The sequence below is a fragment of the Acinetobacter sp. CAU_H_29a_1 genome (assembly GCF_058599505.1).
This window is the reverse complement of sequence record NZ_JBZUJB010000002.1, coordinates 1-87,153: the sequence shown is the minus strand read 5'-3', so window position 1 is coordinate 87,153 and position 87,153 is coordinate 1. Positions and strand designations below refer to the sequence as shown.

Genomic DNA, 87,153 nt, shown 5'->3' with positions numbered 1-87,153 from the left:
GTAAGCGTCCGCTGAACACACCTTATGAATTCGTCCTATAAGCCTTAATTTAGTCCTCACTTAAAAACAAGTGGGGACTTAAATTTATGACTACAAATAATCAGACATCCATCGCATCTCTTACGATAATACGAAGAACATATAGTGCTGAATTTAAACAGCATATCGTTCAGGCGTGTAAAGCATCGGAGGTTTCAATTGCTTCAGTCGCTTTGCAACATGGATTGAATACAAATCTTGTATCCAAATGGATTCGCTTAATTGATGCTAAGCCAAGGAGTGATCGCTCACCACTATCGAATAAACCTGCATTTATTGCCTTATCTTGCTCTGCACCATTAGATCATACTCCTACTGACATGTTAAAAGTTCAAATTACTTTACCCCACTCAAAAGCAGAAATTGGCTTGAAATGGCAAGTATCAGAAATATCTGCTTTAGCAGAATTACTCAAGGCACTTACAACATGATCCGTATCGATGAAATCTGGTTGTCTACCCAGCCCATGGACATGCGTGCAGGTATGGATACGGCCATGGCTCAGGTGGTGAGAGCCTTTGGCTACATTAAACCGCATTGTGCTTACCTGTTCTGTAATAAACGTGGCCATCGCATGAAAGTGCTGGTACATGATGGACTGGGGATCTGGCTGTGTTCTCGGCGGTTGGAACAGGGCAAATTTCACTGGGCTAAAGTTCATCAGGGTGAAACCCTGGCACTCAGTCCAGAACAGTTACAGGCACTGATCCAGGGTTTGCCTTGGCAGCGCATTGGACGACAGCAAGTGGTCACAATGCTCTAAACTAGCTTGGTCCATTCTGCTATTCTCCAAACGTTCTATTTCATTCTTCTCATGACCTCAGGCATACTGCGGTCATGAATACACTGCCTGATTTAAGCCAACTGACCCATGAACAACTGCTGGAATTTACCCGGCAGTTGGCAATGCAGCATCAGTCTTTGGCACAATCAAATCAAGAATTAGAAAAATCAAACCAGCAATTGGATGCCAAAGTTCAACATCTTTCCATTCTCACGCAAAAATACGAGCATGAGCTCGCACTATTTAAACAGCACAAATTTGGCAGTAAAAACGAACATCTCACCGCAAAACAAATCCATCTGTGGGATGAAGCGGTCGAAGAAGATATTGCCGCTGTTGATCTGGAACTGGAACGGCTGAATGCAGATAAAACTGATGCAGCGACACACAAAGCCACAGTCAACAAACCTAAACGTCGACTGCTGCCCGATCATCTACACACCATCCGTATCGAGCATGAACCAACATCAACCCAATGTGCTTGTGGCTGCACCTTGCGTCGTATCGGCGAAGATATCAGTGAAAAACTACATTTCAGACCGGCACAGTTCTATAAGGAACAGCATGTGCGTGGCAAATGGGTCTGTGATCAGTGTGACACCCTGACTCAGCAAGCGATGCCCGCCTATGTGATTGATAAAGGTATTGCCAGTCCTGAACTACTGAGCCATGTGTTGGTCTCGAAATACGCAGATCATTTACCGCTGTACCGTCAACGTCTGATCTATCAGCGGGCGGGAATCGAGCTTTCTAGATCAACTTTATCTGACTGGATAGGTCGCTGCGGTGTAGAACTGGAGCCTCTGGCCAATGCTTTAAAAGAGGTGGTGCTGCAACAGCGGGTGCTGCATGCAGATGAAACACCAGTCACCATCATGCGGATGGGTGATGATGAGAAAAAACCGAAGAAAGGTTATGTCTGGGCCTATGCAACAACCCAATATAATCCAATTCAAGCCGTGATTTATGACTTTCAGGATAGTCGTTCAGGCCAGCATGCTGAAGCGTTCCTGAAAGACTGGCAGGGCCATCTGGTCTGTGATGATTACAGTGGTTATAAAGCACGCTTTAAATCAGGCCAAGTTATTGAGGTGGGCTGCATGGCGCATGCGCGTCGTAAATTCCATGAACTGCATGTGACCAAGAAAAGTCAGGTCGCTGAACAGGCCTTAGTGCTGATTCAGAAACTGTATGCCATAGAAGCAGAACTCAGGAGAAAGACCGATGGTACAGCAGAACAGCGCCGCGAATACCGACAACAGCATAGTCAACCGGTGATGCAACAACTGTATGAATGGCTCAACCAGCATCAACTGACGGTGCCATCGAGTTCTCCAACCGCCAAGGCCATCAATTACACTCTGAAGCGTTGGCCAGCTTTAAGCCGCTATCTGGATGATGGCAATCTACCGATTTGCAATAATTGGGTGGAAAACCAGGTGCGGCCTTGGGCGTTGGGACGTAAGAACTGGTTATTTGCAGGTTCGCTGCGCAGTGGTCAGCGAGCGGCAAACATCATGACTTTAATCCAGTCAGCAAAGCTGAATGGGCTGGATCCGTATGCCTATTTAAGTGATGTGCTGAAAAGATTGCCGACCCATAAAGTGACCCAAATAGAAGAATTGCTACCACACCGCTGGAAATCCAACTCAAATTAAAAAATAGACATGGGGTTCAGCGGACGCTTACACTCTTTGACAGTTATCGGCAAGATATCTTTACTATCAATGACCTTGCCAAAAAGATCATTTACAGTAATTTTCTTTGTAAAGACTTGTCTAAAAAACGAACCGTACGCTTCAATAATTTGTTCTAAAAAGACTGTGTAATTTTGCAGTGTTTTTATGAAAAAATCAGATAATGGGATAAAACGACCATCTTTTCTTGCTTTACTATTTCTTTTATCATTCACATATAAAAGCTTGAGCTCAACACAATAATCATCCAAATTCCCCAACAGGTTTTCTTTAGGCCGACTTGCCAAACTCAACAAGCTGATATGCCACATCCAACATGCGTATGCATTCAGTTGATTAATGATATGTTGATCTTTTTGAATATTTTCTTGGCAATGTTTATGTAAAAAAGCAAATTGCTCTTTCACAAAACTGGGTTCAAGTGCCAGTTGGCTCCCTATCCTTCCGATAGATAATGCAGATTGCACTTTGAATTGTTGTTGCAATATTTTTAGTTCAGCCGTGTCTTCAGTAAATTCCGAGGAATGTGGTGTAAGTGCTGTTTCTACAAAGGCTAGATATGTGCTACTGAGTTGAGCTTTCGGTAGCCCTCCATAATAGATACCAGGCATGTGATGCTGACTATCCCGCCCAGCAATTACATGAGCTAGATATTCATTATATGTTTCATAATATATATGAAAATATAATTGAGCCTGCAGTTTTTCAACAGTGATCGAACCTACAAACCGATTATCAAGCCAATTCTTAAGTTTTGTATTAATGTCTGTTGAAGAAATTATTGGATTCGATGCTTGTTCTATATAGTCAAACCAAGCAGAAGGTAAATGTAGTTGATGTGTCATCACTTCATTCCATCGCTCATCATTTAAGCTCTTAATCTTCTGCTCTGTAATATTAAGATTTAATTTGAGTAAATATTCGCGACGTCTACTTGAACCATTTTGAATCAACGTACCCTCCTGAATAAGGTCATTAAAATCCATCAGTGCAACGGGTGATAATCCCGTCAATAAAGACAATAAACAGGCAGCAGCGATCGCCGCATTCCTCGGTTGTCCTGATAATTCATCTCTTAGCACATAAACAATTTGCTTCAGTATATCTGGCGCCAAATAATGTGGATTTGTAATAAATGGCGCATGACGGCGTTGGCGATGCCGCGTGTAATACGCAGCATAATCACTAATTAAATGATTAAAATTTTTAGTTTTTTCATCTTCAGAGTATAATTCTACTTCAGTGTCCAATAACTCAATTTCACCATCTTCATCTTTGTAAAGAGAGGCATCATAAAAACTGATCTTTGCGTTATGTCCGATATCTTCATGCTTACCTGATTTTATTTCACGAAATTTTTTGAGTTCATTTTTAGTTGGCCATTCCAAAACTTTGCTTTTTTTTGACTTACGCTGACGATGAACTACACGACGATCATCTAGTCTTTTAAAAATTATTAATAGAGCCGATAAATACTCTATGACTTGTACTTGTTTGAAATCTTTAATATTAAAAAGTTGATTACGATCCTCTTTTTTCAAATTACGTTCGTACGTGACATAGCGATTTAGTAGCTCACTGCATTCTTGAAATAATTCAGCATGATTAGAATCCAGAACATATCGTGATACATAGCGAAAGAGATCACAAACATGTTTTTGCTTATTCTCAGCTTTATCAATCTTTGCAAATTCTTGATACTGCCGATATGTTAAAAAACTCGCTTGCAAAATCAAATAACGTACAGACGACAACTCTTGAGTATTACTAATATTCGGACATGAAAAATAACTCAAAGCAGCCAAAAAAGAATACTTACCGATCTGTCTGGAGCCTGATATATAGCTATAAATTTGTTGTGCTAATTTGTATAGCGCGTAGACTTCTTTATACAAATCATCTGATAGATCAATAAATTGTGTATTCACAACATCATCATGTAACAGACAATAATCTTTTTGGAATTTTTCTGCTAAATCTAAAAAGTGCTCTTCTGCGTCAATCTTCGGCATATTCATTTTCGCTTAATTTTTTATCACATTGCATTGTCTAAATTCATTACGATCTAAACAATTTTGTAAAAGTTGATCTTTTATTGAATTCTTTGTTAGCTTAAAAAATCGAGCAAAAAATTTAGCATCCAGCTCTTTCTGAGCTTTCCTTTCAAAGCACAAGTGTTGCTGTGATTTTTCGATAAAATCATCAAGATTATGTATCAGCTGTAAGATTGCAACATAATTAGAATGCACACGTAATCCTGGCTCCCTTTGCATCAATAGCAAGATTTTTTGCCAAATTTTGACGTAGATTACTTTGAACTTTGCCTGTACTACTACTTTCTGACTCTGTTTAATCTTTTTGATTTTTAGTAGTTCTGAGTTAATTTTTACTATCTCAAGCAGAACATTTGGTCGGTCAAAGCAAAAGGGCATGATAAATTGCCCTATAAAAATCTCAATATTTTTTACTAAATAGTCAAATTTTAACATTTTTATCGATATAAAAAATGAGCATATCTTTTTATATGAAAATACATTTAATCTATCAACTAAATTTTCTCAAAATTACAATTCTCAACAAATACATACGTTTTACTTATCTAGGGCGGTCTAAATTTTAAGAATTCTTCCATTTTTTTTTAGTTTTCTGTTATTTTTACACCTGTCATATAGGCACCCATCGATGGTGCGCTATCTCTAACCTGTGCATCTTTTGAGAAAGTACGAACAAATGCTGACACTGGCAGTTGATCTATCGGCAGTTGGCCATCTTCACCAACAGCATAAATTCGTGCAGCTGTTAGTGTCGTGATACCCATTCCATCTCCCAAGAAAAAAACCACACGTTAAGGCTGTTTTGATGGTTGTACTGAAGTAGAAGTTGATTGAACTAAAGTAGGACTTTGACAGCCCGTCAAAATAACTGTGCCCAAACTACAGCATGCCAAACTTATTAATTTTTTTTATTTAATTTTTCTTATGCCAAAGCATTGCATCGACTCATCTTAAGATGGTCGAAAAATACGCTTTAAATATTCAATTTACATGACAAATTTATGGAAATGTTATTATGACTACTTATATAGATTTTCCTAATTGCAAAAAATAGTGTAGCAAATTGCTACACTATTTTTTTACTTTATTTTTCTAACATTCGTCTTAGGAAAGCTTCTAATTCTTGTAAATTTTGATCATCAAATTGTCCGATTTTTAAAGATACCTTTAATGTATTATGGTCAAATTTGATATTACCAGCAACTTTCCCATCATATTCAATTTTATGTACAATTGAAGTTTGAATTACTTCTTTCGTTTCTCTTGACTTAAAGATTTTTTCAGCTAGTGATGCGAGTTTTGTCTGTTCAACTTCTTTTTTAAGCAATTTTGACCATGCTTCGAATAATGCTTCTTTAGCATTTTCATTGTTTTCATCATGATCTGATAGAAACTTTTTCACTGCTGTAGCAGCGGTCCTTGCTAATAATGAGGGCTGTTTTTCCAAATCTTCAATCAACTCTCCAGGTAATTTTTCAAAAGATAAATATTTATACATATCTTCACGATTCATACCTAATGACTTTGCTAACTTCTGCTTATTTTTTTTTAATTTTTCATCCAAAGAATTTAATCCAACATATATTTCATAATCTGTCAGATCTTCTCGCTTTAAATTTTCAGCTAATGTTAATAAAGCAACTTCTTCATCCGATGCATCAATAATGATTACTTCAATGGTGTTCTTATTGAGAAATTGGTGGGCTTTCAATCGTCTTTCACCAGCAATCAACTCATATTTATCATTTATTCTACGAACTGCAATTGGTTGTAATAGCCCAATTTCCTCAATTGATGCTGCTAAATCTTCAATATCTTGTTGATTAAAGAGTTTTCGAGGCTGGTTAGGGCTAGCCTGAATATCTGTAATTTGTACATTACGTCTTAGCTCTTTGACATCATTAATATGCTCTTTTTGGGCATGTTGATGCTTTTGAGTATTTTGCTGAAGACGTTTAGCCAATATCTCTTTATTACTTACCATAGTATTTCCAGAATTATATTATTTGACACGCTGAACAATTTCTTGTGCTAAAGTTTCAAAAGCTTTTCGAACTTTTGAGTTTTTATCAACAGATAATAAAGGTTGTTGCAAAATTGCAGCTTGATTAACTTTAGTGCTCATCGGAATTGTGGTATGCAATAATTCTCCAACTTGATTAAATGCTTCATTTTTTATTAATTTACATACATTCTGACGCTCATCATGTTTAATTAATAAAGCACCTAAGAGTTCTAATTCAGGGTTAACTCTTCTAATTTTACTTAAATGATTAATTAAATCAGTAACACCATAGAGACCGTATTGTGAACCAGATTCGATTGGAACAATAACATGTGTCGAAGCGGCTAAAGCATTGCTGGTTAATAATTTTAAACTCGGAGGGCAATCAATAAGAATGTAGTCATATAATCCTTCTAGAATTTTCAATTTATTTGAAAGTTCCTCGGTTGGTCTTGGTGCATCATCTTTCAATTGATCTTCAGTTTTACCAAGAGTTAATGAGCCATATATTAAGGAAACATTTTTAAACTTTGTTTCTTCTTCTAATGCTTCCGATAATAGACTTATATCACCAATGAGTAATTCCGCTGATGTAGTTTCAACTTCGCTAGGGTGTCTTAATCCTATATGTAAACTTGCATTTGCTTGTGGATCCAGATCAATTACTAAGACCTTATTTCCTAATTCAGCAAGTTCTGAAGCAAGATGTACTACAGTAGTTGTTTTCCCGCAACCACCTTTATGATTAGCTACAGCAATAATTTTAGTTGACATATTTGTCTTAAGGAATTTACTTTGATTTCATTTAATATAAAGATATTTGTAGCAACTTGCTACAGTTCCTTTGTCATATTTTTATCTTTTGAATTCAAAAGATGTGGGAAAAACATTTCTTAACTTTTTTTAAAAATATAGCTAGCTAATTTTAATTAGTATTAATTAGTTAATTAGTTAATTATAATTAGAAAAATTTTACTTCTTTAAAAACAACTAGATAAGGTTTTTAAAGTGGAAAGCGTGTCACTAATAAGTGGAAGGCCTGTCATTGATAAGTGGAAGGCCTGTCACCGATAAGTGGAAAGTTTGTCACTAATGAGTGGAAGGTCTGTCACCGATAAGTGGAAGGTTTGTCACTATGGTGGAAGACTTGTCATTGTGATTTATTTTAATGTGGTTTTTTTAATTTAAAACAATACAAGTCAACTGCTTGTGGTGTTGATAAGTTTGTTTTTATTGAAATAAAGGTGGAAGACTTGTCATTAGTTGTTTTTTATTCTGTGGATAAACTATTTGTATAAAATTTAATTAATAATATGATGTTTGATAGTCAAGAATACCGGAATGGTGGAAGGCTTGTCACTTTAATAGTGGAATATGTGTTGGGTAATTCCACTTTAGTGGTGCTATAGGCTATTCCTACTTTCAAATTTATTGCTTTAGCGACACGGATGAATTATCAAAGGTGGAAGAGTCGTCACTTAAAAGTGTTTAATTTTATATTTATTCCACCATAAGGCTGAATAGTATCAAAATTGCACTTTAATAGTGACACTTCTTCCACTGTTAAGGTGTTTGATGGGCATAAACTGAGTTAATTTAATGTTAGTAAGAGAGAATAGTGAGCGGTTTGCATCTTCTTCCACTTTTGTGTATAACATGTAGAAAATATTTTAATCTTTCCACTCATGAGCAATCACAACGAACCAGAAGAATTAGAACATCTACCTTATTGTATTGGTAATATTCGACATAATGGAGTAGTCAGCACTAGTAACCGTCTGATTAGACCAATTGAATTATCATCTAATGAGTATAAAGCTCTTCTTTATGCAATGGCTGTTGCGAATTATGGTGAAAAGAATAATCAAGATCGTGAAATTACAGAGCAAACTTATATTTATTTGCATAAAGATGATTTAGGCGAACTATTAGGATTAGATAAAAAGAATTCCATTAATGTTGCTATTGATCGTATTTATAAAGAATTATCATCACGAGTAGCTCATTTTGTAATTGAAGAGTCCGTGGATGATAATAAGCGTAAAGTTAAAAAAGTACACTCAGTAGTACCAATTATTCGTGAACTCCGTTGGGAAGATGATGCTAAAAATGCTTTGCAGATACGTTTCACCAGTGAAGTACTTCCATATTTTACTCGTTTAGCAAATGGAAATTTTACGACCTATCAATTGAAAGATTTATTTGCTTTGGACTCTGTAACCAGTATGAGTTTGTATTCATACTTTATAAAAAATGAATTTAAGTATGCTAATCAAGATTCTTATGAGGTTGAACTTTCACTTGAGAATATCAAAGCATTAATTGATATTGGAGAGAAAAAATACGATCGTTGGGTTGATTTTAGACGATACGTTTTAGACAAAATTATTGAAGAAATTAATGAAAGGACTAGTCTTCAATTAGAATACGATACCATCAAGAAAGGTCGACCTATTGTCGGAGTTCGATTTAAAATTCTTAATAGGCATGCCACTGAAGTTGTTGTATCTAATACTAATGATAAGACTCAAATCTATTTAGATGTCAATTTTGATGATAATGCGCTTGTTAAAGAATTAGGTGCGAAGTTCGATATGACCGTAAGGTCTTGGTACATCTATGCAAACGACCCAAATTATAAACAGTTTAGTAAGTGGTTTAAGACAGAAGGGTGCTTAACTGAATCTCAAGCAAATGTGATAGTTAATGATATTATGTTCCAAATGGATTTTGCTGTAGCTGGCAGTTCAATGAGTGAATTTAAGAAAGAAATGAAATATAAATTAAAAAATAATTCAAATTTTGTAAAAGAAAATAGAAAACGATTGAATGAAATATTTGGAAAAGACGTTATATGACTGTGTAGCAACTTGCTACACTTTTTACTATAAGGTGTAAAATAAGCTTGATATCAGTTTACGTCATATTTTGATAGCTAATTAATAGACTTATGAACTAATTATTCATCCATTAAGGTAGAACATGAAAACTAATCATTACATTCCTAACCACACACTTACGAAGACAGATCAAGGTTATGTTGTTAATTTTATCGTTGAACAAAATAAACTGATACCTGTATTTGAGAATATGTCACTTGAACAGGCATGCCAGGCAATGCTTATACAGGAACAAATCTTATTACAACCTACAGATGACGAGCATCTTATTTTTTATAAGGCAGATGATCAACAAGAAACCATGTTATATAAATCCTTTGATGATGCTCTGATTGCCTTTAATACAATGATGCAGGTCTATATAAAAGGTTATCTCTCTCTTTCAAGTATTTTACTTTTTGCTAAGAATGTTGATAACCAATACTCTGCGCCTGAAATGAATGAGCTATTTGAAGAAGCGGCTAAGATGTATCCGCAAAATTTAAAAGAAATAATGGAATTGAAGCAGTTTTCTCTAGAGCATTTAAAAATACTAGAAGAAAATCAATGAGCAGAATATAACATTATAGGGTAGGGGTTTAATACACGCCTATCCCATTATGATTTTCCTTTGTACACGACAAAAAAAGATAACTCATTGAAATAATGGCATAATACTTGTTTTCTGACGACGAATATGATGACACATTTCAATGAGTTACATCTCATCTTAAACAAATATCTAAAGTGGAACAAGTCACATGTAAAATGTTTTACACTGATTATGCTTGCATTAATTGTAAAACAGACATGTAATCTTTCTTCTGCATCTAAAGCCTTACCCATCAAGTGCTTACCACAATCATTTTATCGACGTATACAACGCTTCTTTGCAGATCATTATTTCGATTATCGTCAAATTTCTCAGTTAATTTTCTATATATTTTCATTCGATAAAGTCCAATTAACTTTGGATAGAACCAACTGGAAATGGGGAAAACGAGATATCAATATCTTGATGTTAGCTATCGTCTATCGTGGAATAGCGATACCTGTTGTTTGGACATTGCTCAATAAACGTGGAAATTCAGATACAAAAGAGCGTATTGCTTTGATTCAACGCTTTATCTCCATTTTTGGTAAAGATCGTATTGTGAATGTGTTCGCAGAGTAAGCGTCCGCTAAACACACCTTATGAATTCGTCCTATAAGCCTTAATTTAGTCCTCACTTAAAAACAAGTGGGAACTTAAATTTATGACTACAAATAACCAGACATCCATCGCATCTCTTACGATAATACGAAGAACATATAGTGCTGAATTTAAACAGCAGATCGTTCAGGCGTGTAAAGCATCGGAGGTTTCAATTGCTTCGGTCGCTTTGCAACATGGATTGAATACACATCTTGTATCCAAATGGATTCGCTTAATTGATGCTAAGCCAGGGAATGATCGCTCACTACTACCGAATAAACCTGCATTTATTGCCTTATCTTGCTCTGCACCATTAGATCCTATTTCTACTGGCATGTTAACGGTTCAAATTACTTTACCCCACTCAAAAGCAGAAATTGGCTTGAAATGGCAAGTATCAGAAATATCTGCTTTAGCAGAATTACTCAAGGCACTTACAACATGATCCGTATCGATGAAATCTGGTTGTCTACCCAGCCCATGGACATGCGTGCAGGTATGGATACGGCCATGGCTCAGGTGGTGAGAGCCTTTGGCTACATTAAACCGCATTGTGCTTACCTGTTCTGTAATAAACGTGGCCATCGCATGAAAGTGCTGGTACATGATGGACTGGGGATCTGGCTGTGTGCTCGGCGGTTGGAACAGGGAAAATTTCACTGGGCTAAAGTTCATCAGGGTGAAACCCTGGCACTCAGTCCAGAACAGTTACAGGCACTGATCCAGGGTTTGCCTTGGCAGCGCATTGGACGACAGCAATTGGTCACAATGCTCTAAACTAGCTTGGTCCATTCTGCTATTCTCCAAACGTTCTATTTCATTCTTCTCATGACCTCAGGCATACTGCGGTCATGAATACACTGCCTGATTTAAGCCAACTGACCCATGAACAACTGCTGGAATTTACTAGACAGTTGGCAATGCAACATCAGTCTCTGGCACAATCAAACCAGCAATTAGATGCCAAAGTTCAGCATCTTGAAGTATCCAATCTGCAATTAGATGCCAAAGTTCAGCATCTTTCCATTCTCAATCAAAAATACGAGCATGAACTTGCGCTGTTTAAAAAGCACAAATTCGACAGTAAAAACGAACATCTCACCGCAAAACAAATCCATCTCTGGGATGAAGCGGTCGAAGAAGATATTGCCGCTGTTGATCTGGAACTGGAACGGCTGAATGCAGATAAAACTGATGCAGCGACACACAAAGCCACAGTCAACAAACCTAAACGTCGACTGCTGCCCGATCATCTACACACCATCCGTATCGAGCATGAACCAACATCAACCCAATGTGCTTGTGGCTGCACCTTGCGTCGTATCGGCGAAGATATCAGTGAAAAACTGCATTTCAGACCGGCACAGTTCTATAAGGAACAGCATGTACGTGGCAAATGGGTCTGTGATCAGTGTGACACCCTGACTCAGCAAGCGATGCCCGCCTATGTTATTGATAAAGGCATTGCTTCACCTGAACTGCTCAGCCATGTGCTGGTATCGAAGTATGCCGATCATTTGCCGCTGTACCGTCAGCGCCTGATCTATCAGCGGGCGGGCATTGATCTGTCCAGATCCACGTTATCTGACTGGATAGGTCGCTGCGGTGTAGAACTGGAACCTCTGGCCAATGCTTTAAAAGAGGTGGTGCTGCAACAGCGGGTGATCCATGCCGATGAAACGCCGGTCACCATCATGCGGATGAGTGATGATGAGAAAAAACCGAAGAAAGGTTATGTCTGGGCCTATGCAACAACCCAATATAATCCAATTCAAGCCGTGATTTATGACTTTCAGGATAGTCGTTCAGGCCAGCATGCTGAAGTGTTCCTGAAAGACTGGCAGGGCCATCTAGTCTGTGATGATTACAGTGGTTATAAAGCACGCTTTAAATCAGGCCAAGTCATTGAGGTGGGCTGCATGGCGCATGCTCGTCGTAAATTCCATGAACTGCATGTGACCAAGAAAAGTCAGGTCGCTGAACAGGCCTTAGTGCTGATTCAGAAACTGTATGCCATAGAAGCAGAACTCAGGAGAAAGACCGATGGTACAGCAGAACAGCGCCGCGAATACCGACAACAGCATAGTCAACCGGTGATGCAACAACTGTATGAATGGCTCAACCAGCATCAACTGACGGTGCCATCGAGTTCTCCAACCGCCAAGGCCATCAATTACACTCTGAAGCGTTGGCCAGCTTTAAGCCGCTATCTGGATGATGGCAATCTACCGATTTGCAATAATTGGGTGGAAAACCAGGTGCGGCCTTGGGCGTTGGGACGTAAGAACTGGTTATTTGCAGGTTCGCTGCGTAGTGGTCAGCGAGCGGCAAACATCATGACTTTAATCCAGTCAGCAAAGCTGAATGGGTTGGATCCGTATGCCTATTTAAGTGATGTGCTGAAAAGATTGCCGACCCATAAAGTGACCCAAATAGAAGAATTGCTACCACACCGCTGGAAATCCAACTCAAATTAAAAAATAGACATGGGGTTCAGCGGACGCTTACTTCGCAGACAGAGAATTTATCGGTGAGAAATGGTTTACATGGTTAATTGAAAATGACATTAACTTCTGTATACGTGTTAAATAAACTTTATTGTGACCAATCACTTAGCCAAGAATCATAAAATTAGTGATTTATTTCGTCATCTTCAAGTTGGTCAAACTGAATGTCGTAAACGACGTATTTGGGTTGGTCGAGTGAAACTGTATATTAGTGAGCTACGATTAGAAGATGGAGAACTTTTACTTGTTGTTTCTCCTATGTTTAATGCTTCTGCTATTCGTGATTATGCATTACGCTGGGAAATCGAAACCTTATTTAGTTGTCTCAAAGGACGTGGATTCAATCTTGAAAATACTCGTTTAACAGACCCTAGACGAGTCAAGAAATTGATAGCAGTGCTAGCTATCGGTTTCTGTTGGTGCTATTTAACAGGTGAATGGCAACATGATCGAAAAAAAGCGATAAAAATAAAGAAGCATGGACGACTTTCAGTAAGTTTATTTCGCTACGGTTTGGACTATGTTCAAATGGCTATTCTACGTTTGATTGGTTTTGGAAAAAAAGAAGAATTTAAGAAAGTGCTCGCAATTTTAAGAAAGAATAAGCCTGATAGGACAAGGGCCCTGTGAAATTTGTCGTGTACAGAGATGATTTTCAAATAATAACCGTAGATGAAAGTAAAGACCGCTAGCTTAAATAGATCTCTATGAATCGAACGTATAAGCATAGCCTAACGGAACAATTTAAGACCTAATAAAATCAGACTTAAAACCGTATCTATAGACTTAATTTTATATTTCGGTACAATATATATCTATAACTCCAATATCTAACGGTACAAAATGCCTAATCAGGTTGGCTACATCCGAGTCAGTTCATCGGAACAAAATACGGAACGTCAATTGGATGGAATCCACCTCGATAAGACCTTCATAGAGAAGGCAAGTGGGGGTAGCCGTGAACGTCCTCAATTGCTCGCTATGCTCGAATATCTGCGTGATGGTGATACGGTGCATGTTCACAGTATTGACCGCCTGGCACGTAATACGAATGATCTGAACGACATTGTGAACAGCCTGAATGATCGTGGCATAACCATCATTTTTCATAAAGAAAATCTGACCTTTAGCCATGATGTTGCACAGTCGGCAATAAATAAGCTCATGTTCCAAATGCTTGCTGCATTTGCAGAATTTGAACGCTCCATGATCCGTGAACGGCAAAAGGAAGGTATTGCTAAAGCCAAAGCGAAAGGCTTATATAAGGGCAGAAAGCGTAAAGTTGATTATGCAGAAATACAAAAAGCCATGCAGGAAGATGGCTCGACTTTTAGAAGTGTGGCAAAACAGTTTGGAGTAGGGATTGCTACAGTTCAAAGGGCAGTAGGGCAAAAGCCTTAATGATGACCAGTCATCAAGGATCGGAGAATATTTTATGCAGCTGTGAGTTCCGTAATTTTCTTTTTCAACACTGATACTTGTACGGCTGAAGATCGAAAGCTATTTCTGCATCTGCATTGAAGGCTGTTAATACCCCGGCTTTTGGAGCCGTTTTTTAGACCCTATGATTAACCACGATTATTTAACTGATATGAATAAAGTCGTGAAAAATTGCTTAAATAATAAGCGTGGAACGTGAAAAATCATAAAAAAAGCCCAAACAGTGATGTTTGGGCTATAAACTTTGAAATAAGTATTTGAATTTCAAAATAAATTATAACACTGTTATTCACCAATTAAAATGTCTATGCGAAAAACCATTTAAAATGTCCTGTTTTTAACCACAAGAGTCAAGCACAGGATTTAAATTTCTTTGTTCAATAACAGCTTTCTGAGCTTTACGGCTCGGCATACTTTTCTTGGCACGGGAACGTTTATTCTGTTTCTCCAATTCTTCATGTTGTTGCTGGATATGCGCCAGGACTGAACCTAACCGTTTATTCTCAACAATCTCATTTTGCTGCAGCCCAGCCAATTTATTGAAGATGCTGTAGTTGAGCTTTCGTCCTTCATGCATGAGGGCCACAGTGCCATCCGGATACTCCAGAAATGAAATGTATTGCCCAGCAAGCTTATGATTCAGCTCTGTCGGTTCAAGCAGATAAATACATTTGTCATAGGTAATCGTCAGGTTCTTGGTGACCTTACGCGGTTCCTGCCAGGTAAAAATATCATCCAGTTCAAGATGAGATTCGGTTAATGGCCGATGCAGGTTCTTTGAGTTTCGCGCACATTTGGCGAACTTCTGATTGAACTGCTCAATAAAGCAGGGCAACCAGGCATTTGCTTCTGCAATCGAACAGATGCCTTCCAGGCGCATCTCCTTGATCAAACGGTCCTGAAGGGTTCTATTCGCTCGCTCTACGCGACCTTTGGCCTGGGGTGAATTGGCGAAGATAATATCAATGTTTAACTCATTCAGAATCCGGCCAAATTGCGTGATCTTGCTGTCTTGGCTGGATTTCTGATTCACTCTAAATACCGAGTGTTTATCGCTATAAAAGGCCAAGGGCTTGCCGTATTGCTCAATGTAGGCTCGGGTTGAAAGCATATAGTCAAAGGTCGTTTCAGCTTCACAAAAGCGCAGATGCAACAGCTTGCCGGTAGCATCATCGATATAAACCAGCAAACAGCATTTGGTGGCTCTTCCTTCAAACCAGTCATGATATGAGCCATCAATCTGGATCAGTTCACCGAAGCAATCACGGTTATAGCGTGGCTGGTATGGGCGTTTTAGACGTTTGGATCGCGGAATCCAAAGGTCATTTGCAGTCATCCAGCGCCGAACCGTTTCTACCGGGATATTCAGGTCAAACATGCTGCTGAGCTTCTCATGCGCCAAGGTAGGTCCAAAGCCCAGCAGATGTTCAGAAATAATGGAAAGACATTGCGATTTTAATAAATCGTCATGGCGATGATGGCCCGGTTGACCACGACTGGCATGCGTCATGCCTGAAACACCATCTTGATTGAGCTTCTGCAATAACCGGGTAATTTGACGGGTGGAAAGATTCAGGATTTCAGCAGCACGGACTTGGGTAATACGATGATCTCGAACGTCTTGCAGAACTGCAAGACGTTGAATTTCTTTGTCAGACATAGTGATCAGCATCTATATTTTATATCCAGTCCATGGTGATAAAAACCATCATAAACCAGACATTTTTATTGGTGAGAATATAGACACTTTAAATGGGTTCTAACAAACACATTTCGTATAAGGTGTATTATGTTAATTTTAGAAATGCTTAATAGCCAAGAGTCTTTAAATATTTAGATAATCTTTTGAGAGATTCATCTAAATGTTTTTGATCTTTTAACATTCCACCTTTTAAAACATCAATAAGATCAGAGTTTTTTGTTAGATCAATTTTAAAATCATCACATATAGGCAAAGTATCATTTTTAGCATAACTCATAGAAGCACATAAAAGGCTAGCTAAATCAAATACTCTATGAATTGGTAGCTCCTCTGACTGTCTAGACCATTTTTCACCTGTATATCGCCAGACCTTGGCTGATAAATCCATATTTGTTTTTGAGGGCTTTGTTGCATAAATATGTAAGCATCTGATTTAAATAAATTTAATTTTGGATCAAAAAATAATCAAAACTTTTAAAATCATATAGTTATGAAATCTTTGTGCAACAAAGCCGTTTTTGAGTAATAAAGTTAAATACTAAGTAATAAACAATAATACTTAGTAACAAAGTTTCATACCAAGTTTCAAAAAAAAGAAAATATATTCATTATTTTCAGCATATTGGAATTTTGGTATGAAACTTTTTTTATTTTAATAGAATTATACTTAGATTAGCCTTGTCTATAGTATGATATTTTAACAAATATCATTCAAATTTAATATCAATAAAAAGAAATACTTACACACAATATAGGATGACACTTTATTACTTTCATATACTATTATCGTGGATGATGCTAAAGAGTATATTGATGAATTAATTGGTGATGTAAATGCCGATGAACCAGGAATTGGCGGTACAGTTAAAGCTGGTGATTTTGAGGGTGCGAAGGATCAAACTGATGATGCCCATTTATATCTAGACCGTTTCTCCGCTTTTATGCAGATGCTTTATAAACTTGAGGAAAAGTATGGAATACAATATTCATTGACTTCAAAAATTTTGCCTACAGTACAGGGGTTTACTAAACATCTAAAGTCCGATAATAATCCACGCTGTATTGCTGAAGTACATTTTCTGCATCAAGGTCAGCATTTCATTTTACTCGAAGTTGATACATCCGATAATGCAAATCGTCTGTCAACACAATTGTTAACAATAAAAGATATGAATTGTTGGGAAAAAAATTATGAAAAAATTCGCAAATATATAGTTCAAAATACTCTTAACTGGCCAATTAGTTTCATTAAAGAAATAGCAAGTCGTCAGGCTAGATTCAATCACCCACGTATTGATGAAGGACAACAAGTTGCTATTGATGACTTAGAAGGATGGGCAAAACGGATTTACGTAGGGTTAAATAAATAGATAAGCTTTGTTGCACAAAACTATTCCTAGTATCTTCTTCAGCAACATAATTTTCAAATGAAGAAACGAGAGTGTAAATAATTCTGTGTAAATACCGTTTTAAAAATACTTGGTTACACGCTCTTCAAACATGATACTAAAGCGATGCCATTAAACTTTCTCAGTCTTTTTTGACATAAGACCAGAATGATTCAATACCGTTGATGTGTGAGTTGCCTCCAGCAAATTCATTGTTACCATGAAAGACTATACCAAGCAAACAAAGGAAGCCACCTCAAATGGCGTACACTTTACTTTTAACTTTGGTTGATGTGTGCTGAAAAAACAGGAGGATTACCGCATTGAAATGGAAGTAACGACAATAGCCATTGCGGGAGAATCGGTTCGAATTCTATTGTGGCATTAATGTTGCTCGGGTAGTGATATTTTAGTTCATCTATGAACTTAGTTGCATCATATGGGGGCGTTATAAAAACAGAATTAAAATAAATTTTAAGTACCGCAGATTCAAATCCCAAGTGCAACACATTTGTAGTTAGTTGAAAAAGTTAGGTGTATTCATAGAATCATTAGACTTTTTCAACTCGCAATTGGAAAGCACACAATGAAGAAATACACCCAACTTTCTCAAGATGAAAGATACGAAATTTATGCTACTTTGAAAAGTAAAAGTTCAATCGCTACCCTTGCTCGGGAATTAGGACGTTCACGATCAACCATCTACCGTGAATTAAAAAGAAATACTGGGCAACGTGGATATAGAGCTCAACAGGCAGCTAAATTTGCAAGTCAAAGACGGTACCGTCCTTCATCATCAATGACAGCATTTGCCTTCGCTTATATTGATTATTTGATTGGTTTGGACTGGTCACCCGAACAAATTTCAGGTGCTTTAACACAACGCGGTTGGCTGGATGTACCTTCACATGAGTGGATTTACCAGTACATTTATCAAGATAAATCAAAAGGCGGTAAACTTCATCTACATTTAAGGCATCAGAAGAAATATCGAAAACGCGGTTACAAAAACACGGATCGTAGGGGTCAAATCATTGATAAAACAAGTATTCACTGCCGACACCAGGTCATTGATCAACGACAACGTTTAGGAGATTTCGAAGGTGACACGGTGATTGGTAAACATCATAAAGGTGCTTTATTGACTCTCGTTGATCGAAAGAGCCTGTATGTACATATTGTTCATTTAGGGCCAACAAGAGCATCCTCTCAAACGATTACTTGTGCATTAGATCGTTTACAAATGAGCCATGCTTATAGTGTGACATTTGATAATGGCAAAGAATTTTCCGAACACAAAAGAATTACTGATGCTGGCATAGAGACGTATTTTGCTGATCCTTACAAGTCTATTCAGCGAGCTAGAAATGAAAATACGAATGGTTTAATCCGTCAATATCTGCCAAAATCATCATCGTTTGATGGCGTGTCAAACGAACAAATAGAGCAGATAGAATTTGCACTCAACCATCGTCCTAGAAAAACACTAGGTTGGTATACACCGAGTGAAGTTATGGCTGGTTTTTATACTGTTGCACTTGCCGCTTGAATCCGCCTACACATAAAGCATGAGTATTATCAAAATTAGAGAAAAACCAATAAATATCATTTTCGGCGATTATTTGCTCAAAAAATCAAAGTTCTTCATAATTTCTACATATTTTATAAAATTGGTATAGATATTGTATTAATCTAGGCGGTTTTAATCCAACCTAGAGGCAATGATGATGGCACAGCCACAAGTGAACCTACAAAAATCAATTTTAAATACTCCCTTGACTCGACGCTCTATTTTGATTGGGGGAATGACCTTGCCTGCGGTATCCATGCTTACGGGCTGTGGTGGCGGCGGAGGTGGTGGTGAGGTTGAGTCGGATGTGGTGATACCGATTGCACCGTTTGACCCAGATACAACACCGCAAATTCCAGATCAAGGCGAAAAGACTGAGCCCGAACAAGGTACTGAGCCGATCATTAGTCCAGATGCGGTGAAAATGAATGTGGGGATCTATAACTTTGAATATAATTCTTTTGAGCAATTACGTGCACGTCGCAAAGTAAGTAAAGGTACAGCAGGTTCAGTTTTGGTGACCAATAAAGATGGTACTGAAACGGCTTGGGAAAGTATCGTAGATTATGTCAAGCGCTCGGTCGATCATCGTTTTGTATTGTTGTACCGAGGGATGTTGACTGCTTTTGCTGAGCGCCCACCACAAGACTATGATGTCACCTTTTTTACTGCTCCAGAATTTTATTGGAATGTGCCTTGGACTGATTTTTTGAATACGGATGAAGTCTTGGTAGTTGCAGATTTATTTTTAGAACTCGTCACACAGAAAGTCCGTAGTTTGATTGCTAAGTTTCCTGAATGTGATTATGGAAAACTGGTACTTCTCCCAGGAACTATCGCAGTGTTAAAGCCATCAGTAAATATTTTTAACAAAGATGGTAGTGATGCCAGCACCGATAAAAATCCAATATTAGAAGCAACGAACCATTTGGTATGTGTGCATAATCTGTCTTTAAATGATGAGCATCAGCGCCCTGCATATATGGTTTGGCCAAAACGCACTGTGTCTTGGATTGACTTCATTGGTGATAGAAGATGTGATCGAGGGGATGAACTTGGTAATAATGCCAGTAATCCTGATCTGGAGAACTATGCACATGTTTGTACTTTAAATGGAAAGGAAAAGCTGGTGGTAAAAATCCAGCGAGTTTCGTCTGATAAAGTTCAAGCCTTTGATGATTATGGTCGTCAATTATTGGACACCACATTTAATAATGAACTAATTGAAGGCTTGCCATTTGGGATAAATATTTGTTTGGACTACGCAGTTGCCAGTACGACTACAGATAAGTATCGCATGGCACAGCTAAAAAATACCGAGTTTAAATTGGATTTTGTAATCGCTGCTGGTATTAGTCTAGTTGCAAAAAACTATCAAGATGCTTCAACGGTACAGTACGCCATTCATAATGATGGTATTAAAGGTAGTAATCAAAACCCAAAACAAGTCAAATATGAGTATTTTAGTAATGTTTCGCAAATTTTTTATGATAAGCGAATAGGGGCACCATACCTTCTGTCATTACCTGCACTTGGAACGACCGCTGATGGCTCAAGACAATCTACAACGATGATTTCAGTTGATAACAGCACAGATTTTACTTATCCAGAACGTTATTCAGGGATGCCATCAATTACTGATGAGATTAATTCAGCCAATGTTCGGGTTTGGAGTTTGCCTGTTGATGTGACTGACACCTTGAAGACGCAAGAAACAGTCACTGCAATGAAGTCTGAAAACTGTGAAGCGGCTGTTGCATAAATTTGCTTGATTCGTTTTGGGAATTTATAAGATGCGTGGTTGAGCTCAGTTTTTGATCTCAACCACAGTGGGGTAACACCGTTTCAGTTATTGTTCTGGTGGTTATTCTAGTCGCTGTGGTGAAAGTATATTTTGTAAATTATCTAAATAGTTTTGACGAAGTGAAAGTTTGCACTGCGATCGTGTGATTGAGCTGGATTTAGTCAATTTTGATGTATTCATTAAATCATTGCACATCATTCTTTCATAATTTTCATATTTAGATTGAATGCTTTTTTTATTTATGTGAGGTTTTTTATTATCTAATATTTTATTTATTTTATTTATTTTATTATTAATATCTTCCAATTCTTTTTGCGTACAATCTACTGCAAGGTTGAATCCTTGTTTGTGGTCTGATATGCACCTTTCATATGCTTTTGAATATCCTTCTGATTGATTGTTTTTCGGAGGGTTTTGGCTGTCTATAATACTGCTTTTAGTAGTCGTGTACTTTGTGTTGTGTGATATGCCACTATCGCTTGCCTTTGCACAACTTAATGATAATAAAGCAAATAATAAGGTGGTAAGTATTGTATTGTTCATGCGTTGATCCTCGATTGTATACAGCTAAAGCTGTAGTTAAGCTCAATAAGCATCAGTTACTATATGTTTTAGATAAAGACTTGTAAAATAAAAGTGTGAATTAATTTTCCTGATAATGGTTGATTAAAATTTGACGACACAATAATTTATTTTTAATTTTTTATTTATTTTTAATTTTTTATTTATTTTTAAGTTTTTTGGTGTAGTATTTATTTTAAGTTATTTTTTTGTTTAGGTGAGGGTTGTGAAATGGCAGGTCTATCAATTTGGCATATTTTATTGTTCTTGATTATTGTTGTTTTGCTTTTTGGTACATCGAAGCTCAAAGGGCTGGGTCGTGACCTAGGTGGTGCGGTTAAGGATTTTAAAGATTCAGTAAAAAATGAAGATCAAGATCAAAAACTACTTGCCGAAGATACTTCGGTGATTGATGTGTCTAGTCATACCGTTCGAGATGCGTCACATACGCAAAAGTAATTTTCATCATTTGGCATAAAGGTGGTTTAACCAATGTTAGATATGGGATTTAGTGAAATCTTACTGTTTGGTATTGTCGCTATTGTGGTGCTTGGTCCTGACAAGTTACCACAAGCAATGCGTACAGTAGGGCGATGGTATGGAAAAGCTCGACGCTTAATGCATAGCGTGCAGCACGATATTGAGAAGGAGCTCAATCTGCTCGAGATGAAAGAACAAGTTCAGCGTGAACTTGATCAAATCCGTGCAGTAGAACGAGATATGCAACAGCAGTTGGTTGAAATGAGAAAGAGTGCTGAAGATATTGCGAGTACAAAAGCGCAACAAGGGCAAAGTAATCCAGCTGCTCAACAACCTGCACAAAGTATAGGAGAGTAGATGATGGCTTCTTCACAAACTCAACAAAGTGATCAGCCGTTGCAGTCTATGCCATTGATGTCGCATGTGATTGAACTGCGTAAATACTTGATGCGGATATTGATTGCGGTTTTTGCCGCATTCTTTAGCATGATTCCATTTGCCAATGACTTGTATGAAGTGCTTTCAAAGCCTTTGCGTTTACAGCTTCCTGCAGATGCGACCATGATTGCCACGGATATTACCACGACATTTATGGCACCATTTAAGCTCAGCTTTTTTATCGCAGTAATCGTGGTGATGCCATACATTCTGTACCAGATTTGGCTTTTCATCACGCCAGCTTTGTATAAGCAAGAAAAACGTATTGCAGTACCATTGCTCGTATCAAGTATTGTATTATTTTATGTTGGTATCTCGTTTGCGTACTTTATAACTTTACCTGCAGTGTTGGCATTTTTCTTACATGCAGCACCCGAGGCAGTTGCACCAATGACTGATATTAATAGCTATCTGAGTTTTTGCTTGAAATTATTTTTGGTCTTTGGGGTAACTTTTGAAGTGCCTGTAGCGACATTATTATTGATTTTGGTGAACTTAGTTTCCGTGGAAACACTGACTCGAAATCGACGTTATGTGATTGTTGGCTGTTTCTTTGTTTCGATGTTTATTACGCCACCAGACGCTCTTAGTATGGTAATGTTGGCGATTCCGATGTGGCTACTTTTTGAGATTGGGTTGATGTTTGGGCGTTTTATCGAAAAGTCCAAAACGCCACAAACTGCTTAATTGTAAGTCAAAGTATGAGTGGTAGAACTAGTAAGCTAGTTGTGCCATTCATGGCTGAATTTCTATTGTTTAGGCTCTGTATAAAGTTTTGCATGATGATTTTAAAGTACAGGAAGTACTTGGCAAAACAAAAATTCTAAAACTAAGCCAATCAGAAAAATAATAGGTTCTGCGACTAAATGTGTCGTTCAAAAAACTATTTTAATCTGGTAATAAGTCTTTGGGGCTAATTTGTAAAACCTGTGCGATTTGATACAGCTTATCTACTGTCAGATTGACTTCTCCACGTTCGATACGCCCTAAATAGCTACGATCGGCACTGTTGCAAATAGGCTGACATGATAAGCTAAATATCTTATTTATTTCGAGATACAGCAGATGAATCCCTTCCATGGTCGGCACTTTCAAGGTGAAATCATTCTTTGGGCTGTTCGTTGGTAAGTAAATATGGCATCAGCTATCGTGAACTTCAAGAAATACTCGCTGAACTAGGTGTGAATGTTGACCACACCACAATTTATCGTTGGGTTCAGCGTTATGCTCCAGAAATGGAAAAACGCTTACGCTGGTATTGGCGTAATCCTACAGATTTACATTCATGGCATATGGATGAGACTTATATCAAAGTGAAGGGGCGATGGACTTACCTGTATCGTGCAGTTGATCAACGTGGTCATACGATTGACTTTTACCTTTCCGCTAGACGGAACAGTAAATCAGCCTATTGTTTTTTAGGAAAGATCTTCAATACGGTGAAAAAATGGCAAATTCCACGGGTCATCAATACAGATAAAGCAGCGACCTATGGCCATGCTTTATCACGGTTAAAGCGAGAAGGAAAATGTCCAGTAGATATTGAGCACAGGCAGATTAAGTATAAAAATAATGTCATTGAATGTGATCATGGTAAGTTAAAGCGGATCATCAGGGCCACATTAGGATTCAAATCTATGAAGACGGCTTATGCCACAATTAAAGGTATTGAAGTCATGCGTGCACTACGTAAAGGACAAGCATCGTCATTTTATTATGGTCAGCCTCAGGGTGAAGTGTGTCTAATCAACAGGGTTTTCGGTCTCTAAGCACTTTTTAAAGGGAACATCATCGACTCAAATCTCTATTTGCAACAGTGCCATGGGTTCTAACATTTTGTGTGTTCGCATAAGGTGTATTATGTTAATTTTAGGGAAATTAATCAGTTGATGAAAAATGAAAATAGGAATTTTTTGGTTTTTGCAAAAGCAAGTTATCGGCATAGCTCATCCATTCAATTTAAATGATGCAGATTCAATAGGCTTAATTGATAGTCCATATACACATGTCGATTATTGGAAAAATATGCAAAGTGTATACCCAGAACTACGTCATTATGAATATGAACAGATTCCAAGGGGTAGGGTAATTTTCGACGCAAATAAAGAAAAAGCAATCGTGTATATGGACAAAAAATTATTTAACACAGTAACAGCCACTAAAATTTATGATTTCTTTGATATAGATTCAGAATATGCTATTCCAAGAAAAGATCCTCACTATCGTACTTAATTGTTTAATTTAGGCTAAAATGAAATTCTCTTTTAATAGGGGTATGAAGATGAGAAAGCGTTTAAAAGACTATAGCCTTGATCAAATTTCAAATCGTGAAAAGGTTTCGGGTCAAGTATTACCAATCCAATTTAGCAATGACGAAGCGACTAAACGTGTTGTGATGCATAGTGCAAAACGAGTCATTAATCAGCATAAAGCTGAAATCCAAGAGCTTGCTTATAAATGAGTTTGATTAGCTCAACATTCGTCATTGCTGTGCATGATGAGATCCTATTACAAACTGGCGTAGGGCGAATAGGCTGTCATATTGAAAAGTTAGAAAGCGGGTGGTGTATCAAAAAGTATGCTAAAAAAAAGCAGGTTGAATTTTGATAAAATAGAGAAATGCAAATAACTCTAGAAATCAAATGTCCAACCTGCCTCAGTGACAATATAAAGAAAAATGGCATCAAAGTAGATGGGAAACAGAACTACCAATGCAAAGACTGCAAACGTCAGTTTATTGGTGACCATGCTCTGAGCTATCTAGGATGTAATTCTGGCATTACTCGTAAAATATTACAGTTAATGGTCAGAGGCAGCGGTATACGAGATATCGCTGAAGTTGAGCGCATTAGTATCGGTAAAGTCTTACGGACTTTAACTGAATCGGCCTATCAAATTCAGCCTAAACAAAGTCATTATGAATCTCTCGAAGTAGATGAATTCTGGACTTTTGTTGGAAATAAAAATAATAAACAATGGCTTATTTACGCTTACCATCGAGAAACAGGTGAGATTGTTGCTTATGTTTGGGGTAAGAGAGATTTAGCTACAGTCCAAAGGTTGAAGACAAAGCTTAAACAATTAGGTATTCACTACACCCGAATTGCAAGTGATCATTGGGACAGTTTCATCACTGCTTTTAAAAACTGCAAGCAAAGTATTGGTAAGTTTTTTACTGTAGGAATTGAAGGTAATAATTGCAAAATAAGGCATCGAATAAGGCGTGGTTTTAGAAGAAGTTGTAATTTCTCCAAAAAGCTTGAAAACCATTTTAAAGCCTTCGACTTAACCTTCTTTTACATCAATAATGGCTTCATTTAATGTCAGCATACTTTTTAAAACACCACCAGAAAGCGTATTAAGCCGTATAGATCAGCAGATGTATTACAGCAATGTAAGCGACATTTTTGAGATCGCAGCATGGTTTGGTATAGCTATCTCAAAAGGTCATGCTTTTGTTGATGGTAATAAAAGAACTGGTTTAGCTGTAATGCTGACTTATCTCGAAATTCAAGGTGTTACCATTCAGGAACAAACAGGTTTAGATGATTTGATGGTCGATATTGTTGAATCAGAAGAAGAACATGAATTATTAGCCAAAATTGTGGCTGAATTCTTATACGAGCTTTCGATAATTTAAACTAAGAAATCAGAATCTGAATATTTGGATCATCGATATTCGATAAAAGATTCTTATAAATTAAATAATTTTCATCCTCTCGGCAGATAAAAAATACTTCTGCAACATGATCATATTGAGGCAACATAGAGAGTATAGTGCCAATCGCAATTTCAGCAGCCTTTTGAGGTGGAAAACCATAAACACCTGTACTAATACATGGAAAAGAAACAGTGAGTGCATGAATTTCATTAGCTTTGAATAGTGCATTACTATAAGCATCACAAAGCAATTGTGGCTCATTGTGTTCGCCATCTAACCATCGTGGTCCAACCGCATGAATAAGGTATTTAGCAGGCAGATTACCTGCTGTTGTTACTTCTGCTTGACCTGTAGGGCATCCACCTTTTTCTTGATTTAGACGAACACATTCTTCTTTCATCAATGGTCCAGCTTTTTTATGAATCACATAATCAAGTCCACCACCACCAAGCAAAGATTTATTTGCTGAGTTAACGATGGCATGTACAGCAAAAGCTGTTATATCTGCTTGGATGAGATGGACTTTTTTCATAAATTTTATGCAATACCGCGATCTTTTTTAAATTGAGAAATAATAGGATTTAATTCAGATCCACAGAATTCAATATACTCATTTGTAATTCCACGACCACTAGAAGGATGTGGCAACCCAACTACAGTGCAGTTTTCAAATTTATTGATATAAGCCAATGAGCCATGATAATCAGGCATTCTTAATGTTTGCAATTTTTCAATTTCATTGCCCATAATTGGAGTGAATTTATCCCTTACTTTATAAAATTTTAGTACCTTAGTTAAAAGCTCACTTCCCATAAACAGAATTACTTTAGGTCTAAGTTCTTCTATATGTGCTATGAAATTATCAACATTTTCATCTTGTTTGTAGAAAGGAATTGCAGAACGAGATTTTTTTGATTCTACAGCCCAATTAGTTTGTACAATCATTTTGTCGAAAGCATCGCCTAAGCCTTCCTCATTTAGAGGATGCCCCCACATAGAAAACCAAGTTCTAATTCTTTTATCGTATTTAATCCATGTCTTAGCAACATCACCATATCGCAATGATTTATTAGAAAAGGTACATTCTTTAGTCATATCTATTATAACTTCTTGCCCCTTACTTTGTGATTCTTCACCCCATTCATAACCACAAATCATTAATCCGTTTTTATCATTAAAGCCTGCGAAAATTGAATTTGCTAAATTTAGACTTTTTTCCATTTTATCTTCTCTGATACTTTTAAGATTCAAATTATCACATATATTTCATATATATCAATCATTTATATTTATTGGATTAGTGATGTAATTGCATCAACGGTTTTAACGAGGCTCTAGGTATCGCAATATTTATAACAAAAAATATATTTCATATAAATCATTTATATGGAGAGTTTTTTATAGATATAAAAATACACTTAACATAAAATCTCTTATTCGAATTCTAGCCCTGCATAGGGCTAGATATAGCGATTAGACCCAATTCTCTAGCTTCAGACCATCAATCCGTTCAAATTCTTTTATATTGTTCGTTACTAATACAACATCCAATGCCAAAGCATGAGCAGCGATCAGCATATCTAAGCTGCCAATCGGTTTACCTGTGGATTGAAGATCTTGGCGTAATTTGGCGTAATGCCAAATTGCTTGTTCATCGTAAGGAAGAATCTCTAAAGGTGACAAAAACTTGTTTAACGCGTGTTTATTGCGTTCAGATCCAGACTTCTCTACACCGAAAGCCAGCTCAGATGCCGTGATACTCGAAATCGCAAGCTGGCCGAGTTGATATTGCTTAAAGCGCTCAAAAACGTGTTGAGGCTTATTGTTGATGACATAGATACAAATATTTGTGTCTAAGAGGTAAATCATCTGAACTCCTCACGGAACTGTTCGCCTTGATCAGCTCGCTCCAATTGGAATCCAACCTCAAACTCATTGATAGCTTCTAACATGACATCCCAAGGATTGTCGATGGGCATGAGTAATACACCACGCCCGAAGCTTTTGATGGCCACTTCCGTGCCATTAAAGCGAAAGGCTTTAGGCAAGCGAACAGCCTGACTGCGACCAGTTTGAAATACTTTCGCAATTTCCATAATTACCTCCCGAAACCAAAATGTATATCATTGATACATACCATAGCATTAAATCTTGTAGAGTCAAAGTGAAATTAAAATCATAAGGCAATAAAAAACCCCGACATCCTGTCGGGATTTTTTATTCTCTATTTGTTAGATTAAGCTTGTAAGTGTATATACAATGAGAATTAAAGTTTTTATTGGTCCTATGGTAATCCCCCCTAAAAATAATAGGATCTAAAAGTAGAATTTTCTCTTAAGATACGAGCAGGAGATTCTGCATGAAAACATCTAAATTTACTGACAGTCAGATCATGTCCATCTTGAAACAGGCAGAATCTGGCACACCTGTAGCGACCCTTTGCCGTGAACACGGCATGAGTAATGCTACCTTTTATAAATGGCGTGCCAAATATGGTGGTATGGATACATCATTAATGGCTCGACTGAAAGAGCTAGAAGCCGAAAATACCAGACTTAAAAAGATGTATGCGGAAGAGCGATTAAAGGCCGAAATCATCCAGGAAGCGATGGCAAAAAAGTGGTAAAGCCATCTTGCCGGCGTAAGATGGCACAACAGGCAGTTGCCCAGCATGCCATTAGTATTCGTTTGGCTTGTAAAGCATTTGGCATTAGTGAAACCTGCTACCGCTATCAAGCCAAACTCAGCGATGACAATGCACTCATTGCTGAACAGCTCATTGAACTCACTGAGGAAAATTCCGATTGGGGCTTTGGTTTGTGCTTCTCGTATTTACGGCATGTTGAGAGTTGCTGCTGGAATCACAAGCGGGTTTACCGCATTTACTGTGAGTTGGCACTGAATCTGCGTATTAAACCGAGAAGAAGACTAAAACGGCATGCGCCTGAACCATTGAAAGAACCAATCCGAGAAAATCAGGTTTGGTCATTAGATTTTATGCATGATCAGCTTTCCGATGGTCGCAAGTTTCGATTATTGAATGTGATTGATGATCACCGCCGCGAAGGCCTAGCCATTGAAGCAGGGTTCTCATTGCCCACAATCAGGGTTATTCGTACGTTGAATCAATTGCTGGAGTGGAGAGAAAAACCGTTAGTGATCCGATGCGATAATGGTCCCGAATTTATCAGTCACGAATTTGTGCGCTGGGCTACTGAGCACGGTATTCGTATTGAATATATTCAACCGGGTAAGCCACAGCAGAATGCGTATATTGAACGCTATAATCGGACCATACGTTATAGTTGGCTGAGCAAGCATTTATTTGATACTTTGGATGAAGTACAAGATTATGCAACAAACTGGTTGTGGCATTACAACCATGAAAGACCACATCAAGCTAACAAAGGAAAGCCACCTCTAATGGCTGCTTAACCTCTACTTTTAACTTCGGTTATTTATGGGAGGATTACCGATATGAGCCAAGACTGAATCCAAACGTTTATTCTCGACGATCTCTCGCTGATTCAGCTGACTTAATTTATCAAAGATGCTGTAATTGATCTTTCTACCTTGATGCATGATAGCTACAGTACCATCCGGATATTCTAGAAACTCAAAATACTTACCGATCAACCTTTGATTTTCTTCGGTGTTTTCCAGGAGATATACGCATTTATCATAAGTAATCGTCAGGCTATTCGTGACTCTGCGGGGTTCACGCCAAGTAAAAATATCATCTAACTCTTCAGCTGTTTCCGTGATAGGCCGATGTAGATTCTTAGGATTAAAAGCCATCTTGGCGAACTTCTGATTGAACTGCTCAATGAAGCAGGGTAGCCAGGCATTAGCTGGCTCAATCGAACAGATGCCTTCCAGGCGCATCTCCTTGATCAGACGATCCTGAAGGGTTCTGTTAGCACGTTCTACACGGCCTTTGGCCTGCGGTGAATTGGCGAAGATGATATCGATATTCAGGGTGCTGAGTACACGTCCAAACTGGGTAATCTTGGTGTCTTTCTTGCTGCTTTGATTCACTCTAAAGACTGAATGTTTGTCGCTGTAAAACGCTAAAGGCTTACCGTGCTGTTCGACATATAAACGTGTTGAAATCATATAGTCAAAAGTTGATTCTGACTCACAGAAGCGTAAATGCTGTAATTTGCCTGTGGCATCATCAATGAACACCAGTAGGCAGCATTTAGCAGCGTGTCCTTCAAACCAGTCATGGTGTGAGCCATCAATTTGGATCAGCTCACCAAAGCAATCCCGGTTGTAACGAGGCTGATACGGGCGCTTCAGGCGCTTGGATCGAGGAATCCATAAGTCAGCTGCAATCATCCAGGAACGCAGGGTTTCTACTGAAAGATCGAATCCATGCACGGTGGTGAGCTTTTCATGCGCTAAAGTGGGTCCGAAACCATGGAGTTGGTCAGAAACAATATTGAGGCATTTGAGTCTGAGTTCTTCAGGAAGTTTGGAATTGCTGATTTGGCCACGACCGGCATGGGCTAATGCAACTGGACCTTGGGCTTTGTATTTCTGCAGTAAGCGTCTGATCTGACGTTCTGAAATATGAAGTAGCTGAGCAGCATGGGATTGAGTTATGCGTTGATCGCAGATTTCCTGCAAGACCGACAATCGTTTAAGTTCTTTATCCGACATAGACACCAACATATCAAACCGTCCGCTAAGGAAATTGCAGAAGTGCATATTCTAAAAGCGGACATTTTTACTTTGGAGAAACCGGACATTTCTATTTTGGAGTTACACTTAATGTTATTCACCAATTAAAATGTCTATGCGATAAACCATTTAAAATGTCCTGTTTTTAACCACAAGAGTCAAGCACAGGATTTAACTTTCTTTGTTCAATAACAGCTTTCTGAGCTTTACGACTCGGCATACTTTTCTTGAGACGGGAACGTTTATTCTGTTTTTCCAACTCTTCATGCTGTTGCTGAATATGTGCCAGAACTGTACCTAACCGTTTATTCTCAACGATCTCATTCTGCTGTAGCCCAGCTAATTTATTGAAAATGCTGTAGTTGAGCTTTCGTCCCTCGTGCATGAGGGCCACAGTGCCATCTGGGTACTCCAGAAATGAAATATATTGCCCAACAAGCTTATGATTCAGCTCTGTCGGTTCAAGCAGATAAATACATTTGTCATAGGTCAGGGTCAGATTCTTGGTGACCTTACGCGGTTCCTGCCAGGTAAAAATATCATCCAGTTCAAGATGAGATTCGGTTAATGGCCGATGTAAATTCTTTGAGTTTCGCGCACACTTGGCAAACTTCTGATTGAAATGCTCAATAAAGCAGGGCAGCCAGGCATTTGCCTCGGCAATTGAACAGATACCTTCTAGGCGCATTTCCTTGATCAGGCGATCCTGGAGTGTTCTATTGGCACGTTCCACACGGCCTTTGGCCTGGGGTGAGTTGGCGAAGATAATATCAATATTTAACTCATTCAGAATCCGCCCAAATTGCGTGATCTGGCTGTCCTGGCTCGATTTCTGGTTCACTCGGAAGACCGAATGTTTATCGCTATAAAAGGCCAGAGGCTTACCGTATTGTTCAATGTAGGCTCGGGTTGAAAGCATATAGTCGAAGGTCGTTTCCGCCTCACAGAAGCGCAGATGCAACAGCTTTCCAGTGGCATCATCGATATAAACCAGCAAGCAGCACTTAGCAGCGCGTCCTTCGAACCAGTCATGATATGAGCCATCAATCTGGATTAGCTCACCGAAGCAATCCCGGTTATAACGTGGCTGATATGGACGTTTAAGGCGCTTGGATCGTGGAATCCAGAGGTCATTTGCAGTCATCCAGCGCCGAAGCGTTTCTACCGGGATATTCAGGTCAAACATGCTGCTGAGCTTCTCATGGGCCAAGGTAGGTCCAAATCCCAGCAGATGTTCAGAAATAATGGAAAGACATTTTGATTTTAATAAATCATCATGGCGACGATGGCCAGGTTGACTACGACTGGCATGCGCCATACCTGAAACACCATCTTGATTGAGCTTCTGTAATAACCGGGTAATTTGACGGGTTGAAAGATTAAGGATTTCAGCAGCACGGACTTGTGTAATACGATGATCTCGAACGTCTTGCAGAACAGCAAGACGTTGAATTTCTTTGTCAGACATAGTGATCAGCATCTATATTTCATATCCAGTCCATGATGTTTAAGCCATCATAAACTAGACATTTTTATTGGTGAGAATATAGACACTTTAAATGGGTTCTAACACTTAAATTTCGTATAATATAGATTATGTTAAATCCGATACACCGAACAATAACTTCTAATTCCTGTTGTTTTGAATGCCATTATCAAATAATTTTTTAAGATTGATCCGATCCATCAAATGCCGGCACTAAACAACTAATTTTATTGGGCTTTGTTGCACAAACCTATCTGTAAAGGGTTTTTCAGCGATATAATTTTCAAATGAAGAAGCCTACACACAAAATCTACCGCACAACCAATTGGCCCGCATATAACCGAGCACTCATGAGTTGCGGAAATATTGCCATTTGGTTTGATCCTGCTACGCAATGGTATGCGCCATCAAAAGGCAAACAAGGGCGAAATCAAACCTACTCCGACGCAGCCATCCAATGCTGCTTAATGATTAAATCCTTATTCCGTCTGTCTTTACGTATGGTCACTGGCTTTGTGCAAAGTCTGATTAAACTTTGCGGATTAAATTGGACCGCACCAGATTACACCACGCTTTGTAGAAGACAAAAGCATATTGATATTGTAATCAGCTACCAAAAAAGTAGCGATGGGCTGCATCTACTGATGGACTCTACAGGCATGAAGTTTCTAGGTGAGGGCGAATGGAAACGCAAGAAACATGGACCTGAATATCGTCGCCAATGGCGTAAACTTCATATTGGTATAGATGCTAAAACCCTACAAATACGAGCAGTTCAGCTTACAACCAATAATGTCAGTGATTCACAGGTGCTTGGTGATTTACTTAATCAGATTCCACAAGATGAGCAGATTAACTCTGTTTATACCGATGGAGCTTATGACACCAAGCAATGCCGTCAGGTCATTGCAGATCGGCAAGCGCATGCGGTGATTCCACCTAGAAAAAATGCGAAACCATGGAAAGATACAAAGAGTAGCTCGCTAGAGCGAAATGAATTACTTCGAACAATTAAACGTTTAGGCAGGACACTATGGAAAAAATGGTCAGGCTATCATCGTCGAAGTTTGGTTGAAACTAAGATGCATTGCATCAAATTATTAGGAGATAAACTCAGTGCAAGGAGTTTTGATAGCCAAGTGAATGAGATCCATGCACGTGTAGCAGTCCTTAACAGATTTACGGAATTAGGTCGACCACTTACCCAAGTTACGCCTTAAATTTGGCTCAATTAGGGGCGCTTTGCATTTCAAATCTTTGTGCAACAAAGCCACGGGCTATTAATTTTTGACCCTGTCTCCATACCATTCATATGTGCAATATTTATTCGACTTTTTTCTTGAGAGTGGGGCATCTGCATGGATTATATTTTTTGTGAAGACATTAAAATTATTAAGGAAATGGCAATTATAAGATGAAAGGAATAGTACGCTAAACTACTATTCCTTTCATTAAATTATTTTAAAAAACTAATTCGATGCCTGCACCATATTTCCAGCCTTTTTCAGAATCCGTAGCCTCTTGCATAGAAGTGGCTTTCTGTCCTTTTTCATATTGGTAAGCAACGTCAATAAAAGGTTTAATTCGCTTAGTAATTTCATATCGGGTTTTGATCCCCGTTTTTAGTTCTGATAAACCTGATTTTGCAGCATAGTCAGAATCATCACTAAATACTACATCTGCTTCGATGTAAGGTTGAGTAATAAGTTTTTGAGTTAAAATTAAATCACGTTCGAATTCAAAACTTGTTCCCCAAAAGTTATTCTCTCCTCCATAAAGATATGCTTGTGTCTCAAAGAAATAAGGGGCTAATCCTAATATACCGATAACACCATCAATCCGATTGTTGTTTGGGCTGTTTTTATCTTCACTATATCGAACACCTGTTTGCACATCCCAAAATGGGGCTACATTACGACTATAGAGTGCAGATATATCATAATTAATATCACTGCTTTCTGGCTTTGCTAGATTCGCTTCGATAAATATACGATTTTCATCTGTCCCAATCAAAGTTTCAAACTTCGTTCCTAGTGTACCCTTACCATCTTCATCAACTATCCATGCATTTTCAAGTTTTGTTGCTTGATAAATTTGTCCGCCATGTTCTTTAAGATGATCATCATGAGATGGGGCTGATCTCTTTCTTGCGGTCAGAATAATATTATCTCCCCCATTTGCATTTTCCATTGAATAATATTCTGGATACAATTCTTGGGGGCTATATCTTAAGCCACCAGACTCCTGTAATAAGACTCTCATACCATTTGTAATATTACTTTCTTGTTCCGAAGTGCTGCTATTAGCAAAAGTTAAGTTTGATATACTTACTAATGCAATTGATAAGACTGTTTTTGAGAAGAAATTCTTAGTGATTTGCATGTGGATTTACTCCCTTCTCACTTATTGGGGGCTGAGCAACAATATTTTTTGAAACACTATCTTTGTCTACTTGGGCGACAATTAGTTTATTCATCATTCCTGCACTCATATGGTAAAGCAGGTGACAATGAATAGCCCACTCACCTAACTCATCAGCTGTGAGTAGAGTAGTTATAGTTTTCCCTGGTGGAACAATTACAGTATGTTTATTTGGTATATTGCTTGGATCTTGACCATTTTCAAGCTGCATGAACATACCATGTAAGTGCATTGGGTGAGCCATCATACTGTCATTTATAAATTTCAATCTAATCCGTTCACCATATTTAACTTCTAATGGCTCCGTTTCATTGAATTTTTTACCATTGATTGTCCAGATATAACGCTCCATATTTCCGCCAAGTCGTACTTCAATTTCGCGTTCTGGAGCACGAGTATCTTGTTGTTGGTCAAGAGCTTGAAGATCACTATATTGCAATGCTTTATTACCTACAGGGGTTGAAGCATTTGCCCATCCAAATACAGTATCGTCATTTGTATTTGATGAGTTTTTAGGAGCGGTATTCATTGACATGTCATGCTTCATATCTTTCATAGAAGACATATCATGATTCATATCTTTCATAGAAGACATATCATGATTCATATCTTTCATAGATGACATGTCATGCTTCATATCTTTCATAGAAGACATATCATGATTCATATCTTTCATAGAAGACATATCATGATTCATATCTTTCATAGAAGACATATCATGATTCATATCTTTCATAGATGACATGTCATGGCTCATCCCCATATCTTCCATAGTTAATAAAGCACGAGGGCGAGATTTAGGCATCTCAATTTGTTTGACTGCTGGGCTGCTTTCTTCATGTAATGTTCCCACTGAAAAACCGGTACGATCAATAGATTCAGCTTCAATTTGGTAATGTGCTTGTTTTGGTTCCACAATTACGTCATAAGTTTCAGCAGTACCAATACGGAACTCATCTACAGGAACGGGCTTTACAGGTTGACCATCAGCACTGACTACAGTCATTTTTAGGTTTGGAATGCGTACATCAAAGAATGACATAGCGGAAGCATTAATAAAACGAAGGCGAACTTTTTCACCAGCTTTGAAGTTACCCGTCCAATTTTGCTGAGGTGTCTTGCCATTCATTAAAAATGTATAACCAGTCACATCGGACATATCTGTTTTCAGCATTCGCATCTGATTCCACATAGAACGGTCTTGCCAAGTCGCTTTTAGCCCATCACGTTTAACTTGTTTTAATACATCGAATACTGTTTCGCGGCGGTTCTGATAGTAGTCTGCTTCTTTTTTAATATTTTTCATAATTTGATCACTTGTCGAATTATGAAAATCAGAAAGCAAAACAACGTAATCTTTATCGGTTTTTTCAGCAGCTGTTAGTGGAGTTTTATCTTTAGGATAAATAACAAAAGCACCATATAAACCGTCTTGTTCTTGTCCTTTACTATGTGAATGATACCAATAAGTACCATTTTGGCGGACTTTAAACTTATATTCATAAGTTTTATTAGGGGCAATGCCATTAAATTTGTTAAATCCAGGTACACCATCCATAATTCCAGGTAATAATAAACCATGCCAATGGATTGAAGAGTCTTGATTTTTTAACTTATTGTGAACACGGATAACGGCCTCATCACCTTCTTCAAATTCAAGAAGTGGTGCAACGAATTTACCATTTACAGTAATTCTCTCAACTGGTTTTCCTGTGATATTTACAGTTTGTTCAGCGATTGTTAAATCATATTCTTTAACTGCCGCCATTACCCAAGTTGATGAAAATAAACCAACTCCAATTAAGAGTATATGACTTAACTTTTTTGACATTCTATCTCACCTTTAGAAAGGTCAAGATAGAGGTGGTCCCACATGTTTGAACAACTAAAAGCTTATTTATAAGTGATACTCTGCTCTAGTTAAGCTACCTTATTTTGTTGTGGTAGCTGGTCATAGTAAAACTCATCTGGAGTCATTTTGTCCAGACTCGAATGAGGTCGTTTCAAATTATAAAATTCAAAATATGCGTTTAATTGCTTCTTCGCATCCAAAACATTGCTGTAGGCTTTGAGATACACCTCTTCATATTTAACGCTCCGCCATAATCGTTCAACCATCACATTATCAACCCATCGACCTTTACCATCCATACTGATTTGAATGCCATTTGATTTCAATACATCAATAAATGCATCACTGGTAAACTGACTGCCTTGGTCTGTATTAAATATTTCAGGTCGACCATATTTTTCAATAGCTTCATTTAATGTTTCTATGCAAAATGTAACCTCCATACTAATCGATACTCTATGCGCAAGTACCTTGCGGCTATGCCAATCAATCACAGCACATAAATAAACAAAGCCTTTTGCCATAGGGATATACGTTATATCCGTAGACCACACTTGATTACTGCGCTGAATAGCCAATCCTTTGAGCAGATATGGATATTTGCGGTGAGCTTGATTAGCCTGGCTTAAATTTGGTTTGCAATATAACGCATTAATGCCCATTTTCTTCATTAAAGTACGTGTATGACGTCGTCCTATATGATGTCCTTGACGATTCAACAAATCACGCATCATACGGCTACCTGCAAAAGGGTATTGCATATGTAACTCATCCATACACCGCATCAGCTTCAGATCTGATGTACTCACAGGTTTTGGGCGATAGTAATAACAACCACGGGAGACTTTCAGCAGCTGAGCTTGCTTAGATACTGAAATCTGAAGTGAGTCATCGATTAACTTTTGTGGTTGAAGCGGCCCAGTTTCTTCAACACACCTTCTAAAAAATCAATTTCTAATGCCTGCTCACCGATTTTTGCATGTAGTTTTTTTAGATCGATGGGTGGTTCTGTTGGAGCTTTTGATTGATCGAAAGCTTGCGAGGAAGCTGAAATCAGTTGATTTTTCCAGTCGATAATTTGGTTTTGATGAACATCAAATTCAGCACTCAATTCAGCAAGTGTTTTTTCTGCTTTAATCGCAGCAAGTGCTACCTTAGCTTTAAAATCATTTGAATGATTTCTTCTTGGTCTACGTGCCATAAAATACTCCATATATTGATGTTTATAACATCATTTGGGGAGCAAAATATCACTTATAAGTGTTGTTCAAATTTCCTGATCCACCTCTAGATTGAAGTAATAAAGCAAATATTTAGTATAAACTTTAATACTTCTTTCTCGCTATTTATAAAATTATTTATTGCTACTAGGCATATTCATCTTTGAATGATCCATTTTAGAATGGTCCATATTCATCATAGAATGATCCATTTTTGACATGTCAGATGAGTTAGGAGACTGATGTTGACTATGATCTTGCTGAGTCTTGTCATCTTTTTCCATTTTACAAGGTTTTGTACAAGGTTCCTGTGCTTTTACCGTTTTAGTGGCACTTGAGGTTGATACATCTTTTGCCCAAGATTGAGTACCAGCAATTAAAGTTCCAGCACACATTAAAATTGTTAGACTACGACGCACTACAGTTTTCATAAGTTTCTCTAAAAGTTAATTTCTTGCTACTACAATAAAGTGAAGCACTGAACATCTAAGTGACTTGAAAATGACATTTTTGTAATCTATCTCGATCAGATGTTTTATAACGTTATTATAGTTTTAATGAATGACTTAGGATTCGAAAATGAGAATACTATTAGTTGAAGATGAACAAAAAACTGGTGATTATCTCAAGCAAGGTTTATCCGAAGCTGGCTATATTACGGACTGGGTTACAGATGGGTTAACGGGTAAACATCAAGCTCTTTCTGAAGAGTATGACTTAATTATTTTAGACGTGATGTTACCTGGACTAAATGGTTGGAATATTATCAATGATATTCGTAGCAGCGGTAAAACAATGCCCATTCTTTTTCTTACCGCCCGAGATCAAATCGAAGATCGAGTAAAAGGATTAGAGCTAGGCGCTGATGATTATTTAGTTAAGCCTTTTGCTTTTGCAGAGCTTCTAGCTCGAATAAAAACGCTCCTTAGACGAGGGCAACAAAGAGAAGATAATAATATTATTAAGATTGCTGATTTAGAACTTGATTTGAGAAAACGTCGGGTAACACGAGCAGGTCAACGCATTGATTTAACGGCTAAAGAATTTGCTCTTATGGAGCTTTTTATGCGTAGAAGAGGTGAAATTCTACCAAGAGCACTTATTGCATCTCAAATTTGGGATATGAACTTTGATAGTGATACAAATGTAGTTGAAGTCGCTATTAAACGATTAAGAAATAAAGTAGATAGTAATTTTACCCCTAAGTTAATTCAAAATATTAGAGGAATGGGGTATGTATTAGAGGTAGAAAATGAATAATAAATTATTCAAATCTATCAGTTTTCGTATTGGTATTATTTTCTCATTATCGACTATATTCATTCTCATTATGATGGGGTTTTTCATCCATAAATTAGTGATGCATCATTTTGAAACGCAAGATCGTACCCAATTAGAAGGGAAAATCCAGCTAGTTCAAAACCTTCTTAAACAAAACCCTAAAAACTCTCCAAAACTTAATTTATATTTGAAAGATGCTTTAGTTGGGCATCATGATCTGATTGTTCAAATTGAACGACCCACAGGCCAAATTCTATTCAGTACTGCCCCTTCAATGATTAATTCCCAAAAGTTAATGAAAACAGCGGATAGTTCGTGGATTGAGTGGAAACTTCAGGGTAAAACTTATCGGGGGATTATCTATAACGCGAATATAGTTGAAAATTCTGAAATAAAATCTACTCAAATTATTGTCGGTATAGATACCTCTGAGCATCTGTATTTTTTAAATGATTTTAAGCGTCAACTTTTTTATATAGGTTTAGCTGGTACGTTATGTTTAATGTTTTTAGGATGGTTTGCAACTTGGCGAGGTTTAAGGCCAGTGCAAAAAATGGCTAAAGTCGCAGAAGGCATTTCAGCACAACACCTTTCAGAACGTTTAGAAATTGAGAATATACCTACTGAACTAAAGTCCTTAGCAATAGCCTTTAACGATATGTTGGATAGGCTAGAATCAGCTTTAGAGAAACTTTCCGATTTTTCATCTGATTTAGCGCATGAAATTAGGACACCCATTAATAATTTAATGACTCAAACTCAAGTCTGTCTCGCTCGTAGCAGAGATACAAATACCTATCAAGAAATATTATTCTCTAATCTGGAAGAGTTTGAGCATTTAGCGAGAATGGTTTCCGATATGCTGTTTTTAGCAAAAGCGGAACATGGTTTAAATTTAACTAACTTACAGCAAGTCGATTTAGTTAAAGAAGTCAGCGCTTTATTTGATTTCTATGATGCTTTTGCTGCTGAAAAAAATATGAAACTCAAGCAAACAGGGTATGGCAGTGTAAAAGGTGATCCTGCGATGTTACGTCGTGCTTTAAGTAATCTATTGTCTAATGCCGTTAAATACGGAAAAACCGACTCTACCATCCATATAAAATGTCAGCAGAACTTAGAAAACACAATATTCTCAATCGAAAATGAAGGTCCTCAACTATCTACTGAACAATTATCTCGATTATTTGATCGATTTTATCGAACAGATGCATCTAGACAAAGGATAGAGGAAGGAACGGGATTGGGATTAGCCATAACCAAATCTATTCTTGATATGCTTGGAGCAACTATTCAAGCAGAATCAAAAAATGGTCGAATAATATTTACTATTATTTTTCAAAGGTAAGTTTAAACGGCTTTGTTGCACAAAGATTTGAAATGCAAAGCGCCCCTAATTGAGCCAAATTTAAGGCGTAACTTGGGTAAGTGGTCGACCTAATTCCGTAAATCTGTTAAGGACTGCTACACGTGCATGGATTTCATTCACTTGGCTATCAAAACTCCTTGCACTGAGTTTATCGCCTAATAATTTGATGCAATGCATCTTAGTTTCAACCAAACTTCGACGATGATAGCCTGACCATTTTTTCCATAGTGTCCTGCCTAAACGTTTAATTGTTCGAAGTAATTCATTTCGCTCTAGCGAGCTACTCTTTGTATCTTTCCATGGTTTCGCATTTTTTCTAGGTGGAATCACCGCATGCGCTTGCCGATCTGCAATGACCTGACGGCATTGCTTGGTGTCATAAGCTCCATCGGTATAAACAGAGTTAATCTGCTCATCTTGTGGAATCTGATTAAGTAAATCACCAAGCACCTGTGAATCACTGACATTATTGGTTGTAAGCTGAACTGCTCGTATTTGTAGGGTTTTAGCATCTATACCAATATGAAGTTTACGCCATTGGCGACGATATTCAGGTCCATGTTTCTTGCGTTTCCATTCGCCCTCACCTAGAAACTTCATGCCTGTAGAGTCCATGAGTAGATGCAGCCCATCGCTACTTTTTTGGTAGCTGATTACAATATCAATATGCTTTTGTCTTCTACAAAGCGTGGTGTAATCTGGAGCTATCCAATTTAATCCGCAAAGTTTAATCAGACTTTGCACAAAGCCAGTGACCATACGTAAAGACAGACGGAATAAGGATTTAATCATTAAGCAGCATTGGATGGCTGCGTCGGAGTAGGTTTGATTTCGCCCTTGTTTGCCTTTTGATGGCGCATACCATTGCGTAGCAGGATCAAACCAAATGGCAATATTTCCGCGACTCATGAGTGCTCGGTTATATGCGGGCCAATTGGTTGTGCGGTAGATTTTGTGTGTAGGCTTCTTCATTTGAAAATTATATCGCTGAAAAACCCTTTACAGATAGGTTTGTGCAACAAAGCCTTTTTGACTACAAAAATAATATTTTTTTGCCTCATATTCATGATGATAAGTAGAATCCTGAGTAATGTTCATTCCACACACTGGATCCTTAAGTGCATTTTCATTGATTGGATCTTTTTGATTCATAATCATCCTCACTCATGTTTAGAGACACTTTCAGTTTGAGTAATTCATCATTTTTATAAAGAAACAGTTCAACTGATCAATTACTACTGTTTGATTTTTAAATGAGTTTAGCATCTGTTTTTTTGTATTTTTCAAAATGACATAAATGTAATTTTGAAGTCATCACTATGTTTCTATGTTTGATTAATAATTGAAATATAACTGGAGGTGGCGAAGTCTTATTAAATATAGATTTTATAAAGTCATTTCTAATGAATTACCAGATCAAGAGGAAACATAAATGAAATTATTTCAAAACAAAATGACCGCTCTACGCAATGTGTTAGTAGGTATCACTATGATAGTCGCAACTACAAATACATTCGCTCATGTGGGTTTGTTGAGTGCAACTCCTGCGGTAAATTCATCTGTTCTTAGTCAGCCAAAGAATTTGACCCTTAATTTTGGTGCAGAAGTAATGTTGATGAATGTTAAGTTGTTAGATGCTCAACGAAAAGATATCCCACTAAAATATCAAGTTAGTCATGATTTAAAAAAATCATTCGATATTGCAGTTCCGAAACTTAAAAAAGGTAAATATACCGTTGTTTGGACAACAATGGGGAAAGATGGTCATAACATGAATGGTGAATATAACTTCACTATCCAATCATCAAAATAAAAATTAATAATTCCTCAACATGCCAGCAATTTGCTGGCATGTTGTTCTAGCATAGGGAACAATAATGATTTCTGAATATTGGATGTGGGCGACGTGGTTAACTAAGGTTTTTTTATACCTTAGTGTAGCTTTTGTTGTAGGTGGGTTCTTCTGTTATGTCTTACTTAGACAATATCTTGTAATCAAAGAATCTCTTCTTAAATATATTACAATTGGTGCTGGATTAGGTTTGATTTCTAGCACATTAGGTTTTTTTATTCTAAATGGTAGTTTTGCTAATTCAGGTCTTATAGGTATGTGGGATCTCACATATTTAAATATCCTGATTAATACTCCTACGGGACAAATACAAATTATTCGGTCTATCAGCTTTGCTCTTTTACTAATAATTATGTTGGTAAAACTGAGCCGTAGAAAGATGGAAGTTTCTATAACAGAAAGTACAATATTTATTATTTTATTGACTCCTATTCTCTTTAGTTTTTCTCAACTCGGTCATGTGGCTAATTTACCATTTTTTGCTCAAATCTTGTTATCTGTCCATGTTTTATTCATGTCTTTATGGATGGGATCATTGTACCCTTTATGGAAAATCAGTCGAAAAATAAGTGGTTTACCTTTAAAGGATCGTATGCATATATTTGGGCGTATTGCAGCCTTTATTGTGGCCATACTAATCGTGTGTGGTACAAGTATAGCTTTCCTTTTATTTAAAGATATTAATAGTTTAATAAATACTCCTTATGGCTTGGGATTTATTATTAAAATACTTTTTGTCATGAGTATTTTAATGTTGGCAGCTTTCAATAAGTGGTATTTTACCCCACGCTTACAAAATCCTAAATTCGCTAAAAATCTGAGTTATGCCATTTTATTTGAAATGTTCCTAGGCTTTTCAATTCTTTTAATGACAGGATATATAACATCAGTGGTGGGAATTGAATAAGGTATCTTTAAGTAAGATTTTATTTTCTAAATTTTGGTTTATGTATTTGATTTATATATAATAAAGGGGCTTTGTTGCACAAACCTATCTGTAAAGGGTTTTTCAGCGATATAATTTTCAAATGAAGAAGCCTACACACAAAATCTACCGCACAACCAATTGGCCCGCATATAACCGAGCACTCATGAGTCGCGGAAATATTGCCATTTGGTTTGATCCTGCTACGCAATGGTATGCGCCATCAAAAGGCAAACAAGGGCGAAATCAAACCTACTCCGACGCAGCCATCCAATGCTGCTTAATGATTAAATCCTTATTCCGTCTGTCTTTACGTATGGTCACTGGCTTTGTGCAAAGTCTGATTAAACTTTGCGGATTAAATTGGATAGCTCCAGATTACACCACGCTTTGTAGAAGACAAAAGCATATTGATATTGTAATCAGCTACCAAAAAAGTAGCGATGGGCTGCATCTACTCATGGACTCTACAGGCATGAAGTTTCTAGGTGAGGGCGAATGGAAACGCAAGAAACATGGACCTGAATATCGTCGCCAATGGCGTAAACTTCATATTGGTATAGATGCTAAAACCCTACAAATACGAGCAGTTCAGCTTACAACCAATAATGTCAGTGATTCACAGGTGCTTGGTGATTTACTTAATCAGATTCCACAAGATGAGCGGATTGACTCTGTTTATACCGATGGAGCTTATGACACCAAGCAATGCCGTCAGGTCATTGCAGATCGGCAAGCGCATGCGGTGATTCCACCTAGAAAAAATGCGAAACCATGGAAAGATACAAAGAGTAGCTCGCTAGAGCGAAATGAATTACTTCGAACAATTAAACGTTTAGGCAGGACACTATGGAAAAAATGGTCAGGCTATCATCGGCGAAGTTTGGTTGAAACTAAGATGCATTGCATCAAATTATTAGGCGATAAACTCAGTGCAAGGAGTTTTGATAGCCAAGTGAATGAAATCCATGCACGTGTAGCAGTCCTTAACAGATTTACGGAATTAGGTCGACCACTTACCCAAGTTACGCCTTAAATTTGGCTCAATTAGGGGCGCTTTGCATTTCAAATCTTTGTGCAACAAAGCCAATGGTTGTCCACCTATTTTTAAACAATAACAAGGGCTTTAGATTTTCTACCCATTAATTCAATTAAAAATGGGGGTATTACCATTGAACGTTCGATCTCAAACATTATAACTTCAAGATCAAGTACTTAAAATTATCAAAATGGTAAAAAGAATAAATTTAAATCGTTAAATAGAAAATCATGTAAAAATACTCAAAATCTTGCAATAAGTACAATCGCAACGTAAGATGAGAATTGCAGTGAAGTCATTTTAAATTCCGTGTACGGCAAATTGCATTACATGGAACAAACCCACAATAGTTACAGCTATTGTGGGTCATTATCCCCTGTTCTCAACTAAGTTATAAGAAAAATACCCCTATCATTCGATTGATTCCTTTATATAAATAATAAAGTAAATATTTGTTTTCCATGAAATTTTATAAAATTCAGTATTAGACCTGTAGCGAAAACTTATCAAACGAAGTATTGGTTAATCTTTTTCTTCAACATCTTCCTTAAACTCAAACAAATCATTCATCGTACAGTTAAAGTATTTACATAACTTATCGGCGACTGGCAATTCAATACGTACAGCACGATCATAATACATACTCGTGAGCGTATTGCGATTGATGCCTGTCGCACGTACTACATCACTTAATTTTAAAATTTTTCGATCGCCCATGAGGCTGGATAACTTGCAAGTAATCATATATCAATTAATTTACAAAAAAATAACCTACTAAGAGTTATTTTAAGTTGTTGACTGAGTAATACCCTGCTATATTTAACCTACAGCAGATCATTACAACTTATAGAAAGCATAATTCATCTATTTCAACTAAATTATAACTTTTTAAATGTAAGGATTGAAGCTGTATTAGATTATTTTGTGGAGATGACCGCCATGTTGCCAAATGAATTATTGATCAGCCAGCAAGCTCGTGACTTAGGAAATCAATTAATTAAAGAAATGAACATCAATAGAAGTTACGGAATGGCTAATTTTCTTGGAGTAAATACTTGCTATGATAATCATCAGGCTGTACTTATTTGGACATTTCAACTTCTTGAAAGGGAACCTACCTTAAACGAATTAGCAGAAATTAAAAAATATTTTCTTTTAATCTTTCCAGATAGTGTTTATCAATTAGCCTAAGTTGTTTTTAAAAATTATTTTCAGGGGGGGATTACCGGATAGTCTGATAATTCTGAATAAGATCATAATCCGCTGACGTTTAACTAATATTTACGAAATTCCACACTGACTGTATGGTGGATGGTACTCCATCGAGGTATAGAAACATTGGCTTAAAATAGGATTCAGGTTACATAATAAAAAAAGTCCAGAATTTATAGGCTTAATCTGGACAAAAAGGAAACTAAGAAAAAGAAATCTTGCTTAAAGTTAGGCAATCACTCCATGGAATTTCGTAGCAACCCAATCTGCAATCATAGAGCCCGCATTGGGAGCTATACTTTTCTATCAACGATGTACAAGCTATTTTATACTATGTACGACAAGGCATGGGGGTGGCATTATTGCCTGACTTGATCCTAGACACTATCACTACCTCTCCCGATTATTCTTAATTTTCGATGGGTATATTCATCCTTTTAATGACTGATGTGTGCTGAAAAAACAGGAGGTTTTAACTTGGTAAACCATACATACTCATCAGGAGTTTACCATGAGCAAGAAACACAAGACGTATACGGCAGAATTTAAAGCTGAAACCATCAAAGCAATAGAAGCCATTCAAGGCAATGTATCTAAAAACAGCTAGAGAACTCGGCATTTCCATGCAGACCCTTTCGCATTAGAATAATAAGGCAAAAGCAGGGACTTTAGCTGGTACTAAATAGTATTCATCTGATCTAAACGCTTTGCTCGAAGAAAATAAGCAACTTAAACAGCAGCTTAAATCCGCTGAAATGGTGAAATGGAACGTGAATTTCTAAAAAAGGCAGTAGCGTACTTTGCCAAATAAAGTCAGTAAGGTACGCCTATGTGAAATCCCAAAACACTTATTTCCGATTATTTTGATGGCATGATTACTTCATGTATCAGTTTCACGCTTTTATGATTGGCTAAAACGAGGTGTGAATAAACGATTAGTTCAGGTGGCCTAACTTAAATAAAAAGTCTCAGACAAACCGGGTACGGTTCACTATTTTTGTCGTGTACAGAGAGTTTTTCTATATAAAAGTATGATACTCACCTAGCCATTACTTAAATAATCACCCCACCACTGCATCATTTCAGTCCGTTGAACTAAGTAATCAGCATGATTATAACTGGCACGGGTACGGTTCTTATCAATATGTGAAAGTTGTGCCTCAATCCAATTATCTTGAAATAAACCTGAGTCATTCAAAATGGTACTAAAAGTGGAACGTAGTCCATGAGAGGATAATTGATGTTTGCCATAGCCCATCTTACGAATAGCCATATTTAATGTATTGAAATGAATCGGTTGATTGTGTTTCCGAGGGCTTGCAAAAATATATTTTTCACCGTATGACCATTGCATGACGTCTTTTAAAATCTCTAAAGCCTGATCTGAAAGTGGTACTAAAAAGTCTGGAATCTCATGGCCTAAAATGACTTTACGTCGAAATTGTTTAATATGCAAGGCAGGAATTTTCCATATTTTTGCATTTAAATCAAAATGATGAGGCTCAGCCAATAACAATTCAGCCCCTCGCACTCCAGTATGTAATTTGAACATTAGTGCTTTTTTAATAATGGGATGGGCATCCAATTTTTGTAAGTTATTCTTAAATTCGGATATTTCCTCCGCTTTTAAATACGGATAGTTCTTCTTAATTTTACTGTTGATTACAATTTTATTTAAACCATGAGCGATATTGTATTCACAATAACCCATCGCTACAGCGTAATCATAAATTTGGTTCAAATAGCTACAAGCTTTTTTGACTGGTTCTTTTACTTGGCGCGCCTCTATTTTTTTTATTACTGAAACCAAGTCATAGCGCTTGACGTTTTCAAAAGGTAAATCCTGAAGGTCTGGGTAAATATCATGCTGTAAACATCTTTCTGCTAACTGTAGTACACCGCAGCGGGGTAAATCATTAAATGCATTCTTAAGTTTGAACTGTAGCCATTCCTCCCCTACTTTACGAAAAGTAATTACATTAGAAATAGTATCTTTTTCAAAACTAAAATTATTGTCTTTAAAATCATCTCTGACTTGTCGTGCCTTTTTCAGTGATAAATCAGGATAAAGTCCTAACTGAATGCGGCGACGTTTTTTTATTTGTGGATCTGTATAGCGATAACACCAAGATTTTCTTCCATTCGGCTCAATCTTCAGGCTAAGTCCATCTTCATCAGATAAAAAACAAGTTTTTTCCTTGCAATGCGCTTGGCGAACCTTAATTTCTGTAAGACTCATGAAATTTAAATGAAACCTCTCAAAGGATTGATTGTATCAATTATATCAAAATAGAACGCTTAAAATATGATGCGTAGGCTACGCATCATATAAAATTGTAATACACTGTTTTATATATTTATTGTTATTAGTATTTTTATTTTAGTAACCATCTTAAGTCCCATCTCTACTTAATATGTAAGATGAGATAAATAAGCAGCTAATTACACTAACCTGAGTTAGATATAAAAAAGAGTAGAAAAAAATCCGGTGGTGTTTTAAAAAGTATGCTGACATTAAATGAAGCCATTATTGATGTAAAAGAAGGTTAAGTCGAAGGCTTTAAAATGGTTTTCAAGCTTTTTGGAGAAATTACAACTTCTTCTAAAACCACGTCTTATTCGATGCCTTATTTTGCAAGGCTCTAGACTAGCAGATTTGCACTTAGTTTTACCTAATGAGGTCCCACAACTCTGTTGCTAGCTCATTAGGCTCCCTCATCCAACGCCATTCTGTTTCTTTAAGATGATAATCAAAATACTCTTTTGATATACCGTTGAACTTTGCTAGCCTTCTTTTACAAAAGCTCCAGAATGATTCTATTCCATTTATATGACATTGTCCTCTAGCAAATTCATTCACTCCATGATTTACTCTAAAATGCTTTGAGTAACCAACATCTACCAAACCATTGTATCCACGCCAACCATCACTATAAATTACACTTTCAAGTGCAACTTTACCTAAGATAACTTTTTGTAATGTAGTCTTTTTACAATCAGGGACTATTTCTGTATAAACTCGACCATTCCTTTCAAATATTCCAAATACAGGTTGTTTTAAAGTACCTCGACCTCGCTTCAACTTCCCATGAAAACCACGTTGTCTTTTTGCCCTAAAATAGCTCTCATCAATTTCAATAGAACCTACAAACTTTGCTCTTAAATCTGTTTGATGATCGTAGATTGCTTTTCTAAAAAGCATGTACCAATAGTTGATGGTATTACGGTTCAAGTTAAGCAATAAGGCTGTTTTAGAAGCAGGAATATCAATGCAAAAGCACTGAATAATTTTTTAAATCTTATAGTGACTTAATTTACTGTTTTCTATCATGATTCTAGACTAACATATCTATTCTGCTAGTCTAGAGCCTTAATAAATAAGAGTATCCATGTCTATCCTCAACTTTACTTATTTTCAGATAGCAACCAATCGAGAGCACTCATTTTTACAATACCATTATAATTTGCTTCAGTCCCTATCGTGTCTAAGGTAAGTAAATATTTGGGATACGAATCAGAAATTTTCTGTAATGGACGTAACTCTCGGCTGAGTGTCTCTTCATTGAGCGTTTCTAATGCCACTTGATAATAAGTTAAATTCTGTAAAGTATCGACAGCAACAAAATCAATTTCATATTCATCAACACGCCCTACATAGACGGTATAACCTCGTCTGACAAGCTCAAGATAAATCACATTTTCTAAGATATGACCTTGATCAGCATTAGCATCAGGCAACATAATCCGGCGCAATCCGACATCAACTAAATAGTATTTTTCAGAGGATTGTAATAACTCACGCCCGCGTACTTTAAATTGTGCGGCACTATAAAATAACAAACTGTCCTGTAAGCCCTGAATATAGCGTTTTACTGTTTCAAATGAAATTTTAACCCCATTTGAAACAAAGGTATTTTTAATTTTATTGATAGAAATAGGTGAGCCTGTCACGCTTGCCAAATATCTTGCGACACGCTCGAGAGAGTTAATATCGGCAGTATTCAAACGGGGAATAACATCTTTAAACATTACACTGGCATAGACCGCTTGCAAGTAATCATAAGTTTCCTGCTGGCTAGTCATGGCAAGCGTATAAGGGAAACTACTGCGCGTATACATGGCATACAAATCACGATTGGATAATTGTTGGATGATCGGATTATTTTCAATATGCCACTGTTTAAATTCTTGGAATGACAGAGGTAGAACATGTTGCTCGATATAGCGTCCTGTAAGTAAAGTCGCAAGTTCTCCACTTAGAAAGAATGCATTTGAGCCTGTAATATATAAATCGATATAATCCCGAACATATAAAGAGTCGACTACTTTCTCAAAATTTGTAACATGTTGTATTTCATCTAAAAAAACATAGTTTTTTTTACTTTTATCAACTTTGGACAATACATAATCATGTAGTTTACGGTAATCGGTGAGTTCTTCAAATTCCATAAATTCGAAGTTGATGGCAATGATGTTTTCGGCTTGTACACCCTGTGCTTTTAGGTCTTGTTGAAACATCGCCAATAAGGTGGATTTTCCAGAGCGACGCACACCTGAAAGTACTTTAATGACATCACGGTCTTGCCATGTATTCAGAAATTTTAAGTAGCCATCACGTCGAATATTAGCGCTTCTCATTATTTACACTTAGAATCTAAAGTTTTAATAAATTCTATCAAATTTTAGAACCTATATGTAAATATATTTAATTTTAAAAAAAATTTAAAGGTTAAGTGAAACACTCAAAGCTGCTGTTAAAGTATGCGGATAGTAAATGTAACAAAAATCTAGATTCTATCTTTTTTGATTATTTTCCATGTCATGTTATGTCATTGATGCTGCGACTTAACGGCTATATAAATTAAGTGAAAAGTAAATGGAACTAAGATGTTAACTAGAGTGGAACTCATTTTTGTTGTACTAATGGTATCAGCCTTATTGCGCATGAAATGCTAAAAGGTTTATTTTTTAAGATCATCAGATTAAGTGCATTTTGATAATGAATAAAGCTCCGTGTGGCGCTTTATTCATCCTAGCCATTCAATATTGCAAAATGCGATAAAATGTTATGCATGTGATCACCCACACTCGAATTATAGAAGCAATGCAAAAGTGGCCACAGGCTGAAACGGCATTAGATGGTTGGTATCGAACCATAAAGGCAAACGATCCGAAAGATTTTGCTGAGATGAAACATCTCTTTCCAGAGGTCGATAAAGTTGGAAAGTTCCATGTATTCGATATTGGCGGGAACAAGATCCGACTTATTGCAGTCGTGATGTATCAAGCAAAACGTGTGTATATCCGTGATGTCTTGTACCATAAAGAATATGACAAAGGTCATTGGAAGGAAGGTTAGTATGAACGCGATGATTAAACAGGCCGTAGACCACTGGCACTGCGTTGCACCATTGCTCAGCAAGCCAGAAAATGAAGACGACTTTCATACACTTGTTGAAGCTTTAGATGAACTTTTAGATACTGTTGGTGATGACGAGTCCCATCCTTTAATGGGGCTTACTCATCAGCTTGGTGATTTGGTTTCTGATTATGAAAATGAGCATCTTCCTATGCCTAAAGGGGACGGTCGTGCTGCTTTGGCTTTTTTGATGGAGCAACATGGTTTAGGTCAGTCTGACTTAACAGAGGTTGCAACACCATCAGTGATTTCTGAGATTTTAAGTGGTAAACGCCAACTGAATATTCGTCATATTAAGGCATTGTCTGAGCGGTTTAATGTATCGGCAGATACGTTTTTCTAAAAGAGAGGTGGATCAGGAAATTTGGCTCAATTAGGGGTACTTTGCCTTTCAAATCTTTGTGCAACAAAGCCCAGAGAATCTATAAATGATAGTGCGTAAGTCCTAGAGTATATAAAATGAACCGTACCGGGTTTGTCGGAGACTTTTTGTTTAAGTTAGGCCACCTGACCTAACGGGTTAATTTTATCATAGTACATCGCTTCAAAATCAAAAGGTGATACATAACCTAGTGAACTATGTATACGTTCTTTATTGAACCAATCTACCAAATTTAATGTGGCAAGTTGTATATCACCCAAACCACGCCAATCTGCTTTTAAATATTCAATCACCTCTGTTTTGTACAACCCATTCACTGTTTCAGCCAATGCATTATCGTATGAATCCCCCGTAGTGCCGACTGATGCTCGTAAATTCGCTGCTTCTAAACGGTTGGTATAGCGAATTGAAAGATACTGTACGCCTCTGTCACTATGATGAATCACGTTATTTGGCATTCCTCGATCATGCAATGCCTGCTCAAGTGCAGCGAGCACCATGTCGGTATTCATCCGTGTTGATACTTTCCATCCAACAATTGCTCGTGAGAACACATCAATAATAAATGCGGTATAGACCCAGCCTGAATTGGTTTGAATATACGTGAAGTCGGCCACCCACAAGTGATCAGGATGATCAGCTTTAAAATTGCGTTTTACTAAATCATCTGCTGATTTTTGATCATCTCGGCTACGCGTTGTTTGTTTATTCTTACCACGCCAAACACCTTGTATACCTAGCTGTTGCATCAATCGAGCAACTGTACAACGTGCAATAACATAGCCTTCGTGTCTTAGTTTTTGCCTGACTTTGCGCACACCATAACGACCTGAACTTTCTTTCCAAATACGTTTAATCTGTTCAGCATGATGTTGATCATGTAGATCTCGTTTCGCTCGATGTTCCCTTGCGAAGCAATGCTTCTCATCGCAGAGATCTAGAGTCCGGTAATAAGTTGAAGGTGCGATAGGTAAAATCCTACAAATCGCCTCGACTCCGTACGGCTCTTTATTATTATGGATAAAATCCATCATTATTTGTGTGGGCGGTCGAGCTCCGCCTGGGCGAAAAAAGCGGCTGCTTTGCGTAGAATTTCATTGGCACGTTGCAGCTCTTTATTTTCACGTTCGAGCTGTTTAATACGTTCTTGATCTGAAAGCTGCTGTACTTTAACTGGATTTTGTTGATCCAAATATTTTTGATGCCAGGAACGTAGTGTTTCAGGGGTACAACCAATTTTAGGTGCAATTGCTGTGATTGCAGCCCAAGTAGAAGGATAATCTTTTTCGGATTCAATCAATAATTGAACCGCTCTGTCTCTGATTTCAGGAGTATATTTTGGTTTTGTCATTGGGACATTCTCTCAAGAAAAATGGTCTCCGACAAACCCGGTACGGTTCAAAATGACGATGCTTGTCCTTTACGTAGTGCACGCATGACTTCAATACCTTTAATTGTGGCATAAGCCGTCTTCATAGATTTGAATCCTAATGTGGCCCTGATGATCCGCTTTAGCTTGCCATGATCACATTCAATCACGTTATTTTTATACTTAATCTGCCTGTGCTCAAGGTCTGGTGGACATTTACCTTCCCGTTTTAACCGTGATAAAGCACGTCCATATGTGGGTGCTTTATCCGTGTTGATCACTTGTGGAATTTGCCACTTCTTCACATTATTTAAAATTTTTCCAAGAAAACAATATGCTGATTTGGTATTACGTCTAGAAGAAAGATAAAAATCAATGGTATCGCCACGTTGATCGACTGCACGATACAGATAAGACCATCGTCCATTCACTTTTACATAGGTTTCATCAATATGCCACGAGCTCAGATCTGTAGGATTACGCCAATACCAGCGTAAACGTTTTTCTATTTCAGGAGCATAACGTTGAACCCAACGGTAAATAGTCGTGTGATCAACATTCACACCCCGTTCGGCCAGCATTTCCTGCAGTTCACGATAGCTAATGCCATATTTACAATACCAGCGCACAGCCCAAAGAATGATTTCGCCCTGAAAATGCCGACCATGGAAAGGATTCATATGCTGCACCTTTAGCTAAAACAGTCTTCAGCTTACCATTCGTGGTTATTTGCAACAGTGCCAAATAGATTCATTTTCGATACTCTTACTTCAAAGCCAAAATTTTTCGGGCACCATTAAGTACGAATAAAGAAACCAGTATGCCAATGATTAAGTCTGGATAAGCTGATCCCGTCCACGCCACGAGTACACCGGCAAATATAACGCCCATATTTACGACAACGTCATTCGCCGAGAAAATCCAACTGGCTTTCATATGTGCGCCATCTTCTCGATGACCAGAAATAAGATATAAGCATGTCACGTTAGCTATAAGTGCGAGCAGGCCAATAACAATCATGAGCGTTGATTCTGGCTCGCTTCCAAACATGAATCGTCTAATGACATCAACAATCACGATAACAGCAAGTAATAACTGAATCCAACCTGCGAAATGGGCTGCTTTTATTTGAAATTTCGCAGCTTTTCCGACGGCATATAGTGCAATACCATAAACGGCTGCATCGGCAAACATATCTAGAGAATCAGCAATCAATCCTGTAGACGCAGCAATAATACCGCTGATGAATTCTATAAAGAAAAGTAGAGCATTAATACCTAATAACAGTTTAAGTACTTTAGCTTGTCTCACAGGATCAGGTTCATTAGGTATATCGCCTGAAGAAAGCTGTATTTCATCAAGTTTCGCCCCAAAACCCAGTCCTTCGAGTTTAGCCGTAATTTGCTGAATCCCTTCATTATGGAAGACTTTCAGTTTTCGATTGGGAAGATCAAAAGTAAGACCTTTAACTGCTTCAATATCTGCAAGAGCCATACGGACCATTTGCTCTTCAGCAGAGCAATCCATTTTAGGAATGGTGTAGGTACTTGTTTGCTTAGCCTGTTGATTGCTTATATAAGTTTCAGTCTTCACAAGCTTTGCACCAAAACCCAAAGCTTCAAGTTTGGTGGTTATATTTTCATCTTTTTGATTATGTAGAACCTTTAAAGAACGGTTAGGTAAATCAAAGATGAGTTTTTGAACACCATCAATTGAAGATAGCGCCATACGAACCATCTGTTCTTCCGCAGAACAATCCATTTTGGGAACTAAGTATTCACTCATGTAGTGCGAATCTTTTAAAACGTCTTCAGTGCTTAAATTTTCTTTGGGATCAGAACCACAACAGGATTGAGCGGTATCTTCACAACTGTTTGAAGTGTTACAGCAAGGAGATGAAGATTTTTTTTCTTCCTCTTCACCACAACAGCTAAGCGTATTATCACAATTCTTTGAATTGTTTGCTTCTGCAATTGATGGATGATTTTCTTGTTGAGATTTCTTATCTTCGCATGGTGTTTCTTTACTACATCCACAACCACTCATAATTATACCCATTAAAAAAATTATAAACTTTGAATATTAGAATCCCTATAGTTACTATAGAGTCAAGAATCTTTGGAAATACTAACTCAATGCATTTAAAAATTGGTGAACTCTCTAAAAAAACCTCATGTTCAGTATTAACAATTAGGTTTTATGAAAAGTGATGTGGGTATAGGATTTTAGACCACGCCTATAAGTGATAATCTACTCCCCAATAAGCATGGGAAATGCTTGTTTTTGGAGTCAACCATGACACGAAGAAAACGTCGTAATCATTCAGCAGAGTTTAAAGTTAAAGTTGCTCTCGCAGCAATTAAAGGCGACCACACACTCGCTGAACTTTCTACTCAATTCGACTTACATCAAAACCAAATCATCGATTGGAAAAATCAACTGCTTGAGCAATCAGTCAATATTTTTTCACGACCAACAGCACAACAAGAACCAGAGATTGACCTCAAAGCTCTACATGCCAAGATAGGACATCAGGCATTGCAAATTGATTTTTTAGAAGGTGCGCTCAGAAAAATAGGGCAGCTGAGCGGCAAAAAATGATCGATAAGACCCATCAACTTTCGGTACGACAACAATCGCAATTGATTCAAATCAATCGCAGTACGTTGTATTACAAGCCCAAAGAGATTTCATCAACTGATTTGAGTTTGATGCGTCTGATCGATGAAATTCATCTCGACTACCCATTTATGGGCAGTCGAATGATACGAGATATGCTACAGCGTCAAGGACATCAAATAGGTCGGCGTAAAGTCCGACGTTTAATGCGCTTGATGGGAATACATGCCTTGTATCCAAAACCCAATACCAGTAAGCCTAATCTTGCACACCGTATTTTCCCATATCTGTTGAAAAACATGGTCATCGATCACTCTAATCAAGTCTGGTGTACAGATATCACGTACATTCCTATGGCTAAAGGCTTTGTCTATCTGTGTGCAATTATAGATTGGCATAGTCGTAAAGTACTGGCTCATCGAGTATCGATCAGTATGGAAACAGACTTTTGCATAGATGCGTTGCAAGAAGCAATTGTGAAATATGGTTGTCCAGAGGTGTTTAATACAGACCAAGGCAGTCAATTCACAAGCGAGGCATTTTTGAATGAGTTAAAATTGCGAAATATCCGTATCAGTATGGATGGGAAAGGACGATGGATGGATAATGTGATGATTGAGCGTTTATGGCGCAGCGTGAAGCATGAGGAAGTCTATTTGAAGGCTTACGATACGGTTAAACAAGCGAAACAATCAATTGCTGAATATTTGGATTTTTATAACATGATACGTCCTCATTCAAGTTTGAATAAGGCAACACCGGATGAATTTTATGATCAACATTTACTAAAAGTAATGGCAGCATAATTTAAATATTTAGAGCGGATTTATCACTTATAAAACTGAATTGAGTGGTCTAATTAACGGAACCACATCAAAAATTACGTTGTTTACACAAAATTTAAGAAATTTTATCTCCAATTCAACTAATATTAAATCTGTATTTAATCAAAGGTATTTTTAAAATGTTCCTAGATTGGCCAGAACATACAGCACATGTCAAAAAATCATTTGGATCTTTAGGAAAAACTCACCCTAAAATGCTTCAAGCTTATTTAGCACTTAATGATGCTGCTGCTGCCGAGGCATTAGATATCAAAACACGTGAATTAATATCTATAGCAGTGGCAATCACTACGCGTTGTGAAAGCTGTATTTCAGTGCATGCAGAAGCAGCAATGAAAGCTGGTGCAACAGAAAGCGAAGTAGCTGGTGCTTTAGCTACAGCAATTCATTTGAATGCAGGAGCTGCATATACATTTGCTTTACGAGCTTTAGAGGCATATGAAGCACAGAAATAATATCTTTATTAGGTATTGAAAAAGATAATTTGACTAGAAAAACTGCTACATAATTATTTGAAAAAATTTAATGTACAGTCTCAAAAATGGGAGTTCAACAAAACTCCCATTTTTTATTATTGAGTCAGTTCTTAGTCGATGTAATGAGAATTTAATATAATAGCAATTACATTAAATTTCTTTAATTATCATAAAGATAATATCATTTTTAAAATTTCGTATAACGTGTATTATGTTAATTTTAGAGAAATTTCATAATTCTGATTTTTTAGCTTAGGCCTTTAATGCAAAACTCTTATTCCTCTTTAGAAGAAATTTCATCTCTTGAATCTTTTGTGATAACGAGTCATATAAGTTCATATCATCATAAAATGATGTACGGTTTACCGAAAAATTTTAAAAAAATAGTTAAAAATGATAGTAATGAAGCCTTTAAAATTAATGCTAAGGCGTACCACTCCTCTGTTACAGGTAAATTTTTAACTCATAGATCATCTGCATTATTTGATGACATAGTTGATCATCCAGAAAAGTTAAAAATAGACTCTCAGTTTCTTCAAACTCTTAAATCACTAAAGCTATACCCAAATGATATTTTTCCCGAATGGAATCAGCATATTGAAATATATAATATTTTACGTATCTTGCAATCTTCTTTATTATTGGCGCACTTATTACCTTGTTGGTTGAAGGCACTTATTTCAAAGAAGTAACCTATACCAGTTTACTTGCATTGTTTATTGTTGGATTAGGCATCTGTGCACAGAAGTTTAACTGGGGAAAGCATGCTCAAGATAAGCCAATGAACACTCAGGCGGACTTGACCAACAATCTGTAATGTTAAACTAATGTCAGATTGAGCAAAATTCAACATACACTAAAACCAATGGCCTCCCAGTGAAAGCCATTGGTTTTTTAGGCTAAACTCAGAAATAAGTTTAATTTTCACTCAAATGTTAGCCGCCGTTTTTATCTATCTTTTTGTATTCATATACTAGAAAACTGTCAGCCTGTTTGATATTGCAGAGCCCTTTCAGAAAAGAATTTTGTATAGATTGCCGCCTCACTTTTAAGTGCTTTCACTATTCCCTTTATTCTAATAATTTTTATCTTTGTACACGACAAAAAAAGATAACTCATTGAAATAATGGCATAATACTTGTTTTCTGAAGACGAATATGATGACACATTTCAATGAGTTATATCTCATCTTAAACAAATATCTAAAGTGGAACAAGTCACATGCAAAATGTTTTACACTGATTATGCTTGCATTAATTGTAAAACAGACATGTAATCTTTCTTCTGCATCTAAAGCCTTACCCATCAAGTGCTTACCACAATCATTTTATCGACGTATACAACGCTTCTTTGCAGGTCAGTATTTCGATTATCGTCAAATTTCTCAGTTAATTTTCAATATATTTTCATTTGATAAAGTCCAATTAACTTTGGATAGAACTAATTGGAAATGGGGAAAACGAGATATCAATATCTTGATGTTAGCCATCGTCTATCGTGGAATAGCGATACCTATTGTTTGGACATTGCTCAATAAACGTGGAAATTCAGATACAAAAGAGCGTATTGCTTTGATTCAACGCTTTATCTCCATTTTTGGTAAAGATCGTATTGTGAATGTGTTTGCAGACAGAGAATTTATCGGTGAGAAATGGTTTACATGGTTAATTGAAAATGACATTAACTTCTGTATACGTGTTAAAAAAACTTTATTGTGACCAATCACTTAGCCAAGAATCATAAAATTAGTGATTTATTTCGTCATCTTCAAGTTGGTCAAACTGAATGTCGTAAACGACGTATTTGGGTTGGTCGAGTGAAACTGTATATTAGTGCGCTACGATTAGAAGATGGAGAACTTTTACTTGTTGTTTCTCCTATGTTTAATGCTTCTGCTATTCGTGATTATGCATTACGCTGGGAAATCGAAACGTTATTTAGTTGTCTCAAAGGACGTGGATTCAATCTTGAAAATACTCGTTTAACAGACCCTAGACGAGTCAAAAAATTGATAGCAGTGCTAGCTATCGGTTTCTGTTGGTGCTATTTAACAGGTGAATGGCAACATGATCGGAAAAAAGCGATAAAAATAAAGAAGCATGGACGACTTTCAGTAAGTTTATTTCGCTACGGTTTGGACTATGTTCAAATGGCTATTCTACGTTTGATTGGTTTTGGAAAAAAAGAAGAATTTAAGAAAGTGCTAGCAATTTTAAGAAAGAAAAAGCCTGATAGGACAAGGGTCCTATGAAATTTGTCGTGTACAGAGAATTTTTATATAACACTTGAATAAAAAGCAAACGATTATCATTTACAGATCTCGCTAGTCAGCTTATCATTTCACAAACTTACAAATTCTCCGTATTTTCTTCACATTTAACCTATACATCATTTTAAGGATCTCTTGTGTTACTCCCTCAGTTCAAAAAATCAGTCCTCACCCTCTGCTTATTTCCCTCCATACTTTATGCAGCCGATACATACCCTACTGTGACGCTTAACCCGATAACTGTGCAAGCCGAAGGCAACTGGTTAGATGAAGCCAATGCACAGAAAGTACTAAATCATGCTGGAGCGCGTACAGTCATTCAGCGTGATGAGTTGATTAACCGAGGCGTAACTTCTGTCAAAGAGGCTTTACGCACTGTGCCTGGTATTCAAGCTCCTGAAAATGCAGGAACAGCTGGGAGTGATGCATCGTTAAGCATCGGTGTCCGTGGTTTAACGTCACGGTTTTCACCACGCTCACAGGTACTCGTGGACGGTGTTCCACTTTCATTTGCCCCTTATGGTCAATCACAACTCTCCTTAGCACCCACTAGCTTAGGCAATATTGAAAGCATCGACGTGGTGCGTGGTGCGGGCTCTGTTCGCTTTGGGCCACAAAATGTAGGCGGGATTATTAACTTTAACTCGCGTACAATTCCTGAAACCTTTGCTGGAACGGTAGACCTCACTACAGAAATTGCAGAAAACGGTCATGTAAAATTTAGCCCCAACTTATTTGTGGGTGGAACCTTAGACAACGGTTTAGGCTTAGCGCTGTTATATTCTGGCGTTAATGGAGAGGGTTTTCGCGATAAAAATGATGACTCTGACATCAACGATATTCGCTTAAAAGCAGCTTATACAATAGATGAATATGCAAAAATTAAAGCCAATCTACACCGCTACGATGCAGATGTAGATATGCCTGGAGGTTTAACCCCTGCTCAATTTGCTGAAAATCCATATCAGTCCTTGCGCAATCATGATTATATGAAAGGGCATCGTACTGACGGTTCAGTTAAATACAGCTATAAAAAAGATGACAATGCCTTTGAGCTTTTGGCCTATCACACTGACACCTTCCGTGATGCAGGAATGGAACGTAGTGGATCAAAACTGTACCAAACGGCGCCACGTAATTATAAAGTGACGGCAATCGAGCCACGGTATTCGCATGCGTACCAACTTGGGACTACTGAAAATGAAGTTTCTGTGGGCTATCGCTATCTACATGAAACTAGTGAAGAGGCGGTTAATCGTGCAAGCTATAACACGGTCACAGGCCCTACAAATGAATATGCTTGGACCAAAGCAGACGGGAAAACAGATGCACATGCATTGTTCATCGACAACCGCACAGATGTGGGTGCATGGTCTCTGATTCCTGGTGTTCGTTTTGAGAAAATCAAAACCACCGAAAATATGTACAAATTAAATAAAGATGCATCGGTACTCAACGGAGTACATGCTGAAAAATCCTATGATGCAGTATTACCAAGCTTTTCAGTCATGTATAAAGCCAATGATTTGTGGAATATTTTTGCAAACTACGGTAAATCTTTTGCACCACTACAATATAGCCAAATGGCTAATACCAATGCGTCAGGTGCCTATCTGACCATGCAAGGCTTGCAACCTGAAAAAGCCAATAATTATGAAATTGGTACACACTATTTAGACCCATATCTATCCCTAGAATTCACCCTGTTTTATATTGATTTTTCTGATGAATTAAAACGAGATGATGCAACTCAAACTTACTCAAATTTAGGTGCCACTGAACACAAAGGAGCCGAGTTCGGATTTAAATATAATCTCGGTGCAATCAGTGACGAACTCAGCGGTATTTCGCTATATGCCAATACCACTTACACCAAAGCAACCGCATCTGCTGGGGAAAACAAAGGACAAGATCTCGACTTTTATTCACAATTGGTCGGCAATGCTGGAATAGACTATAAAATTGATCAATGGACACTAAACACTAATTTCTACGGTCAATCTGGTCAAACCGCATCGGGCACCCATGATGCTACTGGACGCTATGGCAACATTCCTGGTTATGGTTTAGTGGGTGTTCGGGCATCCTATGATTTTTCCAACACACAACTCAATGGTCTCAAAGTGGGCTTCGGTGTGAAGAACCTATTTGACCGTGAATACTACACTCGTTCAGCGGATCAAGTCGGTGGAATGTATGTAGGTGCGCCACAAACGTATTATCTACAAACCTCATTTGATTTCTAGACACTCAATTCTAGAAAAGCAAATATTCAGGCAGAGACACCTCTCATTCATCTTTGCAAAAGTGATGTCCTCGCCTGAAACAACTTTCCCTTTATTTCTAGACAGCACCGAAAGCTGAAATGGATACTCTGTCTGATAAATGTCAGCCCCTCGGCATAAGTTGCTCAGCTCAACCTACAACCTTCAAATCTAATAAAAGATACTAGAAAAAGTGCTACATAATTATTTGAAAAAGTTTAATGTGCAGTCTCAAAAATGGGAGTTCAACAAAACTCCCATTTTTTATTATTGAGTCAGTTCTTAGCCTATGTAATGAGAATTTAATATAATGGAGATTGTATTAAATTTCTTTAATTATCATAAAGATAATATTATTTTTTTTGAATTTCGTATAAGGTGTATTATGTTAATTTTAGGGAAATTTAAGAATCTCTATGCAATGGTTTATTCAATATTCTTTGATTTCTTATCTTTTAGGTTAATCAGAAATAGCCAATAACATAAGCCAGGAAATAGAGCCATAAAGATAGTCCATGTATCTGTATACATCTTCCACCACTCTTTCGAAATTTCTCCTGTGTGACTCCATCCAAAAAGAATAAAAAATGGAGTAGCAATAATTATAGAGGCAATACAGATAGTTAATAAATTAAGACTGTTATAACGATTTAAAAGAATTGAGAATATGAAGCTGAAAGGTACAGTCAAAATACAATAAGCCAAGTAGACAAGACCGTGCCCTACAAGAACCACTAAAATCGAGTATAGGCTGTATTCCTGATTCATTACGATAAACAGGACTGCTGTGAAAAAAAGTAGTGGTAAAGGAGAAAGTAAGAGAGCTTTTACTATTTTTTCATTTGAGTATTTCACTAATTTAATTCTCTTATCTACTCAATAAATAATAATACTATAACGATTTTATTGGAGGTTTTTTGATTCTATTTAACATAATGGCTGTTATACGAAACCAAAGTGTTAGAACCCATTTAAAGTGTCTATATTCTCACCAATAAAAATGTCTAGTTTATGATGGCTTAAACATCATGGACTGGATATGAAATATAGATGCTGATCACTATGTCTGACAAAGAAATTCAACGTCTTGCTGTTCTGCAAGACGTTCGAGATCATCGTATTACACAAGTCCGTGCTGCTGAAATCCTTAATCTTTCAACCCGTCAAATTACCCGGTTATTACAGAAGCTCAATCAAGATGGTGTTTCAGGTATGGCGCATGCCAGTCGTAGTCAACCTGGCCATCGTCGCCATGATGATTTATTAAAATCAAAATGTCTTTCCATTATTTCTGAACATCTGCTGGGATTTGGACCTACCTTGGCCCATGAGAAGCTCAGCAGCATGTTTGACCTGAATATCCCGGTAGAAACGCTTCGGCGCTGGATGACTGCAAATGACCTCTGGATTCCACGATCCAAGCGCCTTAAACGTCCATATCAGCCACGTTATAACCGGGATTGCTTCGGTGAGCTAATCCAGATTGATGGCTCATATCATGACTGGTTCGAAGGACGCGCTGCTAAGTGCTGCTTGCTGGTTTATATCGATGATGCCACTGGAAAGCTGTTGCATCTGCGCTTCTGTGAGGCGGAAACGACCTTCGACTATATGCTTTCAACCCGAGCCTACATTGAACAATACGGTAAGCCTCTGGCCTTTTATAGCGATAAACATTCGGTCTTCCGAGTGAACCAGAAATCGAGCCAGGACAGCCAGATCACGCAATTTGGGCGGATTCTGAATGAGTTAAATATTGATATTATCTTCGCCAACTCACCCCAGGCCAAAGGCCGTGTGGAACGTGCCAATAGAACACTCCAGGATCGCCTGATCAAGGAAATGCGCCTAGAAGGTATCTGTTCAATTGCCGAGGCAAATGCCTGGCTGCCCTGCTTTATTGAGCATTTCAATCAGAAGTTTGCCAAGTGTGCGCGAAACTCAAAGAATTTACATCGGCCATTAACCGAATCTCATCTTGAACTGGATGATATTTTTACCTGGCAGGAACCGCGTAAGGTCACCAAGAATCTGACCCTGACCTATGACAAATGTATTTATCTGCTTGAACCGACAGAGCTGAATCATAAGCTTGTTGGGCAATATATTTCATTTCTGGAGTACCCAGATGGCACTGTGGCCCTCATGCACGAGGGACGAAAGCTCAACTACAGCATTTTCAATAAATTAGCTGGGCTACAGCAGAATGAGATCGTTGAGAATAAACGGTTAGGTACAGTTCTGGCACATATTCAGCAACAGCATGAAGAGTTGGAAAAACAGAATAAACGTTCCCGTCTCAAGAAAAGTATGCCGAGTCGTAAAGCTCAGAAAGCTGTTATTGAACAAAGAAAGTTAAATCCTGTGCTTGACTCTTGTGGTTAAAAACAGGACATTTTAAATGGTTTATCGCATAGACATTTTAATTGGTGAATAACACAAAGTAGGACATTTCTACTTGGGAATAACACAAAGTGATAGCTCTCGTTTTTTGATATCGAAACTGCTAAAATGCATATACGCCATTGACGTATAAAGAGTCTATGTTATTCATTGAAACCAGCATCTTTACCAAGCAAATTAAAGACCTTGTATCTGATGAGGAATATCGTCAACTTCAACAAGATCTATTGGTTCAGCCGGATAAAGGTGACTTAATCAAGAATGGCGGCGGCATTCGAAAAGTACGTTGTGCTCAAGGTAACAAAGGTAAAAGTGGCGGCATTAGAGTAATTTACTATTGGGTAAATGAGGATGATCAAATCTTTTTCTTAGTGGCTTATCCAAAATCTGTAAAAGATAATTTAACGGATAAAGAAACCGCCATTCTGCGCCAACTCGTGAAGGAGCAATTTCATGGATAACAACTTATTTGATGACTTAGTTGCTTCGATTAAAGAAGCAGGAGCAATTAAGCGTAAAGAGATCAAGGCAAGTCGAATTACAGAGCTTGAATTGCCTGATATTAAAGAAGTACGTGAAAAGACCGGTTTAAGTCAAAGTGAGTTTGCTGCACGTCTACATATTAGTCCACGTACCCTTCAAAATTGGGAGCAAGGCCGACGCTATCCAACTGGGCCAGCAGCCACATTAATTCGTATTTTAGATGCCCATCCAAGTCTAATTTGAAAAAAATAATTAGAAATGGGAGCTTAAGTTAAGGCTCCCATTTTTGACTTCGTATAACGTGTATTATATTGATTTTAGAAAATCTTTAGAATCACTATGAAGATCATCAATTCAATTACGAATTACTTTATATTGTTTTCTATACAATAGTTTTTCCATTTATTTTTAAAGTCTTCTACAGCTTTCTCTGCTTCTTCCTCTTTGGCATAGACAGGTGATTTCTTTACTTCATCTACTATCTGATTAAAAATTTCACCTTCCTCTTTGAAGAGATTGCTATAAATACTTTTAGCTTTTTCTACGTCTGAACCCATTTGATGAAAAGTCATCAATGTGTCTGCTGCATATGCAATTCCATCACATTGTTCATTGTCATCCGCGTATGAAAAGGAACAAGTTAGTAATAATATCGAGAAAATTATTGGTTTTTTCATAATGGGAAATTTCATTTTAAAAATGAATACTAAAAGATTTCTATGGATATTAAAATCCATAGAATTTTACTTCATTTAACATAATAGAGCTTATACGAAACCAACTTTAAAATATTATTGTTTTTCATATAGTTAAAAATTTTTAACCGATCTAAAAAACAGCAAAAAGCCGACTAGGAAACAAGTCGGCTTTTTATTGAACAGATTTGTCACTTTCAGCCAATAAAATTGACCAAAAAAAACTCTATTTAGCTTGAGTGATACAATTTTGTGATACATTATTGTATATACAAATTTGAATGTTTTTTATGGAACAGTATTTTGAATGGGATGAGGCTAAGAATCGAAAGAATCAGAAAAAGCATGATATCTCTTTTGAAACTGCCAGCCTTGTATTTGAAGATCCTCTGAGGATCTCAATCCAAGACAGACATACCAATGGGGAAGAGCGTTGGCAAACCATTGGTAAAGTTAAAGGCGTACTGATGTTATTAGTTGCTCATACCATCTTTGATGAAGATGACTGTGAAATCATACGAATCATTAGTGCAAGACAAGTAACCAAAGCGGAGCGAAATCAATATGAGCATGGTTAGATATACACGCGAAGAGCTGAATGAAAACTCCAGTGACAAGCAAGATGCTGAAATTAAACGCTTGCTTGCTCAGGGAGCTGTGCCTGATGATCAATTAGACCTATCTGATATTCCCGAAATCACCGACTGGAGTAATGCAGTTCGTCATGGGCAATTTTATCGTCCAGTGAAGCAACAGACTTCAGTTCGTCTAGATGCTGATGTACTCGCATGGTTGAAATCACAAGGTAAAGGCTATCAAACACGTATGAACAAAATTCTACGTGAAGCAATGCTCAATGAACGTAAAAATCATAGATAAAAAAGGGAGTTATATCCTCCCGAGTGAAAGTATTATGCTAATTCAGCACATATCAGAAAATATGCTTATACAAAAATTAATATTAATGTTTAAAAGTTTTACTATAAAATTTTTATGTGCAATTTTTATTAGTCTTTTCATACTGAGTCAAGCTGCCCACGCAGCCAATAATTTAGAACCTATGACTAGTGCAGAATGTTTGCAGGATATCAATTTTACTGCTAATTTTTTATTGGAAAATGATGCAGGAATAAAAGGAAAGAGTTGGGTAACATATCCTAAAAATATTCAAACAATTTTAGATACTCAGAAAAAAGAAACAATTAAAGTAAAAAATATTAAAAATTGTGAAGACATAATAAAACCTTTTTTAAAAGCTATCCGTAAAGGACATATTGGTTTAGATAATAAATCTATAGCAAGCTTTTTTCAGAAAAGCTCAATATCTCAACAAGATGATTTTGTTACAACTAAAAAATTATCAGATTTAACTTCTTATATTTTTATCCCCTCCTTTGAACCATCGATAAAATTTCAGCTAGATAAAATAATTGATAACAATCAGGATAATATTTTAAATGCAAGATATTTAATTCTTGATGTACGCAAAAACTCAGGCGGGCAAGATGATTCAGCAGAAATATTATTTCGATTGCTTGGTGAGGCAGAATATTGGATCGAAATGCCAAAAATTTATACTTCTGATGCAAACATTCAAACATATAAAAATCTTGAAAAGATTATCTCAGATATAAAAACAAAAGAATACTTAGCGGAAATAATAAAGAGAATGGAACATAAAAAAAATGATTGGGTCTATGTACAAGGTGATACGTCATTAGTTTCAGAAAAAATAGATAAAATAGATGTATTAGCGAACCCTATAAAAGTTGTGGTTCTCACTGATGAAGACAGTGCTAGTTCCGGAGAGGAATTTATCAAATCTGTAAAACAGAATCCAAAAGTTGTGACAATAGGTAGAAACACCTATGGAGCATTAGATGCATCTAATTTAAGAGAAGTTCAAACTCCATCTAAGAAATTATACTTATCCTATGCAACTACTTATGTTCATCGTCATACAGGACAAGAAATTGACAATATTGGTATTCCACCACATATCCTGCTACCAAAGCCAGTAGACCAGCAAGCTTATGAAAATGAAATAAAATTTTCTCAAGATTACTTAGAAAAAGAAAAATGGAAGCATTAAAATTGAGCCTGTAAATAAAACTTTGTAAACACTTAAACTCCCCCCCCCCAATATTGTTGCGGTCGAATGAAGGTGTGGAAGTTGATATCTATTTAACATAAAATCTCTTATGCGAAATTCACATCAAATTCAAGACAGAAAAAATCCCGACAGAATGTCAGGATTTTTGTTGATTTTCACTATTCTGATGTGGGTCTAGGATTTTAGACCATGCCTATAAGTGATAATCTACTCCCCAATAAGCATGGGAAATGCTTGTTTTTGGAGTCTTTATTCACATACAAAGTTCTAATTTATTATGGATTATGCAGAATGTTTATTTATTCCAAAATTCCTCAGTATGTTCAAGCTTCAAAGGAATATACTTTCCGTCTTTAACTAAAATAGAAAAATAATAACGTTTGGTACGATGAATAATCATAGGTTCATAAAGCCCTGTCCCAGCTAAATCATCTATTAAAAGTTTACATTCATATCCAAGATTATCTCTAATTACATCCGATTCACAACCTAAATCTTTCATATTATCGATTACCTTTTCTACTGTTGAATAAGGCCAATAAGATATTTTTTCATTAGCAATATCAGCATCATACTGACTATTAATCGCTACTGTTGAAGGGTCAACCTCATGATTAAGTAATTCTCTTCCAAATGGCATATAAAGCATGTCTTTTTCTGTATTTTCCATTTGTTCTTTAAACATTTGTTTCAATAGGCTTTTTACATTTGGTTTTTTTTCAATAGCTCCAAATAAATATGAAGTACTATTAGCTGAAAAATGCGGTTTAATAAAACCAAATATAAGGAAAAGACTAATCGCAGACATAGCAACGATTATATTTAATTTTACTTTCATAAACAATAATTTAGATTTAATTTAAAGATGTATTTTATATTAATAAGATGGAATTTATCAACGTAAGTTACTTATAATTAGACTATAATTTTGAAATTTTGAGAAATAAATAGGAAATATAAGAAGATGGTTTTTAGGAACGTTTTAATTAGTACTATCTTTGTTTGTTCATCTTTATTTGGAATGAATGTTTTTGCTAACTTTCAACAAGTACCACCTGAAAGAATTAAGTCATTAATGGAGGAGGCTGATCAAGGAGTTTCTCAATCACAGTACCTTCTTAGATATGCATATTTTACAGGTTCTAGTGTACCAAGAGATTTAAATCTGTCGATGTATTGGCATCAAAAGGCAGCCGATCAAGGACATATGATGTCTCAGTTTAACCTCGGACTTTTTTATGGATCTAGTCCATTAAACGATTATACAGCATCAGCAAAATGGTATCGCAAAGCTGCTAATCAAGGACATTCAGGTTCTCAACATAGCCTCGGGGATTACTATTTTTTCGGTAGGGGTGTTCCTAAAGATATAAATCAAGCTAAAAAATGGTATCGCAAAGCTGCTAATCAAGGACATCCAATTGCTATAGGTAAATTAAGAGCATTACAGTAATAATCTATCAATAGACTATAGGTAAAAGATAATAAAATTAAATGATAAATATTTTATCATTAGACTATATATTTTAATCTAATGATAGTATTATCATAATACTTAAATAAATAAGATTAAATGAGAAATGACAACTAGAATTTATGTACGTGCCAGTACTAAAGATCAAGATGCAGAAAGAGGGCAGAGTAAAACTTGAAGTGCGACATAAACCACCTAATTAATTTAAAGGGTTTATGGAGTATATAAAATTGTCATACCATCATCTTAACTTTGAAGATCGTACTGCATTAATGCTTGAGTCAAGAAAAGAAGGCTTTTCACCAAGAAAATTTGCTGAACTCATTAAAAGACATCCGAGTACGATCTATCGTGAGCTTAAAAGAAATAGCATCAATGACGTTTATCAAGCTCAATATGCTTCTGATAACACCTTCGCTAGACGTAGACGCGGTCACAGAAAACTCAAAATCGATTCAATCCTCTGGAAATTTATTGTTGAAGCGATCCGTTGTTTATGGTCTCCTCAGCAAATAGCAAAGCGTTTAAAGACATTTCCTGATTTGGATCAAACAATGAATGTAAGCCATACAACGATTTATTCAACGATACGAGCATTACCAAAGGGTGAGTTGAAAAAAGACTTATTATCCTGTCTGCGTCATGAAAATAAAAAGCGAAAAGCTAACGGTGAACCTAAAAAAGATTCTATATTACAGGATATTAAAACTATTCATGAGCGCCCAGCCGAAGTTCAAGAAAGAAAAATACCGGGTCATTGGGAAGCTGATTTAATTAAAGGTAAAGACAATAAAAGTTCGATAGCAACACTTATTGAACGAAATACACGGCTCTGTATCTTGGCAACATTACCTGATGCAAAGGCAGAATCAGTGCGCAAGGCTTTAACTGAAGCTCTGAAATATTTACCTGCAGAACTGCGTAAAACGTTGACCTATGACCGTGGACGCGAGATGGCAGAACATAAAATACTTGAAGAAGATTTAGGCATAGATGTATATTTCTGTGACCCACATTCACCCTGGCAAAAAGGCACATGCGAAAATATGAATGGTTTAATTAGGCAATATTTACCTAAAGGGATTGATTTAAATCAGGCAGATCAGCATTATTTAAATCAAGTTGCCATGTCACTGAATACTCGTCCTAGAAAAGCGTTAGATTGGCTTACACCATTAGAGAAATTTGCTCAGCTTGTTGATTATCATAAGACTTTTCAAACTGTCGCACCTCATGTTTGAATTCGCCGAGCATTAGATGATTTAAGAGCGTTTGCTAAAGCCAGTAAAGGTGATGTTAAGGAATATATTGAGAATGAATCAGGCACAAAGCTAGATAGACCTATTTTAAATCAGTTATTAGATGAATCGAAGAACGGCGATATATTGCTAGTTGAAAGCGTAGATCGTTTATCTAGGCTCTCTCAAGCTGATTTTGATATATTGAAAGGGCGTATAAAAGAAAAAGGTTTGAAGCTAGTTGTTTCTGATCTACCAACTACACACATGCTTATTAGTTCAACCGATACAATTACAAGCTCTATTCTTCACTTAGTAAACAACATGCTTATAGACCTATTGGCTACTATGGCTCGACTAGATAATGACAAACGTAGAGAACGTATTAAGCAGGGTTTGGAAAGAAGTGGATACAAGCCTACAGGAAAGAAAGCTGATACTGCTAAACATGAGCGAATTAAAGCATTAAATGAAAAAGGATTAACAAAAGAAGAAATAGCTAAAGCCATAGGATGTGGTATTGCTACCGTTTATAGAGTAGTAAAAACTAATAATTCTATTGAATGAAAATAGGTAATATAGTAATTTCCTTTAAACTCAAAAGCTTAAAAATACTATTAGGAATTATACTACTCACTCTTAATAATACCTATGCCTCAATGAGAGCCTAGCAAAAGGTTTTTTAAGCAGTACAGAAATATGTTTGTATAAGATAAAAGTAGATATAGTTGAAAAGTATTAATTAAAGCCTTTATGTGTAAAGTATTAATAAATAATTTTGGAAACAAATAATGAAACTATATAAGATATTAACTGCTATTCCATTAATATTTGCAATTTCTTTAAGCACCCAAGCTGAATCATTTAAGCTTTTAAGTATAAAAATGGCTAAGCCTGATCCAAGTTTTCCACCTGCTACTATAAAAAAATACCAAGCTTTAAAGCCTGTAACCGTAAAATACAATTACGGGCTTGATACTTATGATGAACCTGTTTTATATATAAATTATTCAAAGAAAGAAAGCTCATTTCAGGATCTTACAAATTGGTCTAGCATAGTTGATAATATAAAAGATCCTATTGTTGTAAATAATATAATTAAACTGATGCCAAAGAAAATTAATAATAACTGTAGCTATGTAGGTACTGCTACTGTAATGGTAAAAAATATAGAGTTAATTATTCCTGAAATAGCAAGTGAAATAAATTTTTATTCTGATATTACTAAAGTAATTAGTATTACTAAACCTAAAGCAGAATGTAATAAGTACTAATTATGATTTAACTTAATTTTTCTAATCTTTTGTCCTTGTTTAGTTTTGCTAGCTTTAGGTATTTTTGATTGCGTTAATCGAATACCTTTTAAAGCATTTATCTCTGTCTTTGTTTGATCTTTAGATAGGTAACTATATCTGTGAACTGCATCTTTTAGCTGTGATTGATCGCTCAAATCATGAAAATAATTATGTTTATTATTTCTCTGTACACGACAAAAATAGATAACTCATTGAAATAATGTCACAATAATTGTTTTCTAACGACGAATACTATGATACATCTCAATGAGTTATATCTTATCTTAAACAAATCTCTAAAATGGAACAAGTCACATTTAAAGTGCTTTGCGCTCATCATGCTTGTGATTATTTTAAAGCAAACATGTAATCTTTCTTCTGCATCTAAAGCCTTGCCCATCAAGTGCTTACCACAATCATTTTATCGACGTATGCAGCGCTTCTTTGCAGGTCAGTATTTTGATTATCGTCAAATTTCTCAGTTGATTTTCAATATGTTTTCATTCGACCAAGTGCAACTGACTTTAGATAGAACCAATTGGAAATGGGGAAAACGAAATATTAATATCCTGATGCTCGCAATCGTTTATCGTGGAATAGCGATACCTATCCTTTGGACATTGCTTAATAAACGTGGAAATTCAGATACGAAAGAGCGCATTGCTTTGATTCAACGCTTTATAGCCATTTTTGGTAAAGACCGTATTGTGAATGTGTTCGCAGACAGAGAGTTTATCGGTGAGCAGTGGTTTACATGGTTAATTGAACAAGACATCAACTTCTGCATTCGTGTTAAAAAAACTTCATTGTCACCAATCATTTAGGAAAGAATCATAAAATTAGTGATTTATTTCGCCATCTTAAAGTTGGTCAAATTGAATGTCGTAAACGACGGATTTTGGTTGGTCGGGTGAAACTATATATAAGTGCACTACAGTTAGAAAATGGAGAGCTTTTACTCGTCGTTTCTCCTCAGTTTAATGCCAATGCTATTCAGGATTATGCATTACGCTGGGAAATTGAAACCTTATTCAGTTGTCTCAAAGGACGCGGGTTTAATCTTGAAAATACGCGCTTGACAGACCCTAGACGAGTGAAAAAATTGATTGCGGTGTTAGCTATAAGCTTCTGTTGGTGTTACTTAACGGGTGAATGGCAACATGATCAAAAAAAAGCGATAAAAATAAAGAAGCATGGACGACTCTCAATGAGTTTATTTCGCTATGGTTTAGACTATGTTCAAATGGCGATTCAGCGTTTAATTGGTTTTGGGAAAAAAGAAGAGTTTAAGGAAATTTTGGCAATTTTAAGAAGGCAGAACCCTGATAGGATAAGGGTTCTGTGAAATTTGTCGTGTACAGAGATGATTCTTATAAATTATTGCCTAATTTTAAACTTTCTCTAAAATTAACATAATGCACGTTATGCGAAGTAAAAAAAAAAATGGGAGCTATAAGCTCCCATTTTTAGTCTTTAATGCGCTTTTTAGCTTCGTCATAAACTATGCTATCAGCTCGTTTCCCGACTGTGATGAGCAAGATAACTACCTGATCATCTTTAACTTGATAGACAAGTCTGACACCAGCTTTTAATAATTTAATTTTATAGCAACCTGCAAGATCCCCTCTAAGCATATTCTTTGGAATATGTGGCTGCTCTATGACTTTGGCTAGTTTCTTCTTAAATTGATCTCGTATAGCAACAGGGAGTTTTTCCCATTCTGCTTTAAAGTCTTTGTGACGTAAAAGCTTATAAGTCATCTAATGTGACTTCCTCAAACATCTCTTTAGGGTCATTAATGCGCTTACGGACAAGAGCTAATAATTCTTCATCTTCTTCTGAAAGCAGAGCTTTTTTGACAGGTAGTTTCCCAGTCGTAGCAACATATTCAAGAATACTAGTAAAGAAATCTGTAGGTGCAATACCTTGTTCTTTAAGGATGGAATAGGATTTTTCTTTAAGGGCTTCATCGACCCTGAAGTTAACAGTAGCCATCATATCTCCCAGTTATTTAATGTGCTAAGAGTACTGTAATGCAAATTGCATTACAAGTCGACTTCGTATAACAACCATTATGTTAATTTTAGAAAAACTTCAAATGAGCTTACTGCTCAAGCAAGACTCCTGTCTAGCTTCACAATCCAAGTGTCTGACTTACGATTATTGTTTTAGATCCTCAAACATCCTGTTCTATGGAATCATCAAATGATGACTTTAATTTGACGTTTATGCTGATACATTTTTTCATCTGCTTCAATTACTGCCATTCGTAAATTTTTACTTGGTTCACGTGCCGCAACACCAAGAGCAGCATTAATTCCAGCATTTTGTAAGGACTTTAAAAGCCGATTCACCAATTTCTGAGTATTTTCTAAAGTCGTTTCAATATTTAGAATGCCAAACTCATCTCCTCCTAAACGCGCGACTAAATCATTGGAGCGTACATTTTTCTTTAAGATTTGGGCCGTTTTTTGGATCATCTGGTCTCCAGCCGAATGACCAAATTTATCGTTTATAGCTTTTAAGTCATTTAAATCTATCATAATCACTGTGGTTGGATGTCCGTACGTTTTACATCGATCTTCCTCTAAATCCAAAAATGTATCCCAAGCACGACGATTAAAAACACCCGTTAAATGATCGGTTAATGAATCCATTTCAAGCTTTTCACTAACTCTTTTTTGTTCATTAATTTTAAGTTCATTTTGTAAAATTCGACTAAGTAATAAACTTAATAGCTCTAATAGATCACTATGTTGTTCTATGCTTTGAGGCTGTACTGATGGATCAATAGCACATAATGTGCCGAAAATAGAACCATCCTCATTGAATAAAGGTTGCCCAATATAGGCGTTTATATCGACCAGTTTGTTGATGCCTGCTTCTACATACAGTGGAATCTTTTTCGAATCAGGTGCTATGCGTGGCCCTTTATCTAATACCATCTTAGAGCAGTATGAGTCAGCCCAATTGAAGACCTGTCCTGCCTGTACTCCATATCCATGATCTTTAGCTTGCAAAACTATCCAATCATTACTTTCAGTACGAGTAATCATCCATAAAGCAAAGCCTAAGTGATTATGTAAATACTCTAAAATTTTTTCACCAGCATCTTTAAAATCTTTAAAATTTTCATAAGAAGGGATCATAATTACTCACTATTTTGATTAGGATTGAATCTAGAAGTGGCAAAATGCTATTTAATAGGACCAATAGAAACTTTAATTCTCATTGTATATACATTTACAAGCTTAATCTAAAAAATAGAGAATAAAAAAGCCCGACATCCTGTCGGGCTTTTTTATTAACTATCTAAATCAAATTTCCACATTAAAGAAAACTTTGCAAACCTTTAGCAGGATCTGTTTCACGTGCCGCTTGAGCATCTGCTACAGTCATACCTAAGGCCTTAGCAACGCCTTGCCCATAAGCTGGATCGCAAGCATAACAGTTGCGGATATGACGGTATTTGATGAAATCTAGCGCATCACCCATCGCTGCGGCCGTGTTATTAAACAGGGCCTGTTTCTGCTCATCATTCATCAAATTGAACAGGGCACGTGGCTGGCTGAAGTAATCATTGTCATCTTCACGGAAGTCCCAGAAATCAGCATCACCGGTAATCTTTAATGCTGGTTCTTTAAACTGAGGTTGTTCCTGCCACTGGTTAAAACTGTTCGGTTCATAATGTGGCAATGAACCATAGTTGCCATCCATGCGGCCCTGACCATCACGACGATTAGAGTTTACAGGGCAGCGTGCAGCATTGACCGGAACCTGTGAATGATTTACACCAACACGGTAACGCGCTGCGTCGGCATAGTTCACTAAACGTGCCTGTAACATACGGTCCGGTGAGTAGCTGATGCCCGGTACAAGATTACTAGGTGCAAAGGCTGCCTGTTCTACATCCTGGAAATAGTTTTCCGGATTGCGGTTCAGCTCAAATTCACCGACTTCAATCAGTGGATAATCGCCCTTCGGCCAGACTTTGGTCAGGTCAAATGGATGATAAGGCACTGTTTCGGCTTCCAGTTCTGGCATGACTTGAACGTACATTTTCCATTTTGGATAGTCGCCACGTTCGATGGCATCAAACAGGTCGGTCTGGCTGCTTTCACGGTCTTTGGCAATCAAGTCTGCTGCTTCAGCATCGGTCAGGTTCTGGATGCCTTGCTGGGTACGCATATGGAATTTCACCCAGAAGCGTTCATTTTGGGCATTGATAAAACTGAAGGTATGGCTGCCAAAACCATGCATATGACGGTAGCCAGCAGGAATACCGCGATCCGACATGACAATGGTCACCTGATGCAAGGCTTCAGGCAATAATGTCCAGAAATCCCAGTTATTGGTGGCACTGCGCTTGTTGGTTTTCGGGTCACGTTTGACTGCTTTATTCAGGTCAGGGAACTTGCGGGCATCCCGTAGGAAAAATACCGGAGTATTGTTGCCAACTAGATCCCAGTTGCCTTCTTCAGTATAGAATTTCAGGGCAAAACCGCGAATATCACGTTCTGCATCGGCCGCACCACGTTCACCCGCCACCGTTGAGAAACGCGCAAACATTTCGGTTTTTTTGCCGACTTCAGAGAAAATTTTAGCGCGGCTATATTGGGTAATATCATTGGTCACGGTAAAGGTACCGAAAGCACCTGAACCTTTGGCATGCATACGACGCTCTGGAATCACTTCACGGACAAAGTTGGCCAGTTTTTCATTCAGCCATAAATCCTGGGCAAGTAAAGGTCCACGCGCACCTGCCGTCATACTGTTCTGATTGTCGACCACAGGGGCACCAGCTTCAGTAGTCAGGTGGGTAACAGGACATTTTTTAGGGTCTTGACTCATACTATTAACTCCCGTTTCTTTTAATTTAAATTTCCTACAGAAATTTAATATTTTCAATCCTATCTTACCCTTTACTTGCTTATTAAAATATTAAACTAAGGATATTTTTGAAAATTTATAGCCAACTGATTTAACATAAATCTCTTATACGAAACGTGTTTTTAATATTACTTTAAGATCAGTATCTTATCGTTATTCATACCCTCTGGAACGTTCTCGTTCAACCGACTTGGAAACAAGTCGGTTTCTTTTTAAGCAAAACTGTAACTTTTAGCCAATAAAATTGATCAAAAAACATTCGTTTTTGCATTTTTTCCTGATTTCTCAAGGGTCACAGTTCAGAAATAATCCCCAATTTCTGCGGACAACTCTTGGGATAAAATAGGCCAACTTTGTAAGCTAAAACTTACACAGATTTAAGGTTTTTGCGGATTGGTAATTCAACGCATTAATCCTATGATGAATACATAAGGGAACTGGATGTTTCTAGAAAACAAGAATAAGAAAATAGCGCAAGGAATGGGCAGCACGAGATCAGTAAGACTAGCAACCCGATATGAAAAAGCCCGACAGGATGTCGGGTTTTTTTTATGGCTTAAATTTCTATAACTGAGTATTGATCTGATAGCGTGTATTACGTCCCCCACCTTCCAATTTGACGATACATTTTTTCTCAAGTAAGTCTGATAAATGGCGAGTAGCTGTTGCCTTACTAATTTTAGCAACCTTTTGATATTGTGAAGCGCTAATACCATGTTCAAAGCCATTTTCTCCACCGTCTAATAAACGATTTAGAACTTTGCGCTGTTCTTCACTCAAGGCTAAATTTGAATATTTATGCCAAAACTGACTTTTAAACAATGTTCGACTTATCTGCGCTAAGGTTTTTTCAAGGCTATCATTCAATGTATCTAAAAACCAAACTAGCCAATCGGTGATATCAGAATCATTTTTTTGAGTTTGTTCTAATATCTCATAGTAACTTTTACGTTTATTCAATATCGCAGTAGACATAGCATATAAACGAATGCTCTGTTCATCCATTTGAGCTAAAGAAAGGTCTGTAAGTGTACGTGTAATACGTCCATTACCATCATCAAAAGGATGTAGGGTAACAAACCATAAATGGGTAATACCTGCACGTAACAGAGGATCAAGCAATGAATCATTTAGACTTTGATTAAACCAATCTATGAAGGCATTTAAGCGTTCTTCTAAGCCTTGTCTTGGCGGTGCTTCAAAATGCACTTTAGGATAGTCCAATCGACCTGAAACGACCTGCATAGGCTCTGCCCCCCTAAGTTGACCAATGCGTAAACGGTGCATTGTCCAATCTGGGTCATTGAAAAGCCAACGATGCCACTGCATGAGACGATTAACAGTCAATGGTTGCTTAACATCGTTAAGCGCATCTAGCATGATATTGGCTAAACCTTCTGATCGATCTGAGCTTGTATAAGGCTGTTCAAGTGTGACACCTAAGCGTTGAGCTAGAGATGATCGTAGTGAAAAAACATTGATCGTTTCGTTTTCAATCGCAGATGAAGCAACAATATTGGCAAGCAGAGTATCTAGGGTGAATTGCTCTTTTGCTAAATCATGCTGACTTTGCCCCAGAATAATCCCTATTTTTTGATGTATCTGTCTGGTTTTAGGTAAGATAACTGAATCTAGCCATGTAGAATTTGTCCAGTTTTCTGCTTGCCAAATCCATTTCTGCATTTTCAATCGCTCATCTAAAATTTCAGATGAGTTGAATATAGCACTTATTCGGCTCATAACAAGAGCCGAATATGATAATTAATCAGCTCATTTTTTATAGGACATTTTAAATGGTTTATCGCATAGACATTTTAATTGGTGAATAACAGAAATATATCGGCTTTTTTATAAACAAACTTGATATGTTTTTCCAAAAAATAGAGATCATTTGAGAATATTTGTATTTTCTACTTTTAAACTCAATTATTTTTAGGGGGATGACCTGAGAGCTATTAGCTCTCGTTTCTTACAATGCGTATCGTATTGGTTTTAAAATACTATCTATAAAATTTTAAAAATTTTTCCACTTACAGTACTTTGAAAAAACATTTCAAAACTAGGTCGAATATCTTCTCCATCAACGGTGATATGTCTTATATTTGAGTGAGATTGCGTATCGGCAAAATGATGATCTACTGTTGCTTGAATAGCTTGTTTAACCCCAAACTGGTCTTTTACGTTGAGAGTCTGTTTAAACATATATATCCCCTTAATAAAATTATAGTGGTAGAAATCTACCCCAATTCTTAATACTTGTTGATGTTGGCTCTAAGCAACTTTATGACTTAATTTAAATAGCTGATTTAAAGAAGTGTAAAATGTACGGCCATCCAAATTTAAATCAACCTCGATTCCAGATGAAAGAAGGACTCTTTTACCTACTTCGATTTTTTTTGAACCTTGACGTGTATTTTGCATTTTATGAAGAGGAATTAATGAAACAATAATTTCAGTACCATTTTTAGATTTTGCAATTAAATTACTTAATTTCAACAAATTACATCCTATTTTTTAGAAAAATTTTAATTTTAAAACAAATTTTGAAGTATAAAAAAAGCACTCATGAGTGCTTTTTATTACTGTCTATTATTACTTAGATAGCAACAATATTTACAGCATTCGGTCCTTTTTGACCTTGAGCTACACTGAATTCAACTTGCTGGCCTTCCATTAAGGTTTTGAAACCTGAACTTGCGATTTCGCTGAAATGAGCAAAAACGTCTGGACCTGATTCTTGTTGAATGAAACCAAAACCTTTAGTTTCGTTGAACCACTTAACAGTACCTTTAACAACATTTGAGTTTGACATAATATATCCTACTGATTTTTAATAATTTTTAGTCATTATATTGACCGATTATAACTTGGAAAATAATAAAGAATGAAACTTAAAATCTAAAAAACGAAGGATTATGACTAAAACTGCGATACTTAAGGAAGATTTACCGAAACGAGACTTTTTTTCTAGTTGAGTTAAATATACAGTAAAAAGAAAAATAATCAAGTTTTTTTAATAGTTATATTTATTTTTTTGATAAAAGAAAATTATATTTCATAAAAAAGCCTTATAGTCTCTCTCGGAACGGCTTTGTTGCACAAAGATTTGAAATGCAAAGCGCCCCTAATTGAGCCAAATTTAAGGCGTAACTTGGGTAAGTGGTCGACCTAATTCCGTAAATCTGTTAAGGACTGCTACACGTGCATGGATCTCATTCACTTGGCTATCAAAACTCCTTGCACTGAGTTTATCTCCTAATAATTTGATGCAATGCATCTTAGTTTCAACCAAACTTCGACGATGATAGCCTGACCATTTTTTCCATAGTGTCCTGCCTAAACGTTTAATTGTTCGAAGTAATTCATTTCGCTCTAGCGAGCTACTCTTTGTATCTTTCCATTGTTTCGCATTTTTTCTAGGTGGAATCACCGCATGCCCTTGCCGATCTGCAATGACCTGACGGCATTGCTTGGTGTCATAAGCTCCATCGGTATAAACAGAGTTAATCTGCTCATCTTGTGGAATCTGATTAAGTAAATCACCAAGCACCTGTGAATCACTGACATTATTGGTTGTAAGCTGAACTGCTCGTATTTTTAGGGTTTTAGCATCTATACCAATATGAAGTTTACGCCATTGGCGACGATATTCAGGTCCATGTTTCTTGCGTTTCCATTCGCCCTCACCTAGAAACTTCATGCCTGTAGAGTCCATGAGTAGATGCAGCCCATCGCTACTTTTTTGGTAGCTGATTACAATATCAATATGCTTTTGTCTTCTACAAAGCGTGGTGTAATCTGGAGCTATCCAATTTAATCCGCAAAGTTTAATCAGACTTTGCACAAAGCCAGTGACCATACGTAAAGACAGACGGAATAAGGATTTAATCATTAAGCAGCATTGGATGGCTGCGTCGGAGTAGGTTTGATTTCGCCCTTGTTTGCCTTTTGATGGCGCATACCATTGCGTAGCAGGATCAAACCAAATGGCAATATTTCCGCGACTCATGAGTGCTCGGTTATATGCGGGCCAATTGGTTGTGCGGTAGATTTTGTGTGTAGGCTTCTTCATTTGAAAATTATATCGCTGAAAAACCCTTTACAGATAGGTTTGTGCAACAAAGCCAATATTCAATCACCTCTGTTTTGTATAAGCCATTCACTGTTTCAGCCAAAGCATTATCGTATGAATCACCAGTCGTACCGACTGATGCTCGTAAATTTGCTGCTTCTAAACGATTGGTATAGCGAATGGAAAGATATTGAACACCCCTGTCGGAATGATGAATCACATTCTTTGGCATGCCTCGATCGTGCAATGCTTGCTCCAATGCATCGAGCACCATATCTGTATTCATTCGTGTAGATACTTTCCATCCAACAATTGCTCGTGAAAACACATCAATAATAAAGGCGGTATAGACCCAGCCTGAATGAGTTTGAATATACGTAAAGTCAGCAACCCACAGCTGATCTGGATGATCAGCACTAAAATTACGTTTCACTAAATCATCTGCTCTTTTTTGATCATCTCGGCTACGGGTGGTTTGTTTATTCTTACCACGCCAAACACCTTGTATACCTAGCTTCTGCATCAATCGAGCAACTGTACAACGTGCAATAACATAACCTTCACGTTTCAATTGTTGCCAGACCTTACGCACACCATATCGACCTGAACTTTCTTTCCAAATTCGTTTGATTTGCTCAGCATGATGCTCATCATGTAGATCTCGTTTCGCTCGATGTTCCCTTGCGAAGCAATGCTTCTCATCGCAGAGATCTAGAGTCCGGTAATAGGTTGAAGCTGCGATCGGTAAAATCCTACAAATCGCATCAACACCATATAAGTCTTTATTGTTATGGATGAAATCCACCATTATTTGTGTGGGCGGTCGAGCTCCGCCTGGGCGAAAAAAGCGGCTGCTTTACGTAGAATTTCATTGGCACGCTTTAATTCTTTAATTTCACGTTCCATTTGCTTCATTTTTTCTTGATCATATATCTGTTGTACTTTAATAGGATTTTGCTGATCTAAATGCTTTTGATGCCAGGCACGAAGTGTTTCAGGAGTACAACCAATCTTGGGTGCAATAGCTGTGATTGCAGCCCAATTCGATGGATAATCTTTTTCGGATTCAATCAATAATTGAACCGCTCTATCTCTGATTTCAGGGGTATATTTAGGTTTTTTCATCGGAACATTCTCTCAAGAAAGTTAGTCTCCGACAAACCCGGTACGGTTCACTTTTCCACGCGATGAGCAGAAACAAAACGACTTATTTTGACTTCTCCTTGTTTATCCACAACTTTTTAAATTTGAATTTTAATCCCTGTTAGTAATATCATATTTAGACAAATTCTACTTCCAAACACGCCACTGTAGCGTAGGAGTATCACATGTCTAAGAAGTTGCCTATCTACTTCTCTGATGACGCATGGTCATCTTTGCAAGAGCTCATGGGTCCAGAGGGTAAGCCAAGCCCTACCATCAATACAGTTCTAGAGCAAATCGCTGTTCAAAATGAACTTGTTGAGAAATTAGGGTTAACCGCAGTACTACCCAAATCCAAAGTCTCAATTCCAGTCTCTTTAGAGCGCATTCCTGCTGGTCCTGCATTTAGTATCAAGGATGAACAAGATAAAGCACTCGATCTGAATGAATTCCTTATTCATAACCCTATTTCTACATTTATCGCTTACGTAGACAGTGAATCGATGCTTGATGCAGGTTTTGAGATTAATGATCCGATCATTGTTGATCGCAGTATAGAAGCAAAGCACTACGATATCGTAATTGCATTAATTGATAATAGTGCTTCGACAATTAAGCGGTTAATGATTACAAGCAAGATGTCTAAGTCTGAAATCAAAGAGATTTTCGGAGATGAAGACTACCCTCTTCCAGACCTTTGGTTAAAAGCTGAGAATCCTAGATACAATCACATCATTCCCAACGACAGTCAGACAATATCTATTTGGGGTGTAGTGACTTTTAATTTAAAACGTATTCATCACCGTTCATAAAAAGAAGAATAAAAATGAAAAGTGAAAATGAGATATTTGCGTTAGTTGACGTGAATAATTGCTACGTCTCGTGTGAACGTGTGTTTAACCCTGCCCTAAATGATTGCCCAACCATTGTGCTCAGCAACAACGATGGCTGTGCCGTGGCAAGAAGCCAAGAAGCAAAAGACTTAGGTATAAAGATGGGGGTTCCTGTATTTCAGATTCAGGATTTGATCAAACAACATAACATTCAGGTTCTCTCGAGTAATTTCTCTCTGTATGGTGAAATGTCCAGACGCTTTATGGAGCTTCTCGGGAGTTATGTTGCACCTGGAGAGCAAGAAGTCTATTCAATTGACGAATGCTTCCTAAAGCTCACAACGTATGAGCACTTATTTGACCTGACAGAATATGCGCAAGATATGAGAACTAAAGCATTCCAATGGTTAGGCCTACCCTGCTGTATTGGAATCGGTCGCTCTAAAACTGAAGCCAAGATTGCCAATCATTTAGCCAAGAAGAACAAGTATTTTGGTGGCGTGTGTAATTTAGTTCATATGGACCAGTGCTCTGCTGAGACTTTACTGGCGCAAGTCGATGTATCTGATGTTTGGGGAGTCGGCAGGCAGAACTGCAAGAAACTCAATGCTATGGGCATCCAGTCTGTTCTAGATCTGATTAACGCCAATCCTAAAGAAATTAAAAAGCAATTCAGCATCGTCATGGAAAAGACAGTACTTGAGTTACAGGGTTTGTCTTGTATCGACCTGACTGATGATGCAGTAGCCAAAAAGCAGATTATCAGCAGCCGTTCATATGGCAGCCCTGTGTATGAAGTGGATGATCTAAAGGCTTCGGTGCGACTCTATGTAGCCAGAGCAGTAAAGCGAATGCGTGATGATGGCTCAATCTGCAAGATGATTGGGGTTTATATTCAAACCAGTCGATTTGATAAGACTGAGCGTTACACTCCATACACCGTAGTTCAGATGCATGAGCATACAGACGACTGGTTACTTATCACCAAGGCTGCAATGAAAGGTATCGATCAGATATTTAAGAAGGGTTTTAAGTATAAAAAGGCAGGAATCGTACTTTTAGAAATTAAGGATAAATCCAAATTTGTGCCTGATCTATTCACGGACTATTCGCATAAGCAAGAGCGCGAAAAACTTTCAGATGTTATTGAAGCCATCAGTGAACGGTTTGGGAAGAATCTCGTTACGCTAGGCATTGCCAACAATCAAGAAGCCTCATGGCACATGAATCAAAACCTTAGATCACCATCGTATTTAACAAAATGGTCTGACTTACCTAGAGTAGGATAAAAACATGCACTTATTTAAATTAACTGACGAACAAATTACTCAACTCCTAATCCCGAAACGATTTGTACCACCTACTCCGCAAGAACATGAAGGCAAGAACATGGTTTATGTTTTTGATAGTGATGATAAGTTTGAACTGACTTATTATGAGCTGGTGGATATCATTAGCAAAGCGAGAATGGCTGGGCCGAAGTTGATACCTGTTTTAGGTACTGTGAATTAGATTGAGCAGAGGCGGCACGCCACTTGAATCATTATTTGATTGGAAGCGGATTTGGGCTGAGAATAATTTAGCTCAAATTTAACCTGACAGGCACACTATAAAATGGGTAACTGTCATATCGAGTTTGGACTACAACACTTTAGCTCAGCGATTTACCAATTTACACTAGTGTCTAAAATCCAGTGACGAAACTGTGATGCTAAAGCTTTTAAATTTCCCCTTTTTAAGATGCTTAGGCTATTTGATCCAGAGTTCATCTTCTTGCATCATTTTTAACATTAAATTAAATATAACCAGCGGAGTAACATTTTTTTTGTTAGAACCGACAACTCTTTGAAAACTAAATTTAACGGTTCGCTCAGGAGCACCCAAATTAACTGGGTAGTTTTGTTTTTCTAAATACAGATGATCTCCTAACATTGGCTCTATACCAGTAATAAAATTAACAATTTGTTGCTCATCACCTTTCATTCGGCATTGAAAATGTAGAAAATTCTTACGCAGTTTTCCAAGTAATAATAATATTTTAAGCGCCTTAAACATGTTCTTTTCTTTCAGTGCATCTTGCTGCCTATCATCTTTATAATGAAAATCAAGGAGAGGAATTATTTCATCTTGACGAGTCAGTTTTTTAGCCTTTTCGTAAAGTTCATCAAACCAACTCTCTTCTAAATTCTTACTATAAACATAATTCGTTTTTAAATTAAATTTTTGGCGATCCATCCATTTATTGCTCATCCATTGACATCGTTGCATCCATTCTTGAGCTTGAGTATCTTCGCTTAAACGACCTTCTCTAAAACTTATCAAACGTTGAAAAGGTGTCAGATTACTCTTCTCGATACTAAACTTCTTTTCTTGTCGGCCAGCAATCGTAACTGGCTGTGTTTGCTGATAAGAATTAAACCATTTCTGCTGCTGAGTATAACGATTTAGGTTTATGTAGTCTGTACTTGACTTCACTGGACTAAAACACTGTTCTAATACTTTTTTTGAAATGATACACGGCGAATTATAAATTCGATCGACTGCTAATAAATCCAAAACATGAAGGTAATTTGAAGCCGTTTGCTCAATACTGCTATGCCCCATCCAAGAGGCGAGCACCTGCCATTTATGTTGAATAATCTCTTCTTGAGCACGTGCTTTCATACCAAACAATAAATCCCTCATCTTTTTTGCTTTTACCCAAGGACAATCTGTGTAGGTCTTGATCATTTCTTTTGAACCGAGCAAAGTTATTGCTAGATAGTTAGCAGCACTGTGGCGTAATGTATGAAAACTAAAGCCATGATGCATACCTAATATTTGACTAAACAAATCTACTGTAATTTTGCTGATACATTGATCAGTTAATACACGATGATTCACACTAAAAAGTAGATCATCCTGCTGATTAACCAAATATTGCTCATAACGATGTTGTATGTAACGTTGTACTACTAAAAACTCATGTTCTGACAATGCAATTTTCAAAGGTATTTGACGATTTGCACTTTGCGTTTTCAGACGGCGATATGAATTGTTCTGAATATGAAGCGTGATATTATTAAAAGCTGTATTTTCTTTTTCTTTACAAAGTAACTCTGGGCAAATAATATCTTGTATTTTAAGACAACGAACTTCATTTAATCGAAGTCCAGTTCTATAACTTAGTAAATACATCAGCTTTAAACAACTCAGATGATCGACCCACTCTGATGCCGTTGGCTCTTGACTTAAATTTTCTAGTTTTTCCAATAATTTGCCAAATAGCAAAGGACTCACTAGCCGTGCATTGCAAATTTGTAAATGCTTAAAACTTGAATTCTGTAACACCAATACCCCTGGAGCATCATAATTCTCTATACAGAATTGATGAAAATCTTTTAGGCGACCAAAACGGTATTCTGCGCTTTGGTGCATCTTACGAGAGGTTTTTCCTTTCACCGAATCTCGTTGAACTGCTTTTTCATCACGTTCACTGCTGTATTTCAATAGCTGCCGATATAAATCCTCATAATCATCAATGGATTGTTGCTTTAAATCTAATTTATTGAGCCAAATCTCAAATATAAATTCTTTACCAAACGATCCTAAGTAGCTTTCAATAGTTGATAATTGAAGCCCTCGTTTTTTTAAATGCATTAACCAGTGAATTAAGCGTAGTTGAGCATCAATTAAAGACTTTTCCTCCGTATTAGCATCAACTATCTTCTCCTCTAACACCCTTCTGGTTTCTTGCCAAAAACGTAGCGTGCGTTCTTCTTTATTCCTCTTTTTATCTAAACGCTCAACTTTTTGACCTTTACGTTTCTTTTGATCAAACAACATCAACTCATACGGAATCGTTTGTAATTTGCTTTGAGCAGTCGGAACTTCCGGAAGTAACTGCTCTTGTTCAAAATGAATAGGGCGACTCTCTTGTTCTGTGACTTGATTGTAATCATTATTCCACAGCAATCTAAATTCGGATGGCCTTAAAGCGACAGTATTAATCTCTTGCTGAAGCACATTACTCAAAAATATATCTAGGCTAAGGTTTGGATTAAATTCGAGTACCATTTGCACATCATTAAATGCACGAAATCCACGGCGTTTAATTTGATATTGCAGATCCCCAAGACTTTTTTTCCTGCCTATCTTACTCAAGCTTTCTAAAATACAATCTTCAACTGAATGTTGCAGACGAAATTCTTTCTGAGTGGCTTTCAACTTTTTTAAATATTGTAAAATGAACTGCGCATATGGGTTAAAAAAAACATGTTTCCATTTGTACAACTTTCCCTGTTCTACATCGTTGCCATATTGAGAGTTTTCAACACGATAATGTAGTAACAATGGATTAGTGATCTTTTGATAATCAGAATGGTATAACCGAAAACAATTCAGATCTGTACCAAGCTCAATGGCATCCTGCAATTGTTTCTGAATAGTAATCAAATGCTGTTCATCTGCACAGCCTGAAATATATATAAAACTTAAGCATAAATTTCCCCATAAGTACTTCGGTTCATCCCAATATTCAAATGAATCTTGCCAATACTGCCTTAATTCCTTGACTACCAAAATATGTAGATGCCCCTGTTCTAATCGTGACTCTGTACTTTCAATTTTTCTAGGCAGTACTATCCGTTTCGTATGTGGATTTAGCTTAATTCTGTATGATTTTTTATCTACATTCTGGTTGAATTGCCTCCTTCTTTTATTAAATTCATCTTCAGTTAATTGCATCAGTTTTGATTGTTCGTCTCGGCTCAACTTTTGACTCAAACAATCAACACTATCTTTAATGTCATGCCATTTTTCAGCGATCTGCTGATCAAGTTTTTGCTGCATGTCTTTCGTCAATACTTCAGGTGAAGAAGGCTGTCTATCTAGCGACTTTTTCACCAATTTATGAATATCAACAAATAGATCATCTAGTTGCGGTTTTATTAGTTCTTTGATTTTTTGCATACAACTATTTTCGCTCTAAGTGTTTAATCGATAAAAATTTGACATTATCTTGCAATTGCTGGCGGGCTTGCTGTACATAGACATTCGGAATAAGTGAAGAATGCGGATGAAAAGCCTCTCGGTCACGTTGATCATGACCATAAAGAGCCTGTATTAAATGGAATGCTAAAGCAGTTTTTTCTTCTTTTTTTTCTTCTTTTTTTTCTTCTTTTTTTTCTTTTTCTTCTTTTTCTTCTGCATACATCAAAAAATTCATATCAAAATGACGTAACCAATTCGAATACATATTCTTTGGAAAGATTCCTTCCATATATAAATTTACCCAGTTTCGAGATAAAGGGATTAACTTAATTTTTCTGCTCTGCCACTCTTTG

Annotated in this window: 85 protein-coding genes, 15 pseudogenes and 2 other annotated features; of the genes and pseudogenes, 55 read left to right on the top strand and 45 right to left on the bottom strand. The window is 37.0% G+C overall.

Annotated elements, in window-relative coordinates:
- Positions 1–86 precede the first annotated feature (86 nt).
- The 3 genes from tnpA (at position 87) to tnpC (AC4MDD_RS18530) (ending at position 2,481) form a co-directional block, all read left to right on the top strand.
- Complete coding sequence (gene tnpA, locus AC4MDD_RS18540) at positions 87–470, top strand: IS66-like element accessory protein TnpA (RefSeq protein ID WP_491881703.1); 384 nt, start codon at positions 87–89, stop codon at positions 468–470.
- Positions 467–802, top strand: a complete 336-nt coding sequence (gene tnpB / locus AC4MDD_RS18535) for an IS66 family insertion sequence element accessory protein TnpB (protein ID WP_004684362.1) — start codon at positions 467–469, stop codon at positions 800–802. The genes tnpA and tnpB (AC4MDD_RS18535) overlap by 4 nt, the downstream gene beginning before the upstream one ends.
- 74 nt (positions 803–876) lie before the next feature.
- Entirely contained in the window at positions 877–2,481 is a 1,605-nt protein-coding gene (tnpC, locus tag AC4MDD_RS18530; protein WP_491881702.1) for an IS66 family transposase, read from the top strand.
- 32 nt (positions 2,482–2,513) lie between these two features.
- Here tnpC (AC4MDD_RS18530) and AC4MDD_RS18525 read toward each other — a convergent pair.
- The 5 genes and pseudogenes from AC4MDD_RS18525 to AC4MDD_RS18505 form a co-directional block, all read right to left on the bottom strand.
- Positions 2,514–4,532 (bottom strand): annotated as a pseudogene (locus AC4MDD_RS18525) (hypothetical protein); the annotation flags it as partial.
- A 12-nt stretch (positions 4,533–4,544) separates the two neighbouring features.
- Entirely contained in the window at positions 4,545–5,009 is a 465-nt protein-coding gene (locus tag AC4MDD_RS18520) for a hypothetical protein (protein ID WP_004762884.1), read from the bottom strand.
- Positions 5,010–5,170: 161 nt separating this feature from the next.
- Positions 5,171–5,510, bottom strand: a pseudogene (locus tag AC4MDD_RS18515) (alkaline phosphatase); the annotation flags it as partial.
- A gap of 148 nt (positions 5,511–5,658) precedes the next feature.
- Complete coding sequence (locus tag AC4MDD_RS18510) at positions 5,659–6,558, bottom strand: ParB/RepB/Spo0J family partition protein (RefSeq protein WP_110975735.1); 900 nt, start codon at positions 6,556–6,558, stop codon at positions 5,659–5,661.
- Positions 6,559–6,576: 18 nt separating this feature from the next.
- Positions 6,577–7,353 (bottom strand): ParA family protein, encoded by a 777-nt coding sequence (locus AC4MDD_RS18505; protein ID WP_058952656.1) that lies wholly within the window; start codon positions 7,351–7,353, stop codon positions 6,577–6,579.
- A 911-nt stretch (positions 7,354–8,264) separates the two neighbouring features.
- On the opposite strand from AC4MDD_RS18505, the gene AC4MDD_RS18500 reads away from it, so the two are divergent.
- The 8 genes and pseudogenes from AC4MDD_RS18500 (at position 8,265) to AC4MDD_RS18465 (ending at position 14,561) form a co-directional block, all read left to right on the top strand.
- Positions 8,265–9,437, top strand: coding sequence for a replication initiation protein (locus tag AC4MDD_RS18500; protein WP_126039364.1), 1,173 nt, complete (start codon positions 8,265–8,267; stop codon positions 9,435–9,437).
- A gap of 124 nt (positions 9,438–9,561) precedes the next feature.
- Complete coding sequence (locus AC4MDD_RS18495) at positions 9,562–10,029, top strand: hypothetical protein (RefSeq protein WP_279693812.1); 468 nt, start codon at positions 9,562–9,564, stop codon at positions 10,027–10,029.
- 129 nt (positions 10,030–10,158) lie between these two features.
- Positions 10,159–10,629 (top strand): annotated as a pseudogene (locus AC4MDD_RS18490) (IS4-like element ISAba33 family transposase); the annotation flags it as partial.
- A gap of 85 nt (positions 10,630–10,714) precedes the next feature.
- Positions 10,715–11,098: a transposase gene (locus AC4MDD_RS18485; RefSeq protein WP_146857247.1), complete on the top strand. Its 384-nt coding sequence runs from the start codon at positions 10,715–10,717 to the stop codon at positions 11,096–11,098.
- Positions 11,095–11,430, top strand: a complete 336-nt coding sequence (gene tnpB, locus AC4MDD_RS18480; protein ID WP_275284931.1) for an IS66 family insertion sequence element accessory protein TnpB — start codon at positions 11,095–11,097, stop codon at positions 11,428–11,430. The genes AC4MDD_RS18485 and tnpB (AC4MDD_RS18480) overlap by 4 nt, the downstream gene beginning before the upstream one ends.
- A gap of 74 nt (positions 11,431–11,504) precedes the next feature.
- Positions 11,505–13,130, top strand: coding sequence for an IS66 family transposase (gene tnpC, locus AC4MDD_RS18475; RefSeq protein WP_491881953.1), 1,626 nt, complete (start codon positions 11,505–11,507; stop codon positions 13,128–13,130).
- Positions 13,131–13,161: 31 nt separating this feature from the next.
- A pseudogene (locus AC4MDD_RS18470) lies at positions 13,162–13,790 on the top strand (IS4-like element ISAba33 family transposase); the annotation flags it as partial.
- A gap of 213 nt (positions 13,791–14,003) precedes the next feature.
- A complete protein-coding gene (locus AC4MDD_RS18465) occupies positions 14,004–14,561 on the top strand; it encodes a recombinase family protein (RefSeq protein WP_004763415.1) in 558 nt (185 codons plus the stop codon).
- Positions 14,562–14,937: 376 nt separating this feature from the next.
- On the opposite strand, the gene AC4MDD_RS18460 is transcribed toward AC4MDD_RS18465, so the two are convergent.
- Both AC4MDD_RS18460 and AC4MDD_RS18455 read right to left on the bottom strand, forming a co-directional pair.
- Positions 14,938–16,272, bottom strand: a complete 1,335-nt coding sequence (locus AC4MDD_RS18460) for an ISNCY family transposase (protein ID WP_348943572.1) — start codon at positions 16,270–16,272, stop codon at positions 14,938–14,940.
- A 136-nt stretch (positions 16,273–16,408) separates the two neighbouring features.
- On the bottom strand, positions 16,409–16,690 hold the full coding sequence (locus tag AC4MDD_RS18455; protein ID WP_180058724.1) for a DUF6530 family protein: 282 nt from the start codon (positions 16,688–16,690) through the stop codon (positions 16,409–16,411).
- A gap of 394 nt (positions 16,691–17,084) precedes the next feature.
- Here AC4MDD_RS18455 and AC4MDD_RS18450 point away from each other — a divergent pair.
- A pseudogene (locus AC4MDD_RS18450) lies at positions 17,085–17,672 on the top strand (Tn7-like element transposition protein TnsE); the annotation flags it as partial.
- Between the two features lie 140 nt (positions 17,673–17,812).
- Here AC4MDD_RS18450 and AC4MDD_RS18445 read toward each other — a convergent pair.
- Positions 17,813–17,919: pseudogene (locus tag AC4MDD_RS18445) on the bottom strand (IS1595 family transposase); the annotation flags it as partial.
- A gap of 357 nt (positions 17,920–18,276) precedes the next feature.
- Here AC4MDD_RS18445 and AC4MDD_RS18440 point away from each other — a divergent pair.
- Together AC4MDD_RS18440 and AC4MDD_RS18435 are read left to right on the top strand one after the other, a co-directional pair.
- Positions 18,277–19,239, top strand: coding sequence for an IS30-like element IS18 family transposase (locus tag AC4MDD_RS18440; protein ID WP_004691346.1), 963 nt, complete (start codon positions 18,277–18,279; stop codon positions 19,237–19,239).
- 175 nt (positions 19,240–19,414) lie between these two features.
- Positions 19,415–21,022 (top strand): hypothetical protein, encoded by a 1,608-nt coding sequence (locus tag AC4MDD_RS18435; RefSeq protein ID WP_491882641.1) that lies wholly within the window; start codon positions 19,415–19,417, stop codon positions 21,020–21,022.
- Positions 21,023–21,124: 102 nt separating this feature from the next.
- Here the strand turns inward: AC4MDD_RS18435 and AC4MDD_RS18430 are convergent, their stop codons facing one another.
- Complete coding sequence (locus AC4MDD_RS18430) at positions 21,125–21,607, bottom strand: hypothetical protein (protein ID WP_004740156.1); 483 nt, start codon at positions 21,605–21,607, stop codon at positions 21,125–21,127.
- A gap of 249 nt (positions 21,608–21,856) precedes the next feature.
- Between AC4MDD_RS18430 and tatA the strand changes: the two genes are divergently transcribed.
- The 3 genes from tatA to tatC are packed head-to-tail and all read left to right on the top strand — an operon-like array spanning position 21,857 to position 23,230.
- A complete protein-coding gene (gene tatA / locus AC4MDD_RS18425; protein ID WP_002123495.1) occupies positions 21,857–22,084 on the top strand; it encodes a Sec-independent protein translocase subunit TatA in 228 nt (75 codons plus the stop codon).
- Between the two features lie 33 nt (positions 22,085–22,117).
- The gene (gene tatB / locus AC4MDD_RS18420) at positions 22,118–22,462 is read left to right on the top strand and encodes a Sec-independent protein translocase protein TatB (RefSeq protein ID WP_002123497.1); all 345 of its coding nucleotides are present in this window, start codon (positions 22,118–22,120) and stop codon (positions 22,460–22,462) included.
- On the top strand, positions 22,463–23,230 hold the full coding sequence (tatC, locus tag AC4MDD_RS18415; protein WP_002123494.1) for a twin-arginine translocase subunit TatC: 768 nt from the start codon (positions 22,463–22,465) through the stop codon (positions 23,228–23,230).
- Positions 23,231–23,431: 201 nt separating this feature from the next.
- Here the strand turns inward: tatC and AC4MDD_RS18410 are convergent, their stop codons facing one another.
- Positions 23,432–23,638: a helix-turn-helix domain-containing protein gene (locus tag AC4MDD_RS18410; RefSeq protein WP_489177339.1), complete on the bottom strand. Its 207-nt coding sequence runs from the start codon at positions 23,636–23,638 to the stop codon at positions 23,432–23,434.
- On the opposite strand from AC4MDD_RS18410, the pseudogene AC4MDD_RS18405 reads away from it, so the two are divergent.
- The 6 genes and pseudogenes from AC4MDD_RS18405 (at position 23,609) to AC4MDD_RS18380 (ending at position 26,183) form a co-directional block, all read left to right on the top strand.
- Positions 23,609–24,312: pseudogene (locus AC4MDD_RS18405) on the top strand (IS6-like element IS1008 family transposase). The gene AC4MDD_RS18410 and the pseudogene AC4MDD_RS18405 sit on opposite strands and share 30 nt — an antisense overlap.
- A gap of 127 nt (positions 24,313–24,439) precedes the next feature.
- Positions 24,440–24,775 carry a hypothetical protein gene (locus AC4MDD_RS18400; RefSeq protein ID WP_005401801.1) on the top strand — a complete coding sequence of 112 codons (336 nt, stop codon included), beginning with the start codon at positions 24,440–24,442 and terminating at the stop codon, positions 24,773–24,775.
- A gap of 49 nt (positions 24,776–24,824) precedes the next feature.
- Positions 24,825–25,004, top strand: a complete 180-nt coding sequence (locus AC4MDD_RS18395) for a hypothetical protein (RefSeq protein WP_001231652.1) — start codon at positions 24,825–24,827, stop codon at positions 25,002–25,004.
- Positions 25,001–25,102, top strand: a pseudogene (locus AC4MDD_RS18390) (type II toxin-antitoxin system death-on-curing family toxin); the annotation flags it as partial. The gene AC4MDD_RS18395 and the pseudogene AC4MDD_RS18390, both read left to right, overlap by 4 nt.
- Positions 25,103–25,162: 60 nt before the next feature.
- Positions 25,163–25,864 carry an IS1 family transposase gene (locus AC4MDD_RS18385; protein WP_004693132.1) on the top strand — a complete coding sequence of 234 codons (702 nt, stop codon included), beginning with the start codon at positions 25,163–25,165 and terminating at the stop codon, positions 25,862–25,864.
- Entirely contained in the window at positions 25,851–26,183 is a 333-nt protein-coding gene (locus tag AC4MDD_RS18380) for a type II toxin-antitoxin system death-on-curing family toxin (RefSeq protein WP_491882640.1), read from the top strand. The genes AC4MDD_RS18385 and AC4MDD_RS18380 overlap by 14 nt, the downstream gene beginning before the upstream one ends.
- Position 26,184: 1 nt before the next feature.
- Here AC4MDD_RS18380 and AC4MDD_RS18375 read toward each other — a convergent pair whose 3' ends face one another.
- The 4 genes from AC4MDD_RS18375 to AC4MDD_RS18360 all read right to left on the bottom strand — a co-directional run bounded on the left by AC4MDD_RS18375 (position 26,185) and on the right by AC4MDD_RS18360 (position 28,300).
- On the bottom strand, positions 26,185–26,736 hold the full coding sequence (locus AC4MDD_RS18375) for a macro domain-containing protein (protein WP_000755487.1): 552 nt from the start codon (positions 26,734–26,736) through the stop codon (positions 26,185–26,187).
- 5 nt (positions 26,737–26,741) lie between these two features.
- Entirely contained in the window at positions 26,742–27,425 is a 684-nt protein-coding gene (locus AC4MDD_RS18370) for a hypothetical protein (RefSeq protein ID WP_004679038.1), read from the bottom strand.
- Between the two features lie 252 nt (positions 27,426–27,677).
- Entirely contained in the window at positions 27,678–28,073 is a 396-nt protein-coding gene (gene vapC, locus AC4MDD_RS18365) for a type II toxin-antitoxin system tRNA(fMet)-specific endonuclease VapC (RefSeq protein WP_279693974.1), read from the bottom strand.
- Positions 28,070–28,300, bottom strand: a complete 231-nt coding sequence (locus AC4MDD_RS18360) for an antitoxin (protein ID WP_106440603.1) — start codon at positions 28,298–28,300, stop codon at positions 28,070–28,072. The genes vapC and AC4MDD_RS18360 overlap by 4 nt, the downstream gene beginning before the upstream one ends.
- A gap of 263 nt (positions 28,301–28,563) precedes the next feature.
- Here AC4MDD_RS18360 and AC4MDD_RS18355 point away from each other — a divergent pair.
- A protein-coding gene (locus tag AC4MDD_RS18355) for an IS3 family transposase (RefSeq protein WP_279698627.1) occupies positions 28,564–29,639 on the top strand; the annotation gives its coding sequence in 2 pieces (ribosomal slippage) (positions 28,564–28,816 and positions 28,816–29,639; 1,077 coding nt in all).
- 39 nt (positions 29,640–29,678) lie between these two features.
- Here AC4MDD_RS18355 and AC4MDD_RS18350 read toward each other — a convergent pair.
- A pseudogene (locus AC4MDD_RS18350) lies at positions 29,679–30,869 on the bottom strand (ISNCY family transposase); the annotation flags it as partial.
- Between the two features lie 166 nt (positions 30,870–31,035).
- Entirely contained in the window at positions 31,036–32,370 is a 1,335-nt protein-coding gene (locus AC4MDD_RS18345) for an ISNCY family transposase (RefSeq protein WP_491882639.1), read from the bottom strand.
- A gap of 293 nt (positions 32,371–32,663) precedes the next feature.
- On the opposite strand from AC4MDD_RS18345, the gene AC4MDD_RS18340 reads away from it, so the two are divergent.
- Positions 32,664–33,596: an IS5-like element ISAba12 family transposase gene (locus AC4MDD_RS18340; protein ID WP_491882638.1), complete on the top strand. Its 933-nt coding sequence runs from the start codon at positions 32,664–32,666 to the stop codon at positions 33,594–33,596.
- A 241-nt stretch (positions 33,597–33,837) separates the two neighbouring features.
- Here the strand turns inward: AC4MDD_RS18340 and AC4MDD_RS18335 are convergent, their stop codons facing one another.
- From AC4MDD_RS18335 to AC4MDD_RS18320, 4 genes are all read right to left on the bottom strand, one after another.
- Positions 33,838–34,758, bottom strand: a complete 921-nt coding sequence (locus AC4MDD_RS18335) for a copper resistance protein B (RefSeq protein ID WP_005006333.1) — start codon at positions 34,756–34,758, stop codon at positions 33,838–33,840.
- The gene (locus tag AC4MDD_RS18330; protein WP_491882637.1) at positions 34,745–36,628 is read right to left on the bottom strand and encodes a copper resistance system multicopper oxidase; all 1,884 of its coding nucleotides are present in this window, start codon (positions 36,626–36,628) and stop codon (positions 34,745–34,747) included. Before AC4MDD_RS18330 ends, AC4MDD_RS18335 begins: the two co-directional genes overlap by 14 nt.
- A gap of 89 nt (positions 36,629–36,717) precedes the next feature.
- Positions 36,718–37,862 (bottom strand): IS3 family transposase gene (locus AC4MDD_RS18325; RefSeq protein ID WP_126624276.1). Its coding sequence is split into 2 segments (ribosomal slippage): positions 36,718–37,598 and positions 37,598–37,862, totalling 1,146 coding nucleotides; the frame shifts between segments, so codons are not numbered across the junction.
- Positions 37,863–38,003: 141 nt separating this feature from the next.
- Positions 38,004–38,300, bottom strand: coding sequence for a hypothetical protein (locus AC4MDD_RS18320; RefSeq protein WP_004281865.1), 297 nt, complete (start codon positions 38,298–38,300; stop codon positions 38,004–38,006).
- Between the two features lie 148 nt (positions 38,301–38,448).
- On the opposite strand from AC4MDD_RS18320, the gene AC4MDD_RS18315 reads away from it, so the two are divergent.
- Together AC4MDD_RS18315 and AC4MDD_RS18310 are read left to right on the top strand one after the other, a co-directional pair.
- The gene (locus AC4MDD_RS18315) at positions 38,449–39,129 is read left to right on the top strand and encodes a heavy metal response regulator transcription factor (protein ID WP_448766704.1); all 681 of its coding nucleotides are present in this window, start codon (positions 38,449–38,451) and stop codon (positions 39,127–39,129) included.
- Positions 39,122–40,498, top strand: a complete 1,377-nt coding sequence (locus AC4MDD_RS18310; RefSeq protein ID WP_491882636.1) for a heavy metal sensor histidine kinase — start codon at positions 39,122–39,124, stop codon at positions 40,496–40,498. Before AC4MDD_RS18315 ends, AC4MDD_RS18310 begins: the two co-directional genes overlap by 8 nt.
- A 60-nt stretch (positions 40,499–40,558) precedes the next feature.
- Here the strand turns inward: AC4MDD_RS18310 and AC4MDD_RS18305 are convergent, their stop codons facing one another.
- Complete coding sequence (locus tag AC4MDD_RS18305; RefSeq protein ID WP_063454701.1) at positions 40,559–41,491, bottom strand: IS5-like element ISAba12 family transposase; 933 nt, start codon at positions 41,489–41,491, stop codon at positions 40,559–40,561.
- A gap of 27 nt (positions 41,492–41,518) precedes the next feature.
- Positions 41,519–41,671 carry a YHS domain-containing protein gene (locus AC4MDD_RS18300; RefSeq protein WP_491882635.1) on the bottom strand — a complete coding sequence of 51 codons (153 nt, stop codon included), beginning with the start codon at positions 41,669–41,671 and terminating at the stop codon, positions 41,519–41,521.
- Between the two features lie 280 nt (positions 41,672–41,951).
- On the opposite strand from AC4MDD_RS18300, the gene AC4MDD_RS18295 reads away from it, so the two are divergent.
- From AC4MDD_RS18295 to AC4MDD_RS18285, 3 genes are all read left to right on the top strand, one after another.
- Positions 41,952–42,332, top strand: a complete 381-nt coding sequence (locus AC4MDD_RS18295) for a copper resistance CopC family protein (RefSeq protein WP_279741808.1) — start codon at positions 41,952–41,954, stop codon at positions 42,330–42,332.
- A 64-nt stretch (positions 42,333–42,396) separates the two neighbouring features.
- Positions 42,397–43,278, top strand: coding sequence for a copper resistance D family protein (locus tag AC4MDD_RS18290; RefSeq protein ID WP_279737976.1), 882 nt, complete (start codon positions 42,397–42,399; stop codon positions 43,276–43,278).
- Positions 43,279–43,399: 121 nt separating this feature from the next.
- Entirely contained in the window at positions 43,400–44,332 is a 933-nt protein-coding gene (locus tag AC4MDD_RS18285; RefSeq protein WP_053579251.1) for an IS5-like element ISAba12 family transposase, read from the top strand.
- 525 nt (positions 44,333–44,857) lie between these two features.
- Here AC4MDD_RS18285 and AC4MDD_RS18280 read toward each other — a convergent pair.
- On the bottom strand, positions 44,858–45,079 hold the full coding sequence (locus tag AC4MDD_RS18280) for a helix-turn-helix domain-containing protein (RefSeq protein ID WP_035245357.1): 222 nt from the start codon (positions 45,077–45,079) through the stop codon (positions 44,858–44,860).
- A gap of 195 nt (positions 45,080–45,274) precedes the next feature.
- Here AC4MDD_RS18280 and AC4MDD_RS18275 point away from each other — a divergent pair, with 195 nt between their 5' ends.
- Positions 45,275–45,526, top strand: a complete 252-nt coding sequence (locus AC4MDD_RS18275; protein WP_004986445.1) for a hypothetical protein — start codon at positions 45,275–45,277, stop codon at positions 45,524–45,526.
- Positions 45,527–46,058: 532 nt separating this feature from the next.
- A pseudogene (locus AC4MDD_RS18270) lies at positions 46,059–46,491 on the top strand (transposase); the annotation flags it as partial.
- 98 nt (positions 46,492–46,589) lie between these two features.
- Here the strand turns inward: AC4MDD_RS18270 and AC4MDD_RS18265 are convergent.
- From AC4MDD_RS18265 to AC4MDD_RS18250, 4 genes and pseudogenes are all read right to left on the bottom strand, one after another.
- The gene (locus AC4MDD_RS18265) at positions 46,590–47,786 is read right to left on the bottom strand and encodes a tyrosine-type recombinase/integrase (protein WP_000059655.1); all 1,197 of its coding nucleotides are present in this window, start codon (positions 47,784–47,786) and stop codon (positions 46,590–46,592) included.
- 275 nt (positions 47,787–48,061) lie between these two features.
- Positions 48,062–48,187: pseudogene (locus tag AC4MDD_RS18260) on the bottom strand (IS1 family transposase); the annotation flags it as partial.
- 28 nt (positions 48,188–48,215) lie between these two features.
- Positions 48,216–48,836, bottom strand: a complete 621-nt coding sequence (locus tag AC4MDD_RS18255; RefSeq protein WP_114837874.1) for an IS1595 family transposase — start codon at positions 48,834–48,836, stop codon at positions 48,216–48,218.
- Between the two features lie 116 nt (positions 48,837–48,952).
- Complete coding sequence (locus AC4MDD_RS18250) at positions 48,953–50,185, bottom strand: ATP-binding protein (RefSeq protein WP_151982611.1); 1,233 nt, start codon at positions 50,183–50,185, stop codon at positions 48,953–48,955.
- A 430-nt stretch (positions 50,186–50,615) separates the two neighbouring features.
- Between AC4MDD_RS18250 and AC4MDD_RS18245 the strand changes: the two genes are divergently transcribed.
- Together AC4MDD_RS18245 and AC4MDD_RS18240 are read left to right on the top strand one after the other, a co-directional pair.
- Entirely contained in the window at positions 50,616–50,906 is a 291-nt protein-coding gene (locus AC4MDD_RS18245) for a type II toxin-antitoxin system HigB family toxin (protein WP_000558186.1), read from the top strand.
- A gap of 1 nt (position 50,907) precedes the next feature.
- Positions 50,908–51,309, top strand: a complete 402-nt coding sequence (locus AC4MDD_RS18240) for a helix-turn-helix domain-containing protein (protein WP_000993197.1) — start codon at positions 50,908–50,910, stop codon at positions 51,307–51,309.
- Positions 51,310–51,464: 155 nt separating this feature from the next.
- Here AC4MDD_RS18240 and AC4MDD_RS18235 read toward each other — a convergent pair.
- The 3 genes from AC4MDD_RS18235 to AC4MDD_RS18225 form a co-directional block, all read right to left on the bottom strand.
- A protein-coding gene (locus AC4MDD_RS18235) for an IS3 family transposase (protein WP_491882647.1) occupies positions 51,465–52,699 on the bottom strand; the annotation gives its coding sequence in 2 pieces (ribosomal slippage) (positions 51,465–52,423 and positions 52,423–52,699; 1,236 coding nt in all).
- Positions 52,308–52,424, bottom strand: a sequence feature (AL1L pseudoknot). Its footprint overlaps the gene before it by 117 nt.
- Before the next feature lie 47 nt (positions 52,700–52,746).
- Positions 52,747–53,397 carry an IS6 family transposase gene (locus AC4MDD_RS18230; protein ID WP_004777953.1) on the bottom strand — a complete coding sequence of 217 codons (651 nt, stop codon included), beginning with the start codon at positions 53,395–53,397 and terminating at the stop codon, positions 52,747–52,749.
- 85 nt (positions 53,398–53,482) lie between these two features.
- Positions 53,483–54,763 (bottom strand): cation efflux transmembrane domain-containing protein, encoded by a 1,281-nt coding sequence (locus tag AC4MDD_RS18225; protein ID WP_491882646.1) that lies wholly within the window; start codon positions 54,761–54,763, stop codon positions 53,483–53,485.
- Between the two features lie 89 nt (positions 54,764–54,852).
- Between AC4MDD_RS18225 and AC4MDD_RS18220 the strand changes: the two are divergent.
- The 7 genes and pseudogenes from AC4MDD_RS18220 to AC4MDD_RS18190 all read left to right on the top strand — a co-directional run.
- Positions 54,853–54,924: pseudogene (locus tag AC4MDD_RS18220) on the top strand (MerR family transcriptional regulator); the annotation flags it as partial.
- Between the two features lie 88 nt (positions 54,925–55,012).
- A protein-coding gene (locus AC4MDD_RS18215) for an IS3-like element ISAcsp5 family transposase (RefSeq protein ID WP_155857500.1) occupies positions 55,013–56,142 on the top strand; the annotation gives its coding sequence in 2 pieces (ribosomal slippage) (positions 55,013–55,265 and positions 55,265–56,142; 1,131 coding nt in all).
- A gap of 158 nt (positions 56,143–56,300) precedes the next feature.
- The gene (locus AC4MDD_RS18210; RefSeq protein ID WP_002125301.1) at positions 56,301–56,636 is read left to right on the top strand and encodes a carboxymuconolactone decarboxylase family protein; all 336 of its coding nucleotides are present in this window, start codon (positions 56,301–56,303) and stop codon (positions 56,634–56,636) included.
- Positions 56,637–56,920: 284 nt separating this feature from the next.
- Complete coding sequence (locus AC4MDD_RS18205) at positions 56,921–57,349, top strand: hypothetical protein (RefSeq protein ID WP_002124576.1); 429 nt, start codon at positions 56,921–56,923, stop codon at positions 57,347–57,349.
- Positions 57,268–57,474 (top strand): annotated as a pseudogene (locus AC4MDD_RS18200) (GABA permease); the annotation flags it as partial. The gene AC4MDD_RS18205 and the pseudogene AC4MDD_RS18200, both read left to right, overlap by 82 nt.
- Before the next feature lie 343 nt (positions 57,475–57,817).
- Positions 57,818–58,908 (top strand): IS4-like element ISAba33 family transposase gene (locus tag AC4MDD_RS18195; RefSeq protein ID WP_076612069.1). Its coding sequence is split into 2 segments (ribosomal slippage): positions 57,818–58,358 and positions 58,358–58,908, totalling 1,092 coding nucleotides; the frame shifts between segments, so codons are not numbered across the junction.
- A gap of 155 nt (positions 58,909–59,063) precedes the next feature.
- Positions 59,064–61,172 carry a TonB-dependent receptor family protein gene (locus AC4MDD_RS18190; protein ID WP_491882645.1) on the top strand — a complete coding sequence of 703 codons (2,109 nt, stop codon included), beginning with the start codon at positions 59,064–59,066 and terminating at the stop codon, positions 61,170–61,172.
- 444 nt (positions 61,173–61,616) lie between these two features.
- Here the strand turns inward: AC4MDD_RS18190 and AC4MDD_RS18185 are convergent, their stop codons facing one another.
- Positions 61,617–62,045 (bottom strand): hypothetical protein, encoded by a 429-nt coding sequence (locus tag AC4MDD_RS18185; RefSeq protein ID WP_000877730.1) that lies wholly within the window; start codon positions 62,043–62,045, stop codon positions 61,617–61,619.
- A gap of 195 nt (positions 62,046–62,240) precedes the next feature.
- On the opposite strand from AC4MDD_RS18185, the gene AC4MDD_RS18180 reads away from it, so the two are divergent.
- From AC4MDD_RS18180 to nadS, 3 genes are all read left to right on the top strand, one after another.
- Positions 62,241–63,575: an ISNCY family transposase gene (locus AC4MDD_RS18180; protein WP_491882639.1), complete on the top strand. Its 1,335-nt coding sequence runs from the start codon at positions 62,241–62,243 to the stop codon at positions 63,573–63,575.
- Between the two features lie 158 nt (positions 63,576–63,733).
- Complete coding sequence (locus AC4MDD_RS18175; protein ID WP_002126330.1) at positions 63,734–64,054, top strand: type II toxin-antitoxin system RelE/ParE family toxin; 321 nt, start codon at positions 63,734–63,736, stop codon at positions 64,052–64,054.
- Positions 64,047–64,319: a NadS family protein gene (gene nadS, locus AC4MDD_RS18170; RefSeq protein ID WP_078426702.1), complete on the top strand. Its 273-nt coding sequence runs from the start codon at positions 64,047–64,049 to the stop codon at positions 64,317–64,319. The genes AC4MDD_RS18175 and nadS overlap by 8 nt, the downstream gene beginning before the upstream one ends.
- 122 nt (positions 64,320–64,441) lie before the next feature.
- Here nadS and AC4MDD_RS18165 read toward each other — a convergent pair whose 3' ends face one another.
- Positions 64,442–64,753, bottom strand: a complete 312-nt coding sequence (locus AC4MDD_RS18165; protein WP_151768967.1) for a 3-hydroxybutyryl-CoA dehydrogenase — start codon at positions 64,751–64,753, stop codon at positions 64,442–64,444.
- A 308-nt stretch (positions 64,754–65,061) separates the two neighbouring features.
- Here AC4MDD_RS18165 and AC4MDD_RS18160 point away from each other — a divergent pair, with 308 nt between their 5' ends.
- From AC4MDD_RS18160 to AC4MDD_RS18150, 3 genes are read left to right on the top strand one after another with little or no spacing between them, the layout of a single operon-like run.
- Positions 65,062–65,349: a BrnT family toxin gene (locus tag AC4MDD_RS18160; protein ID WP_005155676.1), complete on the top strand. Its 288-nt coding sequence runs from the start codon at positions 65,062–65,064 to the stop codon at positions 65,347–65,349.
- Entirely contained in the window at positions 65,336–65,650 is a 315-nt protein-coding gene (locus AC4MDD_RS18155) for a BrnA antitoxin family protein (protein WP_279698997.1), read from the top strand. Before AC4MDD_RS18160 ends, AC4MDD_RS18155 begins: the two co-directional genes overlap by 14 nt.
- Positions 65,628–66,863 (top strand): S41 family peptidase, encoded by a 1,236-nt coding sequence (locus AC4MDD_RS18150; RefSeq protein WP_491882644.1) that lies wholly within the window; start codon positions 65,628–65,630, stop codon positions 66,861–66,863. The genes AC4MDD_RS18155 and AC4MDD_RS18150 overlap by 23 nt, the downstream gene beginning before the upstream one ends.
- Positions 66,864–67,179: 316 nt before the next feature.
- On the opposite strand, the gene AC4MDD_RS18145 is transcribed toward AC4MDD_RS18150, so the two are convergent.
- Complete coding sequence (locus AC4MDD_RS18145; protein WP_419371741.1) at positions 67,180–67,722, bottom strand: hypothetical protein; 543 nt, start codon at positions 67,720–67,722, stop codon at positions 67,180–67,182.
- 126 nt (positions 67,723–67,848) lie between these two features.
- Between AC4MDD_RS18145 and AC4MDD_RS18140 the strand changes: the two genes are divergently transcribed.
- The 5 genes from AC4MDD_RS18140 (at position 67,849) to AC4MDD_RS18120 (ending at position 72,236) form a co-directional block, all read left to right on the top strand.
- Entirely contained in the window at positions 67,849–68,337 is a 489-nt protein-coding gene (locus AC4MDD_RS18140; protein WP_491882643.1) for a tetratricopeptide repeat protein, read from the top strand.
- Between the two features lie 236 nt (positions 68,338–68,573).
- A complete protein-coding gene (locus AC4MDD_RS18135; RefSeq protein WP_171479084.1) occupies positions 68,574–69,599 on the top strand; it encodes an IS30-like element ISAba125 family transposase in 1,026 nt (341 codons plus the stop codon).
- Positions 69,600–70,163 carry a recombinase family protein gene (locus AC4MDD_RS18130; RefSeq protein ID WP_491882648.1) on the top strand — a complete coding sequence of 188 codons (564 nt, stop codon included), beginning with the start codon at positions 69,600–69,602 and terminating at the stop codon, positions 70,161–70,163. It abuts the gene before it with no gap.
- A 224-nt stretch (positions 70,164–70,387) separates the two neighbouring features.
- Complete coding sequence (locus tag AC4MDD_RS18125) at positions 70,388–70,870, top strand: hypothetical protein (RefSeq protein ID WP_419371744.1); 483 nt, start codon at positions 70,388–70,390, stop codon at positions 70,868–70,870.
- 275 nt (positions 70,871–71,145) lie between these two features.
- Positions 71,146–72,236, top strand: a protein-coding gene (locus AC4MDD_RS18120) for an IS4-like element ISAba1 family transposase (RefSeq protein ID WP_100607965.1) whose coding sequence is annotated in 2 segments (ribosomal slippage) — positions 71,146–71,686 and positions 71,686–72,236 — 1,092 coding nt in all. Because the reading frame shifts where the segments join, the coding sequence is not laid out codon by codon here.
- A 121-nt stretch (positions 72,237–72,357) separates the two neighbouring features.
- Here AC4MDD_RS18120 and AC4MDD_RS18115 read toward each other — a convergent pair.
- The 10 genes and pseudogenes from AC4MDD_RS18115 to AC4MDD_RS18070 form a co-directional block, all read right to left on the bottom strand.
- The gene (locus tag AC4MDD_RS18115; RefSeq protein WP_119686978.1) at positions 72,358–72,651 is read right to left on the bottom strand and encodes a type II toxin-antitoxin system RelE family toxin; all 294 of its coding nucleotides are present in this window, start codon (positions 72,649–72,651) and stop codon (positions 72,358–72,360) included.
- A complete protein-coding gene (locus AC4MDD_RS18110) occupies positions 72,641–72,886 on the bottom strand; it encodes a type II toxin-antitoxin system RelB/DinJ family antitoxin (RefSeq protein ID WP_000246756.1) in 246 nt (81 codons plus the stop codon). Before AC4MDD_RS18110 ends, AC4MDD_RS18115 begins: the two co-directional genes overlap by 11 nt.
- A gap of 206 nt (positions 72,887–73,092) precedes the next feature.
- A complete protein-coding gene (locus tag AC4MDD_RS18105; protein ID WP_126034964.1) occupies positions 73,093–74,040 on the bottom strand; it encodes a sensor domain-containing diguanylate cyclase in 948 nt (315 codons plus the stop codon).
- Positions 74,041–74,221: 181 nt separating this feature from the next.
- Positions 74,222–75,742 (bottom strand): catalase, encoded by a 1,521-nt coding sequence (locus AC4MDD_RS18100; RefSeq protein WP_151707540.1) that lies wholly within the window; start codon positions 75,740–75,742, stop codon positions 74,222–74,224.
- Between the two features lie 603 nt (positions 75,743–76,345).
- Positions 76,346–77,464 (bottom strand): Fic family protein, encoded by a 1,119-nt coding sequence (locus AC4MDD_RS18095; protein WP_151707541.1) that lies wholly within the window; start codon positions 77,462–77,464, stop codon positions 76,346–76,348.
- A gap of 321 nt (positions 77,465–77,785) precedes the next feature.
- On the bottom strand, positions 77,786–77,983 hold the full coding sequence (locus AC4MDD_RS18090; RefSeq protein ID WP_004637135.1) for a hypothetical protein: 198 nt from the start codon (positions 77,981–77,983) through the stop codon (positions 77,786–77,788).
- A 69-nt stretch (positions 77,984–78,052) separates the two neighbouring features.
- The gene (locus tag AC4MDD_RS18085; protein ID WP_004637137.1) at positions 78,053–78,280 is read right to left on the bottom strand and encodes a hypothetical protein; all 228 of its coding nucleotides are present in this window, start codon (positions 78,278–78,280) and stop codon (positions 78,053–78,055) included.
- A gap of 97 nt (positions 78,281–78,377) precedes the next feature.
- Positions 78,378–78,593 (bottom strand): cold-shock protein, encoded by a 216-nt coding sequence (locus tag AC4MDD_RS18080; RefSeq protein ID WP_004637138.1) that lies wholly within the window; start codon positions 78,591–78,593, stop codon positions 78,378–78,380.
- A 327-nt stretch (positions 78,594–78,920) separates the two neighbouring features.
- Entirely contained in the window at positions 78,921–79,853 is a 933-nt protein-coding gene (locus AC4MDD_RS18075; RefSeq protein ID WP_491882642.1) for an IS5 family transposase, read from the bottom strand.
- Positions 79,854–79,908: 55 nt separating this feature from the next.
- Positions 79,909–80,978: pseudogene (locus AC4MDD_RS18070) on the bottom strand (IS3 family transposase); the annotation flags it as partial.
- Positions 80,587–80,703, bottom strand: a sequence feature (AL1L pseudoknot). (Overlaps the previous pseudogene by 117 nt.)
- Before the next feature lie 203 nt (positions 80,979–81,181).
- Here AC4MDD_RS18070 and AC4MDD_RS18065 point away from each other — a divergent pair.
- The 3 genes from AC4MDD_RS18065 to AC4MDD_RS18055 are packed head-to-tail and all read left to right on the top strand — an operon-like array spanning position 81,182 to position 83,341.
- A complete protein-coding gene (locus AC4MDD_RS18065; RefSeq protein ID WP_004637145.1) occupies positions 81,182–81,808 on the top strand; it encodes a LexA family protein in 627 nt (208 codons plus the stop codon).
- Positions 81,809–81,822: 14 nt separating this feature from the next.
- Complete coding sequence (locus tag AC4MDD_RS18060) at positions 81,823–83,118, top strand: Y-family DNA polymerase (RefSeq protein WP_000834353.1); 1,296 nt, start codon at positions 81,823–81,825, stop codon at positions 83,116–83,118.
- Positions 83,119–83,122: 4 nt separating this feature from the next.
- Positions 83,123–83,341 carry a hypothetical protein gene (locus AC4MDD_RS18055; protein WP_000550046.1) on the top strand — a complete coding sequence of 73 codons (219 nt, stop codon included), beginning with the start codon at positions 83,123–83,125 and terminating at the stop codon, positions 83,339–83,341.
- Positions 83,342–83,578: 237 nt separating this feature from the next.
- Here the strand turns inward: AC4MDD_RS18055 and AC4MDD_RS18050 are convergent, their stop codons facing one another.
- The gene (locus AC4MDD_RS18050; RefSeq protein ID WP_314340329.1) at positions 83,579–86,779 is read right to left on the bottom strand and encodes a tyrosine-type recombinase/integrase; all 3,201 of its coding nucleotides are present in this window, start codon (positions 86,777–86,779) and stop codon (positions 83,579–83,581) included.
- Positions 86,780–86,783: 4 nt separating this feature from the next.
- Positions 86,784–87,152: pseudogene (locus AC4MDD_RS18045) on the bottom strand (hypothetical protein); the annotation flags it as partial.
- Position 87,153 lies beyond the last annotated feature (1 nt).

Excerpts from the sequence above, each read along its gene's own strand:
- tnpA (WP_491881703.1), top strand. The coding sequence starts at position 87 with ATGACTACAAATAATCAGACATCCATCGCATCTCTTACGATAATACGA.
- tnpB (WP_004684362.1), top strand. The coding sequence starts at position 467 with ATGATCCGTATCGATGAAATCTGGTTGTCTACCCAGCCCATGGACATG.
- tnpC (WP_491881702.1), top strand. The coding sequence starts at position 877 with ATGAATACACTGCCTGATTTAAGCCAACTGACCCATGAACAACTGCTG.
- AC4MDD_RS18520 (WP_004762884.1), bottom strand. The coding sequence starts at position 5,009 with ATGTTAAAATTTGACTATTTAGTAAAAAATATTGAGATTTTTATAGGG.
- AC4MDD_RS18510 (WP_110975735.1), bottom strand. The coding sequence starts at position 6,558 with ATGGTAAGTAATAAAGAGATATTGGCTAAACGTCTTCAGCAAAATACT.
- AC4MDD_RS18505 (WP_058952656.1), bottom strand. The coding sequence starts at position 7,353 with ATGTCAACTAAAATTATTGCTGTAGCTAATCATAAAGGTGGTTGCGGG.
- AC4MDD_RS18500 (WP_126039364.1), top strand. The coding sequence starts at position 8,265 with ATGAGCAATCACAACGAACCAGAAGAATTAGAACATCTACCTTATTGT.
- AC4MDD_RS18495 (WP_279693812.1), top strand. The coding sequence starts at position 9,562 with ATGAAAACTAATCATTACATTCCTAACCACACACTTACGAAGACAGAT.
- AC4MDD_RS18485 (WP_146857247.1), top strand. The coding sequence starts at position 10,715 with ATGACTACAAATAACCAGACATCCATCGCATCTCTTACGATAATACGA.
- tnpB (WP_275284931.1), top strand. The coding sequence starts at position 11,095 with ATGATCCGTATCGATGAAATCTGGTTGTCTACCCAGCCCATGGACATG.
- tnpC (WP_491881953.1), top strand. The coding sequence starts at position 11,505 with ATGAATACACTGCCTGATTTAAGCCAACTGACCCATGAACAACTGCTG.
- AC4MDD_RS18465 (WP_004763415.1), top strand. The coding sequence starts at position 14,004 with ATGCCTAATCAGGTTGGCTACATCCGAGTCAGTTCATCGGAACAAAAT.
- AC4MDD_RS18460 (WP_348943572.1), bottom strand. The coding sequence starts at position 16,272 with ATGCTGATCACTATGTCTGACAAAGAAATTCAACGTCTTGCAGTTCTG.
- AC4MDD_RS18455 (WP_180058724.1), bottom strand. The coding sequence starts at position 16,690 with ATGGATTTATCAGCCAAGGTCTGGCGATATACAGGTGAAAAATGGTCT.
- AC4MDD_RS18440 (WP_004691346.1), top strand. The coding sequence starts at position 18,277 with ATGAAGAAATACACCCAACTTTCTCAAGATGAAAGATACGAAATTTAT.
- AC4MDD_RS18435 (WP_491882641.1), top strand. The coding sequence starts at position 19,415 with ATGATGGCACAGCCACAAGTGAACCTACAAAAATCAATTTTAAATACT.
- AC4MDD_RS18430 (WP_004740156.1), bottom strand. The coding sequence starts at position 21,607 with ATGAACAATACAATACTTACCACCTTATTATTTGCTTTATTATCATTA.
- tatA (WP_002123495.1), top strand. The coding sequence starts at position 21,857 with ATGGCAGGTCTATCAATTTGGCATATTTTATTGTTCTTGATTATTGTT.
- tatB (WP_002123497.1), top strand. The coding sequence starts at position 22,118 with ATGTTAGATATGGGATTTAGTGAAATCTTACTGTTTGGTATTGTCGCT.
- tatC (WP_002123494.1), top strand. The coding sequence starts at position 22,463 with ATGATGGCTTCTTCACAAACTCAACAAAGTGATCAGCCGTTGCAGTCT.
- AC4MDD_RS18400 (WP_005401801.1), top strand. The coding sequence starts at position 24,440 with ATGAAAATAGGAATTTTTTGGTTTTTGCAAAAGCAAGTTATCGGCATA.
- AC4MDD_RS18395 (WP_001231652.1), top strand. The coding sequence starts at position 24,825 with ATGAGAAAGCGTTTAAAAGACTATAGCCTTGATCAAATTTCAAATCGT.
- AC4MDD_RS18385 (WP_004693132.1), top strand. The coding sequence starts at position 25,163 with ATGCAAATAACTCTAGAAATCAAATGTCCAACCTGCCTCAGTGACAAT.
- AC4MDD_RS18380 (WP_491882640.1), top strand. The coding sequence starts at position 25,851 with ATGGCTTCATTTAATGTCAGCATACTTTTTAAAACACCACCAGAAAGC.
- AC4MDD_RS18375 (WP_000755487.1), bottom strand. The coding sequence starts at position 26,736 with ATGAAAAAAGTCCATCTCATCCAAGCAGATATAACAGCTTTTGCTGTA.
- AC4MDD_RS18370 (WP_004679038.1), bottom strand. The coding sequence starts at position 27,425 with ATGGAAAAAAGTCTAAATTTAGCAAATTCAATTTTCGCAGGCTTTAAT.
- vapC (WP_279693974.1), bottom strand. The coding sequence starts at position 28,073 with ATGATTTACCTCTTAGACACAAATATTTGTATCTATGTCATCAACAAT.
- AC4MDD_RS18360 (WP_106440603.1), bottom strand. The coding sequence starts at position 28,300 with ATGGAAATTGCGAAAGTATTTCAAACTGGTCGCAGTCAGGCTGTTCGC.
- AC4MDD_RS18345 (WP_491882639.1), bottom strand. The coding sequence starts at position 32,370 with ATGCTGATCACTATGTCTGACAAAGAAATTCAACGTCTTGCTGTTCTG.
- AC4MDD_RS18340 (WP_491882638.1), top strand. The coding sequence starts at position 32,664 with ATGAAGAAGCCTACACACAAAATCTACCGCACAACCAATTGGCCCGCA.
- AC4MDD_RS18335 (WP_005006333.1), bottom strand. The coding sequence starts at position 34,758 with ATGCAAATCACTAAGAATTTCTTCTCAAAAACAGTCTTATCAATTGCA.
- AC4MDD_RS18330 (WP_491882637.1), bottom strand. The coding sequence starts at position 36,628 with ATGTCAAAAAAGTTAAGTCATATACTCTTAATTGGAGTTGGTTTATTT.
- AC4MDD_RS18320 (WP_004281865.1), bottom strand. The coding sequence starts at position 38,300 with ATGAAAACTGTAGTGCGTCGTAGTCTAACAATTTTAATGTGTGCTGGA.
- AC4MDD_RS18315 (WP_448766704.1), top strand. The coding sequence starts at position 38,449 with ATGAGAATACTATTAGTTGAAGATGAACAAAAAACTGGTGATTATCTC.
- AC4MDD_RS18310 (WP_491882636.1), top strand. The coding sequence starts at position 39,122 with ATGAATAATAAATTATTCAAATCTATCAGTTTTCGTATTGGTATTATT.
- AC4MDD_RS18305 (WP_063454701.1), bottom strand. The coding sequence starts at position 41,491 with ATGAAGAAGCCTACACACAAAATCTACCGCACAACCAATTGGCCCGCA.
- AC4MDD_RS18300 (WP_491882635.1), bottom strand. The coding sequence starts at position 41,671 with ATGAATCAAAAAGATCCAATCAATGAAAATGCACTTAAGGATCCAGTG.
- AC4MDD_RS18295 (WP_279741808.1), top strand. The coding sequence starts at position 41,952 with ATGAAATTATTTCAAAACAAAATGACCGCTCTACGCAATGTGTTAGTA.
- AC4MDD_RS18290 (WP_279737976.1), top strand. The coding sequence starts at position 42,397 with ATGATTTCTGAATATTGGATGTGGGCGACGTGGTTAACTAAGGTTTTT.
- AC4MDD_RS18285 (WP_053579251.1), top strand. The coding sequence starts at position 43,400 with ATGAAGAAGCCTACACACAAAATCTACCGCACAACCAATTGGCCCGCA.
- AC4MDD_RS18280 (WP_035245357.1), bottom strand. The coding sequence starts at position 45,079 with ATGATTACTTGCAAGTTATCCAGCCTCATGGGCGATCGAAAAATTTTA.
- AC4MDD_RS18275 (WP_004986445.1), top strand. The coding sequence starts at position 45,275 with ATGTTGCCAAATGAATTATTGATCAGCCAGCAAGCTCGTGACTTAGGA.
- AC4MDD_RS18265 (WP_000059655.1), bottom strand. The coding sequence starts at position 47,786 with ATGAGTCTTACAGAAATTAAGGTTCGCCAAGCGCATTGCAAGGAAAAA.
- AC4MDD_RS18250 (WP_151982611.1), bottom strand. The coding sequence starts at position 50,185 with ATGAGAAGCGCTAATATTCGACGTGATGGCTACTTAAAATTTCTGAAT.
- AC4MDD_RS18245 (WP_000558186.1), top strand. The coding sequence starts at position 50,616 with ATGCATGTGATCACCCACACTCGAATTATAGAAGCAATGCAAAAGTGG.
- AC4MDD_RS18240 (WP_000993197.1), top strand. The coding sequence starts at position 50,908 with ATGAACGCGATGATTAAACAGGCCGTAGACCACTGGCACTGCGTTGCA.
- AC4MDD_RS18230 (WP_004777953.1), bottom strand. The coding sequence starts at position 53,397 with ATGAATCCTTTCCATGGTCGGCATTTTCAGGGCGAAATCATTCTTTGG.
- AC4MDD_RS18225 (WP_491882646.1), bottom strand. The coding sequence starts at position 54,763 with ATGAGTGGTTGTGGATGTAGTAAAGAAACACCATGCGAAGATAAGAAA.
- AC4MDD_RS18210 (WP_002125301.1), top strand. The coding sequence starts at position 56,301 with ATGTTCCTAGATTGGCCAGAACATACAGCACATGTCAAAAAATCATTT.
- AC4MDD_RS18205 (WP_002124576.1), top strand. The coding sequence starts at position 56,921 with ATGCAAAACTCTTATTCCTCTTTAGAAGAAATTTCATCTCTTGAATCT.
- AC4MDD_RS18180 (WP_491882639.1), top strand. The coding sequence starts at position 62,241 with ATGCTGATCACTATGTCTGACAAAGAAATTCAACGTCTTGCTGTTCTG.
- AC4MDD_RS18175 (WP_002126330.1), top strand. The coding sequence starts at position 63,734 with ATGTTATTCATTGAAACCAGCATCTTTACCAAGCAAATTAAAGACCTT.
- nadS (WP_078426702.1), top strand. The coding sequence starts at position 64,047 with ATGGATAACAACTTATTTGATGACTTAGTTGCTTCGATTAAAGAAGCA.
- AC4MDD_RS18165 (WP_151768967.1), bottom strand. The coding sequence starts at position 64,753 with ATGAAAAAACCAATAATTTTCTCGATATTATTACTAACTTGTTCCTTT.
- AC4MDD_RS18160 (WP_005155676.1), top strand. The coding sequence starts at position 65,062 with ATGGAACAGTATTTTGAATGGGATGAGGCTAAGAATCGAAAGAATCAG.
- AC4MDD_RS18155 (WP_279698997.1), top strand. The coding sequence starts at position 65,336 with ATGAGCATGGTTAGATATACACGCGAAGAGCTGAATGAAAACTCCAGT.
- AC4MDD_RS18150 (WP_491882644.1), top strand. The coding sequence starts at position 65,628 with ATGAACGTAAAAATCATAGATAAAAAAGGGAGTTATATCCTCCCGAGT.
- AC4MDD_RS18145 (WP_419371741.1), bottom strand. The coding sequence starts at position 67,722 with ATGAAAGTAAAATTAAATATAATCGTTGCTATGTCTGCGATTAGTCTT.
- AC4MDD_RS18140 (WP_491882643.1), top strand. The coding sequence starts at position 67,849 with ATGGTTTTTAGGAACGTTTTAATTAGTACTATCTTTGTTTGTTCATCT.
- AC4MDD_RS18135 (WP_171479084.1), top strand. The coding sequence starts at position 68,574 with ATGGAGTATATAAAATTGTCATACCATCATCTTAACTTTGAAGATCGT.
- AC4MDD_RS18125 (WP_419371744.1), top strand. The coding sequence starts at position 70,388 with ATGAAACTATATAAGATATTAACTGCTATTCCATTAATATTTGCAATT.
- AC4MDD_RS18115 (WP_119686978.1), bottom strand. The coding sequence starts at position 72,651 with ATGACTTATAAGCTTTTACGTCACAAAGACTTTAAAGCAGAATGGGAA.
- AC4MDD_RS18110 (WP_000246756.1), bottom strand. The coding sequence starts at position 72,886 with ATGGCTACTGTTAACTTCAGGGTCGATGAAGCCCTTAAAGAAAAATCC.
- AC4MDD_RS18105 (WP_126034964.1), bottom strand. The coding sequence starts at position 74,040 with ATGATCCCTTCTTATGAAAATTTTAAAGATTTTAAAGATGCTGGTGAA.
- AC4MDD_RS18100 (WP_151707540.1), bottom strand. The coding sequence starts at position 75,742 with ATGAGTCAAGACCCTAAAAAATGTCCTGTTACCCACCTGACTACTGAA.
- AC4MDD_RS18095 (WP_151707541.1), bottom strand. The coding sequence starts at position 77,464 with ATGCAGAAATGGATTTGGCAAGCAGAAAACTGGACAAATTCTACATGG.
- AC4MDD_RS18090 (WP_004637135.1), bottom strand. The coding sequence starts at position 77,983 with ATGTTTAAACAGACTCTCAACGTAAAAGACCAGTTTGGGGTTAAACAA.
- AC4MDD_RS18080 (WP_004637138.1), bottom strand. The coding sequence starts at position 78,593 with ATGTCAAACTCAAATGTTGTTAAAGGTACTGTTAAGTGGTTCAACGAA.
- AC4MDD_RS18075 (WP_491882642.1), bottom strand. The coding sequence starts at position 79,853 with ATGAAGAAGCCTACACACAAAATCTACCGCACAACCAATTGGCCCGCA.
- AC4MDD_RS18065 (WP_004637145.1), top strand. The coding sequence starts at position 81,182 with ATGTCTAAGAAGTTGCCTATCTACTTCTCTGATGACGCATGGTCATCT.
- AC4MDD_RS18060 (WP_000834353.1), top strand. The coding sequence starts at position 81,823 with ATGAAAAGTGAAAATGAGATATTTGCGTTAGTTGACGTGAATAATTGC.
- AC4MDD_RS18055 (WP_000550046.1), top strand. The coding sequence starts at position 83,123 with ATGCACTTATTTAAATTAACTGACGAACAAATTACTCAACTCCTAATC.
- AC4MDD_RS18050 (WP_314340329.1), bottom strand. The coding sequence starts at position 86,779 with ATGCAAAAAATCAAAGAACTAATAAAACCGCAACTAGATGATCTATTT.